Annotated in this window: 99 protein-coding genes and 1 pseudogene (2 of these 100 running past the window's edge); 34 read left to right on the top strand and 66 right to left on the bottom strand. The window is 66.5% G+C overall.

Annotation, left to right across the window (positions count from 1 at the left end):
- The 4 genes in view from FIV34_RS05705 to ispA are tightly spaced (at most 32 nt apart) and all read left to right on the top strand, a layout consistent with a single transcriptional unit that may run on beyond the window.
- On the top strand, positions 1-382 hold the 3' portion of the coding sequence (locus tag FIV34_RS05705) for an NYN domain-containing protein (RefSeq protein WP_139980516.1). The gene continues 362 nt to the left of window position 1, outside the view; the window shows 382 of its 744 coding nt (coding positions 363-744); its start codon lies off the left edge, out of view; it ends in the stop codon at positions 380-382.
- Positions 379-1,668, top strand: coding sequence for a tRNA lysidine(34) synthetase TilS (tilS, locus tag FIV34_RS05700; protein ID WP_139980514.1), 1,290 nt, complete (start codon positions 379-381; stop codon positions 1,666-1,668). The genes FIV34_RS05705 and tilS overlap by 4 nt, the downstream gene beginning before the upstream one ends.
- 32 nt (positions 1,669-1,700) lie before the next feature.
- The gene (locus FIV34_RS05695) at positions 1,701-1,961 is read left to right on the top strand and encodes an exodeoxyribonuclease VII small subunit (RefSeq protein ID WP_139980512.1); all 261 of its coding nucleotides are present in this window, start codon (positions 1,701-1,703) and stop codon (positions 1,959-1,961) included.
- On the top strand, positions 1,942-2,844 hold the full coding sequence (gene ispA, locus FIV34_RS05690) for a (2E,6E)-farnesyl diphosphate synthase (RefSeq protein WP_139980510.1): 903 nt from the start codon (positions 1,942-1,944) through the stop codon (positions 2,842-2,844). Before FIV34_RS05695 ends, ispA begins: the two co-directional genes overlap by 20 nt.
- A 255-nt stretch (positions 2,845-3,099) precedes the next feature.
- On the opposite strand, the gene FIV34_RS05685 is transcribed toward ispA, so the two are convergent.
- Both FIV34_RS05685 and pmbA read right to left on the bottom strand, forming a co-directional pair.
- On the bottom strand, positions 3,100-3,495 hold the full coding sequence (locus FIV34_RS05685) for a DUF4870 domain-containing protein (RefSeq protein WP_139980508.1): 396 nt from the start codon (positions 3,493-3,495) through the stop codon (positions 3,100-3,102).
- A gap of 89 nt (positions 3,496-3,584) precedes the next feature.
- Positions 3,585-4,934 carry a metalloprotease PmbA gene (pmbA, locus tag FIV34_RS05680; protein WP_139980506.1) on the bottom strand — a complete coding sequence of 450 codons (1,350 nt, stop codon included), beginning with the start codon at positions 4,932-4,934 and terminating at the stop codon, positions 3,585-3,587.
- Positions 4,935-5,053: 119 nt separating this feature from the next.
- On the opposite strand from pmbA, the gene FIV34_RS05675 reads away from it, so the two are divergent.
- Both FIV34_RS05675 and yjgA read left to right on the top strand, forming a co-directional pair.
- A complete protein-coding gene (locus FIV34_RS05675; RefSeq protein WP_139980504.1) occupies positions 5,054-5,278 on the top strand; it encodes a DUF1653 domain-containing protein in 225 nt (74 codons plus the stop codon).
- Positions 5,275-5,814, top strand: a complete 540-nt coding sequence (gene yjgA / locus FIV34_RS05670) for a ribosome biogenesis factor YjgA (protein ID WP_139980502.1) — start codon at positions 5,275-5,277, stop codon at positions 5,812-5,814. The genes FIV34_RS05675 and yjgA overlap by 4 nt, the downstream gene beginning before the upstream one ends.
- A gap of 73 nt (positions 5,815-5,887) precedes the next feature.
- Here the strand turns inward: yjgA and FIV34_RS05665 are convergent, their stop codons facing one another.
- The 11 genes from FIV34_RS05665 to leuS all read right to left on the bottom strand — a co-directional run bounded on the left by FIV34_RS05665 (position 5,888) and on the right by leuS (position 26,767).
- The gene (locus FIV34_RS05665; protein ID WP_139980500.1) at positions 5,888-12,967 is read right to left on the bottom strand and encodes a beta-1,3-glucanase family protein; all 7,080 of its coding nucleotides are present in this window, start codon (positions 12,965-12,967) and stop codon (positions 5,888-5,890) included.
- A 328-nt stretch (positions 12,968-13,295) separates the two neighbouring features.
- Positions 13,296-14,735: a metalloprotease TldD gene (tldD, locus tag FIV34_RS05660; RefSeq protein WP_139980498.1), complete on the bottom strand. Its 1,440-nt coding sequence runs from the start codon at positions 14,733-14,735 to the stop codon at positions 13,296-13,298.
- Positions 14,736-14,842: 107 nt separating this feature from the next.
- Entirely contained in the window at positions 14,843-18,730 is a 3,888-nt protein-coding gene (locus tag FIV34_RS05655; RefSeq protein ID WP_139980496.1) for a YhdP family protein, read from the bottom strand.
- 30 nt (positions 18,731-18,760) lie between these two features.
- Positions 18,761-20,248, bottom strand: a complete 1,488-nt coding sequence (gene rng / locus FIV34_RS05650; RefSeq protein ID WP_139980494.1) for a ribonuclease G — start codon at positions 20,246-20,248, stop codon at positions 18,761-18,763.
- A 54-nt stretch (positions 20,249-20,302) separates the two neighbouring features.
- Positions 20,303-20,860 (bottom strand): Maf family protein, encoded by a 558-nt coding sequence (locus FIV34_RS05645; protein WP_139980492.1) that lies wholly within the window; start codon positions 20,858-20,860, stop codon positions 20,303-20,305.
- A 10-nt stretch (positions 20,861-20,870) separates the two neighbouring features.
- Positions 20,871-21,341: a 23S rRNA (pseudouridine(1915)-N(3))-methyltransferase RlmH gene (gene rlmH / locus FIV34_RS05640; protein ID WP_139980490.1), complete on the bottom strand. Its 471-nt coding sequence runs from the start codon at positions 21,339-21,341 to the stop codon at positions 20,871-20,873.
- Positions 21,342-21,348: 7 nt separating this feature from the next.
- A complete protein-coding gene (gene rsfS, locus FIV34_RS05635) occupies positions 21,349-21,738 on the bottom strand; it encodes a ribosome silencing factor (protein ID WP_139980488.1) in 390 nt (129 codons plus the stop codon).
- Between the two features lie 73 nt (positions 21,739-21,811).
- Complete coding sequence (gene nadD, locus FIV34_RS05630) at positions 21,812-22,453, bottom strand: nicotinate-nucleotide adenylyltransferase (RefSeq protein WP_139980486.1); 642 nt, start codon at positions 22,451-22,453, stop codon at positions 21,812-21,814.
- Complete coding sequence (holA, locus tag FIV34_RS05625) at positions 22,450-23,454, bottom strand: DNA polymerase III subunit delta (RefSeq protein WP_211352716.1); 1,005 nt, start codon at positions 23,452-23,454, stop codon at positions 22,450-22,452. The genes nadD and holA overlap by 4 nt, the downstream gene beginning before the upstream one ends.
- A gap of 20 nt (positions 23,455-23,474) precedes the next feature.
- Entirely contained in the window at positions 23,475-24,014 is a 540-nt protein-coding gene (locus FIV34_RS05620; protein WP_139980482.1) for an LPS-assembly lipoprotein LptE, read from the bottom strand.
- Between the two features lie 2 nt (positions 24,015-24,016).
- Positions 24,017-26,767 (bottom strand): leucine--tRNA ligase, encoded by a 2,751-nt coding sequence (leuS, locus tag FIV34_RS05615; protein ID WP_139980480.1) that lies wholly within the window; start codon positions 26,765-26,767, stop codon positions 24,017-24,019.
- Between the two features lie 578 nt (positions 26,768-27,345).
- Here leuS and FIV34_RS21320 point away from each other — a divergent pair.
- Both FIV34_RS21320 and FIV34_RS05610 read left to right on the top strand, forming a co-directional pair.
- Positions 27,346-27,477: a hypothetical protein gene (locus tag FIV34_RS21320; RefSeq protein ID WP_281286830.1), complete on the top strand. Its 132-nt coding sequence runs from the start codon at positions 27,346-27,348 to the stop codon at positions 27,475-27,477.
- Between the two features lie 264 nt (positions 27,478-27,741).
- The gene (locus FIV34_RS05610) at positions 27,742-28,665 is read left to right on the top strand and encodes an IS110 family RNA-guided transposase (RefSeq protein WP_139980478.1); all 924 of its coding nucleotides are present in this window, start codon (positions 27,742-27,744) and stop codon (positions 28,663-28,665) included.
- Positions 28,666-28,960: 295 nt separating this feature from the next.
- On the opposite strand, the gene FIV34_RS05605 is transcribed toward FIV34_RS05610, so the two are convergent.
- From FIV34_RS05605 to FIV34_RS05590, 4 genes are read right to left on the bottom strand one after another with little or no spacing between them, the layout of a single operon-like run.
- Complete coding sequence (locus FIV34_RS05605; RefSeq protein WP_342777382.1) at positions 28,961-29,551, bottom strand: PqiC family protein; 591 nt, start codon at positions 29,549-29,551, stop codon at positions 28,961-28,963.
- Positions 29,548-31,227: a PqiB family protein gene (locus FIV34_RS05600; protein ID WP_139980476.1), complete on the bottom strand. Its 1,680-nt coding sequence runs from the start codon at positions 31,225-31,227 to the stop codon at positions 29,548-29,550. Before FIV34_RS05600 ends, FIV34_RS05605 begins: the two co-directional genes overlap by 4 nt.
- On the bottom strand, positions 31,224-31,844 hold the full coding sequence (locus FIV34_RS05595) for a paraquat-inducible protein A (protein ID WP_139980474.1): 621 nt from the start codon (positions 31,842-31,844) through the stop codon (positions 31,224-31,226). The genes FIV34_RS05600 and FIV34_RS05595 overlap by 4 nt, the downstream gene beginning before the upstream one ends.
- On the bottom strand, positions 31,841-32,452 hold the full coding sequence (locus tag FIV34_RS05590; RefSeq protein ID WP_139980472.1) for a paraquat-inducible protein A: 612 nt from the start codon (positions 32,450-32,452) through the stop codon (positions 31,841-31,843). The genes FIV34_RS05595 and FIV34_RS05590 overlap by 4 nt, the downstream gene beginning before the upstream one ends.
- Before the next feature lie 167 nt (positions 32,453-32,619).
- Here FIV34_RS05590 and trxA point away from each other — a divergent pair, with 167 nt between their 5' ends.
- Positions 32,620-33,492, top strand: coding sequence for a thioredoxin (trxA, locus tag FIV34_RS05585; RefSeq protein WP_246058760.1), 873 nt, complete (start codon positions 32,620-32,622; stop codon positions 33,490-33,492).
- A gap of 12 nt (positions 33,493-33,504) precedes the next feature.
- Here the strand turns inward: trxA and FIV34_RS05580 are convergent, their stop codons facing one another.
- Positions 33,505-34,701, bottom strand: a complete 1,197-nt coding sequence (locus FIV34_RS05580) for a hypothetical protein (RefSeq protein ID WP_139980468.1) — start codon at positions 34,699-34,701, stop codon at positions 33,505-33,507.
- 138 nt (positions 34,702-34,839) lie between these two features.
- On the opposite strand from FIV34_RS05580, the gene FIV34_RS05575 reads away from it, so the two are divergent.
- Entirely contained in the window at positions 34,840-35,664 is an 825-nt protein-coding gene (locus FIV34_RS05575) for a transporter (protein ID WP_246058759.1), read from the top strand.
- Here FIV34_RS05575 and FIV34_RS05570 read toward each other — a convergent pair.
- Both FIV34_RS05570 and FIV34_RS05565 read right to left on the bottom strand, forming a co-directional pair.
- The gene (locus FIV34_RS05570) at positions 35,645-36,553 is read right to left on the bottom strand and encodes a DUF2950 domain-containing protein (RefSeq protein WP_139980466.1); all 909 of its coding nucleotides are present in this window, start codon (positions 36,551-36,553) and stop codon (positions 35,645-35,647) included. The two genes, FIV34_RS05575 and FIV34_RS05570, sit on opposite strands and share 20 nt — an antisense overlap.
- 8 nt (positions 36,554-36,561) lie before the next feature.
- Entirely contained in the window at positions 36,562-37,929 is a 1,368-nt protein-coding gene (locus FIV34_RS05565; RefSeq protein ID WP_246058758.1) for a DUF3300 domain-containing protein, read from the bottom strand.
- 131 nt (positions 37,930-38,060) lie between these two features.
- On the opposite strand from FIV34_RS05565, the gene FIV34_RS05560 reads away from it, so the two are divergent.
- The gene (locus FIV34_RS05560; RefSeq protein WP_139980464.1) at positions 38,061-38,519 is read left to right on the top strand and encodes a hypothetical protein; all 459 of its coding nucleotides are present in this window, start codon (positions 38,061-38,063) and stop codon (positions 38,517-38,519) included.
- A gap of 1 nt (position 38,520) precedes the next feature.
- Here FIV34_RS05560 and FIV34_RS05555 read toward each other — a convergent pair whose 3' ends face one another.
- Genes FIV34_RS05555 through FIV34_RS05540 form a run of 4 tightly spaced genes read right to left on the bottom strand, consistent with a single transcriptional unit; the run spans position 38,521 to position 40,949 of the window.
- Positions 38,521-38,946: a DUF1622 domain-containing protein gene (locus tag FIV34_RS05555; RefSeq protein ID WP_211352715.1), complete on the bottom strand. Its 426-nt coding sequence runs from the start codon at positions 38,944-38,946 to the stop codon at positions 38,521-38,523.
- The gene (locus FIV34_RS05550) at positions 38,934-39,761 is read right to left on the bottom strand and encodes a hypothetical protein (protein ID WP_139980463.1); all 828 of its coding nucleotides are present in this window, start codon (positions 39,759-39,761) and stop codon (positions 38,934-38,936) included. The genes FIV34_RS05555 and FIV34_RS05550 overlap by 13 nt, the downstream gene beginning before the upstream one ends.
- Before the next feature lie 16 nt (positions 39,762-39,777).
- Complete coding sequence (locus FIV34_RS05545) at positions 39,778-40,509, bottom strand: bestrophin-like domain (RefSeq protein WP_139980461.1); 732 nt, start codon at positions 40,507-40,509, stop codon at positions 39,778-39,780.
- Positions 40,510-40,550: 41 nt separating this feature from the next.
- A complete protein-coding gene (locus FIV34_RS05540) occupies positions 40,551-40,949 on the bottom strand; it encodes a YidH family protein (protein WP_170207519.1) in 399 nt (132 codons plus the stop codon).
- A 141-nt stretch (positions 40,950-41,090) separates the two neighbouring features.
- On the opposite strand from FIV34_RS05540, the gene FIV34_RS05535 reads away from it, so the two are divergent.
- Together FIV34_RS05535 and FIV34_RS05530 are read left to right on the top strand one after the other, a co-directional pair.
- Positions 41,091-41,531 (top strand): hypothetical protein, encoded by a 441-nt coding sequence (locus tag FIV34_RS05535; RefSeq protein ID WP_246058757.1) that lies wholly within the window; start codon positions 41,091-41,093, stop codon positions 41,529-41,531.
- A 9-nt stretch (positions 41,532-41,540) separates the two neighbouring features.
- Positions 41,541-41,765 carry a hypothetical protein gene (locus FIV34_RS05530; protein WP_139980458.1) on the top strand — a complete coding sequence of 75 codons (225 nt, stop codon included), beginning with the start codon at positions 41,541-41,543 and terminating at the stop codon, positions 41,763-41,765.
- A 44-nt stretch (positions 41,766-41,809) separates the two neighbouring features.
- On the opposite strand, the gene FIV34_RS05525 is transcribed toward FIV34_RS05530, so the two are convergent.
- Together FIV34_RS05525 and FIV34_RS05520 are read right to left on the bottom strand one after the other, a co-directional pair.
- Positions 41,810-43,399 carry an arylsulfatase gene (locus FIV34_RS05525; RefSeq protein WP_139980456.1) on the bottom strand — a complete coding sequence of 530 codons (1,590 nt, stop codon included), beginning with the start codon at positions 43,397-43,399 and terminating at the stop codon, positions 41,810-41,812.
- 30 nt (positions 43,400-43,429) lie between these two features.
- Entirely contained in the window at positions 43,430-44,458 is a 1,029-nt protein-coding gene (locus tag FIV34_RS05520) for a haloacid dehalogenase-like hydrolase (protein ID WP_139980454.1), read from the bottom strand.
- Positions 44,459-44,634: 176 nt separating this feature from the next.
- On the opposite strand from FIV34_RS05520, the gene FIV34_RS05515 reads away from it, so the two are divergent.
- Positions 44,635-45,123: a YidH family protein gene (locus tag FIV34_RS05515; RefSeq protein WP_211352714.1), complete on the top strand. Its 489-nt coding sequence runs from the start codon at positions 44,635-44,637 to the stop codon at positions 45,121-45,123.
- Here FIV34_RS05515 and FIV34_RS05510 read toward each other — a convergent pair.
- From FIV34_RS05510 to FIV34_RS05490, 5 genes are all read right to left on the bottom strand, one after another.
- Positions 45,120-45,587: a YMGG-like glycine zipper-containing protein gene (locus tag FIV34_RS05510; RefSeq protein ID WP_139980452.1), complete on the bottom strand. Its 468-nt coding sequence runs from the start codon at positions 45,585-45,587 to the stop codon at positions 45,120-45,122. The two genes, FIV34_RS05515 and FIV34_RS05510, sit on opposite strands and share 4 nt — an antisense overlap.
- A gap of 13 nt (positions 45,588-45,600) precedes the next feature.
- On the bottom strand, positions 45,601-46,182 hold the full coding sequence (locus FIV34_RS05505; RefSeq protein ID WP_139980450.1) for a hypothetical protein: 582 nt from the start codon (positions 46,180-46,182) through the stop codon (positions 45,601-45,603).
- A gap of 92 nt (positions 46,183-46,274) precedes the next feature.
- Positions 46,275-46,922 (bottom strand): response regulator, encoded by a 648-nt coding sequence (locus FIV34_RS05500; RefSeq protein ID WP_139980448.1) that lies wholly within the window; start codon positions 46,920-46,922, stop codon positions 46,275-46,277.
- Between the two features lie 8 nt (positions 46,923-46,930).
- Positions 46,931-47,872: a SphA family protein gene (locus FIV34_RS05495; RefSeq protein ID WP_139980446.1), complete on the bottom strand. Its 942-nt coding sequence runs from the start codon at positions 47,870-47,872 to the stop codon at positions 46,931-46,933.
- A gap of 97 nt (positions 47,873-47,969) precedes the next feature.
- Positions 47,970-50,201: a patatin-like phospholipase family protein gene (locus FIV34_RS05490; RefSeq protein WP_139980444.1), complete on the bottom strand. Its 2,232-nt coding sequence runs from the start codon at positions 50,199-50,201 to the stop codon at positions 47,970-47,972.
- A gap of 239 nt (positions 50,202-50,440) precedes the next feature.
- On the opposite strand from FIV34_RS05490, the gene FIV34_RS05485 reads away from it, so the two are divergent.
- The 5 genes and pseudogenes from FIV34_RS05485 (at position 50,441) to FIV34_RS05470 (ending at position 54,195) form a co-directional block, all read left to right on the top strand.
- On the top strand, positions 50,441-52,021 hold the full coding sequence (locus FIV34_RS05485) for a sensor histidine kinase (protein WP_170207518.1): 1,581 nt from the start codon (positions 50,441-50,443) through the stop codon (positions 52,019-52,021).
- Positions 51,982-52,323, top strand: a pseudogene (locus tag FIV34_RS21470) (response regulator); the annotation flags it as partial. The gene FIV34_RS05485 and the pseudogene FIV34_RS21470, both read left to right, overlap by 40 nt.
- Positions 52,306-52,644, top strand: a complete 339-nt coding sequence (locus FIV34_RS21465) for a LuxR C-terminal-related transcriptional regulator (RefSeq protein WP_425462918.1) — start codon at positions 52,306-52,308, stop codon at positions 52,642-52,644. The pseudogene FIV34_RS21470 and the gene FIV34_RS21465, both read left to right, overlap by 18 nt.
- 84 nt (positions 52,645-52,728) lie before the next feature.
- A complete protein-coding gene (locus FIV34_RS05475) occupies positions 52,729-53,142 on the top strand; it encodes a response regulator (RefSeq protein WP_139980440.1) in 414 nt (137 codons plus the stop codon).
- A gap of 96 nt (positions 53,143-53,238) precedes the next feature.
- Entirely contained in the window at positions 53,239-54,195 is a 957-nt protein-coding gene (locus tag FIV34_RS05470; protein WP_246058755.1) for a formylglycine-generating enzyme family protein, read from the top strand.
- On the opposite strand, the gene FIV34_RS05465 is transcribed toward FIV34_RS05470, so the two are convergent.
- The 3 genes from FIV34_RS05465 to FIV34_RS05455 form a co-directional block, all read right to left on the bottom strand.
- Entirely contained in the window at positions 54,185-54,823 is a 639-nt protein-coding gene (locus FIV34_RS05465; protein WP_170207517.1) for a MarC family protein, read from the bottom strand. The two genes, FIV34_RS05470 and FIV34_RS05465, sit on opposite strands and share 11 nt — an antisense overlap.
- Positions 54,824-54,919: 96 nt before the next feature.
- Positions 54,920-56,950, bottom strand: coding sequence for a glycoside hydrolase family protein (locus FIV34_RS05460; protein ID WP_139980436.1), 2,031 nt, complete (start codon positions 56,948-56,950; stop codon positions 54,920-54,922).
- Between the two features lie 57 nt (positions 56,951-57,007).
- Positions 57,008-57,457 (bottom strand): DUF4442 domain-containing protein, encoded by a 450-nt coding sequence (locus tag FIV34_RS05455; protein WP_139980434.1) that lies wholly within the window; start codon positions 57,455-57,457, stop codon positions 57,008-57,010.
- A gap of 132 nt (positions 57,458-57,589) precedes the next feature.
- Here FIV34_RS05455 and FIV34_RS05450 point away from each other — a divergent pair, with 132 nt between their 5' ends.
- The gene (locus tag FIV34_RS05450; RefSeq protein WP_139980432.1) at positions 57,590-59,464 is read left to right on the top strand and encodes a M61 family metallopeptidase; all 1,875 of its coding nucleotides are present in this window, start codon (positions 57,590-57,592) and stop codon (positions 59,462-59,464) included.
- Between the two features lie 65 nt (positions 59,465-59,529).
- Here the strand turns inward: FIV34_RS05450 and FIV34_RS05445 are convergent, their stop codons facing one another.
- From FIV34_RS05445 to FIV34_RS05425, 5 genes are all read right to left on the bottom strand, one after another.
- Positions 59,530-60,048 carry a Dps family protein gene (locus FIV34_RS05445; RefSeq protein ID WP_139980430.1) on the bottom strand — a complete coding sequence of 173 codons (519 nt, stop codon included), beginning with the start codon at positions 60,046-60,048 and terminating at the stop codon, positions 59,530-59,532.
- A gap of 86 nt (positions 60,049-60,134) precedes the next feature.
- The gene (locus FIV34_RS05440; protein ID WP_139980428.1) at positions 60,135-61,523 is read right to left on the bottom strand and encodes a sensor histidine kinase; all 1,389 of its coding nucleotides are present in this window, start codon (positions 61,521-61,523) and stop codon (positions 60,135-60,137) included.
- A complete protein-coding gene (locus FIV34_RS05435) occupies positions 61,520-62,185 on the bottom strand; it encodes a response regulator (protein WP_139980426.1) in 666 nt (221 codons plus the stop codon). Before FIV34_RS05435 ends, FIV34_RS05440 begins: the two co-directional genes overlap by 4 nt.
- Before the next feature lie 68 nt (positions 62,186-62,253).
- Positions 62,254-62,865, bottom strand: coding sequence for a hypothetical protein (locus FIV34_RS05430; RefSeq protein ID WP_139980424.1), 612 nt, complete (start codon positions 62,863-62,865; stop codon positions 62,254-62,256).
- A gap of 11 nt (positions 62,866-62,876) precedes the next feature.
- A complete protein-coding gene (locus FIV34_RS05425; RefSeq protein WP_139980422.1) occupies positions 62,877-63,383 on the bottom strand; it encodes an RNA polymerase sigma factor in 507 nt (168 codons plus the stop codon).
- An 81-nt stretch (positions 63,384-63,464) separates the two neighbouring features.
- Here FIV34_RS05425 and FIV34_RS05420 point away from each other — a divergent pair, with 81 nt between their 5' ends.
- Entirely contained in the window at positions 63,465-65,249 is a 1,785-nt protein-coding gene (locus FIV34_RS05420; RefSeq protein WP_139980420.1) for a M14 family metallopeptidase, read from the top strand.
- Positions 65,250-65,251: 2 nt separating this feature from the next.
- Here FIV34_RS05420 and FIV34_RS05415 read toward each other — a convergent pair whose 3' ends face one another.
- Entirely contained in the window at positions 65,252-66,874 is a 1,623-nt protein-coding gene (locus FIV34_RS05415; RefSeq protein WP_246058754.1) for a multicopper oxidase family protein, read from the bottom strand.
- Positions 66,867-68,552, bottom strand: a complete 1,686-nt coding sequence (locus tag FIV34_RS05410) for a phospholipase C (protein WP_139980418.1) — start codon at positions 68,550-68,552, stop codon at positions 66,867-66,869. The genes FIV34_RS05415 and FIV34_RS05410 overlap by 8 nt, the downstream gene beginning before the upstream one ends.
- A gap of 240 nt (positions 68,553-68,792) precedes the next feature.
- On the opposite strand from FIV34_RS05410, the gene FIV34_RS05405 reads away from it, so the two are divergent.
- The gene (locus FIV34_RS05405) at positions 68,793-70,919 is read left to right on the top strand and encodes a M13 family metallopeptidase (RefSeq protein ID WP_139980416.1); all 2,127 of its coding nucleotides are present in this window, start codon (positions 68,793-68,795) and stop codon (positions 70,917-70,919) included.
- A gap of 713 nt (positions 70,920-71,632) precedes the next feature.
- Here the strand turns inward: FIV34_RS05405 and FIV34_RS05400 are convergent.
- Positions 71,633-72,088: a DUF2778 domain-containing protein gene (locus tag FIV34_RS05400; protein WP_139980414.1), complete on the bottom strand. Its 456-nt coding sequence runs from the start codon at positions 72,086-72,088 to the stop codon at positions 71,633-71,635.
- 217 nt (positions 72,089-72,305) lie between these two features.
- Here FIV34_RS05400 and FIV34_RS05395 point away from each other — a divergent pair, with 217 nt between their 5' ends.
- The 4 genes from FIV34_RS05395 (at position 72,306) to rapA (ending at position 79,145) form a co-directional block, all read left to right on the top strand.
- Positions 72,306-72,806: an Hcp family type VI secretion system effector gene (locus tag FIV34_RS05395; RefSeq protein ID WP_139980412.1), complete on the top strand. Its 501-nt coding sequence runs from the start codon at positions 72,306-72,308 to the stop codon at positions 72,804-72,806.
- 394 nt (positions 72,807-73,200) lie between these two features.
- Positions 73,201-75,501 carry a catecholate siderophore receptor Fiu gene (locus tag FIV34_RS05390; RefSeq protein WP_139980410.1) on the top strand — a complete coding sequence of 767 codons (2,301 nt, stop codon included), beginning with the start codon at positions 73,201-73,203 and terminating at the stop codon, positions 75,499-75,501.
- A gap of 21 nt (positions 75,502-75,522) precedes the next feature.
- Entirely contained in the window at positions 75,523-76,203 is a 681-nt protein-coding gene (locus tag FIV34_RS05385; protein ID WP_139980408.1) for a Fe2+-dependent dioxygenase, read from the top strand.
- Between the two features lie 110 nt (positions 76,204-76,313).
- Complete coding sequence (gene rapA, locus FIV34_RS05380) at positions 76,314-79,145, top strand: RNA polymerase-associated protein RapA (RefSeq protein ID WP_139980406.1); 2,832 nt, start codon at positions 76,314-76,316, stop codon at positions 79,143-79,145.
- A gap of 6 nt (positions 79,146-79,151) precedes the next feature.
- Here the strand turns inward: rapA and FIV34_RS05375 are convergent, their stop codons facing one another.
- The 4 genes from FIV34_RS05375 to FIV34_RS05360 all read right to left on the bottom strand — a co-directional run bounded on the left by FIV34_RS05375 (position 79,152) and on the right by FIV34_RS05360 (position 82,520).
- Entirely contained in the window at positions 79,152-79,805 is a 654-nt protein-coding gene (locus FIV34_RS05375) for a rhomboid family intramembrane serine protease (protein WP_139980404.1), read from the bottom strand.
- Between the two features lie 26 nt (positions 79,806-79,831).
- Positions 79,832-80,365, bottom strand: coding sequence for a lactoylglutathione lyase (gene gloA / locus FIV34_RS05370; RefSeq protein WP_139980402.1), 534 nt, complete (start codon positions 80,363-80,365; stop codon positions 79,832-79,834).
- A 98-nt stretch (positions 80,366-80,463) separates the two neighbouring features.
- Positions 80,464-82,062 carry a hypothetical protein gene (locus tag FIV34_RS05365; RefSeq protein ID WP_139980400.1) on the bottom strand — a complete coding sequence of 533 codons (1,599 nt, stop codon included), beginning with the start codon at positions 82,060-82,062 and terminating at the stop codon, positions 80,464-80,466.
- On the bottom strand, positions 82,062-82,520 hold the full coding sequence (locus FIV34_RS05360) for a DUF3574 domain-containing protein (RefSeq protein ID WP_139980398.1): 459 nt from the start codon (positions 82,518-82,520) through the stop codon (positions 82,062-82,064). The genes FIV34_RS05365 and FIV34_RS05360 overlap by 1 nt, the downstream gene beginning before the upstream one ends.
- A gap of 296 nt (positions 82,521-82,816) precedes the next feature.
- Here FIV34_RS05360 and FIV34_RS05355 point away from each other — a divergent pair, with 296 nt between their 5' ends.
- A complete protein-coding gene (locus FIV34_RS05355; protein ID WP_139980396.1) occupies positions 82,817-85,255 on the top strand; it encodes a TonB-dependent receptor plug domain-containing protein in 2,439 nt (812 codons plus the stop codon).
- A gap of 74 nt (positions 85,256-85,329) precedes the next feature.
- Here FIV34_RS05355 and FIV34_RS05350 read toward each other — a convergent pair whose 3' ends face one another.
- Both FIV34_RS05350 and FIV34_RS05345 read right to left on the bottom strand, forming a co-directional pair.
- Positions 85,330-86,427 (bottom strand): OmpA family protein, encoded by a 1,098-nt coding sequence (locus tag FIV34_RS05350; RefSeq protein ID WP_139980394.1) that lies wholly within the window; start codon positions 86,425-86,427, stop codon positions 85,330-85,332.
- A 198-nt stretch (positions 86,428-86,625) separates the two neighbouring features.
- On the bottom strand, positions 86,626-88,077 hold the full coding sequence (locus FIV34_RS05345; RefSeq protein ID WP_139980392.1) for a bifunctional 2-methylcitrate dehydratase/aconitate hydratase: 1,452 nt from the start codon (positions 88,075-88,077) through the stop codon (positions 86,626-86,628).
- Positions 88,078-88,367: 290 nt separating this feature from the next.
- On the opposite strand from FIV34_RS05345, the gene FIV34_RS05340 reads away from it, so the two are divergent.
- A complete protein-coding gene (locus FIV34_RS05340; RefSeq protein WP_139980390.1) occupies positions 88,368-89,051 on the top strand; it encodes a TerC family protein in 684 nt (227 codons plus the stop codon).
- Positions 89,052-89,139: 88 nt separating this feature from the next.
- Here FIV34_RS05340 and FIV34_RS05335 read toward each other — a convergent pair whose 3' ends face one another.
- The 6 genes from FIV34_RS05335 to FIV34_RS05310 form a co-directional block, all read right to left on the bottom strand.
- Entirely contained in the window at positions 89,140-89,994 is an 855-nt protein-coding gene (locus FIV34_RS05335) for an outer membrane protein (RefSeq protein WP_246058753.1), read from the bottom strand.
- Between the two features lie 229 nt (positions 89,995-90,223).
- Positions 90,224-91,630 (bottom strand): acetate kinase, encoded by a 1,407-nt coding sequence (locus FIV34_RS05330; protein ID WP_170207516.1) that lies wholly within the window; start codon positions 91,628-91,630, stop codon positions 90,224-90,226.
- A 3-nt stretch (positions 91,631-91,633) separates the two neighbouring features.
- Positions 91,634-92,197, bottom strand: a complete 564-nt coding sequence (locus tag FIV34_RS05325; protein ID WP_139980386.1) for a hypothetical protein — start codon at positions 92,195-92,197, stop codon at positions 91,634-91,636.
- Positions 92,194-92,877, bottom strand: coding sequence for a C39 family peptidase (locus FIV34_RS05320; RefSeq protein ID WP_139980384.1), 684 nt, complete (start codon positions 92,875-92,877; stop codon positions 92,194-92,196). The genes FIV34_RS05325 and FIV34_RS05320 overlap by 4 nt, the downstream gene beginning before the upstream one ends.
- Positions 92,877-93,233: a hypothetical protein gene (locus FIV34_RS05315; RefSeq protein WP_139980382.1), complete on the bottom strand. Its 357-nt coding sequence runs from the start codon at positions 93,231-93,233 to the stop codon at positions 92,877-92,879. Before FIV34_RS05315 ends, FIV34_RS05320 begins: the two co-directional genes overlap by 1 nt.
- A gap of 96 nt (positions 93,234-93,329) precedes the next feature.
- Positions 93,330-94,301, bottom strand: a complete 972-nt coding sequence (locus tag FIV34_RS05310; protein WP_139980380.1) for a hypothetical protein — start codon at positions 94,299-94,301, stop codon at positions 93,330-93,332.
- Between the two features lie 324 nt (positions 94,302-94,625).
- On the opposite strand from FIV34_RS05310, the gene FIV34_RS05305 reads away from it, so the two are divergent.
- Positions 94,626-96,644: an NADPH-dependent 2,4-dienoyl-CoA reductase gene (locus tag FIV34_RS05305; RefSeq protein ID WP_139980378.1), complete on the top strand. Its 2,019-nt coding sequence runs from the start codon at positions 94,626-94,628 to the stop codon at positions 96,642-96,644.
- A 675-nt stretch (positions 96,645-97,319) separates the two neighbouring features.
- On the opposite strand, the gene prpC is transcribed toward FIV34_RS05305, so the two are convergent.
- The 4 genes from prpC to FIV34_RS05285 form a co-directional block, all read right to left on the bottom strand.
- Complete coding sequence (gene prpC, locus FIV34_RS05300) at positions 97,320-98,474, bottom strand: bifunctional 2-methylcitrate synthase/citrate synthase (protein WP_139980376.1); 1,155 nt, start codon at positions 98,472-98,474, stop codon at positions 97,320-97,322.
- Positions 98,475-98,486: 12 nt separating this feature from the next.
- A complete protein-coding gene (prpB, locus tag FIV34_RS05295; protein WP_139980374.1) occupies positions 98,487-99,374 on the bottom strand; it encodes a methylisocitrate lyase in 888 nt (295 codons plus the stop codon).
- Between the two features lie 70 nt (positions 99,375-99,444).
- On the bottom strand, positions 99,445-101,349 hold the full coding sequence (gene prpE / locus FIV34_RS05290; RefSeq protein WP_139980372.1) for a propionate--CoA ligase: 1,905 nt from the start codon (positions 101,347-101,349) through the stop codon (positions 99,445-99,447).
- 18 nt (positions 101,350-101,367) lie between these two features.
- The gene (locus FIV34_RS05285; protein WP_139980370.1) at positions 101,368-102,975 is read right to left on the bottom strand and encodes an alpha/beta hydrolase; all 1,608 of its coding nucleotides are present in this window, start codon (positions 102,973-102,975) and stop codon (positions 101,368-101,370) included.
- 124 nt (positions 102,976-103,099) lie between these two features.
- On the opposite strand from FIV34_RS05285, the gene FIV34_RS05280 reads away from it, so the two are divergent.
- From FIV34_RS05280 to FIV34_RS05270, 3 genes are read left to right on the top strand one after another with little or no spacing between them, the layout of a single operon-like run.
- Positions 103,100-103,879, top strand: a complete 780-nt coding sequence (locus FIV34_RS05280) for a phosphatase PAP2 family protein (RefSeq protein WP_139980368.1) — start codon at positions 103,100-103,102, stop codon at positions 103,877-103,879.
- A gap of 40 nt (positions 103,880-103,919) precedes the next feature.
- Positions 103,920-104,867, top strand: a complete 948-nt coding sequence (locus FIV34_RS05275; protein ID WP_211352713.1) for a diacylglycerol/lipid kinase family protein — start codon at positions 103,920-103,922, stop codon at positions 104,865-104,867.
- Positions 104,868-104,869: 2 nt separating this feature from the next.
- Positions 104,870-105,682 carry a metallophosphoesterase family protein gene (locus FIV34_RS05270; RefSeq protein WP_246058804.1) on the top strand — a complete coding sequence of 271 codons (813 nt, stop codon included), beginning with the start codon at positions 104,870-104,872 and terminating at the stop codon, positions 105,680-105,682.
- Here FIV34_RS05270 and FIV34_RS05265 read toward each other — a convergent pair.
- Entirely contained in the window at positions 105,673-106,479 is an 807-nt protein-coding gene (locus tag FIV34_RS05265; protein WP_246058752.1) for an SDR family oxidoreductase, read from the bottom strand. The genes FIV34_RS05270 and FIV34_RS05265 overlap by 10 nt on opposite strands.
- A gap of 93 nt (positions 106,480-106,572) precedes the next feature.
- Between FIV34_RS05265 and FIV34_RS05260 the strand changes: the two genes are divergently transcribed.
- Complete coding sequence (locus FIV34_RS05260) at positions 106,573-107,604, top strand: oxidoreductase (RefSeq protein ID WP_139980362.1); 1,032 nt, start codon at positions 106,573-106,575, stop codon at positions 107,602-107,604.
- Position 107,605: 1 nt separating this feature from the next.
- Here the strand turns inward: FIV34_RS05260 and FIV34_RS05255 are convergent, their stop codons facing one another.
- From FIV34_RS05255 to bamJ, 4 genes are read right to left on the bottom strand one after another with little or no spacing between them, the layout of a single operon-like run.
- Complete coding sequence (locus FIV34_RS05255) at positions 107,606-108,466, bottom strand: sulfurtransferase (protein ID WP_139980360.1); 861 nt, start codon at positions 108,464-108,466, stop codon at positions 107,606-107,608.
- Entirely contained in the window at positions 108,460-109,068 is a 609-nt protein-coding gene (locus FIV34_RS05250; protein ID WP_139980358.1) for a CoA pyrophosphatase, read from the bottom strand. The genes FIV34_RS05255 and FIV34_RS05250 overlap by 7 nt, the downstream gene beginning before the upstream one ends.
- On the bottom strand, positions 109,068-109,259 hold the full coding sequence (locus FIV34_RS21400) for a DUF1289 domain-containing protein (protein ID WP_139980356.1): 192 nt from the start codon (positions 109,257-109,259) through the stop codon (positions 109,068-109,070). The genes FIV34_RS05250 and FIV34_RS21400 overlap by 1 nt, the downstream gene beginning before the upstream one ends.
- 27 nt (positions 109,260-109,286) lie before the next feature.
- Positions 109,287-110,000, bottom strand: a complete 714-nt coding sequence (bamJ, locus tag FIV34_RS05240) for a BamJ family beta-barrel-assembly machinery protein (protein ID WP_139980354.1) — start codon at positions 109,998-110,000, stop codon at positions 109,287-109,289.
- Between the two features lie 146 nt (positions 110,001-110,146).
- On the opposite strand from bamJ, the gene FIV34_RS05235 reads away from it, so the two are divergent.
- Positions 110,147-110,929, top strand: a complete 783-nt coding sequence (locus tag FIV34_RS05235; protein ID WP_139980352.1) for an enoyl-CoA hydratase/isomerase family protein — start codon at positions 110,147-110,149, stop codon at positions 110,927-110,929.
- 3 nt (positions 110,930-110,932) lie between these two features.
- Here the strand turns inward: FIV34_RS05235 and FIV34_RS05230 are convergent, their stop codons facing one another.
- The 3 genes from FIV34_RS05230 to FIV34_RS05220 all read right to left on the bottom strand — a co-directional run.
- Positions 110,933-111,820 carry a DUF1684 domain-containing protein gene (locus tag FIV34_RS05230; RefSeq protein WP_139980350.1) on the bottom strand — a complete coding sequence of 296 codons (888 nt, stop codon included), beginning with the start codon at positions 111,818-111,820 and terminating at the stop codon, positions 110,933-110,935.
- A 5-nt stretch (positions 111,821-111,825) separates the two neighbouring features.
- Positions 111,826-113,676, bottom strand: a complete 1,851-nt coding sequence (gene mutL, locus FIV34_RS05225) for a DNA mismatch repair endonuclease MutL (RefSeq protein WP_139980348.1) — start codon at positions 113,674-113,676, stop codon at positions 111,826-111,828.
- A 70-nt stretch (positions 113,677-113,746) separates the two neighbouring features.
- Positions 113,747-113,824, bottom strand: the 3' end of a protein-coding gene (locus FIV34_RS05220) for an N-acetylmuramoyl-L-alanine amidase (protein ID WP_139980346.1). 1,542 nt of this gene lie beyond the right edge of the window; only the last 78 of its 1,620 coding nucleotides appear in the window; the start codon falls outside the window, past its right edge — the gene reads right to left on this strand; its stop codon occupies positions 113,747-113,749.

Here is a 113,824-nt window from a genome sequence, read left to right as displayed (position 1 = left end):
CGGCTTCGGCGAAACAAAGACACCCAAGCCCTTTGTCTCCGCGTGCGACAAGTTCATCTACACCGAAGTGCTGGTGGGCGCGAACGAAGACGAGGAAAAAGCGACATCGGCACCCATGCCCGCCGCCGAACTGCGCGGCGATACGAAGCTGTTGAATGGCCTGCGCAACGCCATCAAGGATGCCTCCGACGAGAACGGGTGGGCGGCGCTCGGCGGGGTCGGCAGCATCCTCAACAAACGCATGCCCGATTTCGATTCACGCAACTACGGCTACGCCAAGCTGAGCGGCCTCATCCACGGCATCGGCCTGTTCGATATCGAGGAGCGCCAGCATGGCAATGCCAAGCACGTGTACGTGAAGCTCCGCGCGAAGGGTAAATGAGCATCGATCTTGCCGACCATGTCGCGTCCGCCCTGGCGGAACTCGACGCCGTGCCGCTCGTCGTCGCTTACAGCGGCGGCCCGGATTCCACCGCCCTGCTCCATGCGCTCGCCACGGCGACGCCGCGCCCGCCGCTTCGCGCCTTGCACGTCGATCATGGCTTGCACGCCGAAAGCGGCTTGTGGGCGATGCATTGCCGGCGTTTCTGCGAATCGCTCGATGTGCCGTTCGAGTCCGTGCGGGTCAGCGTCGACCTCACCCGCGGCGAAGGCGTCGAAGGCGCTGCACGGCGGGCACGTCGCGCGGCGTTTACCGCTGCGCTGCGTCCCGGTGAACGGCTGGTCGTGGCGCACCATCGCGACGACCAGGTCGAGACGATCCTGCTGAAGCTGCTGCGGGGCGCCGGCCCCGATGGCCTGGCCGGCATGCGCGACCTGCGCCCGCTGGGCGCCGGCGAGATGTGGCGCCCGCTGCTTGGCCTGGCGCGCGACGCGCTGCTGGACCACGTGGCACTGCACGCCCTCGATACTATCCACGACCCCTCGAACGACGATCCGCGCGTGGCGCGCGCGTGGCTGCGCAGCACCGTCGTCCCCGCCCTGCAGGAACACTGGCCGCACGCCGCGCAGAGCATCGTCCACAGCGCCCGTCTGTGCCGGGAGGCGGCGGGCTGCCTGCGCGATGGCTGGCTGGAGGCCTACACGCGGCTGCGGGCGGCGGACGGCAGCCTGGATGCGCCGGAGTGGCTCGCCCTGCCCGACGCATGGCGTGGGCCACTGCTCGACCACTGGCTTCACGGCAGCGGGCTTTCGGCGCCGACCACGGCCCAGCGCGAAACGCTGGAACGCCAGGTCCGTGAAGCCTCCGCCGAACGCCTGCCGCTGGTGGGCTGGCTGGATACGGAGGTGCGCGTGTGGCGCGGCCGGCTCTGGTCCATGCCGCGCCGGCCCGGGTTCGACGGCGAATGGTCCTCACCGTGGCATGGGGAGCCCCTTGCCCTGCCGGGGGGTGGCTCGTTGTCGCTGGGGGGGCACCGACTGGCGACGCCCGTTATCGTGCGCTATCGCCGTGGCGGTGAATCCCTGCGGCCCGTCGGCGACCGCCATACCCGCGAGCTCCGCGACCTGTTCCAGCAGACGGGCGTGCCGCCCTGGGAGCGCCCGCGGATGCCCCTGGTGCTCGCCGGCGATACCCTGCTTGCCGTGGCCGACCGCTGGGTCAGCGAGGCGGGCAAACCCCTGTTCGACGAGGCCGGGGCGACGCCCCTGTGGCATCGCGGCGATTGATCGAAAGGCCCATGTGAGCTAGTTTTGCCGCCATGCCGAAGTCCCCTGCCACCCCCGTTCCCGTGTCGTCCATCGCCGAGTTCGAGCACTCGCTCGATGAACTCGAACAGCTGGTCACGCGCATGGAAGGCGGTGAGCTGAGCCTGGACGAGTCACTGTCCTCCTTCGAGCGCGGCATCGGCCTCTACCGACAGTGCCAGACGGCGCTGGAACAAGCGGAACTGCGCGTACGCCTGCTGCTCGACCCTGAAGCCCCCGATACCGCCGAACCCTTTGACTCCCGCATCGACTGACCTGCCGGCGCCGCTGAAGGCGCTGGCCGGCCGGGCCGACGACGCGCTTGCGCGCGCGCTGCCCGGCGACACCCTCCCGCCGATCGAACTGCACCGTGCCATGCGCTACGCCGTGCTGGGCGGTGGCAAACGCCTGCGCCCGCTGCTGGTATACGCCGCCGGCCACGCGCTGGGCACCGACGGTCCGATCCTCGATGCGCCCGCCAGCGCCGTGGAGATCATCCACGCCTATTCGCTGGTCCACGACGACCTCCCGGCCATGGACGACGACGACATGCGCCGTGGCCGTCCCACGTGCCACATCGTGTTTGGGGAAGCGATGGCGATCCTCGCCGGCGACGCCCTGCAGGCGCTGGCCTTCGAGATCCTGGCGGAGTCACCGGCCGGTGACGACGCCACCCAACGTATCGCCATGCTACGCACGTTGGGTGCCGCCTGCGGCGCCGAGGGCATGGCCGGCGGCCAGGCTTTCGATCTGTCCGCCGTCGGCCGCAAGCTCACGCTCGAGGAACTGGAGCGCATGCACGCGTACAAAACCGGCGCACTGATCCGCGCCTCGGTACGCCTCGGCGCCCTTGCCGCCGGCTGCCACGATGACGCGCTGCTCGCACGGCTGGACCGCTACGGCCATGCCGTCGGCCTCGCCTTCCAGGTCCGCGACGACATCCTCGACATCGAAGGCGAATCCGCGGTCATCGGCAAAACCGCCGGCAAGGACGCGGCTGCCGACAAGCCTACCTTCCCCTCGATCATCGGCCTCGACGCATCCCGCGCGCGCCTCACGGCGCTCGTCGACGAAGCGCTCGAGGCTATCGCGCCGCTGGGCGAGCGCGGCGAGTGGCTCGCAGATCTGGCGCGCTACTCGGCCGCTCGCGGACACTAAGCGCCCGCACGCCGGATTCGCGCGCAGGCAGCGGGCACGCCGCAGTGAACTCGTCCAAGGCAACGTCGCTGATAAGACCCTGCCGATGCAGGGCGACCATGCTTTCGCGCATGGATTCAATGATGGGACTCACAACGCACCTTTCGTGACGAATGACGTTGCATTTAAGCAGGAGCGCCCCGTGTTGTTCTGTAGGCGAATGCCAACAAAAAGAGCCCGCATCTGCGGGCTCTTTTTGCGTCACTGTAGGGGTCTTCAGCTCACCAGGCGCAATGCCCACGGATAGCGGTAGCTTCCGTCCGAGCTCACCTTCACGGCGGCGATGATGCAGAAGATCAGGTTGGCCAGCCACAGCAGCGGCGTGAGGATCGCGCCGATCAGCAGGAAGGTCAGGATCCAGCAGATCACATAGCCAATCAGCACCGTGATCTGGAAGTTCAGGGCTTCCTTCGCCTCCGTCACCAGGTAGGCCTTGTCGGACCTGTCCTTGTGCATCAGCCAGACGATCAGCGGCATGATGATGCTGAAGAGGATGCCTGACAGGTGCGTCAGCATCGCGATGTTCTTGTCGTCGGTGTTAATCACCGGCGGAGCCGGCTCGTACGGCGGCGGGACGGGCGGCGGTGGAACCTGATCGGACGGGGTACTCATGACGGAACTCCCTGGGCGATGTCGGCCCCACTGTCCCTTCGCCAGAGCCCCCTGTCAACCGCGACTTCAGGCATACCCCCGCCGCGGGCTTACTCGCCCGCGATGGTCATGTTCTCGATCAGCCACGAGCCGGTGAGGATGTGCGACCGGTGGTCGACGTCCGCGCCGATGGCGACGAGGTTGGCGTACATGTCGCGCAGGTTGGCGGCGATGGTGATCTCCTCCACCGGGTAGGCGATCTGGCCGTTTTCGACCCAGAAGCCCGACGCGCCACGGGAGTAGTCACCCGTGATGATCGACACGCCCTGCCCCATCACTTCGGTGACCAGCAACCCGGTGCCGAGCTTCTTGAGCATTCCCGCAAAATCGTCGTCGCCGGTCTTCACCAGCAGGTTATGCACGCCACCGGCATTGCCGGTAGACGACAGACCCAGCTTGCGGGCCGAATAGCTGCCCAGGATGTAGCGGGAGAGCACGCCGTCAACGATCAGCGGCGCGTCCATGGCCGTCACGCCCTCGGCGTCGAACACGGACGAGCCCAGGCCGCGTGGGATCAGCGGCTTTTCATCGATGCGCATCCACGACGGCAGGATCTGCTTGCCCACGTGGTCGAGCAGGAAGCTCGAACGGCGATACAGCGAGCCGCCACTGACGGCACCGAGGAGGTGGCCGATCAGCGAGCGGGCCACTTCGGGGGCGAACAGCACGGGGGACTGGCGGGTGCCGAGGCGGCGCGCGCCCATCCGGGCGAGGGTGCGCTCGGCGGCCTTGCGGCCGATCTCGGCCGGATCCATGAACGACCGCGCGTCACGCACGCTGTCGTACCAGTAGTCGCGCTGCATGCCATCGTCATCGCCGGCAATCAGGGCCACCGACAGGGAATGCCGCGTGCCGCGCTCGCGCCCGACGAAGCCGTGCGAGTTGGCGTAGACGGAGAGGCTCTGCCCGGCGTTCACGCTGGAACCGTCGGAATTGGTGATGCCGGCCAGGGCGCGGCCCGCATCCTCGATCTCGCAGCCCAGTGCGATGGCCGAATCCACGTCCAGGTCCCAGGGGTGCCACAGGTCAAGATCCGGGAAGGACGTGGCCATGCGGTCGGCATCGGCCAGGCCGGCGGCCGGGTCTTCCTCGGTAAAACGGGCGATGGCGCAGGCCTGGTCGATCGTGGCCTGGATCGAGTCCGGGTTCAGGTCGGCCGTGCTGGCCGAGCCCTTGCGCTGGCCGAAGTACACCGTGAGGGCGAAACCACGGTCCCGGGTGTGCTCTACCGTTTCCACCTCGCCCAGGCGCACATTCACGTTCAGGCCGATGTCGATGCTGGCCGAGACGTCGGCCTGGGTCGCGCCTGCGGCGCGGGCCCGGCGGATCGTATCCTCGGCCAGGCTGGCGAGGCGGTCGAGGTCCTGGTGGCTGGTGTCACGGGTGGAAACTTGGCTCACGTGGGCTTCCCGGGGGCTGGCGGTTAGAATGGCAGGCCGCAGGCGGCCAATCACCCATTAATGGGGTCGCGCCGCCCGAATCCAAAGCAACGCACCGCCCATGGTGCCATGGAAACCTGATGAGCATCCGTGTCGGCTACTACCGCCACTTCAAGGGCATGCCCTACCGCGTGCTGGGCACCGCCCGGCATAGCGAAACCATGGAGGAGCTGGTGGTGTACCAGGCTCTTTATGGCGACCATGGCCTGTGGGTGCGCCCCGCCGGCATGTTTGCCGAAACCGTTGAACACGAAGGCCGCGTACAGCCACGCTTCGCCTTCGAAAGTGAGGAGGCACAGCCATGAGGCCCTGGGACGAACGCCCGAAGCAGGACGAGGACGAGGAAGACCTCGGCCCCAGCCGCAGCGAACAGCGGCGCAACGCGCTGGATATGCTCAAGCTGGCCAACCAGCTGGTGGAACTGCCGCCGTCGCGGATTCCGAAGCTGAACCTGCCTGAAGACATCATCGACGAGATCGCCCGCACGCGTAAGGTGACCGCGCATATCGCGCGCAAGCGCCAGCTGGCGTACCTGGCGAAGATGATGCGCCGGCACGGCGACGAGGCGTTTACCGACGCACGCGCCGCACTGGGCGAGGATCGCGACCGCCAGCGCCAGGAAGCCGCGCACATGCATCGCCTGGAGGCCGCGCGTGAGCGACTGCTCGATGGCGGCGACGCGCCGCTGGGCGAGCTCTTCGACAAGCATCCGGAGCTGGATCGCCAGCACCTGCGTTCGCTGGTGCGCCAGGCGCGTGCGGAACGTGAGGCGAACAAGCCGCTGCACGCGTTCCGCGAGATCTACCGGATCCTGAAAGAGCTCGAAGCCTCGCAGGATTAACCTGCCCCTGGCGGAAAACAAAAAGGGCGGCGAGGTTTCCCTCGCCGCCCTTTCGTTTGACTGACTTACGGCCTTACCAGCCGATCCCGAGTTCGAGATGTTCCGGCTCCGCTTCAATCAGCGTCGAGCTCTGGTCGGACACATCGTCGTAGGCGAAGCCATAGGCCTTGCCGTTCACGCCATGCAGGTGCCAGAAGCGCGAATAGTAATTCGCCGGCGACTGCTGGTAGTACGACGAGCTGTCCTTCCACTCCGAGGCATCTTCCATCACGTGGCGGTTGAACGCCGCGCAGATCTGCGCCTCGAGCTGGCCTTCCACGCCCCAGGGGTCGTTCGAGCGGGCCAGCGTGCCCTTGCCTTCCAGCACGTCCTGCGTGGTCGGCTTCTGCACGTTGAACAGCATGCCTTCCGGCTCGTTGGCTTCGTGCGTGTCCGCATAGTTCACATGACGGAACGTGAGCACGCCATCCACCACGCTGCCTTCGAACTGCTTGGCACCGATGGTCATCTCCAGCACGTGGGTCTGGTAATACGCCCAGGCACTGTCGATGTACGCGTCGAAGTAATGCTCCTGCGGCTTGCCCACGTCGAACGCGGCCTTGCCCGGGGCAAGGATGCGGATCGGGTCGGCTTCCGCCAGCTGGAACTCGGCCGGCACTTCCTGGTTATACGCGGCGAAGATCTGCGCGCGGGTCTGGGTGATGCCCGAGTTCACATGGCGCGTCTTGTTGCCGCCATAGACATCCAGCGAGAGCGGGATGGAGAACTGGTCGACCTGCGTGGTGTTGATGAAGATCGCGTCGTTGTTCCAGGTGAACTCATACCAGTCGTAGTACACGCCGATGTTCGGGTCGGTGGCGTTCAACGGGTTGGGGCCCGCAAAACCGATCGAATCGTCGGCGGCCTTCAGGATCTTGATGTACATCGGTTCACCGACGGACACGAAGATCCGGCCCGAATCCATCTTCGGCAGCTTCAGCAACTTCGCCTGGGCCAGCGTGAAGAAGTAGTTCGGGTAGTTCTGGCCATTTTTGGTGAGATGACCGGCACCGTCGTTATCTTCCACCTTCGCGGCGGTCAGCGTGCCATCCGGCTTCACCCACGAGAACACCTGGGTGGTCGGATCACGGCCGATGACGGCCACGTACACCTGGTCGTCGCGCCACTTGCCGTTGGTCGCATTGCGCAGCGTCGTACCGATGAAGCCCGGGTACGTGGTGTAGTCGAAGCCGGTGGACGGATCGTTACCACCCGGCTGCTGCGGCTGGGTCGGATCCGAACCATCGGCCGGACCATACACTTCCATTTCCCACAACGAATAGCCGTACTGCGTGCTGCGGGTCTGGCCGTGCATGCGGACGTAGCGCGCCGAGACCGGCGTGAAGGTCAGCGTCTCCACGCCGCCATTACTACCCACGCGCGAATCGGCCACCTGCCAGGACTGGCCGTCGAGGGATACCTCGAGCAGGTAGTTCACGGCATGCGCGTTCTCCCACGAGAGCACCACCTTGTTCACCGTCTTCACGGCGCCCAGGTCCACGCGGACCCACTCGTCGTTGGTGAACTCCGACGACCAGCGCGAACCGGCATCGCCGTCGGTCACGTTGGCGGCCTTGAACGCCACCGGGTTCTCCGACGACGACGCGAGCGCCGGCTGGTGCAGCGCCAGGTTGGTGCTTGAGGACGGCGGAGGCGTCGTCTGCGCCGCCTGCTGCACGGCGAGGGTCGCCGGCTGGCTGGTGACGCTATGCCCTGCGGCATCGGAGACGACCACGTCGTAGTTACCCGCATTGGCAAGCGAGGCGGTGAACGAGTACGTGGCCTGGGTGGCTCCCGCCACGGCGGCACCGTTACGACGCCACTGGTAGCCGACATTGCCGTTGGCCTTGACGCTGACGGCGAAGGTCACCGGCTGGCCCGCGGTCACGGACTGCGCCTGCGGCTGGCTGACGAACGTCGGCACGGCGGCCGCATACACCTCGAACTCATACAGCGACACGCCGTAGTCGGTGTTCTTCGCCAGGCTGGTCATGCGCACGTACTGCGCGGTGACCGCGGAGAAGTCCACGCGCTCGACGCCACCCTTGCCGGCGACCGGTTGCGGGGTGACCGCCGTGTAGTTCACGTCATCGTTGGACACTTCGACGATGTACGACGTCGAATGGGCGCGCTCCCAACGCAGGAGCACGTGGTCGGACGTCTTCTGCGAACCCAGGTCCAGGCGGATCCACGCCGTCGGCGTGAATTTGGAACCCCAGCGCGTCGTGAAGTCACCGTCCACCGCGCCCTTCGGGCCAAGGTAGCCGTCGTCTTCGTTGCCACTGGAGGTCGCACCCGCACCCACGGCGACGTTCACGCCGCCCTGGCCGTCACCCGGCGTACCCGGGCCATCCGGGTTATCCGGCTGGCCCGGATCCGTGCCGCCATTGCCCGGCTGCGTGGCCGTGCCCTGCTGCCATGCCGGCGGATCGAACCCGTCGGTGGAGTTATCCACGGTGACCGTGGCGAAGCGGCTCTGGGTCGTGAGGCCCTTCGCACTCACCACGCGCACCATGTACTGCGTGCCGCTATCCGCCGCCGTAAGCGCCGGGGTGGCATAGGTGCTGTCGGTCGTCGACGAGGCGAGCTCGTCCACGAACGTGCCATCGCCCTGCGGCAGGTGGCGATACCAGTTGTAGGCCAGCGGGCCGTCGCCGGTCGCCGTCACGGCCAGGTGGGCCGAACGGCCCACGCCAGCCTTCTGGCCCGCCGGGTCTGCCGTGATGGACGGGGCCACGACGGTGGTACCGGTGACACACAGCGCGTGCGACGGATTGTTCTCCGCCACCAGGCGGAACGTCGTGCCATCCGAGGCGACCTGGTACGCATACTGCGTATCGGTCGGATCGTTCGTCGAGGTCCAGATCGTCCACGCCTGCGGGAACGCGTTCGTCGACAGGTTCTGACCCGCCACGGCCAGCGCTTCATCGATCGTCGGCAGGCGGGCGCTGGCGGCCTTGCAGTCCGCGATCGCATTGGACTGCTTGTACTGCGCACCCTGGTCGGCCAGGCCACGCTGGGCACGCTCCCAGGTCAGGCCACTGAAGTGGTCCACGACGTGGTTGGTGTCCTGCACGGTGTAGCGGTTGCCGTCCTGGCAGCAGGTCGGCGAGTCGTAGACTTCGAACTCGTAGAACGAGTAACCGTAGTCGGTGGCACGCTTGATGCCCTGCATGCGCACATAGCGGGCCGAAACGCGCTTGTCCGTCATGTCTTCCGTGCCGCCGAGGCTGGTGTCGTTCTCGACCCAGTCCTGGTAGCCGGTGTCCTTGTCGTTCGAGTACTGGATCTTGTACTGCGCGGCGTGGGCGTTCTCCCACTTGATCACCACGCGGTTGAACGAGCGCACCGCACCCAGGTCCACCGTGAACCAGGCCGCATCGTTCTTCTGCTCCGAGGCCCAGCGCGTGCCCTTGTCATTGCCATCCACCGCACCGGCGGCCGGCGTGCCCTGCACGTTCTCCACGCCGCTGGCGTAAGTCACCTTCTGGCGTGCCAGGTTCGCACCCGGCGGGGCCAGGGTCAGCACGGCCGTGTTGCTGGTCGCGGCAGCCGTGTCGCCGAGGATGTTGGTCACCACCACGACGTAGTTGCCCACGTCGCTCAGGCTCACATTGGATACGGTGAGCGTGGCGCTGTCGTCGCCCACGGGCTGGCCATCGTGCGTCCACTTGTAGTGGAACGGCGAGGACCCTGCGACCGCCACGGTGAACTGGGCGCTCTGGCCCGGATTGGCGCGGACGTTGCCCGGCTGGCCGGTAATGACCGGCTGGCGAGCTGCATTCACGGTGAGGTGAGCCGGGGTCGACGGGGTATCGCCCAGCGGATTGGACACCACCACGGCGTAATCGACGTTGCCATCGGCGGCGGTCAGCACCGGCGTGTCATACGTCTTCCCATTCGCACCGACGATGGCGGTGTTGCCGCGCATCCACTGGTAGGTCACCTTGGGCGAACCGGTCGCGGCCACGGCGAAGTGCGCCTGCTGGCCCACGTCCACGCTCTGTGCCGCCGGCTGCTGGCTGATCACCACCGGCTGCGCCGTGAACACCTTCAGGATCGCAGGCGTGGATTCCTGGTCACCCTTCGCGTTGTGCACGACCACCGTGTAAGCCGCACCGCTATCGGCCATGGCCGTTGCGGGCGTGGTGTAGCTTGCGGCGTTGGCGCCCGGGATCGCCTGGCCGTTGCGCTTCCAGGTGAACGACAGCGGGGCTTCACCCGTGGCGGTCACCGAGAAATGGCCGGCAAAGCCCTGGGTCACGTCGTCTTCGATCGGGTTGGCGATGATGGACGGCGGACCCGACGCACCTTGCGAGGCCTTCGGCACGGGCGAGATGTTGAACGATGCGCTGCCCGGCAACAGGCCGGCGGCCGTTGCGGTGACGGTCACCGTACCCGTGTCGAACTTCGTGCGCAGCGCGATCTTCTGCAGGCCGCCCTCGAACTTCAGTTCATGGTCGCCCGGCGAGTGGTAGCCGTGGATCGGCTCTTCGGAACCATCGCCATTGAGGGTGTGGCCACCCGCCCAGTCCACCAGCTGCTGTGTACCGCCCTGGTAGTTGACCAGCGAGGCGCCGCCGGTGACTTCAAAGGTCACGTTGACATCCGAGCCCTCCGGCACGGTGTTGCCATCCTTGTCGACCACGCGGGCGACGATGAAGGCGGCATCCGAGCCATTGGCGGTCACGGCAAACGCCGTGCCATCCGGCTTCACCAGTTCCGGCACCACGCTCAGCGCAATGTGGTCGGCCTTGCCGGCGGTCGTCAACGTATCCTGCACCGGCGTACCATTGGCGTCGTCCACCACGGCGCCCAGTGCGTCAATGCACTGCGCCGTCGCGGTACCGGCCTGCCAGGTGACGTTCCAGTGCACCTGGCCCGGAAGACCCGTGGTCTTCTGCGCCTGTGCCGAGCCCTTGATGTGGCCCGTATCCGGATCCTTGCCCGCATTCTCGACGTCGTAGCTGGCCTGGTCGATCGAATCCCAGTTGTTGGGCTTCTGGTCGCTACCCTGCGGCACGCCATTCACCAGCAGGCGCACGGCCGGGCAGTTGCTGAACGCGTTCACCTGGATATCGCCGGAGCGGTTCCAGTGATGCGCCAGCTTCACCACCGGCTTCACTTCGAACGGCGTCCACACCGACTGGTAGATGTAATACATCATGCGGGGGAAGCGGTTCTGGTCGACCATGGAGCTGCCGATCGAACGCACGTTGTGCACGAACTGCTTCTCGCCGGTGTCCTTGGCGATCGTGAAGTGCGTGGCGTCCTCGGTGCCTTCGTCGAACTCGATGGTTTCGCCCGGGGTGTCGGCGAAGTACCACTGCGCCATGCCGAAGGTGCCCGCCTTGCGGCCCTTCGAGTACGGCACGAGGTAATTCAGCGCGTACGAGAGCTCGTAATCGAACGCGTGGCGTTGCGATCCGATGCCCCAGTACTCCGCGCCCCAGGCGGGCTTGGTCGGGAACTGCTGGTGCACGCCTTCTTCGCAACCGGCCTTGCTGCAGCTCAGGATGTCGCCGTTGGCGGGGTCCGGTGAGCGGTCGGCGGCGGCGCGGGGAGCGATGCTGTCCCATGCCTTGGCCAGGTTGCGCAGCTCGTTCGCGAAGTTCGTATCCATCTTGCCATTGTCGGATTCCCACGCGAGGATCGACGGATGGTTACGGTCGCGGATGACCAGGTCGCGATGCAGTTCGCGCTTGATGTTCCACATGTTGACGCAGGCGGTATCGCCCGCTGCGCAACGGTTGGCGAAGCCGTTTTCACCGTCGCCGCTGGGCTGCACGATGAAGACGCCGAGGGCATCCGCCGCTTCGACGAATTCCGGACTGGACGGCGAATGGCCGGGACGCCACAGGTTGCCACCGCCGGCAGCGAGCTGCTGCAGGTCGCGCCACTGCTGCTCTTCCGGCACGGACGAGCCGAGCGCCGGGTAGTCATAGCGACCCGAAGCACCCCAGGTGTATTGCTTCTTGCCGTTGACGTACGGGAAATCCTTGTCCCAGGTGATGACGCGTACGCCGAGCGGGCTCTGCTTCGCATCCACCACCGCGCCATCGATGCTGACGGTGTGCAGCACCTTGTACATGTACGGCTTGCCGTAGATGCTGTTGTTCGGATACCAGAGCGTCGGGTTCGTCAGCGTCAGGTGTTCGTCGAACACCGGCGTGGTGTCGGACGGAATCGCGTGCGGCGCCAGCACCTGTTGCTGCTGGTCGGTGGCGACGACCGTGCCGGCCGCGTCGACAATCTGCGTTGTCAGCGTGGCGGTGACCGGCGTATCACGCTCGTTGACCACGTTCGTCTGCACGCGCACGACCGCCGTCTTGTGGTCGTCGCTGAGCGATTCGGTACCAACGTACGTGCCCCAGGTGTTCTGGCCGGCGTAGACGTTCTCGGGGATGTGCACGAGGTTGGTGACGTGCAGTTTCACCGGGCGGAACAGGCCCGCTTCGGCCTGGCCAAAGCGGAACGAACCGGAGAAACCCGGATCCTGGAAGAAACCACCACCGCTGCGGCTGACCTTCACCGCGATCACGTCGGTGCCGTCGTACTTCAGGTACGGCGTGAGGTCGACGATGTGCGGGATGAAGCCAATCACGTGCGTCGCGTTGGCGTCGACCTGGCCGGCCTGGTTCAGCGCACCCGTACCGGGAATGAAGCGGCCGTTGATGTACACGCGGTCGCCCGTGTGCGCACCTTCGAACTCCACCATCACCTTGCGGCCCGCATAGCTCGCGCTGTCCTTCAGCGTGGTGCGGTACCAGCTGGTTTCACCGTCCAGGCTGCCCTGGCCACCGCCGGATTCCTGGTTGATGAAGGTGGTGAAGTCGTTGGCGGCGTGCGGGATGCCGACGGTTTCCCACTTCGAATCGTCGAAGTTCACGGCGGCGCCGTCGTCCGCATTGGGAACCTGGGCGTGGCCTGTCTGATTCTGGTACTGCTTGATGTACTTCCACGGCTGCGCGCCGAGGTTTACATCCACGCGGTCGGAGGGTGCGAGTGTCACGGCATGCGCCGTCACGGTCGCACCCAGGCATAGCGCAGCGAGCACGGCGGATAGCCTGGCTCGTTTCGCATGCCCCGGGGGTGCTGCGGGGTGGAGTGTCATGGAGGAAATCCCCTGTGGGTTGGCTCGTTAACAGCAGCGCTCCGCGCACGCACGACGGCGCCGGCCGGCGCATGCGCCAGCCGTCCTTCGTCGTTTCATGTTGGGGGATAGTCAATTTCCCGCCGCGCGCCAGGGGCCCGTGGCACATAGAAATTTAGCCGTCCATACGCCGTCTGCGGGCGGATCATCGCGCCGCAGCAATGACGATCACAATACTAAATCCACCCCAATTGAGGCTTTTCGTACCGTACGCACGCGTTCCGTGACACAGGTCGCGCTTGTCACACGCATGGCGGATTCAGTCAAGACAGCCGCGGATACGACGGCATCAGGCCGCCGTACCGCCTACCGTCATCGCGTCGACACGCAGCGTTGGCTGGCCCACGCCGACCGGTACGCTCTGGCCATCCTTGCCGCACACACCCACGCCTTCGTCGAGCGCGAGGTCGTTGCCGATCATCGAGACGCGGGTCAGCACTTCCGGGCCCGCACCGACGAGCGTGGCACCCTTCACCGGACGCGTGACCTTGCCGTCTTCGATGAGGTACGCCTCGCTGGCGGAGAACACGAACTTGCCGTTGGTGATGTCGACCTGGCCGCCGCCGAAGTTCACGGCGTACAAGCCACGCTTCACCGAACGGATGATTTCTTCCGGTTCGCGGTTACCGGCGAGCATGTAGGTGTTGGTCATGCGCGGCATCGGCAACTGCGCGAACGATTCGCGGCGGCCATTGCCGGTGGCCTTGACGCCCATCAGCCGTGCGTTGAGCTTGTCCTGCATGTAGCCCTTCAGGATGCCGTTCTCGATCAGCGTGGTGCACTCGGTCGGCGTACCTTCGTCGTCGATGCTCAGCGAACCGCGGCGACCCGGCAAGGTGCCGTCGTCCACCACGGTGACGCCTTCCGCCGCCACGCGCTGGCCGATGCGGCCGGCGAAGGCCGAGCTGCCCTTGCGGTTGAAATCGCCTTCCAGGCCATGGCCGATCGCTTCGTGCAGGAGCACGCCCGGCCAGCCCGGCCCGAGCACCACGGTCATCGTGCCGGCAGGGGCATCCACCGCTTCGAGGTTGACCAACGCCTGGCGCACGGCTTCCTCGGCGAACGCGTGCGCGCGGCCGTTCTCCAGCAGTTCGCGGTAGCCGTAGCGGCCACCGCCACCGGAGTGACCCTGCTCGCGACGGCCGCCCTGCTCGGCGATCACCTGCACGTTGAGGCGCACCAGCGGGCGCACGTCGGCGGCCAGCGTGCCGTCGGAGGCGGCGACCAGGATGGTGTCCATCGTGGCGGCGAGGCTCACCACCACCTGCTTGACGCGCGGATCGCGCGAGCGGGCGTAGGCGTCCACTTCGCGAAGGAGACCGATCTTTTCTTCGTTCGGCAGGCTTTCCACCGGATCGATGGCCGGATACAGGCCACGGCCCGTGGCGATGGCCAGCGGCTTGCCCGCGCCGGCACCACCCTGGGCGATGGCGCGCGCGGCGCGCGAGGCCTCGAGCAGCTGCGGCAGCACGATGTCGTCCGAGTACGAGAAGCCGGTTTTCTCACCCGAGATGGCGCGCACGCCCACGCCCTGCTCGATGGAGTGGCTGCCGTCCTTCACGATGCCCTCTTCCAGCACCCAGGATTCGCTGCGCGAATGCTGGAAGTACAGGTCCGCGAAGTCGATGGAGGGGCCCATCAGCTGCGAGAACACGCGGTCGAGGTCGGTGGAAGCCAGGCCGCCCGGGGTGAGCAGGCGACGTTCGGCGAGGGTGATCAGGGAATCCATCAAGGCTGCCGGTAGAAGAGACGTAGACCCCAAAACGTGGGGGCGTGGGGGTTCAGCTTAAAGCCCCGGGGCGGCCAAGCCTAATGCGGCCGCCGCGTGGCCGGTCGTCAGCGCCGGGGTGGGGCCGCTGGCGCCGGTGTGGGCGCCGCCGCGGACGGCGGTCCCTTGTCCAGCGGCGTGAACACCGGCTTATCCCAGCTGCCGGTGACGTGGTAGCGCTTGCGCGCGGCCTGGTTGAGGCCATGGCCCAGAAGCCCCTGCACGGCGAGGCCGGCGGCGGCGCCGACGGGGCCGCCGGCCAGCGCGCCGACCACGGGCAGGCTGTTGCCCAGGTGCGGCACCACCAGCACTTCCTGGTCGTAGTCGCGCGCCTTCAGGCCGGCACGGCCGGTGATCGAAATCTCGGCCGCGGGCGCCCGGATCTTCAGGTTCTGCGTGCTCGCGTTGCCGTTCGAGAAGCGGAAATCGCCGGTGATCGCATCGAAGGCGAAACCCTTGCCCAGCACGTCGCCGAAATCGAGCGCCATGCGCCGCGGCAGTTCGGTGATGGATACGAGCCCGAACAGGCGGCCGACGCCCGGCTGCACTTCGAGGATGCGCCCGTTGGCGACATTGATGTTGAGCGTGCCGTCCATGTTGGCCAACGCCAGCGCGGACGGGCCGCCTGGCCAGGTGGCATCGAGGCGTGCCTCGGTGCGCCCGCCGGACATGATCCCCGCAAAGCCAAGCGCATCGAGCATGCGCGCGACGTCCTCGGAGGCGAAGTCCATGGACAGGTGCGTGTGGCTGTTCTTCTCGTCGCCGTTCCAGTCGCCGGTGGCGGTGACCTGGATGTTCTTGGACTGGGCACGCAGCTGGTCGACATGCAGGCCTTCGTCCGTCGGCCAGGTTTCCAGGCGCGCATCACCCAGGCGCGCCTTGCCCAGGCGCATGTCGCTCACCTGCAGGTGCAGCGGCGGCAGGCTGGAGGGGGCGACACCGGCTTCGTTCGTGGCCGCGGGCTTCTTCGCGCCCGCGTCCTTCGCGTCTTCCGCATGAGCCACCGTGACGGCGGCCGTCGCCGCCTGCCCCGCGCTGGCCCTGCCCTTCGCGGCGGCATCGGCCGCGTCGTCGGCGGCAGGCCACCATAGCTTCTCCATGCGCGCGGTGATGCCGCGCTTCCGCAGGTCGTCGTTGGGCACCGTCATCGCGCCCGCCATGCCGTCGCTATCCACCCGCAGGCTGAGCTCGCGCGGGCCCGGGCGCGCGACGATATGCATGTTGCTGAAGTGCTGGCCGAAGACTTCCGCATCATCGGTGGTCAGGTCCAGGCCGGTCAGGCCCGGGCCGCTGGACCCGGTCGACATGCCCACGACGTACTGGACCCAACCGGAGACGTCGAGCTTTGCGGCGTGGCCACTGAACAGGTAACCCTGGGCCGGCATCACGTCAGGCACCGTGGTACCCAGGTTGAACGCGGCTGCCAGCGGCGTGTTGCCGTTGGCCAGGCGCAGGCGGCCCCGCACGACGTCGCCAAGCGCCAGGTCCAGGCGCGCGCCGTCCACGGGCAAGCCGAGGCGGACGGACAAGGGCAACGCCTGCGCTGCCGGCTTCTTCACCGGCGTCGGCATCAGCATTTCGACCCCACGCAGGTCCGAATCGACGCTGAGTGTCTGGGTCAGGTCGTTCTTCACACCCGCGTGCACCAGGTCGAAGCCGATGCGGAACGTGCCCCGCCCCTTGGCGATGTCCGCCAGCCATTTCAGGTCGGGATAGTCGGCGACCATTTCTTCCACGGTGAACGCGCCGGTGACGCTGGCGCCCAGCACCTTGGCCGGATCGCCGGTGCCACCGGCAATCGCGAGATCCAGGCTGGCCGGCTGGCCGTGGAACTGGGTGGTGAGGCCGGTGGCGGTGAAGCCCTTGCCGTCGAACGACATGGGGCCGCTGATCTTGTCCAGGCGCAGCTTCCACGCATCGGCGACGAGGTCGGCGTCCTTGAGCGTGGCCTTGCCGTCCAGCGTGAACTCCCGGGCGTCCTTCAACGGCAACAGCATGTTGAAGCCGAATTCGCCGGTGCCGCCCAGCTTGATCTTGTCGATCTCCTCGCGGCTGCTGCTGGCGATCGGGCTGCTCTTGATGAAGTCCAGGAAGCTGCCGCCGGTGCCCGCGCCACTCACGCGCAGGTCGAGCACGCCGTCAGCGAAATCAGGAATCGCCGCCGTCGCCGAGCTGACGGCCGTGCCGAGCGAATGGCCCTCGCTGGCTTCGACGAACATGCCGTTGCCGATGAAGTTGGCGACGGCCGTGACCCCTTCGGCTTTCGGCCAGCCCGTGCCGTAGTCGAGCACCAGGTCGTCGATGAGCGCACGCGCTTCGAACCGCCCCTCCTGGTTCCGGAACGGGAAATCGCGCAGGTTGCCGCGAATCAAGGCCGATCCGCCTTCGATATGGCCGGAGACCAGGCCGCGATTGAGCCAGTTCTGCGCGCTCTCCGACATGGAATGGATCGGCCAGAACAGCTTGGCGGCAGGCACGTCACCCTCGCCCAGCGCCACGTACATGTCGATGAAGGCGCCGCCATCGCCGGGCGGCAGGACCAGTTCGCCGCGCGCCTGGCCACCGAAGCCTTCGCCACGGAAATCCAGCGAATCCATGCCGATGTGCCAGCCGTCGTCGTCCTTGTACACGGCCATGTCGCCGCCGAGCGCGGACATCACGAACGGCTTGCGGAAGACGCCCGTGGCATCGATGGTCGTGGCTTGCTTCGGCAGCGTCAGCGCGATCGCTTCGCTATCGCCGTTCAGTTCGCCCGCCAGCGTGGATAGCCCCGGCAGCTTGCCGCTGGCGTCGATGCCCAGGCCCGAAAACGCGGCATGGGCGAAGCGCAGGCCATCCACGGTGTTCCAGTCCGCGCGCAGCTCATCGAAGCGGCCGTGCGGCTTGCCTTCGCCCAGCCAGCGCGCCAGCGCGGGCGATACCTGCGGCAGCAGGCCAGCCCACGGCGCCAGCGGCGCGAGTTCGAGCTTGCGGCCCACGAGCGTGCCTTCGCTGTGATCGCCCACCGTGCGCAGCACGATGGCGGCGTCGCTGCCGTCACGCCCGGCCCAGTCGATGCGCTGGCCGTTGGCGAACCGGTGCAGCACCACGGTACCGTGCAGCCCGGCCGTGCGCACGGTGCGCGCCGGGCCACGTATGGCGAGGTTGTCCAGGTCGATGCTGGCGATCCCGCGCACCACTCGCGCGTCGCGCCAGTCCAGCCATTGTTCAAACCGGCCCTTGCCGCCGGCAAGCGCGTAACCACCCGCCTCGAAATCACCGCTGAGCGCGGCGAAATCCACATCCACGCCCTTCACGTACACCTGCCCGCTGGACCCATCCGCGGCAAACCGGCCGGCCGCCGACAGCACGCCGGCGGCGTTTTCACGGCGCAGCGTGCCGCCCACGCGGACCAACTGGCCCTGCAGGCTCAGGCGGAGCTGGTCTGCCACCAGGCCGTAGTTGCGGTGCGTGGTTTCGTCAGCGATATCCAGGTGCGTATTGGTGAGCCACAGGTCCACCGACATGTTGCCGAACGACAGTTTCTGCGTCGTGCCACCGGCGGCGAAACCATCGATGCTCCAGCGACCGTCCGGCCCGCGTCGCAGGCCCAGGCGCAGGTCCTGCAGGTGCAGGTTGATCAGGTGGCGCGACGGCAGCACCAGCGCACCGAAATCGAGTTTTACCGCCGCCTGCGGCAAGCGCAGCGGGGCCGTGCCGGGAGCGCCGCCCATCGTTACGTCACGCATGACGAACAACGGCCCTGACGGCCGCCAGAACCCTTCAAGCGATGCGAAACGCACGGGCTTGTGCAGCTTTTCGCTGAGCAGCGCCGCAACGCGCTCCGGGTAATGCGCCGCCAGCGGCAGCAGCAGCTGGCTGAGCGCCATCACGATCGCCAGCGCGACCAGCACGCTTGCAACCAGGCCCAACACGAAGAACCGCAGGCGTCGGGCGCGGTGGCGCCAACCCGACATCACCGCCGGGTCCGCTGCTGAAGCCGGTGCTTACAGCAAGACAACATCGAACTGTTCCTGCGAATAGTGCTCTTCCGCCTGGAAGCGGATGCTCTTGGCGATGAATTCTTCCAGCTCCGCCACCGCCGCGGACTCTTCCTCGAGGATGCGACCGACGACCTTCGGGCTGGCCATCACGAGCAGCTTCTGCGCGTTGAACTGGCGCACCGCGCGGGTGATCTCGCGGAAGATTTCGTAGATGACGGTTTCGGCCGTTTTCAGCGCGCCACGACCGCTGCACGCCGGGCACGGTTCGCACAGCTGGCGTTCCAGGCTTTCGGTGGTGCGCTTGCGGGTCATTTCCACCAGGCCAAGCGCCGACATCGGATAGACCGTGGTCTTCGCGTGGTCGCGCGTGAGGCCCTTCTCCAGCATGCGCAGCACCTGGCGCTTGTGCTCGTCATCCACCATGTCGATGAAGTCGATGATGATGATGCCGCCCAGGTTGCGCAGGCGCAGCTGCCGTGCCGCGGCCTGCGCCGCCTCGAGGTTGGTGCGGTACACCGTTTCCTCGAGATTGCGCGTGCCGAGGTAACCGCCGGTGTTCACGTCGATGGTGGTCATCGCTTCGGTCTGGTCGACGATGAGGTAGCCACCGGACTTCAGCGGCACCTCCTTGCGCAGCGCGCGCTGGATTTCGTCTTCCACGCCGTACAGGTCGAAGATCGGCCGTTCACCGGAATAGTGCTCGATGCGATCGGAGAGCACGGGCATGAACTTCTGCACGAACTTGACGGTTTTCTCGAAGGTCTCGCGCGAATCGACGCGCACCTTCTCGATCCCGTCGTTCAGCGAATCACGCAGGGAGCGCAGCGGCAGGGAGAGCTCCTCGTACACGCGCTCACCCACCTTGGCCTTGGTGATGTTTTCCTGCACCACGCGCCAGACCTTGCCCAGGTAGGTGACGTCGAACGCCAGCGACTCCTCCGACTGCCCTTCCGCGTTGGTGCGGACGATGTAGCCCAGGTGATTCTCGCCAATGAGCGGCGTGATGATGTCCTTCAGGCGCTGCCGCTCCGCTTCTTCCTCGATGCGCACGGACACGCCCAGGGTCTTCGAATGCGGCAGCAGCACGAGGTAGCGCGACGGGATGGAGAGATGCGTGGACAACCGAGCACCCTTGGTGCCGATGGGGTCCTTCACCACCTGGACGACGATTTCCTGGCCTTCATGCACCAGTTCGCTGATCGACGGCACCGGGCCGTGGCCGTTGGACTTGCCGCCGTCCGCGGCATCGGTGGCCGGCAGCGACGGGCGCACGATATCCGAGGCGTGCAGGAACGCGGCACGGTCCAGGCCGATCTCCACGAAGACCGCCTGCATACCGGGCATCACGCGCTGGACGCGGCCTTTGTAGACATTGCCCACGTAACCGCGCTTGGTTGCGCGCTCAACGTGCACTTCCTGGAGCATGCCGTTTTCGACGATAGCCACCCGCGTCTCACGCGGCGTGACATTAATCAGAATTTCCTCGCTCACCGGCGCCCCTTTTCCTTAAGTCATCGCGCTTTATAGCTGCGCTGAGACCACATGTCACTGACCCTGCAGAAGCTGCGAAGTTTCGTACAGAGGAAGACCCATCACGCCGGAATAACTCCCGGCGAGATGCTCGATAAATGTGGCGGCACGGCCCTGGATCGCGTATGCGCCGGCCTTGCCCATGCATTCGCCGCTGGCCACGTAGGCGCCTATGGCAGCCTCGCTAAGCCGCGCGAAGCGGACCGTGGACTCGGAGACGGCGCAGCGCTCGGCGCCCTGCTCCACCAGCCACACGACCGACAGGACACGATGCTCCTGCCCGGCGAGGCGGCGCAGCATGGCAACGGCATCGTCGTGGTCGCGCGGCTTGCCGAACACCTCGTCGCCGAGGATCACCTCGGTATCGGCACCCAGCACGCGCGCGCCGGCTTCACCGGCCACGCGCGCGAACCCCGCGCGGGCCTTGTCGCGCGCCACGCGGCTTACGTATGCCTTAGCGGCTTCGCCGGGCTGGCGAATCTCTTCCACGTCGACGTCCAGCGTGCGGTGGTCTTCGCCGATCTGGCCGAGGAGTTCACGACGGCGCGGGGATTGCGAAGCCAGATAGAGCACGGGCAGTCCTTCAGGCGCGGTGGTAAGGATGGCCGGCCACCAGGGTGGTGGCGCGATACAACTGTTCAGCCAGTACCAGGCGCACCAGCATGTGCGGCAAGGTCAGCGGGCCCAGCGACCAGCGCTGGTCGGCGCGGGCCAGTACGTCCGGCGCGTGGCCATCGGGGCCACCAATCAGGAAAGCGATGTCGCGGCCCCCCATGCGCCACTGTTCGAGCTGGGCGGCAAGTTCTTCACTGGACCAGAGTTTGCCCCGGCCGTCGAGCGCCACGACATGGATATCCCGGGGAAGCGCCGCCAGGATGGCGACGCCTTCATCGGCGATGGCACGGGCATCGTCTCGGCCCTTGCCGCGGACGCCCGGCTTGATCTCGGTCAGTTCAAGCGGCAGCTCATGCGAGAGCCGCTTGCGGTATTCGGCAAACCCTTCGGCCACCCATGCGGGCATGCGCTCGCCCACCGCGATGAGGCGCGCCTTCACGGCGCGCTCAGTCGTTGGCGGCGGCGTCGTGGGCGTCGTCGCCCACCGTCCACAGGCGCTCGAGGCCGTAGAACTCGCGAATACGCGGCAGCATGACGTGGACGATGATGTCGCCCAGGTCAACCAGCACCCATTCGGCCTCGGTCTGGCCTTCGACGCCCAGCGGCATGAAGCCCGCTTCCTTCGCGAACTTCACCACTTCATCAGCGATGGACTTCACGTGGCGCGCGGAGGTGCCGGAGGCGATAAACAGGATGTCGGCGATGGAGGTCTTGCCACGAACGTCGATTTCGCGAACGTCCTTGGCCTTGAGATCTTCGAGGGCGGCGACCACGCGCTTGCGGAGTTGCTCGTTGCTGGCGGCGGACTTGGCCTTGCGGGATGCGGACGAACTCAAGATACGAAAACCTCGTGCGGCGGAGTGCCGGTGCGGGGCCAGTATAGCGCCCGCCGGGAGGCCACGCGTCAAATCACCGGCCGAGGGCGCGGTAAGGCTCCAGCAGGGCCGGATCGTCGAAACAGGCCGAGGGCATGAGGTAGCGGGGTTCGCCGCCGCCGGCGAAGGACTCGCGGATCGCCGTGGCGGCGATGTCCAGCGGGGTAATGGCGATATCCACCACGCTGCCGGCCGGCCCGTGCACCCGGTCCGCCCGGCGCCCGGAGACGAAAGCCTCGAGATCTGCCGGAAGTGCGTGGCCGCCGCCCGGCCGGGTCAGCACGCCGATATGCGCCAGCCCGAACAGATCGCGCCACAGGTGCCAGGCGGACAGGCCGGCAAAGGCGTCCGCACCCACCAGCAGCACCAGCGGGCGCTCGGGGCCCAGCTCGGCGCGCAGCGAGGCCAGGGTGTCGACGGTGTAGGACGGGCCGTCGCGTTCGAGTTCGCGCGTATCCAGCACCAGGCGGTCCTGCCCTTCGAGGGCGGCACGCAGCAGCGCCACGCGGCCGGCCGCATCCGCGATCGGCGGGGGCCGGTGCGGTGGGGTGCGCGCGGGCACCATCCGGACATCCGCATCCAGCGCCTCGGCCGCTTCCCAGGCCGCCCGGAGGTGGCCGTGGTGAACCGGGTCGAAGGTGCCGCCCAGGATGGCGAGGGGCCGGGGATGGCTCATGTGAACGCCGCCGCGGCGCGCGGCTCGGCCACCGCGGCGACGAGGCGCTCGGCCTCCAGCCACGGATCGCCCTGCTCGCGGCCCTTGGCCATGCGGTCGATCCGGGCCGCGCGTGCCAGGCAGGCCATCCAGTGTTCCCGCGGGGCGCGGCGCAGCGCCTTGCGGAACAGCTGCTCGCGGGCAGGCCACAGCCGCTCGACCTTGGCCTGGGCGGCGAAGTCCCGGGCATTGGCCAGGCGCAGGGCCAGCTGTAGCTGGTTCACCAGCCAGCCCATCAGGGCGATGAGTTCCTCGCCTTCCGCGTGCAGCCCCGCAAGGATGCGCAGGGCGCGCCCGCCGTCCCCGGCGAAGGCGGCGTCGGTCAGCTTGAAGGCGTCAAAGCGGGCGCTGTCGGCCACCAGGCCTTCCAGCGTGGCGGCGTCCAGCCGGCGGTCGCCGGCGAGGACCACCAGCTTGTCGATTTCCTGCGCGGCGGCGAGCAGGTTGCCTTCCACCCGCTCGGCCAGCATCGCCACGGCATCGGGCGTCGCCTGGAGCCCACGGGACGCCATGCGCTGGCTGATCCACTGGCCCCATTCGTTGGGCCGCGGTGCATTGAAGACGACCTGGACGCCGCCCTGGTCCACGGCCTTCGTCCAGGCACCCTCGTGCTTGCTGCTCCACTCCGTGGCGGAAATCAGCAGCGTGGTGTCCGGCGGCGGGTCCTGGACGAACGCGGTAATCGCCGCACCGCCGTCCTTGCCCGCACGGCCACCGGCCAGGCGCAGGTCGAGCAGGCGCTGGGTGGCGAACAGGGAAAGGCCCGCGGACGAGCGGGCCAGGTCGTCCCAGTCGAAACGGCTGTCGGCCTCGAGCACTTCGCGCTCGCTGTAGCCGAGGCGGCGCGCCATGGCGCGCAACGCATCGGCGGCTTCGAGCACCAGCAGCTCCTCGCCGACCAGGAGGTACACCGGCGCCATCCGGTCGCCGGCGAGATGCTTCTGCCAGAAGGCGGGCTGCATGGGCACCGCGCGTGCGCCCCTTACTGTGCGGCGGGCGCCGGCGCGACGTCGGCCGCCGGCGGGTGGTTACGGGCAGCCTGCAGGCGGAACAGGATCGACTGGACCATGTCGCTGATCAGACTGCGCTGAAGCTCTTCGGTCTGCGCCGCGGTACCGATGGTGTTGGTCGCGTCGTAGCTGAACTCACGGGACATATCGACCTGCTGGGGCGCCACGAGCAAGGTGCCATCCGGGGCCTTGGCGTTGAACTCGACGTGGTAACGCACCGCGTATTCGGTGACGCGCGCCGTACCGCTCACGGTCAGCGAGTCGGTACGGAACGAGTTGGAGGTGACGGCCAGCTCGGCAATCCCCGCGCCGGGCTTGTCGACGACGACGGCGTTGGAGTTTTCGATCGCGCGCGACAACTCGCGCTCCAGGCGCCCGCCCCCGACTACCGTGAGATGCACCTTATCCATGCCCTGCGGCAAGGCCGCCGACTGGCGCAGATGAAAACCGCACCCTCCCAGCAGGGCGGTGGCGGCGACGACCAGGGCGACACGGAAGGCGTTGGGGCTCATGGTTATCCTGCGACGATGTTGACGATCTTGCCGGGCACGACGATCACCTTGCGCACGGTAAGGCCTTCCAGCTGGGCGGCCACGAGGGGCACCGCGCGAGCCATGGCCTCTGCCTCGTCCTTCGAGGCGTTGGCCGGCACGTCGATGGTAGCGCGAAGCTTGCCATTTACCTGCACCGCGTAGGTCAGGCTGTCACGGACCAGGGCGGCCGGGTCCACGGCCGGCCAGCCGGCGTCTTCGACCAGCGCCTCGCCATGGCCGAGGGCCTGCCACAAGGCATGCGACACATGCGGGGTGAACGGGTTGATCAGCTGCACCACGGCCGTGAAGGCCTCCTGGCGCAGGGCCACGCCCTCCTCGCTGGCATCGTCGAACTTGTTCAGCGCGTTCAGCAATTCCATCAGCGCGGCGATGGCCGTGTTGAAGGACTGGCGGCGGCCGATGTCGTCGGTGACCTTCTGGATGGTTTCGTGCAGCTGGCGGCGCAGCGTCTTGCGTGCCGCCTCGCCCGCGGCGTTGGCGCCCTGCCCCTTGCCGCCTTCAGCATGCGTGGTGACATCACGCCACAGGCGACGCAGGAAGCGGGCCATGCCTTCCACGCCCGCTTCGTTCCATTCCAGCGACTGGTCCGGCGGTGCCGCGAACATCGAGAACAGGCGCACGGTGTCGGCGCCGTACTTGCCGATCATCGCCTGCGGGTCAACGCCGTTGTTCTTCGACTTGGCCATCTTCTCGATGCCGCCGATTTCCACCGGCTTGCCATCGGAACGCAGCGTGGCACCGGTGATGCGCGCGCGCTCGTCGCGCTGCACGTCCACGTCGGCCGGGTTGAACCAGGTGAACTGGCCGTCGTCTTCCTTACGGAAATACGTCTCGGCAATCACCATGCCTTGGCACAGGAGATTCGTCGCCGGCTCGTCGCTGGCCACCAGGCCTTCGTCGCGCATCAGCTTGTGATAGAAGCGGAAATACAGCAGGTGCAGGATCGCGTGCTCGATACCGCCGATGTACTGGTCCACGGGCGTCCAGTACTTCGCGCGCTCGTCCACCTGCGCGTTCGCGCCGGGGCTGGTGTAGCGGGCGTAGTACCAGCTCGACTCCATGAAGGTGTCGAACGTGTCGGTCTCGCGCTCGGCCGGGCCACCGCAGTTCGGGCAGGTGGTCTTGCGCCATTCCGGGTCGGCCTTGATCGGCGACTGCACGCCGGAGAACTCCACGTCTTCCGGCAGCACCACCGGCAGCTGGTCTTCCGGCACCGGCACCGCCTCGCACTGCGGGCAGTAGATGACCGGAATCGGGCAGCCCCAGTAACGCTGGCGGCTGACACCCCAGTCGCGGATGCGCCAGTTCACCCGGCGCTCGCCACGGCCGAGGCCCTCGAGCTTTGTTGCGATGGCGTTGAACGCCGCGTCGAAGTCCAGGCCGTCGAACTCACCCGAATTCACCAGGTAACCGTCGTCGGTAAATGCCGCGTTTTCCTGGATGGCGTATTCAAACGCCTTCACGGTTTCCACGGCGGCCGACGGCGCATAGGCGTCGGTGCTGCCGCCGTCGAGGGCGTGCTGGGTGGCATCGACCACGCCGTCGCCCTTGGCCAGGTCGCGGTTGAGCTCGGCCAGCGCGTCGACCACGCCGCGGCTCACCACCACCATCTTGATCGGCAGCGAATACTTCTGGGCAAACTCCCAGTCGCGCTGGTCGTGGCCCGGCACGGCCATGACCGCGCCGGTGCCGTAGCCCATCAGCACGAAGTTGGCGACCCACACCGGCACCTTTTCGCCAGTGATCGGGTGCACGGCATCCACGCCGGTGTAGTAACCGCGCTTTTCCTGGGTTTCCAGTTCCGCTTCGGAGACGCCACCGGACTTGCAGCTTTCGATGAACTCGGCGAGCCCCGGGTTGCCCTCGGCGGCGCGCGTGGCAATCGGGTGTTCCGCGGCCACGGCCACGTACGACACGCCCATCAGGGTGTCCGGGCGCGTGGTGAACACCTTCAGCGGCTCGGCCTGGCCGTCCACCTCGAAGGTGATTTCCAGGCCCTCGGAGCGGCCCAGCCAGTTGCGCTGCATGGTCTTCACCGCATCCGGCCAGCCCGGCAGGGTGTCCAGCCCGTCAAGCAGCTCCTGCGCGTACGCGGTGATCTTCAGGAACCACTGCGGGATCTCGCGCTTCTCGACCACGGCACCCGAGCGCCAGCCCTTGCCGTCGATGACCTGCTCGTTGGCGAGCACGGTCTGGTCCACCGGATCCCAGTTGACGACGCTGTTCTTGCGGTACACCAGGCCCTTTTTCATGAGCCGGGTGAACATCTGCTGCTCCCACTGGTAGTACTCGGGGCGGCAGGTGGTGACTTCGCGGGTCCAGTCGTACGCGAAACCCATGCGCTTGAGCTGCTCGCGCATGTGTTCGATGTTCTTGTAGGTCCACTTGGCCGGCGCGGTCTTGTTCTTGATCGCGGCGTTTTCAGCGGGCAGGCCGAAGGCGTCCCAGCCCATGGGCTGGAGGACGTTCTTGCCCTGCTGGCGCTGGAAGCGGCTGATGACGTCGCCGATGGTGTAGTTGCGTACGTGGCCCATGTGGAGGGCACCGGACGGGTACGGGAGCATGGACAGGCAGTAGTACTTGGGCTTGCCGGTGTCTTCGCTGACTTCGAAGGCACGGGTGTCGCTCCAGTAGCGCTGGGCGGCGGTTTCTACGGCGTCGGGGGCGTAACCGCCCTGCTCGCGCGTGGCCTGGTCGTGGCTGTCCTGCATGGTGTCTGGTACCGGATGGGGTGCGCGGGTGGCCGCGCGGGAAAATGCGACGGTCAATCGCGGGAGACTATCCCAGAGGGTATTGGGGGGCAACCTTTGGAGCCTTCGGCACAGAGCCCTCGGTGCCCACCCTCGCTGCTCAGACAACGCTCTGCGTTCGAAAAGGAGAGCCGCTACGCGGCTGGTTTTCTTATTGGCCTACGGCCGCGAACCGGTGGCTGGGCGGGGGTTTTCGACACGACATTCCCTGTCGTGGCGAAAACGCTGGGCCATCCATGGCCCACCCCCTGCGGGCCTGATCCTTCCAGCCCCCTCGCGACACTAAACTCGCCTCGAGGGTGGGCACCGAGGACTCTCCCGAACGCTGAGGTTGCGTGTGGGGAGAGCGGGTGTACCGCGTCCGTTGAAGCTGCGTCGGACACTCGTTCGTCCGCGGACAACCTGTGATCGTGGTAGACCCAAAGTGGAAATGGCTTGGTAGCGCCGTTCGTGGGGCATCTGAAGGTTTGGCACGGCCGATGCAACGTCTCTGGCAAAGGGCAAAAACGCCCATCTGCCAAAACCTCAAGGAGACGACCATGAACGCTGAAACCTTCCTGCTGAAGACCTTCTTCGCCGCTGCCGTGCTGGCCTGCGTCCTGACCATGGGGGCCATGGTGACCACTGATGCGCCGGTCGTTTCGGCTAACGCCATTGCCGCAGCGCGCTAAGTCACATCGGGGGGGGCTTTGCGTTTTCGCAGAAGATTTCGCGCACAAGGTGCGCTCCTTATTTGTCCCGATCGGTCCAAAGTAGGTGTCGAGAGCCGGCGTGGCCGACCGTTGCGCTCCTGGATCGACCGATCGCCCTGTAGCCAGGTCGCCACGCCGGATCTTCCCGCCAAACGCCCGAACAGTTGCCCGAGTAGGCGCTCGGAAATAAGGCTGGGCCCGGCGGGAAGGGCTCTCGACATCCCTAGGCTAGCGGAGATCGAGATGAACGGCATCGGCGCGGGCGTGGACGTGAGCAAGGCCTATCTGGACGTGGCGGTGTTCCAGCGGAACGAGGTGAAGCGATTCGATAACGGTGCTGCTGGCTGGCGGGCGCTGGTGAGGTGGCTGAAGCCGTACGGGCCCGGCCAGGTCGTTCTGGAGGCCACCGGTGGTTATGAGCAGCGTGCCCTGGGCGCGCTACATGATGCAGGCCTTCCCATGCGGCGGATCAACCCGCGGCAGGCCCGCTTTTTTGCCCGGGCCACGGGGCAATTGGCCAAGACCGACCGGATCGATGCCAAAACGCTAGCCCACGTGGCCAGCGTGATCGATCTCGTGCCGTTCCAGCCGCTTGATGCGGACGCCGCCAAACTGCGGCAATACAAGTCGCGACGCGACCACCTGGTGCAGAACATCGCCACGGAAAAGCAACGTCGGCGGCAGCTCATCGATCCGATGCTTCGCGCCGATCTGGACGCACACATCGAATACATGGAACGAGCCCTGCACCGCGTCGAGCAGGTCATTTCCGACCTCATCAAGGACACCCCGCAGGCCCGGATCGCCCAGACCATCAAGGGCGTAGGTCCCGTCATGATCGCGACGATGATCTGCGAACTGCCCGAACTGGGCCATCTCAACCGCAAGGCCATCGCCAAGCTGGTCGGCGTGGCGCCACTTAACCGCGATAGTGGGCTCTTCGCCGGCCGGCGCACCACGTGGGGTGGTCGGGCCGGGCCGCGCTCGGCGCTGTACATGTCGGCCGTCACGGCAGCCCGCTACGACCACCTGCTGAAGCCGTTTTACGAAAGCCTCATCGGTCGTGGCAAACCAAAGAAGCTCGCCTTGGTCGCCGTCATGCGCAAACTGATCGTCATCCTCAACGCGCGGATGCGAGAGGCGATGGCCATGTCGGCCACCGCCTGATCGCGAACACAGTTGCTACAAAGCGGCGGTGAAGCTTGTGCGGCACTGAACCGGATGGGTGGTTGTGGGGGCGGCAAGGCCCCTGGGGCCGACGTAAGCAGAGGGCCGCTCAGTGATCGGGTTTCGCGAAAACCGATCTACGGCCCGCTCCGCAAGGACTGCGTCCGGCGGCCCCAGGGGCCTTGCCGTCCCCGCCCCGCGAAACCCGCAAGAGCAAGGCGGCGTCAGCCGCTAGTCACATGCATTCGCTTCAGCGAATGAACCGCTTCCTCAGCGCGACGCCAAAGGCGAGCCCTCAGCGGCAGGCGCCGCCCTGCCCCGCGGCCACCGCCCGGCTCGCCGCCGCAATCTGGTCCGCCAGCTGGCCAAGGGCGCGCTGGTGGGCATCCACGAGGGTGTCGTAGCTGCCGCCCGACGGTTCCGCCACGCGCGACGCACAACTCGCCGACTGCTCGCCCGTACGCACCGACCACGCCGCCTCAAGCGTCGCGCTACCGCCCAGCTCCGAATCAAAGCGCCGCACATCCACCTGGATGGCCACCACCTTCGCATCCTTCGCCCGCGGCAGGCCATGCACATCGTGCGTGCCCAGGCGCGAGGACAGGTCAGCCGAGAGGGCCGCACGGATCTCGTCGCCCAGCGGCGAGGCCCAGCGCTCGCCGTCCAGCACGTTCACCGACGAGCTGCCCGAGCGCAGCACCATCGCCGGCTGGTCCACCTGCGGGGGAACGGCCACCGCCAGCAGGTCGATCGAGAACGGGGCCGCCGGGGCCGCCACGGTGGCGGCGGGCGGTACCAGGGTGTGGAAATGCACGGGTGCCGAGGAACACGCGGCCAGCGCGGCGACCATCAGCGCCGTGGCGGCGTGGCGGGTGAGAGTCATCATGGCTGTCCTTCCTTGCCCTGCTTCGGAGTCGTCGGCGCGACGGCCGGCGGCGGTGCGTCGGCGCCACGGCCGCGCAGCAGCGCTTCCGGGTGGCGGCCAAGGTAATCAGTGAACGCGCGCACCGAGCGCACCGTCCGCTGCAATTCTTCCAGCGTGTTGCCGATGTTCTGCTGCAACGGCGAGTTCTCGCTCAGCGCGTCGTTGGCCGTCCCCACCGTGCGGTTCACGCCCTGCAGGGTTTTCTTCGCTTCCGGCAGCAGGTCGGTGTTCACCGAATGCAGCGTGCCCTTCAGCTCCTTCAGGCTGCCGTCGAGGTTCTGGCCGATGCTGTCGAAGGGAATCTTCTGCACCTTGTCCACGATGCTCGACAGCTGCTCCTGCAGGTGGTCAAAATCACCCGCGATGGTCGGGATCTGCAGCGGCTTCGCGTTCGGATCGAAGGCCACCTTGGGCGCCTTCGGGTCGAAGTCCATGGCGATATAGAGCTGGCCGGTGAGCAGGTTGCCCGAGCGCGCCTGCGCACGCACGCCCTTCTCCACCAGCCCCTTCATGATCCGCGGGAACAGGGTTTCCTTGTCGCCGCCGAGCACTTCGGCCAGCTTGTCGTGGGCCTTGCCCAGGCGCTGCGGATACACCAGTGCGCCCACCACGACCGGGAAGGTCTTCGACGCCGGGTCGTAGTCGAGGTTGACCGATACCACCTTGCCCACCTTCACCCCGAGGAGCTCCACCGGCGCATCCACGTTGAGGCCGCGCAGCGAGTGTTCGAAGCGCATGCGGATGTAGCGTGGCTGGCCGTCGGGCGGCGCCAGCGCCGTCGCCTGGTCGGCGAACAGCGTGTACTCGCTCATTTCGGGTGCGGGTGTTTCGTCGTGCGGGCCCAGCGAGTCCTGGAAGGCCACGCCGCCCGCCACCACGGTGGCCAGCGACTGGGTGTTGAGCTTCAGGCCGTCGGCACCGAGCGAGACGTCGACGCCGCTGGCATTCCAGAAGCGCGAGTCCTTGGTCACGAAGCGATCGTTCGGCCCGTCGATGAACAGCTGCAGCGACACGCCCTTGCCGTCCTTGTCCAGTTCGTACGAGACGATGCGGCCCACCTGGATGCGGCGGAAGTACACCGGCGAGCCGATATCCAGCGAGCCGAGGTCGGCCGTGTGCAGCTGGAAGCGGCGGCCCGGCGCGCCGTGGGTCACGGCCGGCGGGGTTTCGAGGCCGGTGAAGTCGCTCTGGTCCTCATCCGACGTGCCGGTGTCGGCACCGATGAAGGCACCCGACAGCAGCGTGTCGAAGCCGGAGACGCCGCCGGCGCCGATGCGCGGCCGCACCACCCAGTAACGGGTGCCCTTGGTGGCGAATTCGGAGGCGTTCTTTTCCAGGTCGACGACCACCCGGACATGGGTGCGGTCCTTGGACAGGCGCATGGCGGTGACCTTGCCGATCACCACGTTCTTGTACTTGACCTGGGTCTTGCCGGTTTCAATGCCCTCGCCGGTGAGGAAGGTCACCGTCACCTGCGGCCCGGCCGAGATGTAGTGGTTCACCAGCAGCGAGATGCCTACGAGCGCGGCAATGATCGGCACCAGCCAGATGAGCGAGACGCCCATCTTCGAGCGGCGCACCTCCGGATGCGGCAGGTCTTCGCCTTCGGGTGTCTTTCCTTCTTGGGTGTCGCTCATTGCGATTTCCTTTTATCCCAGATCAGGCGAGGGTCGAAACTCATCGCCGCCAGCATCGTCAGCACGACGACAATGCCGAAATAGATCACGCCAGGCAGCGGCTCCACGCGCGAGAGCACCTTGAAGTGCACCAGCGCGGAGAGGATCGCCACCACGAACACATCGAGCATGGACCAGTAGCCCACCAGCTCGACGAAACGGTATAGCTTGGCGCGCTGCCTCGGGCCGTAGCCACTGGCGCGCTGCACGGACACCAGCAGGTAGCCCATGATGAGGAACTTCAGCACGGGCACCACGATGGACGCCGTGAAGACGATGATCGCAAGGTCCGGCGAGCCGTTCCGCCATAGCTCGAACACGCCGCTGAGGATCGTGTTGTCGTCTTTGCTGAACAGGCTTTGCGTCCGCATGATCGGGAACACGTTGGCCGGGATGTAGAAAATGGCGGCGGCCACCAGCAGCGCCCAGGCGCGGGCGATGCTGCCCTGTTTACGCGGATGCAGCGGGTTATGGCACCGCGGGCAATGGGCGTGGGGGTTTTCGCTATAGGTGGTGACCAGGCGGCACACATGGCAACCCATGATGCCCAGGTCCTGCGCGCGCGGGAGCTCGCTCATCGGCGCGCCTCCCGGGTCAGGTCCCACAGGTTGCGCGGGTCGTGGCTGGAGAACACCGTGACCAGCACGGTAAGGAACCCGAAGGCCCAGACGCCCGCCCCCGGCACCACGTCGAAGTACGTATGCGCCTTCACCACGGCCACCAGCACGCCCAGCATGAACACCTCGATCATGCTCCACGGCTTGATCCGGACCAGGGTGGACATGGCCAGCCCGAACGCCGGCGCCCGGTCCCCGTGGCGGGCGAACATCAGCACCCAGCCGAACAGGGCGATCTGCACCAGCGGGAAGAAGAACAGGGTGAGCGCCGTGAGGGCGGCCACGATCTGGGCGCCGTCGTTCCACATGGCGATGATCGCGCCCCACAGGGTGGTATCGGCGAGCATGCCCGAGAAGCCCAGGGTGACGATGGGCGTGACGTTGGCCACCACGAAAACAATGGCCGCCGCGACGATGAGCGCGAACTGCGCGTCGATCCCAAGCCATTGATGCCGCTCGAGCACGGCGCCGCAGAGCACGCACTGGGCGACTTCGCCCCGTGCCAGGTGGCGCCGCCGGTAAACGGTGTCGCAGTGCTCGCAGATGATGAGGTCAGGGGTTTTTTGCATGCACGCCGGCGGTCGAGGCCGGTATGGCCCATGCCGATATGATCGCAAATCCGGGTAAACGGCGCATGACGGAGCCCCGGGCGGGGCCCGGGGGCCGTCGCGGGCTTGATATGCTGGCCGACTTCCCCGACCTATGGGGCATCTTTCCCTTATCCCAGGAGCCTCCCGTGAGCAGCGCCCAGACCCCTAGCGAGCATGTCTTCGACGCCACCACGGCCGGGTTCGAGAACGACGTCATCCAGGCCTCCCTGGAAACCCCGATCCTCGTGGACCTCTGGGCCGAATGGTGTGGCCCCTGCAAGACCCTGGGCCCGATGCTGGAAAAGCTGGCCGTCGAGTACAACGGCGCCTTCCGCCTGGCCAAGATCGACGTGGACGCCGAAAAGGACCTGGCCGCCATGTTTGGCGTGCGTAGCATCCCCACCGTCATCCTGATCAAGGACGGGCAGATGGCCGATGGCTTCGCCGGCGCCGTGCCGGAAGGCCAGCTGCGCGAATTCCTGGCCCGCAACGGCATCCAGCCCGCCGACGGCGAGGCCGGCGCGACGGCGGCCGAGGCGGCGCCGGAAACGGCCGAAGACGCCATCAACCGGATCCAGCAGGCCATCGCGGCCGAGCCGGGCCGCGCCGAGCTGAAGCTCGACCTCGCCCTGGCCCTGATGCGCGCCGGCCAGGTGGACCCGGCCCAGGCCGAGCTCAACGCCTTGCCCGCCAACCTCGCCACGGACCCGCGCGCCGTACGCCTGCGCAGCCAGCTCGACCTGGCCCGTGCCCTGACCGGCGCCCCGTCGCTGGCCGAGCTGCGCCAGCGCGTGGAGACCAACGGCGACGATTGGGAAGCGCGCGACCTGCTGGGCGTTCGCCTGCTGATCGAAGGTGACGTACCGACCGGCCTCGACCAGTTCCTCGACGTGCTCAAGCGCCAGCGTGACTGGAACGACGGCCAGGCGAAGAAGCGCCTGCTCGCCGCGTTCGCCACCCTGGACGACGCGGAACTCGTGGGCACCTACCGCCGCAAGATGGCCTCGCTGGTCTTCTAAGCGGCGCCGGGCTCAGACGAGCATGCCGACCAGCTTGTCCATCAGCTGGTCGAACGGCACCGCGGCGATCCACAGCGGTGCGAACGGCAACAGCGCGCTGATCGCCACGGTCACGATAGTCGCGTAGTCGAACAGCATCAGGCGCATGTCGCAGCTATTGGTGACGATGCCGTACAGGTCCACGGTGGCCGAGAAGTCCGGCCGCTCCAGCGTGGTGTCGTCCACCGGCGTTTTCCCGTCCAGCCAGCGGGCCTCGAACACGAGGCCCATGCTGCGCGCCAGTTCGCCATAGCGTTCCCAGCCCAGGTGGCGGGCGGCGAGCAATACACGCATGAACAGGAACGGCGGGCTTGCCGTGATCACCACGGCGAGCACCGCCGTGATCACGGGCGTGGCCTCGTGACCCACGGCGGTCTGCCCGGTGAGCACCAGGTTATGCGCCATCGTGGCGGCGACGATCACCGCCAGCGGCAGCACCACGGGCGTAAAGGCACGCGCCGATTCGGCGAGGAAGCCCAGCCCACCCGCGTGATCCGGGTGCGACGCGACCAGCACGGGGCCCATGCGCGAAAGCCGCCACATGACGCGCACCCATAGCATCCACCGCCACACCCACGAGAGCGTGAGGCCGAGCACCATCGGCATGCTGACCAGCAGGTGCCACCAACCCGGCAGGCTTCGCGCGTGCGTCACGGGATTGCTTTGCCATGCCGCCCACTCCGCGGGAGGCAGGGCCGCGGCCAGGCTGATGACGGTGGCGTAGGCCAGTAGCGCAACGATCGTGGACGGCCACGGACCCGCGCTGAGCCGACGACTGGACGCCATCAGTTCGAGGAACGCGTCCTGCCGGGAGGGTGGCAGCAGGGTCGAGCCGCCAAAGCAGCCGGCCAGGGCTTTCAGGCGCGGCAGCACGATGTAATCGGCCACGATCAGCAAGGGCACCGCCAGCAGGTAGCGCGCCTGTGCCGTGATGTCCGAGAAGAAGCCGGCGGCGTCCGGGTTACCCAGCCCAAGCCACGCCAACGTCGCCAGTACCGCGAGGGGCAGCCAGGCCAGGCTCACGCCAAGCACGACACGTCGCCTCGCCTCCGCGCGGTCTTCCGAGCGAATCAGCCGCATGCGCCGCAGCAGCGCCACGTGCAGGCCTTCGGCAAACAGGGGATTGATAAGCATGTGGCGCAGCATGGCGCGCTTGCGCCCGCTCGCCATGCGAAGGCCTACGCGGCAAAGGTAGGTAAATTTGCGGAGCCACCTTCCGCCTATCTGCGCTATCGGGCCTGTGGGGCCGCCCCCGATCCTGCCCATGAGCGCCCGTCCGGCGTGATCTGCTGGCGAGGATTCCCTTCGATGAACATGCAACGTTGCGCTGCCCTGCTCGTATGGCTGTGCCCTTTCGCCGTCGCCGCGCAATCGGCTGGCGAGAAGCCTGCGGGCGATTCCGACCTTGCGGAGAAGCTGTCCAACCCCGTGGCCTCGCTGATCAGCGTGCCGCTGCAGTTCAACTACGACCAGGGCTACGGGCAAGGCGGCAGCGGCCACAAAACCTATCTCAACCTGCAACCGGTGATCCCGGTATCGCTGAATGAGGACTGGAACCTGATCTCCCGTACGATCCTGCCCTTTGCCGACCAGTCCGGCGTGGTGCCGGGCAGCAGCGAATCCGGCTTCGGCGACATCACCCAGAGTTTCTTCTTCTCCCCCAAGGCCCCGACGGCCGGCGGCGCGATCTGGGGCATTGGCCCCGCCTTCCTTATCCCGACGGCAAGCGACGCCAACCTGGGCGCGAAGAAATGGGGTGCGGGCTGGACGGCGCTGATCCTGCGCCAGAGCCACGGCTGGACCACCGGTTTCCTGATGAACCACCTGTGGGGCGTCGCGAGCATCCATGGCTACGACAACCGCCCCGCGCTCAGCGCGACCTTCCTGCAGCCCTTCATCGCATACAACACGCCGACCGCGTGGACGTATGGCGCCAACCTCGAGTCCAGCTACGACTGGCATTCGCACGAGTACACCGTGCCGGTGAACCTCAACATCTCGCACGTCACCCGTTTCGGCAAACAGCCCGTCAGCTTCGGCGCGGGCGTGCGCTACTGGTTGAGCTCCACGCAGAATGGACCGCACGGATGGGGATTCCGTGCGGTCGTCACCTTTATCTTTCCGAAGGGCTGACGGTGGAAGGCACTTCGCTCCAGGTCGAATCCGGATCAAAGGTCTTGATCGCCGTCACGGCCTGCGGTGTGTTCTTGCCGAAGTCTTTCTCGAACACCTGGCCGTCGTGGCTGATCTCGAAGGTCATCACGCCGGTTTCGCCGTAGGTCGCCGGCCACGCGAGCAATGCGAAACCATTGGCCAGCTCGCCATTCGCCATGTAGTTGTAGGCACCCCCCGGTGCCGATGCGCCTTGCGCCGTGAGGATGCGGTACCGATACCCGTGATACGGCTCGCCCTTGGGTGGCGCGACGAAGTCCATGCCCAGCGGGCTCTCGGGGACATCCACCTCCGGCGGCCAGTACAGGCCGTCGTGTTTGCCCGGCGTGCTCACCAGCCGCGATGCGTAATGCGGCTCGGCCGCCTTGTCCGCGTTCGTGGCGGCGAACTCGCGCTGGGCATCGTAGTAAGCGAGCAAGGCCTGGACCACGGACGTCTCGTTACGCCCTACCTGGCGCACGAGGATCTCCTCGTGCCCGGCATGCGTGTCGAACGACCAGCCTTTCGCGTCATGCACGAGAGGTATGGGCAAGGTCCAGCCCTGCTTGCCGACGCTGAGGTGGCTCTTCGCACCGTCGGCCACGATGGTATGCGAGGTGGCGTAGTCGGCGATGAACGCCTCGACGTCGTCACGCTGCACGCCGTCGATGGGAATGTACGTATGCCAGTCGGCACCGAGGATGCGGGCCAGCTCTTTCTGGTCGGGGCCCTTCAGGGCAGCGACGAAGGCATCGGCCGCCGCTTCCGGCGTGGGGAACGTGGCTGCGGCGGCCCAGGTCGGTGACGTCGTCGCCAGGGCGGACGTCACCAGCAGCGCGAGCACGAGATGCTTGGGGATGCGGATGTTCATGTCAGCTCCTAGCGACGACGCATGCCGCCGCCCCGCGAGGGCACCGGCCGATTGACGGGATGCGCCGCCGCGCCACCACCTGGACGCCCACCGCCGGCATTGAAGCGCTGGCCACCGCCGCCGGCGTTACGCATGCTGTTCTGGCCACGCTGTTGGACGGCCGCATGGTCCGGCGAGCGCACGCCAGAGAACGCGTTGGAACGCGTGGCGCCGCTGTCGCGGCGTGTCCCGGCGCCGTTGGCACCGACGCGGTTGCCGGCATCGCGATTACCGCGGTTAGCGAGCGCGCCATCGCGCGTTCCCGCCCCTGCGCCACCCGGGCGGTTCGCACCGATCGGTGCCTCGCCCGGCCGCCGCGCCGAGGCGGCCGCACCACCGTGCGTCTGTTTGTCGAAGCTCTGCATCGCCCGCTGCCGATTGGCATCCTGGCCCGCATCGTGGCCGCGGAACGCCTGGCGTTGCTGCGCGCCACCCACGCCGTTATCGAAGCGCTGCCGCGTGCCGGCATCGCGGTACGGCGTGCCGCGCCGGTTGGCGGCATTGTGATTCCAGTTGACGTTGCCGATACCGGAAATGCGGTTATGGACGTTGATGTTGTTGTAGCGATTCACATCGATATGCACATCGTTGTGGCCCCAGTCGAAACCGCCCCACAGCGAGTTCGCGATGGCGACACCCGTGCCGAAGGCGAGGCCCGCGGCAAGTCCCGTCGCCACCGGGTGGTAGTACCCGGGCGGCGGAGGCCAGTACGTGGGTGGGTACGCGGGATACGCCCAGGTGCCGTAAACGACGGTGGGGTTGTAGCTGGGCACGTAGACGACTTCGGGATTCGTGGGCTCGATCTGGATGACCGTCGTCTGCTGCGTCTGCTGCACGACGACCTTCTGCTGCTCCGTGGTCTTGAGGTTGCCAGCCTTCTGCGCCTGCGCACGTAGCCGCTGCACGGAAGCCATCACGTCATCCGGCTGGGCGAGGAAGGCGTCGCCCAGGTTGCGTACCCAGTCCGGATGCGCACCCATCTGGGCCAGCACCTCAGGGAACGCCACCAGCGATTGCACACTGGGGTCCCACGGCTGGGATCCCACCTGCTTGACCGCCGCGTCACCGGTGGCCTTCGGGTTCGCCTTCGACCAGGCCACCGCGTCGGCGACGTCGGAGGGATAGGTCGAAGCCATCAGGATCTGCGACAGCAGCGCGTCCGGGTACAGCGCCACGGGCGCCAGGAACTGGTCGATCTGCCCGGTATCGAACGTTTTCTGTGCCGCGGCGGCCGATGCTGGCGATGGCGCAGGCTGCTGGGCCATCGCGGCCCCGGCGGCCAGGCACCCTGCCAGGCAGATAAAGCGGATCGTCTTCCACACCCTTTGCCGGTTCACGAACGATCTCCTGATGGGGTTTCCTTGCCAGCATCGGTCGCGCAGGGCTGCGCAGGAAGCGCAGTTGTGCGGACGTGCGCTGCGTATAACTACGTAACGGCGTTGCCGCGTCGCTGGGTACGCTTTCACCCATGACGACCTCGCGTGCCATGTGTGCCTTCCTTACCGCCGCCCTTCTCAGCGGCTGTGGCATCCGCCAGGCCGTGTACGTACCGTCGGGCTGGCAGCGCACCGAACAGGACACCTTCGAGCTGCGCAAGGATGATCTCGTCGCATCGATGCCGATGATGGTGGTGAACAAATCCGACGTGACCTTGCACCCCGCGGTGTCGATGCACAGCAAGGGGCATGAGGTGCGATTGGTGGGTGCCATATGGACGGTCGCCGGGCAGCCGCTGCCACCGTACAGCCGGATCGATCCGTCGGCGCCCGTGGACGGCAGCGTGCCGCTGGACCTGCACTGGACCGCGCCGGATCGAGGGAAGGTGGTGGACGTGCTCAGCCAGGGCACGCCGCTGCGCATCGACGTGACCGTCGACGGGACGCCCGAAGTCATCGATATCGACTTCGTCCGGCGCGACCGCTACTGAGTCAGTAGACGCCGCCGGATTCGTGCTCGGCCTCGGCGGCCCTGGGCGCCCCCGGCTCCTCGCGCTGCCAGGGCCAGCGGCCTTCCACTTCAAGAATCAGCGACCAGCTGAGGAAGGTCCGTATGACCACGAGCAGGCCCAGCGAAAGCACGCTTTGCACCGAGCTATCCAGCGCAATCGTCCGCACGATGTCGGCGGCGACGAGGATTTCCAGGCAAAGCAGCAGCGCCCGGCCCAGGCGCTGCTTGTATTGCGTGTAGCGTGCACGCGGATGGGCCGCCTGGCGGACGAGACCGGCCAGGTAGATCGCTGTGGCACCGATGATCGCCACGATGATCAGGGCCGTCGCGAGCAACTCGATGCCGAGCGCGGACACTTCGATCAGGCTATGCGCGTTGGTCGCCGATTCCATGATCAGAATGCCCATGTGAGGTTGAGGCTGGGCCCGCTGAGGCGGACGTCCTTCAGGAAGGCGCCCGCACCATGCTCGTGGTATTCGACATCGCGATAAATGAGCGCGATATCGCCCCAGTGGAACATGTACCCGATGCCGCCTTCGTACTGCTGGGTGCGGTCCGAGCTGCCGGCCCCGATATCAAAGTAATACGGCATGAAGATCGCCTTGCTGGGGAATGGCGTCCAGCGGCCGCGCACACCGATGATCCCGTCCGTCACATGCGTCTGTCGGTGCAGGTGACCTTCGTCGGCGATATCCAGGCGCCCACCGTTGCCGGTGATGCCGAAGTTCCACCCGATGTTGCCCTTGAGCCACAGGTACCGCGCCCCGAGCAGCACATCCGCATAGCCCTGGCTGTTGTGGCCCAGGGTGAACGATCCGGCCAGGGTGACCAGGCCGCCTTTTGCGTTCCATCGCGTATCAAGCCGTGTCGCGGCGCCCAGGCGTTGGCCGCCGATCGCGCCGACGCGGCCTTTTTCGTCGTCGAACTTCACCCAGTCGACATCGCCATAGAGGCCCCACCGGCCATGGCGCACGGTGGCCTCAAGCATGAAGGCGCCACTCAATTTGCTGAAGATGTCGCCATTGGACTTGTTCTCGACGACCGTCCCCTGTGGCAACTGGAACCGGCTATCCAGCGAAATACCGGGCAGCCAGCCGTAGAGCGACACGGTGCTGTGCCAACCGTCGCCCCACGGATCCGGGTCGCTCGCCACGGCGGGCGTCGCGCTGAAGATCGCCACGCTGGTGAAGAGGCACGCCCACGCAGCACGTGTCGTCGTCATGGAGCGCTCCAATGAGTCATGAGCCGTCCGTACTGCGCAGGAACGCGGCGATCGGCTCCTGCGGGACGCGGACCAGGCCCTTGTTCGAATTGTCCAGATCGGCGACGAGCCCCAGGGCCAGCGCGACGAGGATGAAGACCAGCGATGTCGCCGTGCGGAACCGCCCGCGCAGGTAGCCGGTGAGCCCGGCGGCCACGAAGGCGTACAGGGCGAGCGTCCCGAACAGCCGTGCAGGCACGTGCGCCTCGGCCGCGGCCGTCCGCTCGCCCGCGATGTCGATCATCTCGTTCGCGGGGGCCAGCAAGAGCTGGGGGAAGGCCGTGCTCTTCAACGGGCTCACCGAGGCGACGATCTCGGTCCAGAGCTGGGCCTGGACGTCATCGGCACGGTGCGACGCCGCGACCATGTCCTCCATGTTGGCGGCGAGCCCATACGCCAGGCGCGCCGACGCGTACTGCTTCATCAGCGCGCGGGCCCGGTCGCGCTGGTCCGGCGCGAGCAGGTCGAAGCGGAGCCAGGTGGTCCCCATCGCATTGGCCTCGGAGACGACGAGTTCGCGTCGCGTCTCGTAACGGGCAAGGGCGAGCGAGAACGTGAAGCCGATGAGCAGGGCCAGCAGGCCGAGCACCGCACTCAGCGCGAACTCCGCCTTCGTGCCGTCGTCGACCGGGTCGGCGCGCTGGCGGCGGCGCCGCTCCAGCGCGTAGCCCAGCTCCCGGGCGATAAGCATGACCGCCAGCAGGAACACGCTAAAGACCCAGGGGGGAAACGACGCAACCATTGGCTGACCTAACCGCGGGTGCGGATCATGGCGGTGACCAGGGCGGAGATACCCAGGAGGCCCACGACGCCGGCCACGTAGAGGGCGGGCGTCGTCCGTTTGCTTTCATCCACGGCGTTGAGCGACTTCAGCAACCCCCAGTGCTCCCAGATGCCCACGCTGATCGCGCCGATGCCGACCAGGATCATCACCAGGCCCAGGTAGTGGACGCCGGCGTCGGCGCCGTCCGGATGGTCGGTACGCAGGTACTGGAAGAACTTCACCAGGCTGAAACCGAACGTGATCATCGAGAACGAGGTACGGACCCACGCCATGAGCGTCCGCTCGCCGGCGAAGCGGGTTCGCTGAAGCGCCAGCCCGTTGCTCGTGCTGAGATCGTGACCTTTGCTGGCATGCGATGCATTCATGGCAGGCATGCTCGCCCCGCCGGCAGCCACCCGCTACCGAGCGAATACGGCGTAGCCGTCAGTACAACTACGGACCCGGTCGTCGCAGCGAATGGATAGATTGGAAGCGGCACCCTGCCGCGCCTTGCGAAGGAGGAACCGATGAACATGCGTCCGCTCGTCCCCGTTGCCCTGCTTGCCCTGTTGTGTGCGCCCCTGCCGGGCCATGCCGCGCCCTATGTCGAGTGCGTCATGCGTTTCAACCTTTCCTCGTGGGCCGTTTTGTACAAACACGCCTCCGGCCACGGCACCATCACCTGCAAGGACGGCAGCAGTATGAAGGTAAAGATCACCGCCAATGGCGGTGGCCTGGCCCTGAGCAAGTCGGAGATCAAGGACGGCAAGGCCAACTTCACCGGCCTGCGCACCATCAACGATGCGCTGGGAAGCTACGCGGCCGCCGAAGCGGATAGCGGTATCGTCAAGCACGGCGCGGGCCAGGTGATGACCAAGGGCGAGGTCTCCGTGTCGCTCGCCGGCGCCGGCGAAGGCATCGGCCTGGGCGTGGCCATCGGCGCGTTCACCCTCTCGCGCGAGCGCTAGGAGGCTGCCGTGCGCCGCCATCCTTCCGACTATTCCTTCGAGATCGTCACGGTGCATCACGTCGCCGACAACGACGTGACCTGCTTCACCGCCGACGCCATCGTGCGCAACGCCGCGGGCGACGAAGTGGCCCGCCTGCCGGGCAAGCGCATGCATACCTATGTGGAAGCCGCCGAGGACGACGCCGTGGCGGCGGCACGCCAGGCGATCCGCGAACTGCGCCGGGGCGGCTAGCCGGACACCTGCAGGAGCGCAGCGCTCCTGCAGGTTTGCGTGCCTCAGTCCGCGCGCACCGAGGTACTGAGGGCTTTCAGGGCATCATCAATGGTGAAGCTGTTCGGATGCTGGACAGGCGGGAAGTCCTTGAACGTCGCCGCCCACTGATCCATCAGGCGCCACGCACCAAAGATGATGTACGCGTGGTGGATGAACCAGTCCCAGTACGAGTTGGACGTGACGTCAGCGAACTCGTAAGGGTCCGTCCGCAGGTTGTACAGCTTCGGTAGGCGCAGCCGGGTGAACGGTTCTGCCCACACCTGCATGGTGCCCTTGCAGCGCTGTTCCATGAAGGTCACCTTCCAGTTGTCGTAGCGAAGACCCAACACGTCGCCATCGTCACTGAGATAGACGAACATCTTTCGCGGACTGAGCGCCGTGCCGTCGGTCAGGTGCTTGACCAGGCTCGAGCCGTCGATGTGGTTCTTGTACGTGCGGCCGATGGCCTTGTAGCCCTTCTTCAGTTCATCCACGACGCCCGGCGCACCCGCGATCTCAGCGAAGGTCGGCAGCCAGTCGTGGTGCTGGACGATTTCGTTGGAGATCCGCCCCGCCTCGATCTTGCCCGGCCAGCGGACAATCAGCGGAATGCGGAACGCGCCTTCCCAGTTGGTGTTCTTTTCGCTGCGGAAGGGCGTGGTACCGGCATCCGGCCAGCTGTTCCGGTGCGGGCCGTTGTCGGTGGAGTACATGACGAAGGTATCCTCGGTGATACCGAGTTCGTCGAGGTAATCGAGCACCTCACCCACGTTGCGATCGTGGTCGATCATCGTGTCGTGGTACGGCGACTGCCAGCGACCGGACTGGCGGAGGCTCTCTTCCTTGGTGTGCGTGATGAAGTGCATGTGGGTCGTGTTCAACCACACGAAGAACGGGGTGTCGTCATCCACCTGGCGCTTGATGAAGTCCTTGGTCGCTGCCACGAATTCGTCGTCGCAGGTGTCCATGCGCGTGGTATCGAGCGGACCGGTGTCCTTCACCTTCTGCTTGCCCACCCGGCCAAAACGCGGGTCTTCCGTGGGATCATCCTTGTCGGTTGCCCAGGAGTGCATGACACCGCGCGGACGAATCGCCTTGACGAAGTCCGGGAAATCCTTTTCCGGGAAATAGTCGTACATCTCCGGCTCTTCCTCGGCATTGAGGTGATACAGGTTGCCGAAAAACTCGTCGAAGCCGTGCATCGTGGGGAGATGCTTGTTGAGGTCACCCAGGTGGTTCTTGCCGAACTGCCCCGTGGCATAACCCTGGTTCTTCAACACGGCGGCGATGGTGATGAGCTTGTCCGACATGCCGATGGGTGCGGCCGGCACGCCAACCTTCGACAGGCCGGTGCGATAGACGCTCTGTCCGGTGATGAACGACGAACGCCCTGCGGTGCACGACTGCTCGCCGTAGGAATCGGTGAACATCATGCCTTCGCGGGCGAGCCGATCGATGTTCGGCGTCTGGTAGCCCATCAGGCCGTGCGTGTAGCAGCTGAGGTTGCTGATGCCGATGTCGTCACCCCAGATCACCAGGATGTTCGGGCGCTTTCCCGCCTTGCCGCCGCCCTTGGCCGGCGCGGGCTTCTTTTCGTTTTTGCTGGTTGCCATGATGGCTCCTGACGTGGGTCGGTGGCGTCTTCAGGGGGACGGCGGACGCGCGGTCACCGTTGGGTCGAATACGTTCTTCCAGTCGTCGCGCATGCTGACGACGCGGAAGTGGTAGCGCGAGGCGGCGGCGAGCGAATCGCCTCCCTTGTCCGGATAGGCCGCCTCGCGGGCGGCATCGTCGTGGTTGATCAACAGCGCGAATGCGGGGCCGCCGCGGTCCATGGCGTAGCGCATCATCGCCACGTCGCCAAAGCCGCCGACATTGCCGCCGACGAACACGGGCCGGCGGCCAATGGCCAGGTGGATCGCGGGGGGTTTGCCGTCGCGGTCGACCACTTTGTCCACCTTGCCGGTGTAGGCCAGCACGACGCGGCCGTCGCGCACTTCCACGCGGGTGGCGAGGCTGGTGCCGATGACGCGCTCCGGTGGGATACCGAACACCTCTTTCGACAACGCGCGCGTGTAGGCGATCGGCGAGCCGCTGCAAATCCAGGTCTGGAAGCCATTCGCCTCCAGGTAGCCCAGCAACTCACGCATGGGCCGGTAGGCCAGCTGTGTATAGGGCACGCCGTAGCGCGGGCTTTTCAGCGTCCGGACTTCCTTTACATAGCCCGAAGTGACCTCGTCGACGCTACGGCCGTCGATCGCCGCCGCGGCAATCTGCGCGATGCCAGCCTCACCGGTGGCTTCGACGGCAGCGATATCGCCCTTGAGCAGGGCGGCGATACCGGGCTCGTTCGCGAGCTCCGGGTGTTTGCCCACCGCCGTCTTCACATCCGCGATGATCGGCAGGACCGCACCGGGAAACGGCTTCTCCGTCGCCAGCGTGCCGTCCATGTCAAACACGGCGACGCGATCCTCGGGTGCGATGTAACCGCTACCGCCCTCCTTCACGGCATCCGTGACGAAGCTGATGACGGCCGAGCGGGCCGCTCCCTCGTTCCACGAAGGCAACGGGTCGCTGTCGGCGGTGAAATGCGCCCGCCCCGATGTGGCCAGCACCAGGAACAGCACCACGGATGCCACGGTATGCCGGAGTTCCCACCGATAGCTAAGCATGGCGTCGCCTCAGTACATGCAGGCTTAGATCATCGGTAGTGAGACGAACCCACCCAAGCGTAGTACGGCCCATTGCCCTGTAGGTAAATCTACCCAGCACACCCAACAGCATTTGCGCTGTGCCGCGACCCCGGCGCCGCCGACACTGTGACGGCACCCGCACCGTGGAGAACCGCATGCCCTCGAACGACGACAGGTACCAGTACGTCAACGCCGCACTGATGGGACCCTCGCCAGACCCCGCGGTGGAGCTCTCGGCGCGCCGCACGGGCATGTCCTTCCAGCGCACGCGCATGAGCACGGACCGCACGCTGATGTCGATCATGCGTACGTCGGTATCGTTGATCAGCTTCGGCTTCACCATCGCGCAATTTTTCGAGCGGCTGCGCGCCAATAAGGTCATCGCCGAGGGCAGCGGCGCCGCACGGCATTTCGGCCTGGCCATGGTCGGGCTGGGCGTGGTGATGCTCCTCCTGGGCATCAGCTATCACCTGTACTACATGCATACCCTGCGGCTGGAACGCGACGCCATGACCCGCGAAGGCCTCATCCACGGGGCCTCGCCCTACCCCGTGTCGCTGACCCTGCTGGTGTCACTGGCCCTGCTGGGCATCGGCATTTTCGCCGTAGTCAGCGTGGTCAGCGACATCGGCCCGCTCCACTAGCGGATGGTGTATCCCCGGCCGGTCATGCATGAGCCATAGGCCTGGTTGAACGTGGCGAGCGTGTTCTGTTGCTGGTTCACCGCCGCGGCATTGTTGGCCCGCTTCTCCTGCCGGGCCCGCATGCCACCCGCGACGACACCCGCCGTGGCGCCCACGCCAGCACCATGCCCGGCGTCGTTGTTGGCCACGCCACCAATGACGGCACCCGCCGCCGCGCCGCGCGCTGCGCCACGTACGCGCTGTCCCCCGCCGACGGCAGGGCCGGTCTGCTGGGCCGCCGGCTGGTTCGCCATTTGCTGGCTGATGCCCGTCTGCGACTGCGTCCAGTTGCGGCAGTACGCCGCGTCGGACGCCTGCGTCTCGGTGCTCTGCCCCTTGGCCGGGTAAGCCACCGGCTGCTGGGCGTACGACGCGCCCGGCAGGCTGATAAGAAGGCCGAGCACGGCCATGCGAATCGGATTCATGGGATGTCCTCGCTCAGCGCAGTACGCCGTCGGCTTTGAGTTTCGGGATCAGGGTGTTCGCGAGCGTCTCGGTGGCCTTGGGAATATCGGTGGTCGCCACGCCGCGGGTGTTCACCGTCCAGACCAGCTTGTCCGCACGCGCATCCCACACGCTGGTCTCCAGCGTCACCAGGGTGGTCTGGGTCACCTCGGGCGTGGATGCCCAGGCACCGCCGTACCAGCCATAGAAGCCGCCGCCATACGGGCCCCCGGGGCCAGGCGACACGTTGATCCGGTCCTCGACGCGCTGCACGCGCGTCACCAGCACGGCCTGGCTGCCGGTGGATTTCACCAGGTCACCCAGCTTCGCCGAGCCACCTTCCCCGGGCGGGATGCTGTCGTAACTGGCCGCGGCGCGAATGCCGGCAGCCTTTAACTGCCCAACGAAGGTGTCTTCGAACAGCCGTCGCGTGGTGTCGCTGCGGGCCACGCCCACCACCAGCACCGAGGACGCCGGCGGCCCGCGCCATGCGGGATCCTTCCATTCGCTCGTGATGCTGACGGTGGAGCAACCGGCAAGGGCGACGAGTGCGATGACGGTGGGACGAAGCTTCATGGCGGCACGCTCCTTCGACGAAGTCAGTGGAAACTGTGGGCACACCGGCATACCGGGGACAGCGAAGAGCTACCGGCTGTCGGTACGTAGTTCTACGGCAGGCCACCGTGATCGCGGATCAGGCCCATGCGCATGGCCTCGCGCACCAGGGCGACGCCGCTGTGCACGCGGAACAGTTCCAGCAGGGCCTGGCGGTGGCTTTCCACGGTGCGCACCGAGATGCCGAGCTCGACAGCGATATCGGTGGCGCGCAGGCCACGTGCCATGCGCTCAAGCACTTCGCGCTGGCGACGGGTCAGCCGGTGCACCGGCGCCGGCGCGTTCACCAGTGCCGCCATCAGGCTGGGGCTCACGTAGCGACGGCCTTCGGTGACATCACGCAGGGCGTCCAGCAGTTCGCCGCGTGGCGAGTGTTTCAGTACGTACGCCCAGGCACCGGCCTGCATGGCCTCCTGGACCACCAGCGGCTCGTCATGCCCGGACAGCACGATGAAACGGGTATCGTCGCGACGCGCGGCAAGCCGACGGAGCGGCTCGAGTCCGGGCAGGTCCGGCAGGTCGATGTCGCCCACCACGAGCATGCCCGGCACCACCCGTTCCAGCAGCGCGGCCGCCGAGTGCACCAGCGACACGCTGCGTACGGCTGGGGCGAGCAACGCGCCCACGCCTTCCGCGACGACTCGGTGATGGTCGGCCACCACCACGTCAATCGGCATCACCGTGCCTGCAGCGTCCTGCATGACGCGCGCTACAGCGCAAACGAGACGTTGAGAACCAGCGGTTCGCCCTTGATCCGGTTCTTCACGTCAAACTCCTTCACGTAGCGAAGCGTGAAGTCGATGCTGCTGTCCTTGCTGAAGGACTTCTTGTAGTCGATGGCAGGGCCGGCGCCCAGTGCGCGCCCCTTGAAACCGTTGAGACGGTCTGCGGTCGGCCCCTTGTCGTCGCTGGTCTGCTGGATCCAGCCGAACACCGCGCCGAAACCCCAGCCGCTGGGCGTGCGCTTCATCGCCAGCAGGTCCAGATGCGCCACCGGGGCGTTCCTGTAATCCGTGGCGTTGTTCTTCGTCGAGAAGTCCACGCCGACCAGGCCGCTCAGCTCGATCGAACCACGATCGAACAGGTGCGTGTAGCCCACGCCCGGCGTGAACGTCCACGTGTTCATGCCGAGGTTGGCGAGCCGCCCCTTGTCATAGCGCGCCGTCGGTGCGTACACGTAAACGCCAAACGACCAGTGCTCGACTTCGCTGACGTGGTAACTGGCGATCACCGGTGCGAAGTACAGATCGAACGGGCCGGACGCGCTGTCCTTGACCTGGCCCTGGCGTTGGCCGATGACGAGTCCTGCGGTGACGGCAGGCCGGATGTACGGCATGGTGAACATGCTGGCGATATTCCAGCGGCCTTTGCCGGTATCCCAGATATAGGCAAACGTGGCGGCGTACAGATCCACCTTCGCGCGCAGGTTGACCGCGGCGAGGCCGCCGATCGGCACCTCGCGGCTCGCACCGATGTTCCCGGAATAATTGATATAGCTGATCGAGAAGTGCAGCCCGGGGTCCGGCGGGATGATGCCGACGTAGGGCGTGATCTGCGCACCGGTGATGGATCGCCCCAAGGCCCCCTCGGTCGCCAGGCTGGTGGCGGGAAGGCAGGCGCACAACAGGGCGAACGCAATGCGACGATTCATGGCGGCGTCCGTTCTCGTGATGGCTTGCCTACACTGAAGGCACCGGGCGCCGCGTTTAAGCGAAACTACACTCAAGCCACGTAGGTAAAACTACCGCCTAAAGCCCGGGACGCAGCAGCGATCCGAAGGTGAGATACACGGCGGTGTGCCCACCCGCGGCATGGCCGACACCGAGGAACACGGGGCCGAGTGGTGACTGCACGCCGGCGAAGATGCTTCCCGCGTAGATCAGCGAATCCAGGCGCACGTCGCTCTTGTCCCGCCAGGTATTGCCCGCCTCCAGGCTCATGCCGATGAAGATGGGCGTGGAGAAGATGGCATCGAGGTTACCTGTGCGCCGGTACAGCACCGCGCGGCCCAGCGCCGATTGCGTGCCGTACAGCGAGCGCTCTCCGTAGCCGGAGAGATTGAGGAAGCCGCCGATGAAGCTCTGCGATTCGAAGAAATTGGTGTTGTCCAGCGAGCTCGCCGCACGCACGCCAAGCAACAGGTGATAGCGCCCGGTACTGAGCCCCCAGTCAGGCACCCAGTCGGCCACCAGCCGCACGACATCCCCGCTGACCTTGCCGCCGAGGAAGGTCCGGTAGCTGGAGTAATCGAGGTTCATGTGCGCACCCCGCGTCGGGAATTGCGCGTTATCCAGGCTATCCCAGTCCAGCCCGAGACCCAGCGAGGCATAGTCCGAAATGCCATTGGGGTAAGCAGAGGGCGTGCCGACACGCAGGTCGCCATCGTCGCGTCCACGCGCTATCGACGTGGAAATGCGCCAGTACGGGGCCGGTGTCCAGCCGAGCTCGATACCACCACCCAGGCGGCGGATTCGGTATTCGGCCAGCTGCTTGTCACCCTTGCCGTCGAACACGGGGACGTCTTCGTTACGCGCCGTCAGCGTCGGTTGCACGTAAACGGTGGAACCCTGGCCGAAGGGTTGGAAGAACTCCGAGCGCACGCCGCCAATGCGGCCGCTCCAGAAGGTATTGCGCCACTCGCCACCGCTCTGGTTGAGGTTGGTCGCGGTAAGCTCGGCGGAGATCAGGTACTCGCTACGCCCGTTGAAGTCGTCATCCAGCTGGAAGCCCATCTTGCCGTAGATCGGACCCCAGCTCTTGTCCACCGGCGTGAGGCGGATACCGCGCTCACCGTCGCGCTCCTCAAGGTGATAATCCACCTGCTGGTAGCCGCCCTGCCCGTAGATGGTGCCGATGCGCGCCTCGACGTCCTTGGCGTTGTACGGTTTGCCGATCTCCGGCTGCATCTGCTTTTCGGCGAACTTCGCGGCGAAGGTTTTCTTCGAATCGACGTCGACGAACGCGATCAGCTTGGGATCGAACTCGCGCTGGCGATGGTTGGCCTGCCAGGCCTGCCAGACCTGGGGCGACGCGGTGAGTGCGCGCAGCCTCGGCAGGGCCGCTTCGGCCGCCGCGCGGCCGATGGCGATGGCTTCGGGCGCGCGATTGAACTCCCCTGCCCCGAGTGTGCCCAGCGCGGGCCGGATCAGGATGTCGTCGTCGGCGAGGTCCTTGAGCTGGCGATCGGTCTTCTCCGCCATCAGCGCGCTGACCATCTGGTTGAGCAGGGCCACGGGGTTGCTGAGCTGCGACTCTTCGGCCAGCGGTGAGCCCACGTCAACCACGATCAGCCGGTCCGTGCCCATGGCCCGCACGACGTCGATGGGCACGTTGTCCATCAGGCCACCATCCACCAGCAGCTTGCCGTCCACGTTGGTGGGCGCGAACGCCCCCGGCACGGACATGCTCGAACGGATGGCCAGGGGAAGATCGCCGCTGGCGAACACCACCGGCTTGCCGACGACGATATCGGTGGCCACGGCGCGGAACGGGATGTTCAGGTCGTTGAAGTCATGGACGTCCCACGTGGAGATGAGCAGACGGCGGAGCAGCAGCAACAGCTTCTGGCCCTGCACCACGCCCGCTGGCGTCACGATGTGCCCGTTCTTGTAGCCCACCTCGAAGTTCAGCAGGTAGCGGTAGTCCGCGTCCTTGCGGTGCATGGGCTCTTCGGCGCGATCGGGGTCGTCGGAGAACAGATCCTTCCAGTCCAGTGCGCCGATCACGTGTTCCATCTCGTCCGCCGAGTACCCCGCGGCGTAGAGGCCGCCGACGATCGAGCCCATGCTGGTGCCGCCCACCTTGCAGATGGGGATGTGCTCGCGCTCCAGTACCTGGAGTACGCCGATATGGGCCGCGCCACGCGCGCCGCCGCCACCCAGTACCAGGCCGATGCACGGCGAGGGTTGCGTGGGGGCCGCATGCGCCATCACGGGCGTGAAGGCGCAAAGCGCCGCGGCAGCTATCCAGCTCTTGCGCATGCGCGTGGCCTCGATACCGGTGTTCCCGGCAGTCTCCGCTGTGCGGGGTGGGAGCGGCAGCGAAGAACAGGCCAGCAAAACTACGCATATTTACTTAGATAAAACTGCGAGTTAGAGCGGTATTTGCCCTTTCCGAACAGCTACGGTCCCCGTAGTATCGAGTCTGTCGCCGCGGGGGTCGGCGGCACCGCACGATGCATACGAAAGCGCGCCATCCGGGCGTGTCTGGAGCGACCCTGATGAGGGATCGGGCATTCGACCAGCGGCAGGCAGCAACCTGGTGCGCAGCGACATGCGCCGGGGTGGTCGCTGCGCAGCTGCTCTCCACGCTGCTGTGGGATCACCAGAACGGCACGCATGTCGTCTGGTTCCCCGGCGCCGTGTTGCTGGGCGCGCTACTGGCGACGTCACGTGCACTCTGGCCCGCACTCGTCGCCTGTGCCTACGCCGGAGTGGTCGCGACCATCAGCGCCTTCGGGCTCCCACTCAGTGAAGTCGCCCTCGTCGCCATTCCGAGCATGGCGCTGATTCCCGCCGCGGCGTGGTGCATGCGGCGGATGCCGCGTCGCATGCCGGCGCTGCAGGACTTCCACATGCTGGTGGTGTTCACCCTACTAGCCGTCATCGCATTACCTGTCGTGTCTGTCACCCTCACGCTTTGGCTCAGCCACTTCACCAGCCTGCACGAGAGCCTGCTGTCGGGATGGGCCAACCTGACCACGGCGCACGCGCTCGGTTATGCGCTGTATGTGCCTGCGTGGTGCAGCCTGCGCGCCCGCGAGTCCGCCTTGCGCAGCAGCGGCGGCCTGGACACCGGCTTCGCCATCCTCCTCGTCCTGGCCCTCGTGATCCTCACCATCCTCTGGTACGCGTTTGGCGACCGCGTCGAGTACCGGCCCCTGCTTTGCCTCGCGCCCACGCCCATCGTGATCGCGGCCATCCTCGGGGCGCAGATGCCGGGCAGTTCGTTGACGATGTTCACCGTCGCCGTCATCGCCGCGCACATGACCTCGCATGGCCACGGCCCCTTCACCCTGGCGTCGGCCGAGCGCACGACGCTGGCCCTGCAGGTATGGACCCTCCTTGCGGCGATCTCCGCCCTCGCCGTCGCGGTGGTGGTCGAACAACGCTTCGCCAGCCGCCGCTCGCTGGTGGCCGCGCACCGTGAACTGCACGAATTGGCCGGGCGCCTGATCGCCACGCAGGAGCAGGAACGCGCCCGGCTGGCCCGCGACCTCCATGACGACATCAACCAGCGCCTCGCCGCCGCATGCATCGATCTTTCGACCCTGCGCAAGCGCCTCGCGCCCGAATACCGCGCCGACGTCACCGGCGTGCAGGATCGGGTCGTCGCCCTGTGCGACGACGTGCGCCAGCTATCGCACCAGCTGCATCCCAGCTGCCTGCAGCATGCCGGCCTGCGCGGTGCGCTGGAAAAACTCTGCCGGCATCCGCAGGGCCACGCATGGCCCACCGTGCACCTGTTGGCGGATGAGGCGATCGATACCCTGTCCCCGGAGATCGCGCTGTGTTTCTACCGCGTCGCGCAGGAGGCCCTCGCCAACGCCGTGCGCCATGCCGATGCCCGCGACATCACCCTGCACGCCTCGGTGGACGACGGCATCGCCACGCTGCGCATCCTCGACGACGGCAAGGGCTTCGACATGGCGCCCTGCGCATCCGCGCGCATGGGCATTGGCATCACCAGTATGCATGAACGGGCGAAGCTGCTGGGGGGCAGCTTTGATATTTGCAGTACACCTGGGAAGGGAGTGGACGTATGTATTCGGATACCGACGACAACGATGACACCGATGTGATGTGTGCCACGCGTCCTCGCGTGGTCTTTGCCGATGACCACCGCATGGTGGCCGAAGGCATCACGCGCCTCCTGGATGGACGCTACGAGCTCGCCGCGCTGGCCCAGGACGGGCACGCCCTGCTCGCCCATGTGCGCAAGGAGGCACCCGACCTGGTCCTGTCGGACATCAACATGCCCGGCTGCAACGGCCTGGACGTGCTGAAGATCCTCCGTTCGGAAGGCAATACGGTGCCCTTCGTATTCCTGACCATGCATGCCGAGCCCGCGCTGGCGGCCACGGCGATGCGTACCGGCGCGAACGGCTACGTGCTGAAACTTTCGGCCGGCGAGGAATTGCTGGTTGCCCTGCAGCAGGTACTGGATGGCCGCAGCTACGTCACGCCGTCACTGGGTGCGCGTTATCTGCGCGGCCACATGGGCGACCTGCACGAGCTCACGCCGAAGCAACGCGAAGTGCTGCGCCTGGTCGGCACGGGCCTGCGTTCCAAGCAGATTGCCGCGCAGCTGGGCCTCTCGGTGCGCACCGTGGAGGCGCATAAGTACACCATCATGCAGATCCTCGACGTGCACAGCACGCTGGAGCTGGTGCGGCGTTCCGAGGAGCTGGGCCTGTTTTTCTAGGCACGCAGCGGAAGTAGATATACGCACTTTCTTACGCGTGCGTTTACGCTGTCCCGATACACGGTGAACCGTGAGAGTCAGGGCATGGAAGCCCAGACTGTCCTTGCCCGCCGCCCTTCGCTGGTGCTGGCGGAAGACCATCCGCAGATGTCTCGCGAAATGACGCGACTGCTCGAGGACGATTTTGAGATCGTGGCGGTGGTCACCGACGGCGAAGCGCTGCTGACCTGGGCGTCGCGCCTGTGCCCGGACGTGGTGGTCACGGACATCGGCATGCCGGGCATGGACGGGATTGAAGCGGCGAGCCGGCTGGTGCGCTGGTTGCCCGGGATCCCGATTGTCTTCGTCAGCGTGCATGACGAACCCGAGATCGTGCGCCGGGCGCTGGCAATCGGCAGGGGCTTCGTCGTGAAAACGGCCGCCGGCGACGAACTCGTGGACGCCGTGCACGCGGCACTGCGCGGCGATTCCTTCGTGTCGCACTGGCATACCCCGTAAAACTACCGAAGGCGGTGCCGTAATTGCACGGACGCAGGCCAGCGAGCCCGTGGCGACGATGGCACCCAGGCCCACCGAATCCACAGGAACCACCCCATGCAGCCTGCACGGCAAGTCACGACAGAGAACCCGGGCATGGTGGCCCTGCCCGGCGGCGTCTTCCGCATGGGCTCGGCGCACTACTATCCGGAGGAGCAGCCCGTGCATAACGTGCGGGTGGATCCTTTCTGGATCGACCGCACGCCGGTGACCAACGCCGAGTTCGCGCGCTTCGTGGCGGCGACGGGGCATGTCACCGTCGCCGAGCGGGCGCCGCGTGCGGAGGACTACCCAGGAGCCCTGCCGCACATGCTGCGCGCCGGCTCGCTGGTGTTCACACCGCCGCCGGGACCGGTGCCGATGGAGCTGGGCTACTGGTGGCAATTCGTCTTTGGTGCCGACTGGCGCCACCCGCTGGGCCCGGACAGCGACATCGACGGACTCGATGACCATCCCGTGGTCCATGTCGCGGCCGACGACGCCGAAGCCTATGCGGCCTGGGCGGGAAAGCGACTGCCCACCGAAGCCGAATGGGAATACGCCGCACGCGGCGGCCTCGATGGAGCGGACTACGCGTGGGGCGAGTTCCTCGCCCCCATGGGCCATGTGCTGGCGAACTACTGGCAGGGTCGCTTTCCGTGGGAGAACACCCTGGACGATGGCTTCGCCCGCACGTCCCCCGTCGGGCACTTCCCCGCGAACGGCTACGGGCTGGTCGACATGATCGGCAACACGTGGGAATGGACGTCCGACTGGTACCGCGACCACCACCCGGCGAATGCACAGAAAGCCTGTTGCGTGCCGACCAACCCGCGCGGCGGCAACCGCGAAGAGAGTGCCGACGGCCGCGACGCGGCGCACATCCCGCGCCGGGTCCTCAAGGGTGGCTCACACCTGTGCGCACCTAACTATTGCCAGCGCTATCGCCCCGCGGCGCGCTACCCGCACGCCGTGGATACCTCGACCAGCCACATCGGCTTTCGCTGCGTGGCGGACGACAGCGTCAAGGGGTGAGGTGCGCGCCGTGGAACATGGCGAACAGCACCTGGGCGATCATCTGCAACGCCAGCGCCACCTGGAGGATGCCCAGCACCGCACCGAGGATCTGCAGCGGCAACGGCGTGATCCAGCGCATGATCTGGTGCGCAAACTGCATCGTGATGAGGTTCAGCACCATCACCAGCACGGCCATGGCCACGATCCCCAACGTCCGCGACGCGTCCGCGCTCACCGCCATCAGGGTGATCACCGTGGCGACGCCATAGGGCGTGACCACCACGGGAAAGACCAGGCGCATGACGGGTGTGGCCGGCGTCGGTGATGGCGATGCGGCGGCCGGCTCGGCGTATTGAGCCAGCACGATGCGCAACGCGACCAGGAAGAACACGATCCCACCCGCCAGCTCCATGATCGACGCCGAGATGGCCCAGTTATGCATCAGGCCTGCGCCCACATAGCCACCGATGAGCACCGCGATCATCGCAATGGCCGTGACCTTCCAGGGGATGCTGCGCCGGACCTCGGCAGGCATGGCATGGGTGATCGCCACGTACGGGCCGATGACCTTCAGGGGGCCCAGCATGATGAAGAAAAACAGGAAGACCTTGGCAAGGCCGAGCGTGTAGGTGTGTTCGACAGGCATCGCACGCTCCGGTCCGCAGGGTATGCGGGTGAGCATGGACGCGTGCCCAGGGCCGAACCACCGAAGGAAGGTGCAGGCCCCGGGCAGTAGTTCTGCTTAGGCCACGGGGGTGCCCGACAGCGCCGGGAAGGCCGTGATGCGCAACTTCGCACCCGCATACGGCACCAGCTTCAGCGTCACGGCGGGCTCGCCGGTTGCCACGACCTTCTCCGGCACGGGGTCGGCGGCGCCCTCTTCGGCCTTCCAGGCCACGGGCTGGCCCTTGATGCTGAGCGTCACCGCGGGGGATGCGCCGGCGAACGGCCGGTCGCCGATGGGGTGTTCTTCGGCTTTCGCCTCGGGTGCCACGCCATAGTTCCACGCACTGGTCGGGTAGATCTGCCAGTCGTTGGTGAGACCGCGCGGGCGCCACTTCACCCACGATTCGCCAATGGGGAGCGAAAACACCAACGGACCGCGGACGAAGGTCACCGCGTTGTTGTAACCCTTTTCGGTAACGACCTCGGCGGGGAATGACAGCGCGATACGATCACCCGGCTTCCAGGTGCGCTCGATCGTATGGAAGCCCGCTTCGGCCTTCACCGCCACGGCCGTGCCGTTGACCTTGAGTACCGGATGCCTGCACCACGCAGGAATGCGCACTCGCAGCGGGAACGCGACGGCCTGTGCAGGCTTCACGGTGATGACGATATCACCACGGAACGGGTAATCCGTGGCCTGTTCGATGGCGACGGGGACGTCGCGCACCACCGTCGACACGTTGCACGGCGCGTACACCGTGGCGGCCAGCCCGCGGTCGCTCGTTGCCATCCACAGCGAGGCGGTGAGTTTCGGCCAGCCCTGGTGGAAGTTGGCCGTGCAGCAGCCGAAGTGTGGATCGAGGCCGAAGATATTGGCCTCCGGGCCGTTCGTCGTCCACGGCCTCCGGTGCAGGCTCACTTCCACCTGGTTCGGCTGCTGGTCGTACTGGTGCGCCCACATGTCATCGGTGAACGTGCCGGGCAGCGCGTTGTACGCGATACGTTCGATGCGATCGCCGAGCGCGGCGTCGCCGGTGATCGCCAGCGCCATCTCCAGGGAATACATCGCTTCGACGACGGTGCACAGCTCCACGCCCTGCGACGGGCTGCGGCCGGCCAGGTGTTCGTCGGCGGAGAACATGCCGTTCGGCAGGCCGTGGTACGTATCGAGCATGTCGAGCTGGTGATGGATGGCCGCGCGGTCATCGGCGCTGCGCGAGATCAGCGACCACACCGGCGAAGCCTTCAGCGCCTGCGCGTTGTTCACGCCGTGCACCTGCAGGCCATCGTCCACCATGAAAACGTCGCCCCCGCCGTTGCGCATCTTCGCTTCCAGCGCCTTCACGTCCACCTTCTCCTTGAACGAGAAGTTGGCGAACATGCCCTGCCAGTCATAGCCCTGCTTCTTGAGCAGATGGGCGAGTTCGATCAGCTTAGGGTCCTGCGTGCGTGTGTACAGCCACACCAGCACCGCCACTTCGTCCTGCCAGCGCATGCGGCCCCAGTCGCGCAGCGGCCGTTCGGGCAACGCGGTGAGCTGGTAGTGGAAGTACGCGGTCATGAAGGGCACGACGCGCGCATCGCCGGTGAGCTCCTGGTACTGGGCCAGCACCTTGAGCATCACCATGCGCGGCCACCAGTCGTCATTGCTGCGCGGGCCGAACATGCCATTGGGCCAAGGGTTTGCCAGCGTCCAGTCGATGAAGCGCTGGGCCTTGGCCTTCAGCGGCGCCGAATCCAGCTGCCACGCGAGCGGTAGCAGGCCATCGAGGAAATACGGGCCACGCTCCCACGATTCGCCCTTGCCACCGAGCCAGCCACTTTCCGGGCCGAGATCGGGCCAGGTCTCGTCGACATGGCCGCCGAGGCCGTCGGCCTGGATCTGCAACTGGCGGCGCAGCCAGCCCGTGGGGGTGATGGCGCCCGCGGGCAGCAGTTGCAGGGGTTGCGGCGCAAGCGGTGCGGGCGGGAAGGCCGGCGCGGCGGGGGCGGCCTTGCCACCCGATGCCGCGGCGGCGGCCGTGGCCGCGAGCGGCACGAAGGACGCCAGCGTGCCCATGGCGGAAGCGCGCAGGAAGGCGCGGCGGCTCGTTGCGGTGTCACCCATGGATCGACATCCCCGTACTGGTCCGGCTGTCGATACTGGCAGGCGACGCGCGCTACGTCACCCCTTGGGCTTCTTCCGCCGCACGTAAAGCTGCTTGCGCACGGTGGCGATAAGCTCGCCGGACGCGGTGCGGATATCGGTATCGAACCAGCGCAGGTGCTTCTGGCCATCCGCGCATTCGGCGCGGATCTCGTCCAGCATGGCGTCTTCCACGCGGAATTCCGCATAGACGTCTTCACGGCCAGGCGCCACGAAGCGGATTTCGCCGGCCTGGTCCCAGACGATGTAATCGTTGCCCAGGCTTTTCAGCACCATGATCATCCAGAACGGATCGGTCATGGAGAACAGGTTGCCGCCAAACTGCGTGCGCACGTAATTGCGGTTGTACCAGGCGAGCTTCAGTTTCACCTTTGCGTAGCGGTAGTCACTGAAGGTGACGACACGGATCCCGGCGAACAGGAACGGGGGCCAGGCGTTGAGGATACGCCGGAGGGTAGGTGCTTTCATGGGGGCCATCGTAGCCTCGCGGCGCGCCGTGACGAAGCCCCCCGTTTGAAACATGCGTGACCTCTGGCATATACGACCAGCCACCGACTGGTTCCACCATCGGGCATTCATCCGCCGCCCCGGGAACTGCCCATGCGCCTGCCCCTCCGTCGTGCCTCGCTCGCCAGCGCCATCGCGCTGGCCACCCTCGCTCCCGCCGCCTTTGCGCAGGAGCTCCCCGCGCCGGTCGACCAGCCCTACAAGGGCAACCTCGCCGTCACGGTGGACCTGACCGACGAGGCGCGGCACCTGTTCCACGTGCGCGAGAGCATCCCGGTATCCCCCGGCCACGTGATCCTCTATTACCCGAAGTGGATCCCGGGCGAGCACGGCCCCTCCGGCCCGCTGGCCAGCGTCGCCGGCTTCATCGTCACCGCCAACGGCAAGAAGATCCCCTGGCGCCGTGACCTCAAGGAAATGTACGCCTTCCACGTGGACGTCCCCGAAGGCGTGGACAAGCTCGACCTGAGCTTCGATTACCTCGCCTCCGCCACGCCGCACTACGTGCCGCTGGAATTCAACGAGGTCTCGTTCTACCCGGCCGGCTACTACACCAGCCGCATCACCATCGAACCGACGGTGAAGCTGCCCGCCGGCTGGAAGTTCGCCACGGCGCTGGAGACCGCCTCGCAGTCCGGCGACACCGTCACCTTCAAGCCGGTGAGCTACGAAAACTTCGTCGACTCGCCGCTGATCGCCGGCCAGTTCTTCAACCGCGTGGACCTCGCCCCGGGCCAGACCACCCCGGTGCACCTGGATATCGTCGGCGAGACCGCCGAGAGCGTGAAGATCACCGACAAGCAGACCGCGCCGCAGCGCAGCCTCATCGAGCAGGCCAACAAGCTGTTCGGTGCGCACCACTACGGCCATTACGACTTCCTGCTGGTGGTCTCCGACCACACCGGCCACTTCGGCCTGGAACACCACCAGTCCAGCGATGACCGCCTGTTCGCCAACTTCCTCACCGATGGCGACGTGCATACGGCGGCCGGCACGCTGCTGCCGCACGAGTACGTGCACTCGTGGAACGGCAAGTTCCGCCGCCCGGCGGATCTGTGGACCCCGACGTTCACCGAGCCGATGCAGGACGACCTGCTCTGGGTGTACGAAGGCCTCACCGACTACTGGGCCGGCGTGCTTACCGCCCGCTCGGGCATCTGGACGACCGACCAGTGGCGCGATTCGCTGGCCTCCATCGCCGCCGACATGGGCGCGCGTACCGGCCGCCAGTGGCGCTCGCTGCAGGACACCGCCGACGGCATCCCGCTTTCGTCGCGCGGCGCGTCGGGCTGGATCAACCTGCGCCGCAGCTCGGATTACTACCCGGAAGGCCAGATGCTCTGGCTGGACGTGGATACGAAGATCCGCGACCTCTCCGGCGGCAAGCACACGCTGGATGAATTCGCCAAGGCCTTCTACGGCATGGACAACGGCAGCTACGTGCCGAAGACCTATACGTTCGAGGACGTGGTGAAGACGCTCAACGACGTGCAGCCGTACGACTGGAAGACCTTCCTGCGCACGCGCCTGGATTACACCGGCGACACGATGCCGGAAAAGGGTATCGAAGGCGGCGGCTGGAAGCTTTCCTTCGACGACAAGCCGTCGGCGATCGCGAAGACCCAGGAAAAGCTGCGCAAGACGATCAACCTGGCCTACTCGCTGGGCATCCAGGTGTCAGACAAGGGTGAAGTGCGCGATGCGCAGTGGGAAGGTGCCGCGGCCAAGGCCGGCCTGGTGCCGGGCGTCACCATCGTCGCCGTGAACGGCAAGGACTTCTCGGCGCAGGTGCTCAAGGATGCCGTGGCCGATGCCAAGGCGACCACCACGCCGATCGAGTTCCTGGTGAAGAACGTCGATGACTACCAGACCGTGAAAGTGGATTACCACGGTGGCCTGAAGTACCCGCACCTGGTGCGCGGCGAAGGCAAGGACCTGATCGGCGCCATTGCCACCCCCAAGAAATAAACACACGCCCCTTTCGCGACATCGCAACAAACCCCGTTGCGATGTCGCGAAACCCTCCAGGGCGCTTACTTCTCGCGAGCAATCTCAAACAGGAACCACGCGCGACGCTCCGCCTGGTCGATCCAGTTTTCGATCAGGCTGGCCGTGGCCACGTCGGCGTATTCATCGCACACGCCATGCGTTTCGCGCAGCGACGCGATGAAGCGCATGTTGTCTTCGCGCAGCTCCGCGATCATGTCCTGCGGGGTGACGAAATCGGCGTCGTTGTCGGAGAGGCGCTGCAGGCGGCTGATGTGGCCGATGGAGCGCAGCGTCGTACCACCGATCTTGCGCACGCGCTCGGCGATATCGTCGGTGATCTCGAAAATCTGCTCCGACTGTTCGTCCAGCAGCAGGTGCAGGTCGCGGAAGCGCGGACCGGACATGTGCCAATGGAAGTTCTTGGTCTTCAGGTACAGCGCGAAGGTGTCGGCAAGCAACGCATTCAGCTCGGCAGAAATGTCGCGCGTCGCATCCGCGCCGAGACCGCTGGGCGTGTGCAGGTCGGCCTTGCGGCGGGTCTTGGCGGCTTCGGTGTTTTTCATTGCGTGGGCTCCTCCGGTTTGGGCTCCCGAGGATGCGCCGACGCACGTTACAAAAGCTTGCACGAACGTATCAGGCGCCGGGTGGCTCAGGTTGGCAAAGTCACCACCACCCTGAGACCGCGACCGGCGTGGCCGTCCAGCAGTTCCACCGTCGCGCCGTGCAGTTCGGCCGCCCGCTGGACGATGGAGAGGCCGAGGCCATAGCCTTCCGCCTGCGTATCCGCGCCACGGGCAAAGCGGCTGAACATGCCGGCTCGCCGGGCGGCGGGGATGCCCGGGCCGTCGTCCACGACTTCGATGACCGGATGGCCGTCGCGCCGGTCCACCGACAGCGAGACGTGGCCGCCCGGGGGTACGTGCCGGAAGGCGTTGTCCAGCAGATTGCGCAGCAGCGCGCCCAGCGCCACGGCGTAGCCCTCCACGTGGAGGTCCTCGGCGAGGCGGTCGATGGAGAGTTCCACGTTGCCGCGCGCGATCACCGGCGACAACTCGTCGATCGTATCCAGCGCCAGTGCGCCCAGGTCCACCCGCGAGCGGGGGCCCGATGCGGCGCCCGCTTCCAGCCGCGCCAGCGCCAGCAGCTGCTCCGTCCGCCGCGCCAGGGACACCAGGCATTCGCGCGCGGCTTCCAGTGCGGCCTGGGCTTCTTCGGGGCGCGCCGAGGCCATGGCGCTTTCCAGGTTGATCATGGTCGAGGCCAGCGGCGTGCGCAGTTCGTGCGCCACGTCGGCGCTGAAGCGGCGCTCACGCTCCAGGGCGCTTTCCAGCCGGAAAATCTGCTCGTTCAGCGCCGCCAGCACCGGCTGCAGTTCCTCCGGCGCGGTGCTCAGGTGGATCGGTTCGCGGCTGCCCGGCTCGCGCCGGGACAAGGCACCCGCCAGCTCTTCCAGCGGGCCCAGGCCACGACGGATCGCCCAGCCCACCAGCAGCGCCAGCAGCGGCAGGCCCAGCAGGGTCGGCAGACCATGTTCCACCCACAGGGCGCGGGTAATCTCGTGGCGGCTGTCGTAGCGCTCGCCCGCGCGGATGGTGATGCCTTCCTTCTCCATGATCAGGGTGAACACCCGCCAGGTGTACCGGCCGTGGTCGACGTCCTCGAACTGGCCATCGGGTACGAAGGTGCGGGGGACACCGGCCAGGTTCTCTGTGGCCATGAGCAGGGTGCCGTCGCGGTCGAACACCTGGAAACCGACCTCGGACTCGTAGGTGCGGCCTTCCACCGTGAGTTCGGCGGGATGGTTGGAGATGCTCGGCACGAGCAGGCGGGCCGTGCGCTGGTCGCGCAGCTGGTCCACGCCAATCCGGTTCACCAGCACTTCCAGCGTGCGTGCGGCCTGCGCCAGGCGGCCGTCCGAGAGCTCATCCACTTCGTTCAGCGTGCGCTGCGCGCTGAGCACGCCCAGCGGCAACAGCACGGCGGCGAGCACCCCGATGATAAGCACGAGGAGGCGCGATCGCAGGCTGAGCGACCTCACGTCGGTTCCCGCGGCACCATGTAGCCGAAACCGCGCACCGTCTGGATGGCGCCCGGGCTCAGCTTGCGCCGCAGCGAGTGGACCAGCACCTCCAGCGCGCTCGTGCTCACGTCGCTGCCAGGCCCATAGAGCGAGGTCTCCAGCGCCTCGCGACGGACGATGCGGCCGGCCCGTTCCATCAGCGCCTGCAGCAGGCCGAACTCGCGCCGCGTGAGGTCCACCTTCTCGCCTCGCCACACCACGTCGAAGGTGCCCAGGTCGAGGCTCAGCGCCCCGGCCTCGAGGCGATTCACCGCGGCGCCACGAACACGGCGCGACAGCGAGCGGATTCGTGCCGCCAGCTCGTCCAGGTGGAACGGCTTGACGATGTAGTCGTCCGCACCCGCATCCAGCACCTGGATGCGCGCATCGAGCTGGTCACGGGCCGACATGACGATGACCGGCGTGGTCACCCGCAGGCGGCGCGCGTCCGTCAGCACGTCCAGGCCGTCCATGCCGGGCAGGCCAAGATCGAGGAGCACCAGGTCGGCATCGAGCTCGCGCAGCGCCACCAGGGCCTCGTTGCCGTCACGGATCCAGGTGATGGTGTGGGCGAGGCGCTCCAGCGCGCGGCGGATGGCATCGCCGAGCTGGGGGTCGTCTTCGACGAGGAGGATGTGCACGCAGGCATGGCCTTGGGGGTGGGGAACCGTGCGGATTATCAGGAGCCCCAGCTTAGCTCGGGCTTAGGTTACCCGCCGCGGGTGAAGCGGATGACTTCATCCAGCCGCTCCCGGGCGCGGCGCACCGCCCCGCCCTCCGGCGCCTTGTCGAGCCGCGACACGAGGACGAACACGCCCGCGCACACGACCCCCGCCAGCAGGTTGAAGGCCATGTATACCGGGTTGGCCGCCACGATATCCACGCCCAGCAGCGCGAAGGCACAGACCACCATCGGTACCCACATGAAGCAACCGGCCACGCCAAACCAGCGGCCCTCGCGGATGCGCCAGGCGCGGAGCGTCGCAACGCGTTGCTGCAGTTCGACCACGGGTACGTCCTCGACGGCCCGCGCGGCCAGGACCAGGTTGCGGGCCGCCGCCACGATCATGGCGATGCCGTAGAGGTGCAGGAGCAGGCCGGCCACGAGGGGGCCGGCCGCGTCGCGGTGGTCCACCCAGAACGAACCCGCCGCCATGGCCAGCAACAGCCCGGCCAACGCCTGCACCGACTGCCCCCAGCGCAGCGGCCGCAGCTCGGCGCGCACGCCCCGCGCCGCGCCGCCCGTCGGCATGGCCACTTCCAGCCTCGCCACGCGGCGGTCCAGTTCGGCCCAGCTGGCTTTCAGTTCGTCGAGTTCCATGCGTGTCTCCTTCAGGGGGTAGGCGTGCCAATGAGTTGGCGGCGCAGGCGCTGCTTCAGGCGGGCGATGCGCGTGCCCACGTTGGTTTCGGAAAGGCCGAGCACGCCCGCGATCTCGGTGTAGGGCAGCTCGTCCAGGTAAAGCAGGGCCAGGGCGCGTTCGAGGGGCTCCAGGGCCTCGATCGCCCGGGCCAGGTGAGCAAGCCGTTCGTCGGGCTCGACGATGGGCATGCCGCCTTCCAAGGCATCCAGTGCATCGGCGCCCTCCATGGGCGGCCGTTCGCGCTCGCGGCGGGCATGCGAGAGCCCTACGTTGAGCGCCACCCGATACATCCACGTCGTGAACGGCCGTGCCGGGTCATAGGAGGCGAATGAGCGCCACACCTGCAGCGCAATATCCTGCGCCAGGTCCTGCCGGTCCTCGGCATTGCGTGCATACACCGCGGCCACCTTGAACACGATGCGGCGGTGCTCACGCAGCAGGCTTTCGCAGCGTCGTCGGCGTTCCTCGTCGGCCATGTGCCCTCCTCTTTCCCCCATGATTCGCCCGGCGCGGCAAAAAATCACACAATGGCCGGATTCCCCTCGCCGGTAGGTTCCATGCGCGCCACTCGCCTTTTCCTCGCCCTGCTCGCCGCCGCCCCGTTCGCCAGCCATGCCAGCGAGTCCTGGATCACCCCGGCCGAGGCCTCGGGCTTCCGCACCACGCCATCCTATGCGGACACGCTGGCCTACCTGCATCGCGTGGTAGATGCCTCGCACGGCACGCTGAGCCTGCAGACCTTCGGCACCACGCCCGAAGGCCGGCCGATGACGGTAGTGGTTGCTGCGAAAGACGGCGACCTGACACCCGAGAAGGCACGCGCCGCCGGCAAGCCCGTGGTGCTGCTGCAGGCGGGCATCCACCCCGGCGAGATCGAGGGCAAGGATGCCGGCCTGATGCTGCTGCGCGACTTCGCGGTCACTGGCAAGCTCGCCCACCTGCTCGACCACGCCGTGCTGGTGTTCATCCCGGTGTATAGCGTGGATGGCCACGAGAACGCGGGCCCGTACTTCCGCATCAACCAGAACGGCCCGGAACAGATGGGCTTTCGCGGCCAGGCCCAGTACCTCAACCTCAACCGCGACTACGTGAAAGCCGACGCGCCGGAAACCCGCGCGTGGCTGCAGCTGTGGAACACCTGGCGGCCGGACCTGCTGATCGACATCCACACCACCGATGGCGCTGACTACCAGTACGACCTCACCTGGTACACCGAGGATGCGCACAAGCTGGCGCCTTCCGTGGCGGCCTGGCAGAAGGCCGCCATCGACGGTGATGCCATTCCGCATTACGAGGCCATGGGCCACCTCGCCTCGCCGTACCTGGAATTCAAGGACGGCCGCGACCCGACCAAGGGCATCGAGAACTTCGGTTCCGGCCCGCGCTTCTCCACGGGCTACGCGGCGATCCGCAACCGCGCCGGCCTGCTGATCGAAACGCACATGCTGAAGCCGTACGCGGTGCGCGTGCACGGCACCTACGACATCGTGCGTGCCGTGCTCGACCACGTGAATCGCGACCCGGCGGCGCTACTGAAAGCATCGAAGGATGCCGACACGTGGGCCGCCGCGCTCTCCGCCGCACCGGACGCGTCGCTGGCCGTCACCTTCAAAGCGGACCCGACATCGAAGCCATTCACGCTGAAGGGTTACGCGTTCACGCAGACGAAGAGCGACATCTCCGGCGACACCTGGATCCAGTACGACCCGACCAGGAAGAAGACCTACGCGATCCAGAGCTGGCTCGACCTGCAGCCGGACGTGGCCGCGCCGTTGCCGGCCGCGTGGGTGATCCCGGCGCAGTGGACGGCGATCATCAGCCGCCTCGATGCGCACCATATTCCGTATACGACCACGCAGGCACCGGTCACCGTCAGCGCCACGCAGGACATGCTGACCAACCCGAGCTGGGCCGAGAAGCCCTTCGAGGGCCACCACCTGCTGCGCGATGCCACCATCACCCCCGCGCAGGCCACGGTGACGCTCCCGGCCGGCACCGTGATCGTGCGCAGTGATGACGCCGACGCCGTGCTTGCCGCCAACCTGCTCGATGCGCGCGCACCGGATTCACTGCTGCGCTGGGGTTACCTCGACGCCATCTTCGAGCCGAAGGAATACGGCGAGCCGCGCGTGATGGAAGCCCTGGCTCGCAAGATGATCGCGGAGAACCCGGCGCTGAAGGCCGAGTTCGATGCGAAGGTCGCCGCCGATCCGGCCTTCGCATCGAGCCCGCGCGCCCGCCTGTCGTTCTTCTTCGAACGCAGCCCGTGGTACACCGCGCAGAAGGTGGGGGCGTACCCCGTGCTTCGCCTCGACCGCACCGCCCTGCAGCAGGTGCACTGAGCTCAGGCGACCACCTCGAAGGGACGCATCATCTCGTTGGCCTCGTGCTCGGCGAGATGGCAATGCCACGCATAGCGGCCGGCGTAGCCGTCGAACGTGGCAACGATCCGCGTCACCATGCCTGGGTACGACTGGACCACATCCTTCCACCCACGCTCGTGCGGTGGAGGGAGCTGGGCCAGGCCGACGTAGCGGATGGTTTTCTTTTCCATGTACTCGTCGACGTCGTACGGACGCCGGTCGAGGATCTGGAAACGCACCAGGTGCAGGTGCACGGGATGCGTGTCCTCGGTGAGGTTCACCAGGTTCCACATCTCCGTGCTTCCGATCTTGATCGTTTCCGTCACCGGATCGTGCCAGCGCTTGCCGTTGAGCAGCATGAGCATGGGCGTGGCGACGCAGTCGCTGTACTCGTCCAGAGTCATCTCGCGGGTCTTTGACGCGCTGGCTTCGGTGACACGCGGCAGGTCGCGCAGCACGTCCGGTACACGGCTGTCGTCCTGCACCGCGCCCTGCCCCACCGCGAAACGCATCAGCGGCAGTGCGTCGTTCATCAGTTCCACCGTGCCACCGCGCAACGGGGCGAAGTCCACGACGATGTCGGCGCGTTCGCCGGGCGCGAGAAAGATGGCGCGCATCGTCGCGGGCGCGGCGAGCAGACCCTGGTCCGAACCGATGACCTGGAACGGCCGGCCGTCCTTGAAGCGAAGGTGGTAGAAGCGCCCGTTCGCGGCGTTCACCACGCGCAGCCGGTAACGGCGCGGCTGCACGTCGGCGCGCGGCAGGATCGCCCCGTTCACCAGCGTAAGGTTGCCAAACACTTCGGGGACCCACGGCGCCGTCGCGTCGCCGGAGTCCGGGTAATACAGGCGGCCGTCGTCGCGCAGCCAGCGGTCGGCGATGACCAGCGGCAGCTCGAAGTCGCCCGACGGCAGGCCGAGCGACAGCTCGTGCTCGTCGCGCAACAGGTAAAGGCCCATGAGCCCGGCGTACATGTTCAGCCGGTTAATGCCCATGGCGTGGTCGTGGTACCACAGCGTGGCGGCGTCCTGCGCGTTCGGGTAATGATGCCGGCGCGACTTGCCCGGCACGTACCAGTCTTCCGGGTAGCCGTCGTCCTTGCGCGGCACCTTCGCACCGTGCAGATGGGTGATGGCGCGCACCAGCGGCTTGTCCGCTTCCGCTCCACAGATGTTGTGGTCGACGGGAAGGAAATGCTTGGTCGGCAGGCCGTTGTCCCAGGACACATCAAACGCCTGGCCGCTGCGTGCTTCGATCGTCGGGCCGGGATAGCTGCCGTTGTACGTCCACAGCTCGGTGGGCGGCAGGTCGCGATGCAGCTTCTGCTGGCTCGCCGCCATGCGCACCGTCAGGAGCTTGCCCGGTTCAGGCCGGAGCACCGTCGGGATCGGCAGCGGATCGACGAACGCGGCGAGCTTCGCCGGATCGACCAGCCCCGGCATCCGCGTGGTATCGCCCATGGCGTGCATGCACAGGTCGTTTCCGACCTTGCCGGTCGGCGCCATCTCCATGTGCTTCATGTCGTGCGCAAACAGCCGCGACGGGATCCATCCCGCCGCGGCCGCGCTACCCACCGCCTTAAGGAAACGGCGGCGATCAACCATGCCCGTTACCGGGCCACGGACGGCCCTTCGGCTGGCCCGTCGTCTCGTCGAGGATCAGCGTGCGGCCGAAGAACCGCGGCAGGAAGAAGTCGAACATGCCGTCGATCCGGCCCGCCGAGGCGTCGCTGGAACCGCCGCCGATGCGCTTGCCTTCCAGCCAGTTGTCTTCGATGAAGCGCGTGATCGAGCTCTGGTCGGTGACGTTGTGGTCCACGAAGTTGTCGCGAGCCCACGGTGACACCACCAGCAGCGGCAGGCGCGGACCAAAGCCGCAGCGGCCCATGGCCGGCGTCTTGCCATCGATGCCCGGAAGCACGGTGCGGCCCTTGCACACGCCGTCGCCGTCAAGCGCGTCGGTGGTGCCGGTGGAGGCATGCACGTGCGGCGGATCCTGGTGGTCGTACCAGCCATCGGAGTCGTCATACGCGATGACCACGGCCGTGTCGTTCCACTCACCGCTCTTCTGCAGGGCGTTCATCACCTTCACCACGAAGGCCTGCTCATCCAGCGGATCGGAATAGCCCGCGTGGCCGTCCTGGTAGGCCGGGGCCTTCAGGAAGCTCACCGACGGCAGGTTGCCCGCGTCCAGCGCATCGTAGAAATCCTCGATGTCGTACTGGTGATTGGCAGCGTCCGTCTTGCCGATGTTCGCCACCGAGGTCGGCCGCGCATGCGTCGGGTTCGCCGTGGAGGGGTAGTACTGGAACGGCTGGTGGTGCGGGCTGTAGTCGTTTGACGTGGTGTTGGTCACCGCCGACAGCGTGCGGCGCGTGCAGCCGGTGCTGCCATCGGGGTTGGCGCGGGTCAGGTCAAACCCGCCCTGGAACCAGCCCCAGGTCACCTTCTGGTCGTTCAGCAGGTCACCGATGTTGCGTCCGCCCATGGTGGCCTGGTTGGACGTCGGCGAGGAGCAGACGTCGCCGATCGGATCCGGGTCGCCGATCATCGTCAGGCCGCCATGGCCGTCGTCGGTTTCCGCGCCGGTACCGTTGAGGGTGTCGATGACGCCCGCGGTCTGGCCGGAGATCAGGTTGATCGCACCCGGGCTCGACGGGCCGAACACCGTGCCGTAGCTGTTGTCGCTCATCGCGAAATGCTGGGCGTAGTTCCAGTAGGCCGTGACGGTGTTGCCGTCGTAATAGCCCATGACCTGGCCCTTGCCCTCTTCCGAGGCGTCGCCGCCCGGCAGGGTCTCGCCGTGGCCGGTGTACAGCGGGAACAGATCCATCTTGCCGCCATGGAAGGCGCGCTGTTCCGAGGTGTAGCCGTGGTCCTGGTCGGCGGTGGCGGCCTGGGCCCGGGTCAGCCGGAACGGGTTGATCGCCGCATCGGCGTTGGCCGTGTTCGTCGCGTTCGGGTTACGGGTCAGGAGCTTGTGGTCCAGCCCGTTGACGTTCGGCGTGAAGGGCCGTGCGTAGAACGCCGGCTCGCCGCGGCCATTGCCCGCGAAGGGGTAGGTGCCGAAGTAATGATCGAAGGAGACGTTCTCCTGAAAGATCACCACGATGTGCTTGATGGGGGTGGACGTGCGGGGGTCGCTGCCGTGACCGCCGTGGCCGAAGCCGAAACTCAGGGCGCTGGAGGCCGCGTCCGCCGGGGCGGTCTGCTGGGCGACGACCAGGGTGGCGGCCGAAAGGGAAAGCACGCAGGCAATGCCCGCGGCCAGGATCTTGCGCATGACAGTGGCTCCTCGGTGGTGGATGCGCCGACTAGCTATGGGCCGCATCCCCTGTCATGCGGTAAGGGGAAGCGTAGGAACCTGTTGTGACAGCCAAGGGACAAAATGGCCGATGTTTGAGCTTTTCCTCAAACCATGACTTTCGTCACAGTGGGCCCCTTCCCGCCTCCGCAAGGACTATCCTCGGGCGGGGCCGGCGCCGGGGAGTGCCGATCCGTGACCATCCACTGAGGGATATCCATGACCAAGCAGTACCTGAAGCCGCTCGCACTGGCGCTGAGCGTCGCGCTCGTCGGCACCGCCTGCAGCCAGCACAACGATGCCGATACCGCCGCCCCGGCTGCCAGCCAGCCCGCCGCCGCCAGCACCGCGCCGGCCGTGGCCGCCGCCCCGGCCAAGCCGACCTTCGATGTGGCCGAGCTCGATACCGGCATCAACGCGTGCGACGACTTCAACGGCTTCGTCAACAGCAAGTGGGTGGCCGCCAACCCGATCCCGGACGACCGCACCCGTTGGGGCGCGTTCGACCAACTGGCCGAGAACAGCCTGAACACGCAGCACGACATCGTCGACGCCGCGAACAAGGGCGCCGACAGCGCGAAGGCCGGCACCATCGAGCAGAAGATCGGCCTGATCTACCGCTCGGGCATGGACGAAGCCGCGATCGAAAAGGCCGGCGTCGAGCCGCTCAAGCCGGAACTGGCCAAGATCGACGCGCTGAAGTCCCCGCAGGACATCGCCGACTTCCTCGACGCCAGCTTCAACGACGGCAATGGCTACGTGTTCGGCTTCGGCTCGGGCGCGGACTTCCAGAACGCCAAGGTGCAGATCGGCTACGCGCAGCAGGATGGCCTGGGCCTGCCGACCAAGGATTACTACACCGATCCGAAGCAGGCCGATAACCGCAAGGCCTACGTCGACTACATCGCCAAGACCCTGACCCTCGCCGGCGTGTCCGACGCCGACGCGAAGAAGCAGGCCGACGACATCATGAAGTTCGAAACCCAGCTGGCCTCGGCCTCGCTGGCACCGGTCGAACTGCGTGCGCCGGAAAACCAGTACCACTTCGTCTCGGTGAAGGAAGCGGACAAGATCACCCCGCACTTCAACTGGGAGAAGTTCTTCGCCGCCCAGGGCGTGACCATCGACAAGGGCTTCTCGCTCTCGCAGCCGAAGTTCTTCAGCCAGTTCGACAAGATGCTGGCCAGCACCCCGGTCGCCACCTGGCAGGCCTACCTGCGCTTCCACGCCATCGACAGCGCGTCGCCGTACCTGTCGAAGTCGTTCCAGGACAACAAGTTCGACTTCTACGGCAAGACCCTCGCCGGCCAGCCGCAGCAGAAGCCGCGCTGGAAGCGCGTGCTCGGCACCGTCAATTCGTCCATGGGCGAAGCGCTGGGCCAGCTGTACGTCGCCAAGGTGTTCAAGCCGGAAGCGAAGCAGCGCGCCAACGAGCTGGTCGACAACGTGCGTAATGCCCTCAAGGCGCGCATCGAGAAGCTCGACTGGATGAGCGACGAGACCAAGCAGAAGGCCATCGCCAAGTGGAACACCTTCCTGCCGAAGATCGGCTACCCGGACAAGTGGCGCGACTGGTCGGGCCTGGAAGTGGCCGGCGATAACTACTTCGGCAACGTCGAAGCCGCCAGCAAGTTCAACTACCACTACGACATCGCCAAGATCGGCAAGCCGACCGACCGCCTTGACTGGGGCATGACCCCGCAGACGGTGAACGCGTATTACAACCCGACCGACAACACCATCAACTTCCCGGCCGCGATCCTGCAGCCGCCGTTCTTTGATGCCAACGGCGACGACGCGATCAACTACGGCGGTATCGGCGCGGTGATCGGCCACGAAGCCAGCCACGGCTTCGATGACGAAGGCAGCCAGTTCGATGGCGAAGGCAACAACAAGAACTGGTGGACCGACGCGGACAAGAAGAAGTTCGAAGAGCGCACGGGCCGCCTGGTCGCGCAGTTCAACGACTACGCGCCGATCAAGGACAAGCCGGACCTGCACGTCAACGGCAAGCTGACCCTGGGCGAGAACATCGCCGACCTGGGCGGCCTGAACGTGGCGTACGACGCCCTGCAGGAAGCACTGAAGAAGAACCCGCAGGAAGCGGAGTCGAAGATCGACGGCTACACCCAGGACCAGCGCTTCTTCCTGAACTGGGCCCGCGTGTGGCGCGGCAGCGTCCGCGAGAAGCAGGCGATGCTGTACCTGAACGTGGATCCGCATGCACCGGCATCGCTGCGTGCCATCGGCGCGCCGTCGAACATGGAAGCGTTTGCTAACGCTTACCAGTGCAAGGCCGGCTCGAACATGGTCCGCTCGGGCGATAAGCAGGTGAAGATCTGGTAACTCGCGTTACCTATCGATCACTGCGATAGACGAAGACGCCGCACTCACCGTGCGGCGTCTTTTTTTATTGCCATTGGGAGGGCTCGCCTTCGGCATCGCGGTAGCGCTCTGACGTGGTCGCGGAGAGAGCCCTGGGTGCCCACCCTCGCTGCTCAGACAACGCTCTGCGTTCGAAAGAGAGAGCCGCTACGCGGCTGGCTTTCTTATTGGCCTACGGCCGCGAACCGGTGGCTGGGCGGGGGTTTTCGACACGACATTCCCTGTCGTGGCGAAAACGGTGGGCCCTCCATGGCCCACCCCCTGCGGGCCTGATCCTTCCAGCCCCCTCGCGACACTAAACTCGCCTCGAGGGTGGGCACCCAGGACTCTCTGGACGGCCATGAGGGTTGTGGCCGGAGAGCAAAGCCTCCGCGACGCCGCGAAAGCGCTGGGCGGCACGAACGAAGCAGATGGTTATCGCAGGACGGTTCGCTTCGCGACTGCCCATGCGGCGAAAGCCGCGATATGGAACGACAGTGTCCAGGTGAGCGCCCAAACGATAAGGTTGATGTCCGCTCTCAGGAAGGTGTCAGAAATCCCGATCGCGTTGCAGAGGGCATCGACGACGGGGCTCTCAAGCGGTGGCCAGGGTCCGAGAATCTCACGAACCACTAGCAGCGAAGCTCCGACGAGACACACCCAGATGGTCGAGACGACCAGAAAGATCATTTTTCTCAAGAGACGACAACTCGTCCATAAACCGTCACATCCGTACCGGGAAGCTCATGGGGCTTCGCATCGAGAATGATTTTCCGAAGATGCAGGAAATCCATGAGGAACGGCAACGTGATGCATCCGATGCTGCGACCTGAACCAACGGCGGGAAGGAGTCTGAAGTTCCCTCGCATCACGCCGTCGCAATACGCTTCGTCATCGACGGCTTCGTCAGCCGGATACAGCGAAAACCAAAGATCCTTCTTGAGCAAAGGATCAAGCTTCGCCGCAAGCCCTCCCGAAAGACGATCCACGATGTAGTACGTGCCGACGGGAATAGGGCCGGATGCTGGTTTGCACTGCGCACTCCACTTATTGACGTGTGGACCGTTTCCGGAGAACGCAGGGAAGCTGGTCTGGCCGACGGTGATTGCGCTCATATCCAGGCCATTGAGGCGAAAGCGACAGTTCAACATGTTCTACCTCCGATGATGAAAGGGACCGGATAGTCCCACATCGCGACGGCATATTTGCAGGCGATTTCGCTCAAGGTGAATCGAAGGGAAATCACGGCGCGATGAATGCAGCGTTGCGCTCTACGTTGATGGCTGAAGTATGTATAACGCCATGCGACTTCGGGGCTCTTCATGCTCTGAAGTCACCCCACTTCGCTGCGTATCGTTGAGGAATTTCGTGAAAAGTATTTACCTGAAACTTGCTGACCCGACTCTTCCAGGGGAGTCTTCTGATCGAGAGCACAGCCAGTGGATCGAACTGTTTTCCTGGGTGCAGGAGATTGCTCAACCGACGTCACGTGTTGCCTCGACATCGGGAGGCCATACGATTGGCCGTGCCGAGCACGAAGACATGTTGGTGATGAAGCACATGGATACATCCAGCCCGCTTCTCTACCAGGCAGTTGCGGGTGGCACCACGTTCAAATCGGCACAGATCGACTTCTACAGGGACGCAGGCGACGGAAAGCGGGTGAAATACCTCGAGATCCAGTTGAAGAATGTTCTGGTCTCGCGCGTGCGAGCCCTCACGAGCGAGAACATGCTCCCGGTAGAAGAGGTCTCGCTCAGGTACTCGGCGATCCAATGGAAGTACCAGAAACAAAACATTGATGGCAGCCAGGGCGGTGCCGTCCTCGGCGCATGGAATCTGGCTACGAACACGCGGACCTTCCAGTAACACCCGTCGCCTCCCAAATGCCGCCCCATAACGGATGGTGTGCGGCTCGTGCGACACGAAACGGGGCGCGTGGACTGGGTGGTGGGCAGGCCCCTGGGGCCGACATAAGCGGAGGGCCGCTTACCGTGTCGATTGTCGCGATGAAGGTGCCTACGGCCCGGTCCGAAGGTCCGCGTCTGGCGGCCCCAGGGGCCTGCCCGCCGCCGACTCCGCCACACCCAACGGAGTAATTGCAACTCGTTCTCATTCTCTTTACGATAGGCGTTCAGTAGGTGTCGCACCCTGCCATAACTAGGGACACAACCGAGCCGTTCCCACCGTGGGCCACCCGCCCGCGCGGGTGAGCTTGTGTCTGCGACAGCCCAAGCCCTTCCAAGCCCTCCAAGGAAAGCCCATGGCCCACATCAAAAGCCGCAAGCACGCCGCCCCCGCCGCGCGCACCGTCGGCGCCGCCGTCCTCCTCAGCCTCGCCCACAGCGCCGCCGCCACCGACGTGCCGCCGCAGCAGGCCAAGGTGAACGACGCACAGGCGCTTCCCGGCATGCAGGTCGAGGCCGACCGCTCTTCCGATTACCGCGTCGACAAGGTCTCCTCGCCCAAGTTCACCCAGAGCCTGCTCGACACCACGCAGAGCATCCAGGTCATCGGCAAGGAGCTGATCCAGCAACAGGGTGCCACCACCCTCACCGAGGCGCTGCGCAACAGCCCGGGCGTGGGCACCTTCTATGTCGGTGAAAACGGCGCCAGCAGCACCGGCGACGCCATCTACATGCGCGGTTTCGATACCTCGGGCAGCATTTTCGTCGACGGCGTCCGCGATCTTGGCACCGTCTCGCGCGATGTGTTCAACATCGAGCAGGTCGAAGTCACCAAGGGTCCGGACGGCACCGAGTACGGCCGCACCGCACCCACCGGTGCGATCAACCTCGTCACCAAGCAGCCCGTGCTCGGCAACGGCGTCAGCGGCAGCGTCCAGGGCGGCAGCGCCGGCCGCGAGCGCGCCACCGCCGACCTCAACCGCCAGATGGGCGATACCGGCGCGTTCCGCCTCAACGTGATGAAGCAGAACAGCGGCGTCGCCGGCCGCGACCAGGTGGAACAGAACCGCTGGGGCGTCGCGCCCTCGCTCGCCTTCGGCCTGGGTACGCCCACGCGCGTCTATCTCGACTACCTGCACGTGAAGCAGCGCAACACGCCCGACGGCGGCGTCCCCACCATCGGCCTGCCGGGCTACATGGCGCCCGACAGCCGCGCCTTCCTCGCCAACGCGCCGAAGGTCGATTCCGACAACTTCTACGGCACGCGCCAGGACCACGACAACAACACGCAGGATCTCTTCACGGTCCTCGTCGAGCACGATTTCAACGACCAGGTCGCGCTGCACAACACCACCCGCCTGGGCCGTACGCAGCAGGACTACCTGCTCACCTCGTTCATGGGTGCCACGGCGAACCTGCTGACGCCTAACCCCACCGATCCGTCGACGTGGACCATCACCCGCAACCTGCCGACGTTCAAGCACCAGTCCAACCGTATCGCCACCAACCAGACCAATGTCACGGTGTCGATCGATTCGGGCGATGTGAAGCAGGACATCAGCGCGGGCATCGAGCTCACGCAGGAAAAGGCACGCGCCATCGGCATGGCCGCGCTGGCCGGCAGCACGTGGCCCGCCGCGAACCTGTACAAGCCCTACTCCGACGTCGGTGGCCTGCTGTACGGTGAAAACGGCACGCGCAGCGACGGCAAGACGAACACCGCCGCGGCCTACATCTTCGACACCGTGAAGATCGGCGAGGCCTGGCAGATCAATGCCGGCGTCCGCTTCGACCATTACAAGACCGACTTCAACAGCCTGGTCGTCTGCGGCGCGCGTAACGGCCCGGTGTGCGGCACGCTGCCGGCCGGCAGCGTCGTGCCGGGCGTGGACGCGACCAAGAGCGACAACCTCAAGAACTACAAGCTCGGCATCCTGTACAAGCCCGCCGCCAACGGCAGCATCTACGCCAACTTCGCCCAGTCGCAGGAGCCGCCGGGCGGCAACACGCTCACGTTCTCCACGGCGACCAACAGCGCCGACAACCCGAGCTTCGACCCGCAGAAGGCGAAGACGGTGGAAGTGGGCACGAAGTGGGACCTGCTCGGTGAAAAGCTGCTGCTGACCGGCGCGCTGTATCGCACGACGGTGACCAACGAGCTCGTGCAGGATCCGACCGACCTGCTCTACTACCAGATCGGCAAGAAGCGCGTGCAGGGCGTGGAGATCAACGCCGTCGGCAAGCTCACCGACGACTGGGCGATCAGCGCGGGCTTCACGACGATGAACGCCACCGTCGAGACGGGTACCAACGTCTCGCAGGACGGCAGCTCCGACCTGGCCTACAACCCGAAGAAGGCCTTCACCTCCTGGATGACGTACCACCTGCCCTTCGACCTCACGATCGGCGGTGGCGCGCGTTACAACGGCGAGATGAAGCGCGGCACCGATGGCGCCATTGGCACCCCGGACCATACGCAGGGCTACTGGGTGTTCGACGCCATGGCCAGCTACCCGGTCAACCGCCACTTCGACCTGCAGCTCAACGTCTACAACCTTGCCGACAAGAAATACGTGGCGGCGATCAACAAGAGCGGATATCGCTACACTCCGGGCATCACGCGCTCGGCGATGCTGAGCGCCAACGTCCGCTTCTGATCGCCCCGAGGGTCATCCATCATGCTCCTGCACATTCCCGACGTGCTCACCTCAGGCGAGGTCGCAGGGATGCGAAAGCAGATGGACGGTGCTGAGTGGACCGATGGCAGGGAAACCGTCGGTCCGCAAGGCGCCAGGGTCAAGCGGAATCTCCAGCTTCCGCAGGCGTCACCGTTGCGCCAGGCGCTCGGTGACCAGGTGGTGGCGGCCCTGGGCCGCCACCCGCTTTACCATGCCGCGGTGCTCCCGCTGCGCACCCTGCCGCCGCGCTTCAACCGCTACGAAGGCGGCGGCGAGTACGGCTTCCACATCGACGGCGCGGTGATGTCCGCCGGTGACGGCGAAACGCACATCCGCAGCGATATCTCCTGCACGCTGTTCCTGAGTGATCCGGACGAGTACGACGGCGGCGAGCTGATCGTCAGCGACCTCTACGGCGAACACGAGGTGAAGCTCCCGGCAGGCGATGCCATCGTCTACCCGTCCTCCAGCCTGCATCGGGTGACGGCGGTGACGCGTGGCGCCCGTATCGCGTCGTTTTTCTGGGTGCAGAGCCTCGTCCGTGATGACAGCGCGCGGCGCATGCTGCTCGAAATGGACACGGCGATTCGCAAGTTCACCAGCGATGGCGCCGACCAGGCCGCGATCCTGCAATTGACCGGCGTGTACCACAATCTGCTGCGGCGCTGGGCGGAAACCTGAAAAGCCGCGAATCGGCGCCGTTTTTGCATGAAACCATTTAAAGGTAGGCACGGGGGCCCCGGGGCGGGATAATCGTCCGCCCCCTTTGCTGTCGTGTGCCCTTGAATAGCATGTTCCAACCTGGTCAACGCTGGATCTCCACTGCCGAACCCGAACTCGGCCTCGGCACCATTCTTCGCGTCGAAGGGCGCGGTGTGCAGGTCCTGTTTGCCAAGGCAGGCGTATTACGTCCTTACGCCGTGGATAGCGCCCCGCTTGTCCGTGCGGAATTCCGCGCCGGCCAGCGCGTGGCCGGCAAGGGCCTCGCCTTTCTCGTCGAGCGTGTCGACGAGCGTGAAGGCCTGCTGGTCTATCGCGGCGAAGGCCGTGAGCTCGAAGAGGGCCAGCTGGACGACGAGCAGGCCATGTCCCAGGCGGATGACCGCCTGATCGGCGGCCGCACCGACACCAACGACAAGTTTGACCTCCGTGCGGAAGGCCTGCGCCGCCGCGCTGAAGCCCGCCGCGCGGCCTCGTGGGGCCTGGAATCGGCCCGCATCGGCCTGGTACCGCACCAGCTTCGCGTCGCCGGCATCGCTGCCGCACGCCGTCCGCCCCGCGTCCTGCTCGCCGACGAAGTCGGCCTGGGCAAGACGATCGAGGCCGGCATGATCCTGTCGCGCCAGCTCGCCGCCGGCCGCGCCAGCCGCGTACTGCTCCTGCTGCCGGAAACCCTGGTGTACCAGTGGTTCGTGGAGCTGCTGCGCCGCTTCAACCTTTCGTTCTCCATCTTCGACGAAGAGCGCTGCGAGGCCATCGAACAGGCCAGCGACGGCCGCAATCCGTTCGAGGACGAGCAGCTGGTCATCGCCGACTTCGCCTTCCTGGAAAGCGCGCCCAAGCGTGCGCGCCAGTTGGTCGAGGCCGGTTGGGACCTGATCGTCGTCGACGAAGCGCACCATCTGGAGTGGACCCCGGAAGGCGCGAGCCCCCGCTACACCCTCGTCGAAGAGCTCGCCGTCGCCACGCCCGGCGTGATCCTGCTAACCGCGACGCCGGAGCAGCTGGGCCGTGCAGGCCACTTCGCCCGCCTGCGCCTGCTCGATCCGCAGCGCTACAGCGACCTGGACAGCTATCTCGCCGAGTCGGCCAACTTCGCGCCGTTGTCGGAGCTGGCGACCACGCTGGCCGAGGGCACGCCCCTGGACGCCGCGCAGCGCGCGCTGATCAGCGAACGCTTCAAGGGCGACCGTGAAATGGCCGCCCTGCTCGACCGCCCGAACAGCAGCGCCGCGCTGCTGGCCGCGCTGATCGACCGCCATGGCACCGGCCGCGCCATGTTCCGCAACCGCCGCGCCGGTATCGGCGGCTTCCCGAGCCGCGTGCCCGACTTCATCACCATTGACCCGGACACCCTGGGCCCGGGCCGTCGCGAATCCCTGCTGGCCGAGTTCCGCTCGGATATCCAGCAGCCGCCGGCGCCGCTCGAGTTCGACTATTCCGACGACCCGCGCATCACCGCGCTGATCGGCCTGCTTGAGGCACACCCCGAGGACAAGTTCCTCCTGCTGTGCCGCAGCCAGGGCAAGGTGATGGCCATCGAGGACGCCCTGCGCACGAAGAGTGGCGTGGGCGTGGCGCGGTTCCACGAAGGCCTCGGCATCGTGCAGCGCGACCGCAACGCGGCATTCTTCGCCCAGCGCGATGGCGCCCGCCTGCTGATCTGCTCGGAAATCGGCTCCGAAGGCCGCAACTTCCAGTTCGCCCATCGCCTGGTCATGTGGGATCTCCCGCTCGACCCGGATCTGCTCGAACAGCGTATCGGCCGCCTCGACCGCATTGGCCAGAAGCACGAGATCGCCATCCACGTACCCGTCGTGGCGCAGAGCGCGCAGCACATCCTCGCGCGCTGGTACGACGAAGGCCTGGACGCGTTCCGCAGCAGCCCCGCCGACGGCCGCGAGCTGCTCCGTCGCTTCGGCAGCCTGCTCGCCACGCTGGCCGATGAACACGCGCGCGAAGACGACGACCGCGACCAGGAACTGGACGCGCTGATCGCCGAAACCCGTGGGGCGCACGAGGAACTCTCGGCGCTCATCCACGCCGGCCGTGACCATCTGCTCGAACTCGCCGCCAGCCGGGATCCCCATGCGGACGACCTGGCCGGCAGCTTCGCGCGCGACGACAACGACCCGTCGCGCGATGCCTTCATCCAGCGCCTGTTCGAGATGTACGGCGTCCACGCCGAAGAGCTGGCGAAAGACATTATCATGCTCGATCCGCAGTACCTGTCCACCGACGGCCTCCCGGGCTTCGCGGACGGCCCGCTGTCGATCACCTTCTCGCGTGACACCGCGCTGGCTCGCGAAGAGCTGCCGCTGCTGCGCATGGATCACCCGATGGTGCTGGCCGCCGTGGACCTGCTGGTCTCCGGTGAAACCGGCAACGCCGCGTTCCTGGTGGACGACAACCTGCCGGTGCGCACGGCGTTGCTGCAGTCCGTGTTCGTGCTGGAAGTGGTGGCCAATCGCAGCCTCGACGCCGGGCGTTTCCTGCCGACGACGCCGCTGATGATCTCGGTGGATACCAAGCTCACCGAACGGCCGAACTTCCGTCCCAGCGACGTCGCCATGCGCCGCGCCGCGGATCGCAACATCGACGTGGCCCGCTACCGCAAGTTCCTGTCCAAGCTGGTGCCGCCCATGCTCGAGCATGCGAAGGACCTGGCCGAAGGCCGCGCGGAAGTGCTCAAGATTGAAGCCGTGGAAGCCGCCACGGCCGAGCTCGATGGCGAATTCAGCCGCCTGCTCGCGCTGCGCGGCGTGAATCCGTCGATCACCGAGGCGGAGATCCAGGCGGTGGCGGCGGAGCGTAGCGACCTGCTCGCTGCCCTGCCCGATGCTCGCCTGCGGCTCGATGCCGTGCGCTTCGTGGTGAGCCCGGACTTCCTCGCGCTGCGTTGAGCCCGATCAGAAGCTCTGGCGTGGCGGCCTGACCCGCCACGCCCAGAGCAACGCCAGGCCGGCCACCAGGCCGCCCAGGTGGGCGAAGTGGGCAATACCGGACAACGTGCCGGTCACGCCGAAGAACAGCTCCGCGGCACCGTACAGCGTGACGAACAGCCACGCCGGGATGCCGACGGGGATCGGGATAAGCATCAGCTTCTCCCGCGGGAACAGCATGGCGAACGCCGCCAGCAAGCCGAAGATGGCACCCGAGGCACCGACCGTCGGGTACATCTTGTCCGGCTGGAAGAAATACAGCACCGCCAGCTGCGCCACGGCCGCCGCCACCAGGCAGACGAAGTAGTAAATGGTGAAGCGGCGCGCACCCATCACCCGTTCAAGCAACCCGCCGAACATGTACAGCGCGTACATGTTCAGCACGATGTGCATGACGCTGCCATGCAGGAACGCGTACGTCACCAGCTGCCAGGGCCGGAAACCGAGCCCGGCGATGGTGCCGTCGCCCATGTCCACCGCGATGTCGTGGCCGAAGGGCCACAGCCCCAGCCAGCGCGTGATCGCCATCGTGTTGTCGTCGTCCAGCAGCAGCTGCAGGGCGAAGAGCACGACGTTGGCGATCAGCAGGTTGCGGGTAACCGGTGGCAGGCGCGGTGACATGGAAGCTCCGTGGGTGGCGAACCGGATCAGCCGGCCGGCAGCGGCGTAGGCTGCAGGATTTCGATCCAGTAGTCATCCGGGTCGCGGATGAAGGCGATGTGGCTCATGCAACCTTCGCTGAGGCGCTTCTGGAAGGTAACACCCAGGCTCTCGAAGCGCGCGCACGCCGCGCCCACGTCCGGCACGCTGACGCACAGGTGGCCGAAGCCGCGCGGCTCGGTATTGCCGTTGTGGTACGGGGTTTTTTCCAGCGTCTCGGTGCCGTGGTTGTGCGTGAGCTCAAGCACACCCGGCTGGCCCAGTACCCAGCGCTTGCGCGCCTCGTCGTCGTCGGGGATGACCGAGCGGTCACCGACGAGCACGAGGTAGACGATGGTGAACGCCGCCTCCTCGAAGATGTGCTGGTACACCGGGGTGAAGCCCAGCACGCGCGTATAGAAATCCAGCGAGGCCGTGAGGTCGCGCACGCGGATCATCGTGTGGTTGAACACGTAGCGCCGGGTGGGGATATCCGGCGTCGCGGTGACGCCCGGCAACGAGGTGAGATCGGAAAGGGACATGGGGAGGGTCTCTTGGGGGACAAAGGCTAAGGGTGACTGCACCCCCCACGCCATTGCAACCGCGCCAACGGCCACCCTACACCCAACGAGCAAATCGCCTACACAGAAGCACGGGCGCCGCCCTGCCGGAACGACAGCAGCAAAAGCACCGCCGCCAGCGCGCCGTAGGCACCGACAAACTGCCAGACCAGCGCGCGCATCGCCGGCTCAAGCAACCACGGCAGATACACCGCGCCGATCGGCTGCACGGAGTGAATCACCCCGAACGCCGTGAGCACCGCGCCCAGCGCGACGATAGCCGCCGCCTTGCGCACGTACCCATCGATCATCGCCACCACGAAGCTGGCCCACACCATCGAGGTGATGATGAAGCCGTTGCCGAGGATCACGATGACCGCCATCTCGGAGAGGCCATGCGAGCCATCGGCGTATAGGGCGGCGAAACGAGCCGGATCAACGATGGACGGATCGCCCAGCTTGATCGCCAGCATGCGCGCGATGGCCGGGAAGAAACTGAAGACCACGGCCGCGGCGTAACGCAGCGGCACGGCCTCGAAGGCCTGCACCGTGATACCGATGGCGACGAAGACCAGGATCGGCGCCAGCACGGCCACCGGGAGCAGTTCGACGAGATTGGAGAGGTAACCGAAGACGCCACCCAGCCCAATGACCAGGCCGGTCACCAGCGTGTAGCCGGTGCGTGCGCCCATCGCCTTGTAAGCCGGCTGGCCGATGTACGGCGTGGTCTGCGCCACGCCGCCGCAAATGCCCGCGACGAGGGTGGCCAGCGCTTCGACGAGGAGGATGTCGCGGGTCGGGTAATCGTCTCCGGCCGCGCGAGCGCTTTCGGTCACGTTGATGCCACCGACGACCATCAGCAGGCCGAAGGGCAGGATCAGGGCCAGGTACGGCACGGTGGCGGGCAGGCCTTCGATGAAGCCCATCGAGGGCATGGGAAAGCCCAGGCGCCATTCCCAGGCCGCGGGGGTGTGGTAACCCGTGCCCAGCAGGCCGAGCGGCCCCAGGCCGTAGTAGAGAGCGACGGCAACGATGCCCGCGCCAAGCACGCCCGGTGTACCGAACGGCAACCGGCGCTTCGCGACGAGGGCGTAGAGGACGATCCCCAGCCCGGCAAAGCCCACGACCGGCACGCGCATGATCTCGACCAGGGGCAGGAAGCCCATCAGCACCAGGGCGATGCCGGCGATGGATCCCAGCAGGCCGGCGCGCGGTACGGAGCGCTGCACCCACGCGCCGAAGAACGACAGAACGAATTTCAGCACGCCCATGACCACCAGGGATGCCATGCCGAGGCGCCACGTGGCCTCGCCTGCGGCTTGCGGGTCCATGCCCCCGGCACGATAGCCCGCGAAGGCGGGCCCGAGCACCAGCAGCGCCATGGCGATGCTGGTGGGGGCATCGAGGCCCAGCGGCATGGCGGTGACGTCCGCCCTGCCCGTCTTCGCGGCCAGCCGCCTGGCCATCCAGGTGTAGGCCAGGTTGCCCAGCAACACGCCCAGCGCCGTGCCGGGGAACATCCGCCGGTAGACGATATCGGCCGGCATGCCAAAGATGCCGATCAGGGCCGTGGCGAGGAACGCCAGGATCGACAGGTTATCGACGACGAGGCCAAGGACACCGTTGAGGTCCCCGCCGCCGAAAGCGCGACGGCGCCCTGTCACCACGGGCGCGGCCATCAGAACGACACGTCCGCGGGCTGGGTCACGCGCAGGACGGACTGGTCGCCCGTTTTGGCCTTCCATGCCACGCGGATCGCTTCGACATCCGCGCGGTGCGCCGGCGTATCGGGGTAAAGCAACAGGAGCAGCTTCGAGCGAAGACGCTCAGGCCGGGACTGGCCCTTGCCCTGCCATTGGCCGTAGACGTCCACCACGGAAAGGCCGTCGGGAAAACGCGAGCTCACTTCGCGATCCAGGAACGCGCGCCAGCCGGCTTCGTCCACGCCGGTGTTCGTGCCTTCGACACCCAGCCCGAAGTACAGCTCGGTGCGTACCCATCCCGCCGTCGTGCCGGGGTGGGCGGCATCACCCGCCAGCGTGGCCGTGGTCGTGGCAGGCCCGTGCGCAGTGGGCGTGGTCACGCAGCCGGCGAGGAACAGCGAGGCGACGAAGGCGAACCCTGCGATCGTTTTCATGGGGCGTCCGGAAAGGATGTGGTTATGGACGTCCATACGGCCAGACGTCCGTGCTATTGACACAGCCTACACTGCGATGCAACAAATGTCGCATTCTCCGTAGCTTCCTGCGGAGCCAGGGCACCGATGACACGCACCCCTCCCTTGCAGCATGCCATGCCTGGCCGCTTCGCGGCTTGCGGGCGATGTTGCCGCGGCCGCGTGGCTCACCGCTAGAACCCGCCCCTCGTTCTCGCTTCCCGCGCACCCGCCAGGCTGGCGGGCACCCCCGCGCGCGCCTTTTTCCAGGATTTCGCATGCGTCGTTCCCGCCTTCCCTTCGCCATCGCGGCCGTGCTCGCCGCGACCACCGCCCCGCTCGCCCAGGCCCAGCAGGCCGACAAGCCCGCGACCACCACGCTCGACCAGGTGATCGTCACCGGCACGCACGCCCGTGACCGCACGGTGCTGGATTCACCGGTGCCGATCGACGTCCTCACGCCTGAGGACCTGCGCGCCGCGGGTGCCGTCAACGGCGAGCTGGGCCAGGCCCTGGCGACGCTGCTGCCCTCGTTCAACTTCCCGAGGCAATCCAACTCGGGCGGCTCCGACCATGTCCGCGCAGCCCAGCTGCGCGGCATGAGCCCGGACCAGGTGCTGGTACTGGTGAACGGCAAGCGCTTCCACACCTCGGCGCTGGTGAATACCGATACGAAGATCGGCCGCGGCACCACCCCGGTGGACTTCAATGCGATCCCGATCAGCGCGATCAAGCGCATCGAGATACTGCGCGATGGCGCCGGCGCGCAGTACGGCTCGGATGCGATTGCGGGCGTCGTCAACATCATCCTCGACGACGCGCCGGAAGGCGGCGAAGTGGATGCCACCTATGGCGCTTACCACACCCACTTCCGCCCGGGTGACCGGACGATCACCGACGGCCAGAGTGGCTACGTGAGTGCCAAGGCAGGTACAAAGCTGGGAACCGATGGCTTCTTCCGGGCCGGTATCGAAGGCAACAACCGCGAGCCCACCAACCGGGCCGGCCCGGACCAGATCCCCTCATGGGAGAACGCCTCGCCCGCTAACCTCGCGCTGCAGGGCAAGCGCAACTACGCCGCAGGCGATCCTCGCAACGAGAACTACAGCGGCTGGTTCAACAGCGAACTCGGTCTCGGCGATACCGTACGCGGCTACGCGTTCGGTACCTACACGAAGCGTCGGACCGTGGGTGACAACTACTTCCGCTACCCCGACAGCGATGCCAACGTGCCGTCGATTTATCCGGAAGGCTACCGGCCCGAATCGCTCGGCTATAACACCGATATCAACCTCACCGCCGGCGCGCGCGGCCGCGTGGGCGAATGGGACATCGACGGCAGCCTCACGTGGGGACGCAATACGTTCGATTACGACCTGCGCGACTCACTGAATGTGTCGCTGGGTGAGGCCAGCCTCACGCACTTCGACGTGGGCAAGTACGAAAACTCGCAGGGCACGGCCAACCTCGACCTCACGCGCACCGTCGGCCTGGGCAGCCAGCTGTTCACCCTGGCTACGGGCGCCGAGTTCCGTCACGAAGGCTTCGAAACCTTCGCCGGCGACCCGGCGTCGTATGCCGTCGGCCCCATCGTCGGCGCGCCCACGGGGGCCCAGGCCGGCGGGGGCCTTACGCCGCAGGACACCGCCAACCTGCACCGGAACGTGGCCGCCACCTACATCGATTTTTCCGGCGACGTGACGGAGCGATTCTTTGCCGACGCGGCCGCCCGCTATGAGCACTACAACGATTTCGGAGGCGCCTGGACGGGCAAACTCAGCGGTCGCTACGCGTTCAACGATGCCATCGCCCTGCGCGGCGCCGTGTCCAATAATCTCCGCGCGCCATCGCTCAGCCAGATCGGCTTCGAGTCCACGTCCACGGGCTATGGCGCCGATGGCGAACTGGTCCAGGGCCGGGTGCTGTCGGTGAACAACCCGATCGCCCGCGGCCTCGGCGCCACCGACTTGAAGGCGGAAAAGTCGCGAAACATCAGCCTGGGCCTCACCGCTCGTGCCGGTGACCACTTCGATGCCTCGCTGGATATCTTCCGCACCGACGTGGACCACCGCGTGACCCTGTCGGAAACCATCGCCCCGGACGGCCTGGAAGACCTGATCGCCGCCCGCTTCGGCGTACCCGGTGTGCAGAGCATCGCGTTCTTCACCAATGCGGTGGACACACGCACCCGCGGCGCCGAACTGGTGACGAACTACCGCCAGCCGGCCTACGGCGGCAACCTGGTGCTGACGGCCACGTACAGCTACGACCGCACCTCGATCCGCAAGGTGCGCGACACCCCGGAGGCGCTGGCCGCGCTGGGGGCGGACGCCGTGCTGTTCGGGCTGGAGGAACGCAACACGCTCACCGACGCCGCGCCACGGCAGCGCGGCTCGTTCACGGCACGCTGGGATCATCCACGCTGGTCGCTGCTAGGTCGGGCCACCCGCCAGGGCGCCACGACGCGTGTCTTCGACTTTGGCGACGGCTTCGTGCCGAGGCAGACGTACGGCGCACGCTGGCAGATCGATGCGGAGGCCGAGTGGCATGCGACGGAACGGCTGTCGATCGCGCTGGGTGGCCAGAACATCACCGACCAGTACCCGAACCGCTCCATCCCTGACATCGCCTATGCGGGCAACTTCCCGTACGACGTGATCTCGCCGATCGGCACCAACGGCGCGTACTGGTACGGCCGGCTCCGCTACGCGTGGTAGCGGCGTAAAGCGCCCCAAAAAAAGGAGCCCGGCTTTCGCCGGGCTCCTTTTTTGTAACACCGATCAGGAACGGATTACTGCTGAACCTGCAGTTCCGTACGACGGTTGCGCGAACGGCCTTCGGCCGTGTCGTTCGTGTCGATCGGGTTGTTCTCACCGTGGCCGATCGGGCCTTCCAGGCGGTCGGCACCGATGCCGTGCGAGGTCAGGTAATCGAACACGATCTTGGCGCGACGCTCCGACAGGGACTGGTTGTAAGCATCCTTACCAACGCTATCCGTGTAACCAGCGACCGTGACCTTGACCTGCGGGTAACGCTGCAGGGTGTCGACAGCCTGGTCGAGGACGCCCAGCGATTCGCTGGTCGGCTCCTGCAGGGTCGGGCCAATGTTCGTCTCGCCCTTCTTCGGACGATCGAACTTGAAGTTGACGCCGCGCAGGTCGATGACGACCTTCTGCGGGCAACCATCCGGGCCGACGATGGTGCCAGCCGGGGTGGCCGGGCACTTGTCGTCGCAATCGTTCACGCCGTCGCCATCGCTGTCGAGGGTGGAGCAATCCGGAGCAACCGGGGCCGGGGCAGCGGCCGGAGCCGGAGCCGACGGCGGCTCGCCGAAGCGCGACACGATCGAGAAGCCGAGGAACCAGTCGCCGTAGCCGTTCTCGCCGTCGTTGGTCTTGTCGTCCCAATCGTAGCGGTAGCCGGCTTCCACGCGGAAGTCGGAGCTGTCGGTGATGGTCTTCGACACGCCGACGCCGAGTTCAGCCGCCGGAGCCCAGCCGTTGTCGGCCGGATTGTGGTGGTACGAGCCCATCACGCCAGCGAGCAGGTACGGACGCCAGCTGTCCCACGCACCAGCGTAGAAGCGGGCGGCAACGCCGTAGCTGTTGTTCGACCAGTGGCCAACGCCATCGTTATCGCGCTTGGTGCGATCAGCAAAGATGTCGATCGACGCGTTGCTGGAGATGAACTTGCCGACGCCGAGGCCGTAGTAGACCTGGCGGCTGTTGGTGTTGCGGTCGGTGTCGTTGTAGTAACCGCCAACCGTCGGGGCGATGTACCAGCGGCCGTCATAGCCATTACCCGCGGTGTCAGCGGATTCCTGCGCGTGAACGGCACCCACGCCGCCCAGGGCCAAGCCGATCAGCAAAAACAAGCCCTTACGTTTCATCGGTGTCTCCTCATTATTGGTATTCGCGTCCGCGCTCCACCCCAGACGGAAATCGCGCGTCAAAACTCTTTTGTCGAATCCGGGGACTTAGCCGTCCCTCGCTTTGTTACCCCTTCAACGGGCGGCGGCAGTTTAGCAAAAAAACAACATTTGAGCGCATGCTGCCGCCAGCCGTTCATACTTGAGTCACGGCCATTATCAAGCCGTGAAGAGCGTCATGAACTCGTGAATGGGCATCGCGTCGAGCTTTTCGGGGGAGGAAGTGACGCTCAGAACCTTCTCAACCCGCTCCGCAGGCCACTCGGCGCGGAGGGCTGCCTCAAACTTTTTGAGGAGAACCGGAATGCCCTCGGCCCGGCGGTTACGGTGCCCGATCGGGTAATCGATCGAGATTTTTTGCGTGCTCGTGCCGTCCTTGAAGAAAACCTGCACCGAATTACCGATATAACGCTTTTCGGGGTCGAAATAATCCTTGGTGAACTGCGGATTTTCGACCACGGTCATTTTCTCGCGAAGCGCGTCGATACGCGGATCAGCGGCCACATCGTCGTTGTAATCATCGGCCGTGAGACGGCCAAAAATCAGGGGTACGGCGACCATGTACTGGATGCAATGGTCGCGATCGGCGTAGTTCGACAGGGGGCCGGTCTTGTCGATGATGCGGACGCCGGCTTCCTGGGTTTCGATGACGATCTTCTCGATCTCGTCCACCCGGGGACCCACCTCGGCGTGCAGCTTCATGGCGCACTCCACGGCCGTCTGGGCGTGGAATTCGGCCGGGAAGCTGATCTTGAACAGCACGTTTTCCATGACGTAGCTGCCGAACGGACGCTCGAACTCAAAGGCGTTGCCCTTGAAGGCCACGTCGTAATAGCCCCAGGTCTTGGCCGACAGGGCCGACGGGTACCCGACCACGTTGCGGTAGACGGCGTTGATGGCGTGGGTGACGGCGCGGCGGCAGGCGTCGCCGGCGGCCCAGCTCTTGCGCGGGCCGGTGTTCGGGGCGTGGCGATAGGTGCGCAGCGCGCCGTTGTCGATCCAGCTGTGCGAGACCGCGGTGGTGATCTGGTCCTTGTTGCCACCCAGCATCGCCGTGGTGACCGCCGTGGAGGCGAGGCGCACCAGGATCACGTGGTCCTGGCCGACGCGGTTGTAGCTGTTCTTGAGGGCGTAGCAGCCCTGGATCTCGTGGGCCTTGATGGCGTAGCCGAGCACGTCGCGGACGGTGAGGGCCTTGCCGCCTTCCTTCTCCGCCTTGCGCGACAGGTAATCGGCCACCGAGAGGATGGCGCCGAGGTTGTCGGACGGGTGGCCCCACTCGGCCGCCAGCCAGGTATCGTTGAAGTCGAGGTAGCGGACCTGGGTGCCGATGGCGAACGCGGCCTGCACCGGGTCCAGCACGTGCGAGGTAAACGGCACGCGCACGCCGCCTTCCATGGAGGCGCCCGGCACGATCGGGCCGAGGTGCTTCACGCAGTCCGGGAACTTCATGGCCAGCGCCGAGCAGGCCAGCGAATCCAGCAGCATGTAGCGCGCCGTGTCGTAGGCTTCCTTCGAGTCGATCGTGTAGTCGGCCACGTAGTTGGCGATGTCCACCATCGGCTGGTCCGGGTCGGGACGGGTGGCGGAACGGATGTCGTGTGCGCTCATGGGCTTCGCTCGTGAGGGTGGGAAGGGGGAAAGCCGCCTATTTTAGCCGTGCACCCCCCATGGAAGTCTTGCCGCGCCGCAGCTGAACCCGGACAATGGCCCCACTACAGCCCAAAAGGGAGTAGTTCCACGGGGCACCCTGCCCTGTGCGCGCCGATCGTCAATACGGACGCCACAGCGTCCCGGTCGCCGCGGTGGCTTCGCGCCAGGAACGAGACTTTTGCGGTGACGACGGGCGCGCGTACCCGTCGCCGCTGCAATGGTCCGACCCACGCGCATAAGGCCACTTCATGGATTTCCTCACCCCCGAATTCTTCTCCGGCCTCGCCGCCATCATCCTGCTGGACCTGGTGCTGGCCGGTGACAACGCCATCGTCATTGCCCTGGCGGCGCGCAACCTGCCCCGCGACCTGCAAAAGAAGGCCGTGTTCTGGGGCACGTTCGGCGCCGTGGCCATCCGCATCCTGCTGACCTTCGCCGTCATCTGGCTGCTCAAGCTGCCCGGACTGATGCTCGCCGGCGGCCTGCTGCTGATCCCCATCGCGTGGAAATTGCTCAAGCACGAGGATCACGACCCGGATATCGCGCCCGCCAGGGGCTTCTGGGCGGCGATCCGGACCATCGTGGTGGCCGATGCCCTGATGGGCCTGGACAACGTCCTGGCGATCGCCGGGGCGGCCAAGGGGCACATGGGGCTGGTGGTGCTCGGCCTGGCGATCAGCGTGCCGCTGGTGGTCTGGGGCTCCACCCTGATCCTGAAGCTGATCGAGCGCTTCCCGGCGGTGATCTACATCGGTGCGGCCGCCATCGCCTGGACGGCGGCGCGGATGATCGCCCATGACAACCTCATCGCCGGCTGGTTCGAGGCGCGCCCGTGGGCGCCGTGGACGCTGGACGTGGTGCTGGTGGCCGGCGTGCTCGTCCTGGGCTGGCTGGCCCAGCGCGGCGGCGGGAAGCGCGTCAACGCGCCCTGAGCGCCACGCGTACAAAAGGCCGCCCGAAGGCGGCCTTGGATTCCCCCCGGCAAGGGCGCCCGGCCGAAGCCCGGCGCCAACCGGCTGGTTAGAACCGGAACCGCACGTACGCGGCCGGTCCGTTGAGCTTCATGTCCAGGTCCAGATCGTACTGGCTTTTGTCCTGGTGCAGCTTGATCCGGGTGTAGGCGTATTCGGCGCCAAAACCCACGTTCTGCCACGGGAACCATTCCAGGCCAATGGCCGTGTCGTAGATGTGGCCGTTGAGCTGGCCGCCATTCTTCTTCACGCCCGAAGCGTTCACGTACATGCGCCACTGGTCGTTGAACGCATGGCGCCAGCCGAGCTGCAGGTTGGGTGCCCAGGCGTCGAGATCGGTGGACGAGCTCTGCGACTGGGTCTGGCCCAGCGCCGTCACCGATGCATCGATGCTTCCGCGCACCTTGTAGTACGCCGCACCCAGGCCCACGCCGAACACGTCGTTGCCTGTGCCGAACCACCACTTGTACGCGGCGCTGCCGAAGCTGAACTTCAGGTCGCCCTTGGCGAACGCCGACGCCGTGATCGGCTGGCCGAGCACGTTCACCGATTCGTTGAACGTCTTCGAATGCGAGCGATCCACTTCATACCAGTCAAACGCAAAGCCCTGGTGCTCGCCGATGAGGAAGTCCAGGCGCACGCGCGGCACGGTCTTGTGCTTCTTGAAGTCGAGATCTTTCTCAAGATTGACATCGCCATTGCTGTTCAGGATGCGGGTCTGGCCGCCCAGCGTGGTGTCATTGTTGGTGTAGTAGCCGCCGACCCAGACGCTGACGTTGTCGAGTGCGGGGGACTGTGACTTCTTCGTGCTGTCCTGCGCGTGCGCGGCGGCGCCGAAGATAGCGAGGGATGCGAGAGCAAGGCCTGCGGTGGCCTTTCGGAAACGGTGATGCTGGATACCCATGAAGAAAAACTCCCTGCCAATTTTTGTCGAAAGTGAAACCCCCGTTTGAAAGCTTAACGATTCGTTATGTATGCATCGCGTGCACGGGAACCCCCGCGCGTTCCCATACGGTTCATGAAAGAGCATCGCCGACAGGATCGGCCGCACCAGACAAAAAGGCCAGGATGCGAGGATCCTGGCCTTTCTGCATGCTCCCCTGGTGGGGTCGACCCTGTCGGCGATGTTCTGCCTACAAGGTGATGGGCACTCGCACAGTGACGGTGGTATCCGGTGTGTCGCGCGTCACACCTACGCCCAGTGTGATGTTGAGCGTCTCTTTGTCGTTGTAGCGATACGAACCACCGATAAGGAGCGAACCGAGCGTGGCACGCGCGGAACCAGACAACGGATGGGAGTTTTGCTGCGTGCGGCCAACGAACGCCTGGTCGTAACCGATACTGATGGAGGCCTTCTCATTGAGCGACAAGCCCATGCCGACGCTGATGTCGGCGATGTCGCCGGCCTTGATGTCACCCAGGAACTGCTTGCCCGAACCCAGTACGTTACGACTGACGTTCTTGCGTTCGAAGTTGTGCAGGTAGCTGAAGTTGCCAAAGAAGACGACCGGATCGGACGGATACAGCCAGGTCATGCCGAGCTGCGCGGAGTAGAAACCCGAACCGGTGGGATTCTTCAGCGGCAGGCCGGTGCCGGTGTAGTTCTCGACGCAACGCGTGACGCAATCACTGGTGACTTCGAACGGATCCTCACCGGTGCGTGACTTCGCGCGGAACCAGCCGATGTAGTACGGCTTGTCGGCGCCGCCGTCGTTGATCTGGTAACGCAGCGTCGCTTCGACGTCGCCGAGACCCTTGCCGCTCGTGGTGAACAGGTTGTCCTGCGCCGTGCCGGTAAAGATCTCGCGGCTGATCGTGTCGGTATGCGAATCCACGTACGGGACGCGCACTTCCAGTTCCATGCGATTGGTGAGGCCGTAGCGGAAGGCCAGTGCGCCCGTCTGCGTGGTCTGCTTCACCTGGCGCACATCGACCAGGCCGATGAGGATGGCCGGGATCACCGTGTAACCGACGAGGGCCACGCGGTCACTCGACGAATACCCGTACTGGTACGACGGCTCGATGATGAGCTTGCCGCGTGGTGTCAGCACGCCGGGCTGATCAAAGATGGGCGCCACTTCCGGCGGACGCTCGTCCTGCTCGGGTCGCTTGCCGACGGGTTGGGTCGCCGCCACTGGCTGCGAGACCGGCGCCACCGGGGCGCCAGGTGCGGGCGTACCTGCTGGCACCTGGTCCTGTGGTGCGGCCACGGCCTGGGCGGTACCAGAACCGGCGCCGGGCGAACCCGTGGCGCGCGCTTCTTCCAATGCCGTCATGCCAACGGCTTTGCGCAGGTCGTTGTACTGGAGTTCCTGTGAAGCGAGCTCGCGCTTCATCTGCTCCAGTTCGGCGAGCTGCTCCGCCATGCGTGAACGCATCGCGTCGATCTTTCGCCCCTGCGACTCAATCTTCTCGCGAAGTGCGGGATCGACGGTTGCGGATTCCTGCGCCAGGCACGCGCCGATCCACATGGGTAACACCGCGAGCGACAACGCGCCCACGCATTTCTTTGCCTGCATCACCCTGCCGTTGCGATACATGCGTTAGTTCCCCCGGAACTGGATCACCGCATCCTTGATGGCTTCATCGACCCTTATGTTTTGCAACATGTGCGCCGTGTTGACGGATGCATCGATCGTGGTGGTGGCCGTAATGGCCTGGTTGTCCAGCGAGTTCTGCACCACCAGCCCCGCGGCTGAGCCCGAAGGCAGGCCTAAGCTGGATGGCAGCGTGATCGACTGGCTGGCTTGGGCGGCGTTCGTTGAGGCGTTGCTGCTCGCCGGCACCATCTGCGCCGTGGTCACGCCGCCCACGCCGTTGGTGACGACCGTGGTACCTAGGACACTCTTCAGGGCAGTTGCCTGGTCCGCCGTCATCTGCGAAACATCCGGGATATTCACCGACTGGCGGATCGCCTCGATGCCGTTGATCAGTACTGTTCGTTCGAGGCCCAGCGACACGCGCAGGCCGCTGACATCGAAGCCGCCGCGAATCGTATCCAGCTGCGCATCCGGCACGGCATGGTTTACGGGAAAGTCTGTAGCGTGCACGGTGCCGCACGCGCATACGGGGATCGCTATCGCGATCAGGAATCGTCGGGCACTCATATATCCCCCGGTCCACGCTTAGGCATCACGATGGGTCCGAGGCCGTTGCGTTCAATGCCTTCGGAAATCGGTGCCGCGGGCGCGACAGCCCAGTCGCGCGGACTATTGAAAATGGCGCGGTCGCGTTCATTGTGGATAACGAAGACGATGTGGCTCTTCCACATGTCGTCGAAGCGTCGCTTTGACATGGATCGTGTGCCTCGGGCGGGGTCGCCTATGAGTACGCGATCGTTCTTGTAACCCTTGACCACCACGAAATGGTGGTACCCGCGCTCATCGATCAGGACGATGGCAGGTATGCCCTCCTCATCAAGCTTCTCCAACGGGACATCGAACCCGTCGGCCTGGAAGCCCCGCGAGGCGAGAAAACGCTTGATGTCGAGCAGCGAGAATCCTTCGCGGTTTATCTTCCGGCGGTCCCCATTGGCGTACATCACATCGAACGCGGACTGCTCATCGATGGTGTACGCATACTGGTAGGTCAAAAGGGTGGCGACCGCCGCGGAGCCGCAGCTGAAGTCGTATTTCTGTCGAATCGTGTTGCGAAAGCGAGCTTCCTTCAGGCTCGTCATCTTCATCGGGTATGACGTGCCAGGGCTGGTCTGCACCTCCACCTTGTTGGCCAGGGCAGGCGATACCGCCAGGGCCAGCATCACGGCGAGGGCGCAGGCTGCCTTCATCAGTTCATCCTTACGATGACGCTGGTGCTGTTCTGGATCAGGACGTTGTTGCCGGAATTCTGGATAACGCTATTGATACCCGCCGCGTTCCCGAACGATCCGCCATCAATGTTGTTGGCACCGTTGCCGATGCTGAAGTTGGAGTTATTGCCCACGGTGCCGTTGGTTTCCTGGTTCACCGTGTTGTTTTCGTGGGTATCGGTACCGCCCGTCATATCCTGGAGCGTCTCGGTCGGCGTGGCTGCACCGAACGTAGGTGGCGGCTCGTTGCCCGGTGGTGTCGCGAGCGCCGCATTGGCCGCAAACGCCGTGGCCAGCGCAACCAGCGCCACGCAAGCGTTGTGGGGTCGGAACATCCGCATGGTGTTCTCCTGAGGCTGGGGATCCCCTTCGAATATCACGGGGCGCCGCGAAGGCGCCCCGTGACTCCATTGCTACACTGTGCTTGTCCGTTACGGCGTGGCGGCTGGCATGTTGATGCTTGCCTGGACACTGACACCCTGCTGGATGAGCCCGTTCGCGCCCGAATTGATCGCGAAGTTGCCCACGCCAGCGAGCGTGGCGCCCGCACCGGACATGTCGTTGGACATGGCGTACGAACCGGCGTTGACGCTGTTGGAGCCGCCGGTACCACCCGACCCGCCCGCGCCAGCGTTGTTGGTGCCACCGGTGCCTTCACCACCCGCACCCGCCGCACCGGCTGCACCGGAGTTCGCCGTTGCGGTGCCACCGTTACCTGCCGTGGCCGTTCCGCCCGTGTTGGTCGGCGAGGCGTCACCCGAGGTCGGCGCGGCGCCCGTGCTGGCCGATGCGCCACCCGTGCTGGCCGATCCGCCGCCCGTGCTTGCCGTTGAGCCACCCGTCGGGGCACCGCCACCTGCACCGCGCGAACGTGCCGCGCCGCCGTCACCGGAGGCGTCGCCACCGTTTCCGTGCGCGTTGCCGCCGTCACCGCTGGTGTCGCCACCGTAGGCAAGGCTGGCACCCATAGCGCCGCCGCTGCCTTCGGAAGCGTCGCCACCGACCGCGCCGCGGGCCGTCGAGCGTCCGCTATTGCCGCCGTCGCCACCGCTGCCGCCACGGCCGCTGGCACCCCAGGCATCGCCACCCGATGCGCCGCGCGCGCCATTGGCGTTGCCGGTATTCGCAGCGATGTTGCCGAAGTTGTACGTGGAGTTGTCGGTCACCGCACCGTTGAGCGTCGTGTTGGCGACGGCATTGGTGGTGTTGAACGAGTTCGTGTTGGTGGTCGTGTTGGTGTGGGTCGAGCTATCGGCCCAGGACGAGTTGTCGGTGTACTGCACCGCGATCGACTTACGCTGGGCGGTCGGACCGGCGGCGCCGGTCTGGGTATCGTCGGCCATGGCCGGCAGCGCGAATCCGATAGCGAGGCAGATCGCCGAAGCGATAAGGGTCTTACGCATGGGAGAGTCTCCTGTGAGCGAGCGACGTGGAACCCCTGTTTTTTCGGGGGTGACCGGACCGTCCTGCCAACGCGCCGGGTGTAAGAGCGGAGCAAATTGCGTGCCTTCCGTCGCGCAGGGGGCGAGACGGCGGTGCAGCGCGGTTTGCGCGGATTTCGCAAACTGAATGGCTCGCTGCTCATGTAAAGGGGCTGATACACGCCGTAACGCCAGTGCGGCGCAACGAAATCCCCTTGTCGCGACAGCCTTTGCTGCGCCAGCCCTTGCCTCCCGGCGGCTCAACCGGGATCATTCGAACGATCGTTTGAACCGGAGCCGCCGCCCGTGTCCTACCCGCACCTGCTCGCCCCCCTCGACCTGGGATTCACCACCCTGCGCAATCGCGTCCTCATGGGGTCGATGCATACGGGCCTGGAGGACAAGGCGGCCGACTACGACAAGCTGGCGGCCTACTTCGCCGAACGCGCCGCCGGCGGCGTGGGCCTCATCGTTACCGGTGGCATCGCGCCCAACCTGCGCGGCTGGCTGAAGCCGATGTCGGGGACGATGTCCATGCCCTGGCATGTGGCCCGGCACCGCAAGGTGACCCAGGCGGTGCACGCGGAGGGCGGCAAGATCTGCATGCAGATCCTGCACGCCGGCCGCTACGGCTACCACCCGCTTTCCGTGGCCCCGTCGGCGATCAAGTCGCCCATCACCCCGTTCAGCCCCCGCGCCCTGAGCGCCGGCGGCGTCGAGCGCACCATCAACGCCTTCGTGCGCAGCGCGAAGCTCGCGCGCGACGCGGGCTACGACGGCGTGGAGGTCATGGGCTCCGAGGGCTACCTGATCAACCAGTTCCTCACCACGCGCACCAACCAGCGCACGGACGCCTGGGGCGGCAGCGCGGAAAACCGCATGCGTTTCCCCGTCGAAATCGTCCGGCGCATGCGCGAAGCCGTGGGCAAGGACTTCATCATCATCTATCGCCTGTCCATGCTCGACCTGGTGGACAACGCCCAGCCGTGGGACGACATCGTCACCCTGGGCAAGAAGATCGAAGCCGCCGGCGCGACGCTGATCAACACCGGTATCGGCTGGCATGAAGCGCGCGTCCCGACCATCGTCACCAGCGTGCCCCGCGGCGCGTTCACCTGGGTCACCCGGCGCATGAAGGGCCAGCTGGGCATCCCGCTGGTCACCACCAACCGCATCAACATGCCCGACGTCGCCGAACAGATCCTCGCCAACGGCGATGCGGACATGGTCTCCATGGCCCGCCCCCTGCTCGCGGATCCGCAGTGGGTGAACAAGGCGAAGGCCAACCAGGCCGTCGCAATCAACACCTGCATCGCCTGCAACCAGGCCTGCCTGGACCACGTGTTCGGCAACCGCCGTGCCTCGTGCCTGGTCAACCCGCGCGCGTGCCACGAAACCGAACTGACGATCCTCCCGACGACCACGAAGAAGCGCGTCGCCGTCGTCGGCGCGGGCCCCGCCGGCCTCGCCGCGGCGGCGACGCTCGCCGAGCGTGGCCACGCCGTCACCCTGATCGATCGCGCCCACGAAATCGGCGGCCAGTTCAACATGGCCAAGCGCATCCCTGGCAAGGAAGAATTCCACGAGACCCTGCGCTACTTCGGCCACCGCCTCGACGCGACCGGCGTAGACCAGCGCCTCGGCACGGACGCCACCGTCGAATCACTCGCCAGTGGCGCCTACGACACGATCATCCTCGCGACAGGCGTGAGCCCGCGCGGCCTGGATATCGAAGGCGCGCAGCATCCGAAGGTGCTCTCCTACCTCGACGTACTGCACGGCAACCGCCCGGTCGGCGCGAAGGTCGCCGTCATCGGCGCCGGTGGCATCGGCTTCGACGTCGCCGAATTCCTCACCGAGGCCGCGCCCTCCCCCACCACCGACGTCACACGATGGTCGAAGGAATGGGGCGTGGACATGACCATGGCGACCCCCGGCGGCCTGATGCCCGCGCAGCCGGAAAAACCCGAACGCCAGGTATGGCTGCTGCAACGCACCGCCGGCCGCCCCGGCGGCCGCCTGAACAAGACCTCGGGCTGGGTGCATCGGGCGACGCTGAAGAACAAGAAGGTGCAGATGTTCGGCGGCGTGTCGTACGAGCGCATCGACGACGAAGGCCTGCACGTGACGATGGACGGCCAAAAGCATGTGCTTCCGGTCGACAACGTGATCGTCTGCGCAGGCCAGGAGCCGAACCGTGCGTTGCATGACGGACTGGTGGCGCGTGGCGTCGATGTGCGCTTAATCGGTGGTGCTGACGTGGCTGCCGAGCTCGACGCGAAACGAGCTATTGACCAGGCGACGCGTTTGGCTGCTGCGCTGTAAGGCCTCACCGTTATGCTTTGGGGCACAGAGCCCTCGGTGCCCACCCTCGCTGCTCAGACAACGCTCTGCGTTCGAAAAGGAGAGCCGCTACGCGGCTGGTTTATCTATTGGCCTACGGCCGCGAACCGGTGGCTGGGCGGGGGTTTTCGACACGACATTCCCTGCCGTGACGAAAACGCTGGGCCATCCATGGCCCACCCCCTGCGGGCCTGATCCTTCCAGCCCCCTCGCGACACTAAACTCGCCTCGAGGGTGGGCACCGAGGGCTCTCCCGATCGCTGAGGTTGCGTGTGGGGAGAGCGGGTACACCGAGTCCGCTGACCTTGGGTCGGACACTCGTTCGTCCGCGGACAGCAGATGTCGCGCACACAGTTGCTACAAAGCGGCGGTAAAGCTTGTGCGGCACTGAACCGGATGGGTGGTTGTGGGGGCGGCAAGGCCCCTGGGGCCGACGTAAGCAGAGGGCCGCTCAGTGATCGGGTTTCGCGAAAGCCGATCTACGGCCCGCTCCGCAAGGACTGCGTCCGGCGGCACCAGGGGCCTTGCCGTCCCCGCCCCGCGAACCCCACAAAAGCCAGGCGGCGTCAGCCGCTAAAAACATGCATTCGCTTCAGCGAATGAACCGCACAAAAAAAGGCGCCGCACACCCGTGCGGCGCCCTTCAAACCAAAACGATCAACGCTTCTCGATCGGAACGTACGTCTGGTCTTCCGGCCCCGTGTAATTCGCGCTCGGGCGGATAATCTTGCCATCCTGGCGCTGCTCGATCACATGCGCACTCCAGCCCGACGTACGCGCAATCACGAACAACGGCGTGAACATCGCCGTCGGCACGCCCATCATGTGATACGCCGATGCCGAGTACCAATCCAGGTTCGGGAACATCTTCTTCAGCTCCCACATCAGCTTCTCGATCTTCTCCGAGACCTCGAACAGACGCGGATTGCCGCCGTCGGTGCACAGCTTGCGGGCGATTTCCTTGATGATCTCGTTGCGCGGATCCGACACCGTATACACCGGATGGCCAAAGCCGATGATGATTTCCTTGCGCTCCACGCGGGCACGGATGTCGGCTTCTGCTTCGGCCGTATCGCGGTAGCGGGCGATGATTTCCATCGCCACTTCGTTCGCGCCGCCGTGCTTGGGGCCGCGCAGCGCGCCGATGGCGCCGGTGATGCACGAGTACATGTCCGAACCGGTGCCGGCGATGACGCGGGCGGTGAACGTGCTGGCATTGAATTCGTGCTCGGCGTACAGCACCAGCGAACGATCCAGCGCATGCGCGTGCAGGTCACTCGGCTTCTTGCCGTGCAGCACGTGGAGGAAATGCGCGGCGATGGAATCGTCGTCGGTTTCCGTCTCGACGCGCTTGCCGTTGTGGCTGAAGTGGTACCAGTACAGCAGCATCGAGCCGAAGCTGGCCATCAGGCGGTCGGCGATGTCGCGGGCGCCGGTGATGTTGTGGTCGTCCTTCTCCGGCAGCACGGTGCCGAGCACGGAGGCGCCGGTGCGCATCACGTCCATCGGGTGCGTGGCGGCCGGCAGCAGCTCCAGCGCGCTCTTCACCGGCGCGGGCAGGCCGCGCAGGCGCTTCAGCTTGGCGCGGTAGGCGTTGAGCTCCATCCAGTTGGGCAGCACGCCGTGGACGAGCAGGTAGGCCACTTCCTCGAACGAGCCCTTCGCGGCCAGGTCGTGGATGTCGTAACCACGGTAGTGCAGATCGTTGCCACTGCGGCCGACCGTGCACAGCGCGGTGTTACCGGCGGTGACGCCGGAGAGCGCGACGGATTTCTTCGGCTTCGGGCCCGTGGTGGTTGCGGTGTCGCTCATGCGTGACTCTCCTTAACCTTTCTGCGAAAACAGTGCGTCGAGGCGACGCTCGTAGTCGTGGTAGCCGATGCGGTCGTACAGCTCTTCGCGCGTCTGCATCGTGTCGATGACGTTGCGCTGGTGGCCGTCGCGGCGGATGGCGGTGTAGACGTTTTCCGCGGCCTTGTTCATGGCGCGGAACGCGGACAGCGGATACAGCACGATGCCCACGCCGACGCTGCCGAGTTCCTCGACGCTGAACAGCGGGGTCTGGCCGAACTCGGTGATATTGGCGAGCACCGGCACGTTGAGCGCATCGGTGAAGCGCTTGTACGTCGGCAGGTCGTAAGCGGCCTCGGCGAAGATCGCATCGGCGCCGGCTTCGGCGCAGGCGATGGCGCGCTCGATGGCGGCGTCCACGCCGTCCACCGCGATGGCGTCGGTGCGGGCGATGAGGAAGAAGTCCGGATCCGTCTTGGCATCGGCGGCGGCCTTGACGCGGTCGACCATCTCGCCGGCGGTGACGATTTCCTTGCCGGGGCGATGACCGCAGCGCTTGGCGCCCACCTGGTCTTCGATGTGGCAGGCGGCGGCGCCGAACTTGATCAGGCTCTTCACCGTGCGCGCGATGTTGAACGCGCTGGGGCCGAAGCCGGTGTCGATATCGACCATGAGCGGCAGGTCGCACACGTCGGTGATGCGGCGGACGTCGGTGAGCACGTCATCGAGCGTGTTGATGCCCAGGTCCGGCAGGCCCAGCGAGCCCGCGGCCACGCCGCCGCCCGAGAGGTAGATGGCGCGGAACCCGGCGCGCTGCGCCAGCAGGGCGTGGTTGGCGTTGATCGCGCCGATGACCTGCAGGGGCTTTTCGGCCGCGAGGGCGGCCCGGAAGCGGCTGCCGGCCGAGGGGGGCAAGGGCATGGAAAGTCTCCGCGTAAAGACCGGCATTTTAGCGCGGCGCGTCGGTAAAGGATTGTTGCGGTGCGGTGGCTTACACCCGGCGCTGCCCGCAATCCGGGCCACGGGCGATGGCCTTGCGGATCTCATCGAGCGCGTTGGGGTCGTCGAGGGTGGAGAGATCGCCCGGGTCGGTGTCCTGCATCAGGGCCTGCAGGGCGCGGCGCAGAAGTTTGCCGGAGCGGGTCTTGGGCAGGGCCGGCACCACGTAGATGCAGCCCGGCCGCGCCAGCGCGCCCAGCAGCTCCACCACGCGCCGCTCCATCGCCTGGGCCACATCGGCCGGGTGGTCCGTCACACCCTGCTTCAGGGTGGCGAACACCGCCGGCAGCTGGCCTTTCAGCTCATCGGCGACACCGACGACCGCCACCTCGGCCACAGCCCCCAGCGTGGCCACGGATTCCTCGATCTCGCGCGTGCCCAGCCGATGCCCGGCGACGTTGATGACGTCGTCGGTGCGGCCGAGGATGAAGGTGTAACCCTCCGCGTCGCGGACGGCCCAGTCCAGCGAGCTGTAAAGCAGTGCCTTGAAGTGCCCGAAGTAGCTGCGCTGGTAGCGCTCGTCGTCACGCCAGATGGTGGTGAGGCAGCCGGGCGGCAATGGCGGCTCGATCACCAGCACGCCCTTCTCGCCCGCGGCCTTGTCCTCGCCCGTGGCTTCATCGATAACGCGCATGCGGTAGCCGAACGTAGGAAACCCCGGCGAGCCGGGCTTCACCGGCTTCAGGTCAAGACCGGGCATCAGCGACAGCGCCGGCCATCCGGTTTCCGTCTGCCAGTAGTTGTCGATCACCGTCTTGCCGGTGCCGCGGGTGAGCCAGTCATACGTCGGCTGGTCGAGTGGTTCGCCGGCGAGGAAGATCCACTGCAGCGACGACAGGTCGTAGGTGCGGAGCCAGGCCTCGTCCTGTTTTTTCAGGATGCGGATGCCGGTGGGCGACGAGAACAGTGTGCGCACCGCGTACTGCTCGCACAGTTTCCACCAGATACCGGGGTCCGGGTTCGTCGGCATGCCTTCGTAGAGGATGGCCGTGCAACCGCCGATCAGCGGACCGTAGACGTTGTACGAGTGCCCCACCGCCCAACCCACGTCCGACGTGCAAAGGATCGTCTGTCCGGGCTGCAGGTCGAAGATCGTGGTCATCGACAGCGCGAGCGCCACGGCGTAGCCGCCGACGTCGCGCTGTATCCCCTTCGGCTTGCCGGTGGTCCCCGAGGTATAGAGCAGGTAGCTCGGCTCGTTGGATTCCAGCCACGTGATGGGCACGGTCTCGCCCAGGTGCGCGGCGCGCCGTTCGGCGTAGTCGACATCGCGGCCTTCCACCCACGCCATGGCCGCGTCGAGGCCGCGGTTGACGACCAGTACGCGCGGCGGGGGCGAGGTCGCTTCGCGCAGCGCGGCATCGACCAGCGGCTTGTACGGGATGACCTTGCCACCGCGCATGCCGGCATCGGCGCAGATGAGCAGCGCGGGCTCGGCGTCGTCGATGCGCAACGCCAGGTTATGCGCGGCAAAGCCGCCGAACACGACGGAATGGATGGCGCCGATGCGCGCGCAGGCCAGCATCGCGAACACGGCTTCCGCGATGTTGGGCAGGTAGATGATGACGCGATCGCCCTTGCCCACGCCCAGTTCAACCAGCGTGGCGGCGAACGCATTCACTTCACGGTGCAGCTCGCGATAGGTGATCTCCCGCGTGCTGTTCGTCTCGGTGGAGACGGCGATGATCGCGTTCTGGTCGGCACGGGCTTGTAGGTGCCGGTCGACGGCGTTGTGGCAGAGGTTGGTCATGCCGCCGACAAACCAGCGTCGGAACGGCGGCGTCGATGCGTCGAGGATGCGCTGGGGTGGCGTCTGCCAGTCGATCAGCGACGCCTGTTCGCCCCAGAACGCCTCCGGCTCATCGACTGATCGACGCCAGGCCTCTTCGTACCCCATGCCCATGCCTCCCGTGGTTTACGGCTTGCCTTGCCCCGGACGGGCCTGGCCATACATCTCCCACGCGATTTTCTTCAACAGCGCCTGGCGGTCGTCGCCTTCCACATACAGGTCGAAATGCGTCTTGCCTGGCAGGAAGCGGATATCGCTCTTCGCATGCAGGCCGTCGAGCGTTTCTTTGAGTAATTTCGCAGAACCATCGAGGTAGAACGTGTCCGCCGTACCCACGATGACATGGATCTTGCCGTCGAGGTCCGGCTTCAGCGCCGGCCACTGCGTGCGCAGGCGCTGCGCGATGTCGTAGTGGTCGCGCCAGTAGGCCACGACGTTGGCGTCCACGGCACCGGTGTCGCGGTTGAACATCGGCATCGGCCGGCCATCCTGCCCGCGCGGCGAAAACACCCATTCAAACGAAGCGAGCTGGCCACCGTAGGCACCGAGCACCCGCTCCAGGCGGGCGAAGGTTTCGAACGACGCGATCACCTCGCCCTTGTCGCGCACCAGCGGGTAGGCACTGCCATCGGCACGCTTGTACACGTTGGCGTTCGCCGCGTAGAGGTCGACGCCGGTGAAGTCGTGGAAGTCGCTCGGGTCGGGCGACGTGGACCAGGTCCCGCCGAAGATCTGGGGGTAGCGCGTCTGCAGCCATAACGTGGCCCAGCCGCCGGAAGAGTGGCCATTGAGGAAGCGACCGCTGGTCTTGCCGTCCATGCGGTAGCGGGTCTCCAGCCACGGGATGTACTCGCCGGTGAGGGCCTGGCCCCAGGGGCCGTTGTTCACCGAATCGGCAAACTCATGCGTGCCGGTGGGGCCGGATTCGTCGAGCAGCACCCAGATCATGGGTGGCATTTCCTTCGTCGCCATCGCGTTCCACAGGTTGGCGATGGTGCCGGCGAAGCGGTCGAAGCCGCCGCCGAACCCGTGGGTCACGTACACGACGGGGTAGGTCGCCTTGCCCAGCTCATAGCCGGGCGGCGTCAGCACCCAGGCGCGCACGGACTGCGGGCGCCCGGCGAACGCGGTGAGCACCTTGCTCTCGAGGGTTTCCGCGTGCGCGTGCTTGCGCGCTTCCGGCAGCGCATCACGCACGGCCTGCGGCACGCTGGGAGGCAGCTGCCATGCGTCACGCTCGGGTACCGTCTTCGTCAGCTTCAGGGTGGGCAGGCTGCCACCGGCGGTGATCTTCACCGGGGTCACCTCGCTGATCAGGTCGCCCGCGTGGCGGCCGCTGTAGTTGTAATCGTGGCCGACGTCGAGCACGGCCTGGAACAGGTAGTCGCCGGGCGGCAGGCTCGAGAAGCCGGCGGGAAACGCCTGGCCGTCCGCGTCGAGGTCCACCGACTCCCCGGGCGCGATCCAGCTCACCTCGCGGCCGGCGACCGACACCGCCTTGGGCTGGAACGGGTTGGTGTCGACGGCGTCGACCTTGCCGTCCTTCGCCGCGGCCTTCGCCTTGTCGGCGGGCGCGGCAAAAACGAGGAGGCGGCCCGACGTGGCTTTGTCCGTGGCCCCGTCCAGGCTGACCCGGACGATGCGGTGCGCCAGCGGCGCGCTATCGGCATGCGCGGCAGCGCCGCAGGCCACGAGGGCGAGGGCGAGGGCCGCGCGAACGGACGTGTGCTTCATCGGTGTTCCCTTTCTCGGGCCGCGGCGCGGCAGGCAGCCCGATCCTGCCATGCGGCCCCGGGGCAAGGAAATGCCGGAGGGCATGCCACCATAGTCGGACGCGCGACGAGCGAGGACCGGAAACATGAATGCGGAGTGGATCAGCCATCACGCGCTTTCCCTGTGGGGCATCCTGCTTGCCTGCGCGCTGCTGGGCGCCGATGTCGCCTGGCGGCGTGCCGTGCGCCGGCGTGAAGGGCTGGATCCTTCAGCGCGGGCGTTTCTGCGCCCCACCACCGCCGCTGCCGTGATCGTGGCGATGCTCGTGCTGGCGTCGGTCGTCGCGGTGGAAGTGCGCGAAGCCGCGGGCCTTACCGTCTTCGATGCCTCGCTGGCGACGGACCTGCGGGCCAACATGCCGCGGCCCGTGCTGCATGCCATCGCGTGGCTGACCCAGCTCGGCAACCCGATCGGCCTGGCCGTGGTCACGGGGCTGGTGATGATCGCGCTGCTGGTGCGCAGGCACGTGCAGCTCGCCCTCATCTGGCTGGGCTCGCTGGCGGGCACCGCGCTGATCAACAGCACGCTGAAAGCGTGGTTCCAGCGTGAGCGCCCCCTGCACGACCACGGCTTCGTGGTGGAACACAGCTTCAGCTTTCCCAGCGGGCATGCGTCGGGATGCACGGTGTTCTACGGCATGCTCGCCTATGTGCTGCTGGTGCTCTGCCCGCCCCGCCTGCACCGCGGCATCGTGGTGGCCGCGGTGGCGGTGATCACCCTGGTCGGGGTGAGCCGTATCCTCCTCCAGGTGCATTATTTCAGCGACGTGCTCGCGGGCTACGCCACCGGCCTGGCCTGGCTGATGCTGTGCATCGGCAGCGCCGAATACGTGCGCCTGCGCGAGGGCCGCCGCGCCGCTTCGTGATTTCATGCGGACAACACGCGCGGGATGGTGTGTTTGGCGCATGCCCAACGATCTGCCCCTCGCCATTGTCATGAACGCCGGCTCCGGCCACGGCGATGCCGCGGCCGCCCGCGACACCATCCGCGCCACGCTGGAGGCCGCGGGCCGGCCGCACCGGTTCTTCCTGATCGACGACGACCATCCGATCACGGAGGTGGTCGCCGACGCCGTGGCCCATGCGAAGCATGAAGGGGGTGCCGTCGTCGCGGTGGGCGGCGACGGCACGATCAACTGCGTGGCGGGCGCCGCATGGCGCGAGCAGCTACCGCTGGGGGTGCTGCCGCAGGGCACGTTCAACTTCTTCGGCCGGTCGCACAACATCCCGGCCGATGCGCGCGAAGCGACGGAAGGCCTCCTGCGCGGCACGCCACGCAACGTGCAGGCAGGGATGGTGAACGACCGGCTGTTCCTGGTGAACGGCAGCCTCGGGCTTTACCCGCAGGTGCTGGAAGACCGCGAGGCGTGGAAGCAGCGGCTGGGACGGCATCGGCTGGTGGCCCTGTGGTCGGGGCTGGTGACGATGATGCGCGGCTACCGCTCGTTGCGCATCGACGTGAGCGACGGCACGCGCACGCGCCAGCTGCGCACGCCCACCCTCTTCGTCGGCAACAACGCCCTGCAGATGGAGATCATCGGCTTGCCGGAAGCCAGTGACGTCTTCCGCAACGACGGCACGCTGGCCGGGCTGGTGCTGAAACCCATCGGCCGGCTCACCATGCTCGGCCTCATCCTGCGTGGCGCGCTGGGTCGCCTCGGCGATGCGGAGAACGCCATCAGCTTTGCGTTTCGCGAGATCACGGTGACGCCGAAACGGCACCGCGAGAAGATGAAGGTCGCCGTGGATGGCGAGATCGAATGGCTCGATCCACCGCTGGTCTTCCGCGCGGCACCGCGCCCGCTGGTCCTGATCACCGATGGCGAGCGGCAGCCCGGGGAGGATCCGGGTTGAGCGTGATCGTCCAGATATCCGACCCGCATTTCGGTACCGAAAGGCCGGAAGTGGTCGACGCCCTGCACCGGCTGATCACCCGCATGGCGCCCGCCCTGGTCATCCTCTCGGGTGACGTCACGCAGCGGGCACGCCGCGCGCAATTTGATGCGGCGCGGCGTTTCATCGACGGATACGGCCGCCCCACCCTGGTCATCCCCGGCAATCACGACGTGCCGCTGCTGAATGTCTTCGCGCGGGCCTTCGATCCGTTCGGCGGCTACCGGCGCGTGTTCGGCAACGATCTGGAACCGGTCCACGCAAGCGCCGACGCGCTGGTGATCGGCGTGAACACCGTGCGCCCGGCACGACACAAGAACGGCGCCGTGTCGGACGCGCAGATCGAACGTGTGTCCGCGCGGCTACGCGATGCCGATGAGGCACAGCTGCGCATCGTCGTCACGCATCAACCAGTGCACGTTATCCGCGAGAAGGATGTCGGCAACCTGCTGATCAATCGCGAGGCGGCGATTCGCGCGTGGGCGGCGGCAGGCGCGGACCTCGTGCTTGGCGGCCACATCCACCTGCCCTACGTGCGTCCGTTGAACAACGACGCCCGCCAGCTCGCCAGCGAGCTATGGGCCGTACAGGCAGGGACCGCGACGTCCACGCGGATTCGCGAAGGCATCAGCAATTCGGTACACGTGATCCGCCACGATACCGCGTCGGATCGCGCGGTGTGTCTGGTCGAGCAGTGGAATTTCGACGAGGGCGCGCAGCAGTTCAGCGCCGGGCCCATGACCACGATCCCACTGGATCGCTACCGTCAGACGTAGTGCATCCTGCGGGCCACGCCGCCATCGGCGCTGATGTTTTCACCGGTGATGAAACCGGCCTGCGACGACAGCAGGAACACGGCCAGCGCACCGATATCCGGTGGCACGCCGGCACGGCCGACGGGATGCTGCGCGTGGTCGGCCGCCGACAGCTTCGGCTTCTTTCGCGCCGACGGTTTCTTCCAGTCATCCACGACGATCCAGCCGGGGTTGATCGCGTTCACGCGAACCGGCCCGGCGCTGATCGCGAGCGCGTGGGTAAACGCCACGATGCCGCCCTTGCTCGCCGCATAGGCTTCGCTGAACGGCTCCGACTGGTGCGCGCGCGTGGACGAGATGTTGACGATGGCGCCGTTGGCTTTTTTCAACGCAGGCAAGGCGTGCTTGCAGCAGAGGAAGACGCCGCCGAGATTCGTCTCGAGGCGGTGCTTCCAGTCCGCCCAGTCCATGTCTTCAATGGGGGCGTTGTGCGGATCCGCGATGCCGGCGTTGTTCACCAGGCCATCGATGCGGCCGAAGCGGCGCAGCGCCTGGGCGACGAAGCGCTTCACGCTCGCCTCCTTCGACACATCGAGCCCGTGGAACGCCGCGCGCTCGCCCACGTTCCATTCGTCGAGGCAGGCCTTGCCCGCTTCCGCGTCCAGATCGCCGATGACCACGCTGCCACCCGCATCGAGCACGGCCTGGGCGATGCCCTTGCCGACGCCCTGGGCGCCGCCGGTCACCAGCACGACCTTGCCAGGCCATTCGCCAGCGGCCGCGGCGGGCATGGGCGAGGCATGTTTTGGCTGGACCATGGCGCACTCCCGGAAAACGAATAAGCACGATCCTAAACGAAATCCTGAGGCCGGCCGCGCTACGCTTGGGCCCTGTTCTTGCCCGGAGCCCCCATGCAACCCATTTCTACCGGCCTGATCGGCTACGGCACCGCAGGCGCCTTCTTCCATGCACCCCTGATCGCTGCCGCCGAAGGACTCCGCCTGGCCGCCATCGGCAGCCGCCGCGCCGATGAGATTGCCCGCGACTTCCCCGAGGCACGCGCCTACGCCGATCCGCAGGACCTGATCCGCGACCCCGGGATCGCGCTGGTGGTGATCGCCTCGCCCAACGACACCCACGCGTCGCTGGCTCGCGCCGCGCTCGACGCAGGCAAGCACGTCGTCGTCGATAAACCCTTCACGCTGAATGCGGCCGAGGCGGAGGCGTTGATCGCGCTGGCCGCAGAGAAGCAGCGCCAGCTGTCGGTGTTCCAGAACCGCCGCTGGGACAACGACTTCCTCACCGTGCGCCGCCTGGTCGAAGACGGGCGCCTCGGCGAGGTCGTGTATTTCGAAGCGCATTTCGACCGCTTCCGGCCCGAGATCAAGCAGGGCTGGCGTGAGACCGAGGTGCCGGGTTCAGGGTTGCTCTACGACCTAGGCGCGCACCTGATCGACCAGGCGCTGGTACTGTTCGGCCTGCCGCGTGCGGTGACCGCCGACGTGACCCGCCAGCGTGCGGCGGCGAAGGCGGACGATTACTTCCACCTCGTGCTCGACTACGGCCACCGCCGGGCCGTGCTGCATGCGTCCGTGCTGGTGCGTGATCCCGGCCCGCGCTACCTCGTCCACGGCGATGGCGGCAGCTTCGTGAAGTACGGCATCGACGGCCAGGAAGCGGCGCTGCGCGAAGGCAAGCGTCCCGGTGGCACAGGCTGGGGTGAGGATGATCCGGCCTACTTCGGCCGCTTCACCGATGTGGATGGCACCGGGACCACCATTGACACCCTGCCCGGCCGTTACACCGCGTATTACGACGGCGTGGCCGCAGCGATTCGCGGCGAGGGCGACCTGCCCGTGCTGGCGCACGAAGCGCGCGACGTTATCCGCGTGATCGAAGCGGCGCAGGTATCGGCGCGGGAACGCCGTACCGTCCCGCTCTGAGTCAGTGGTCCCCGGTCGCCACGTCCCGCGAGCGATCGGAGACCCAGCCCGACCACGACGGCGCGTACAGGCGTGAACCACACAGGCCCGCGTATTCCATGGCCAGCAGGTTGTGGCACGCGGTGACGCCCGAGCCACACATGTGCACCACGTTCTCGGGCTCGGTCAGCCCGATCAGCCCTTCGAATGCCTTGCGCAGTTCTTCCGGACGACGGAACAGGCCCTGCGCGTCCAGGTTGTCGGCGAAGGGCCGGTTACGCGCGCCGGGAACATGCCCGGCCACGGGATCCAGCGGCTCCACGTCGCCGCGATAGCGTGGGGCCGCGCGTGCATCCAGCAGCACGACGTGCCCGCTGGCGAGGCCCGCCGTGAGTTCCGCGGCCGAGACCGTGCCGGCCTCGTCGAAACAGGCTTCGACGCTGGTCCGTTCGCGCACGGGCACGACGCTGTCCACGGGCCGATTCGCCGCCAGCCACGCGGGCCAGCCCCCGTCGAGCACCGCCACGTTGTCGAGCCCGGCCAGTCGCGCCAGCCACCAGAACCGTGCCGCGGCGAGCGCGCCGCCCGCGCTGTCGTAGGCAACGACCTGGACATCCGGCCGCCAGCCGATGGTCGCCAGGAAGGCCTCGAACAGCGCACGCTCCGGCAGGGGATGGCGTCCGCGACCGTTGGCCGGGGTCACCATGTCAGAGAGGTCGCGCTCGAGGTCGGCGCGCACGGCGCCGGGAATGTGCGAGGCCGCGTATTCGTGATCGCCTTTCTGCCGATCGGCGAGGTCGACGCGGCAGTCGACGAACAGCACTTCGGCCGGCGGAAGGTCCGCGGCGGTGGCCACGTCGATCAGGGTGCGGGAAATCAGCATGGCACGTGGCCCATCCGCTTCAGCAGGTTGAACAGCATGGCCGCCGTGGCGCCCCAGATGCGGTACCCCGCATGCAGGAACTCCACCATCTCGCGATTGTGCCCGCGAAAATCCATCCGGTAGCGGCGGAGGTTGGCCGGGTCGGTAAAAAAGGCGAACGGGACTTCGAAGACTTCCGCCACTTCGCCCGGATCGGGCTTCAGCGGCGCGTTGGCCGCGATGCGCGCGACCACCGGCGTGACGCTGAAACCGCTGATGGTTTCCATCGCTTCCAGGTAACCCAGCGGCGTGACGAAGCGCTCGTCCAGGCCAATCTCCTCGCGGCTCTCGCGCAGTGCCGTGGCGACGACGTCCGCGTCGCTGGCTTCCACGCGGCCACCCGGAAACGCGACCTGGCCGGCGTGTTGCTGCAAGGTGTCGGTGCGCAGGGTAAACAGCACGTTCTGTTCGCGATCGTCGCGGATGCCGATCAGCACCGCGGCCCGCCGACGGGGCACGTCGCCGATGAGGCGCACCATGTCATCGTGGTTCCAGCCGTGCGGGCCGGGAGGCGCTTCCAGCGGAAGCAATGCACCGTGCAGCCGCGCCAGCAGGTCGTCCATCAGCTGCCCTGCCGATGCGGAAGCACTTCATCCATGATCCAGAGCTTCTGCTCGTCGCTGAGCGTGCGCCATGCGGCGATTTCGCCGCCCGTGCGCAGGCAGCCTTCGCAAAGGCCACGCGCGTCGAGCCGGCAGACGCCGGTACACGGAGTCAGCGGAAGCGCGGCGGAAGGAGGAGGAGCGATGGCCATGTCGCCGGCCATTCTAGCGCCTGCGGCCTACTGGCGGATGTCGACCAGTTCGATCTCGAACACCAGGGCCTCGTTGGGGCCGATGCGCGGCAGTTCACCGCGCTCGCCATAGGCCAGCTGCGGCGGGATCACCACGCGCCACTTGTCGCCCACGTGCATGCGCGGGATCACGTCCTGCCAGCCGGGGATGACCCGGTTGACGGTAAAGGTCACCGGCTTGCCATGGGCGTAGGAGCTGTCGAACTCGGTGCCGTCGATCAGCGCGCCGCGGTAGTTGACGACGACGGTGCTGGTCACCTGCGCCTGCGGGCCATGGCCACGCTCCAGCACGTTGTACTGGATGCCCGACGGCAGGGTGATGACACCCTGGCGAGACTTGTTTTTGGCAAGGAAATCGGTGCTTCGCTGGGCGTTGGCGGTGGCTACGCGGCGGAATTCCACCACGGAGTCGCGCTGCACCTTGGCATCGAAATTCACCAGCTGCTGCTGCATGACGTCGATGGGCACGCCCGGCGCGCGCTTGGCGTAGCCATCCTGCAGGGCCTTCACCAGGATGGCGATATCCACATCGGGCTGCGCGCTGTTCGCGAACTGCGTGCCGATCTGGTAGCCGATGGCGTACGAGAGCTTCGTCTTGTCGATGACGGGTGCGCCGGCGGCCGGCGCCTGGGGCGCCGCCTGGGCAAAGGCCGTTCCACAGCAAAGGCTTAGGACGATGGCTAGCAGACGCGTGGGTGACATCCCGTTCTCCGTGGACCCGGATTCCCGGGCACGCGTGGAGGATAGTCCATTGGCGCCGCCCGGTGCCCGTACGGCATCAGACGGCTTTCGGGGGGTAAAGGTTCCCCTGTTACCATCCGCCATCTTTCCCCACGCCGGAATTCACCATGGCCTTCCGCACCCTGATCACCACCGACCGCGGCCCCGTCCGCACGATTACCGTCAACCGTCCGGACAAGCTCAACGCGCTGAACCGCGAAACCATCGGCGAGCTGACCCTGGCCTTCCGCCAGGCCCAGCAGGACGATGCGGTGCGCGCGGTGGTGCTGGCCGGCGCCGGCGAAAAGGCCTTTGTCGCAGGTGCGGATATCTCGGAAATGACCGCGTGGTCGCCGGTGAAGGCCCAGGCCGCGTCACGCGCCGGGCAGGAACTGATGCTGACGATCGAGCGCCTTGGCAAGCCGGTGATCGCGAAGATCCAGGGCTACGCGCTGGGCGGCGGCATGGAACTGGCCATGGCCTGCCACCTGCGCGTGGCCAGCGAGAAGGCGAAGTTCGGCCAGCCGGAAATCGGCCTCGGGCTGATCCCGGGCTTTGGTGGCACGCAGCGACTCACCCGCCTTGCCGGCCGTGGCGCCGCGCTGGAGCTCTGCCTGCTGGGCCAGCAGATCGACGCCACCCGCGCCGAGAAGCTGGGCGTGGTGACCCGCGTGGTCGCCGCTGATGAACTCGATGCCAGCGTGGACACCATGGCCGACCAGCTGGCCGCCGCGGCGCCGCTCGCGCTGAAGGGCATCCTCGAAGCGGTGATCGAAGGCGGCGAGTGCGCCATCGACCAGGGCCTCGCGTTTGAAACGCAGGGCTTCGCCATCGCCTTCTCGACCGACGACATGCGCGAAGGCACCAGCGCCTTCCTCGAACGCCGCAAGCCGGCGTTCAAGGGCACCTGACGCTTAGTGGTGTGACCCCCGGTAGTTCTTCTCACCGGCTGTGATGCGCACATCCAGCCGGTTCTCCGGCGGTGCCAGCGGGCAGGTCGCGTACGGCGTGAACGCGCACGGCGGGTTGCGCGCCTGGTTGAAATCCAGCACCAGCTTGCCGTCCTTCGCCAGCGGCGTGTCTAGGAAGCGCGCCGCGCCATAGGTTTCCTTGCCGCTGGTACGGTCGGCAAACACGAAGAACAGCGAGTCCGGTTCTTCCTGGATCGGGTACAGCTCGAAGGTCTGGCCGTCACGCTTGAACACCGCCTTGCCCGGCACCTTCTCCTTGTCGATGGTGCCGAGCACCGAGCCGATCTCCAGCTCATGCGGCGGATCGAAGGGCACCCAGTCGGCCACCACGCGCCACGACGGGTCGATGTCGAAGTAATCGAGCCCCACGAAGTGCGTGCGCGTTTCGGCGTTTTCATCCTTCACGCGAAGGGCCTTGCGGCCATCGCGGGCGATGATGAAAAAGTGCGCCGTGCCGAAGCGTACTTCGGTCGGCGTGTGGCCCGGTGCATCGTCCATCAGCGTGGCGCGCTCCACCTCGCGACCGTCGACCAGCGCACCGCTGTTCTTCGCCAGCTCGATGGTGGCCGTGCCACTGTCGTCCAGCGTGATGGTGCCGAGGTGGGCGGGCCCGGCCTTCAGCACGATGTCGTTGTCCGTAGCGCTGCCGATACGGTTGGCACCGGGCTGCAGCCATTCCAGGCCGATCAGGCTCAGCCAGCCATCGGGCGCGGTGAGCGCCGAAAGCCGGTCGGCGCGAGCCTTCTGCACCGTGGCCGTCAGGTCGTCGGAGGCGATGGCGTTGCCGGTGGCGATGGCCACGACGGAAGCGAGGGCGAGCGTACGAATCATGGGGTTTATCTTCCGCGGAGGAACAGTTTGTCCAGCTCGAACAGCGAGAGCTGCACCCAGGTGGGGCGGCCGTGGTTGCACTGGCCGCTGCGCTCGGTGGCTTCCATTTCACGCAGGAGAGCATTCATTTCTGGCAAGCCAAGACGGCGCCCGGCACGGACCGAACCGTGGCAGGCCATCGTGGAAAGCAGTTCGTTTTCGAGTTCTTCCAGACGGCGTGAGCTGCCGTGCTGCGCGAGCTCGCTGAGCACATCGCGCGTGAGCTGGCCCACGTCAGCGCCTTCCAGCAGGGAAGGAATACGACGCACGACCACGCCAGAAGGGCCGCTGCGTGAGAGCTCCAGGCCCCACTCCGCCAGCGCGTCGGCGTGCTCTTCCGCGGCGGCGGCTTCCTTCGCGCTAACGGCGATGGACAGCGGCACCAGCATCATCTGCGAACGCAGGCTTGCGGTGACGCGGCCGTTCTTGAGCTTCTCGTAGGTGATGCGTTCGTGTGCCGCGTGCATGTCGACCAGCACGAGGCCATGTGCGTTTTCCGCGAGCACGTAGATGTTCTTCAGCTGCGCGATGGCGTAGCCCAGCGGGGGCACGTCATCGCCCTGCTCCGGGTCCTGCGCCTGCGTGGGCGACCACGCCGTGGACGGCCGCGGCGCAAACGCCGTGGGCGCGTTGCGCGTGTCGCCCAGTAACGTGGCGTAGTCGGCCAGCGGCTCTTCGCGCACACCCAGGTTGAGGCGTGACTGGCTCGATGGCATCGGCCATGCGGGCATCGATGCCATCGGCTGCGACGCGCGCGATTCGAACGCGCTGCCCGCCGCGGCCGCCACCGGCATCGGTGACTCCGGAGCCGCCGCGCCCGCGCGCGTCTGTGACAGCGCTTCGTGCAGCGTGCGGAACAGGAAGTCGTGGATCAGGCGCTGCTCGCGGAAGCGCACTTCGCTCTTCGCCGGGTGCACGTTCACATCGACGCCGGCGGGGTCGAGCTCGAGGAACAGCACGAACACCGGATGACGGCCGTGGAACAGGACGTCGGCATAGGCCTGGCGCACGGCGTGCGCCACGATGCGATCGCGCACCAGCCGCCCGTTGACGTAGAAATACTGCTGGTCGGCCTGGCCGCGCGATGCGGTGGGCAAGCCCACCCAGCCGGAGAGGCGCATGCCAGCGGCTTCGTGTTCAACACGCAGCGCCTGGCCGGGGAAGTCGGGGCCGAGCACTTCGGCCACGCGAGCGAGCGCCGCGTGCTCGTCGCGCGCGGGCTTCAACAGGCGCACCGGCTTGCCGTTGTGGGTCAGCCGGATATCGACGCCTTCGCGGGCGAGCGCCAGCGACTTGAGCAGGTCGTCGATGTGCGCGAACTCGGTGCGTTCGGCGCGGAGGAACTTGCGCCGGGCGGGCACGTTGTAGAACAGGTCGCGTACTTCGATCGTGGTGCCAGGCGGATGCTGCGCCGGACGCGCATCGGTGTACTTGCCACCATCCACTTCGATACGCCAGGCCTCGTCGTGACCGGCATGGCGCGAGGTGAGCGCGAAGCGCGCCACCGACGATACCGAGGCCAGCGCTTCGCCGCGGAAGCCCATGCTGGCGACGCGCTCGAGGTCATCGAAGCTGGCGATCTTGCTGGTGGCGTGCGAGGCGACGGCCAGTGGCAGTTCCTCACGCGGAATGCCACCGCCATCGTCGCGGACGCGGATGAGCCGCACGCCGCCCTGCTCGATGTCGACATCGATGCGGCGGGCGCCGGCATCGATGCTGTTTTCCACGAGTTCCTTCACCACCGACGCGGGGCGTTCGATGACTTCACCGGCGGCGATCTGGTTGATCAGCTCGGGCGGAAGGGGACGGATGGGCATGGGCGTGACCTGACAGCAACTTCAGGCCAGAAGAATAACGGAACGCGCCCCGCCATGGAGGCGCGTCGGGTCAGCCCGAGGGGATGACCATCACGGTGCCGACGCGCACCGTGTTGTCGTTCATCTTGTTCGCGAGCTTCAGCGAACC

Source organism: Luteibacter pinisoli, from assembly GCF_006385595.1.
GTDB classification, from domain to species: domain Bacteria; phylum Pseudomonadota; class Gammaproteobacteria; order Xanthomonadales; family Rhodanobacteraceae; genus Luteibacter; species Luteibacter pinisoli.
The sequence above is the reverse complement of the archived record's forward strand: the minus strand, read 5'-3'. Positions and strand labels throughout refer to the sequence as shown.

What these genes read in the sequence shown, in the direction of transcription:
- tilS (WP_139980514.1), top strand. Translation starts at nt 379, where the DNA reads ATGAGCATCGATCTTGCCGACCATGTCGCGTCCGCCCTGGCGGAACTC.
- FIV34_RS05695 (WP_139980512.1), top strand. Translation starts at nt 1,701, where the DNA reads ATGCCGAAGTCCCCTGCCACCCCCGTTCCCGTGTCGTCCATCGCCGAG.
- FIV34_RS05685 (WP_139980508.1), bottom strand. Translation starts at nt 3,495, where the DNA reads ATGAGTACCCCGTCCGATCAGGTTCCACCGCCGCCCGTCCCGCCGCCG.
- FIV34_RS05675 (WP_139980504.1), top strand. Translation starts at nt 5,054, where the DNA reads ATGAGCATCCGTGTCGGCTACTACCGCCACTTCAAGGGCATGCCCTAC.
- yjgA (WP_139980502.1), top strand. Translation starts at nt 5,275, where the DNA reads ATGAGGCCCTGGGACGAACGCCCGAAGCAGGACGAGGACGAGGAAGAC.
- FIV34_RS05665 (WP_139980500.1), bottom strand. Translation starts at nt 12,967, where the DNA reads ATGACACTCCACCCCGCAGCACCCCCGGGGCATGCGAAACGAGCCAGG.
- tldD (WP_139980498.1), bottom strand. Translation starts at nt 14,735, where the DNA reads ATGGATTCCCTGATCACCCTCGCCGAACGTCGCCTGCTCACCCCGGGC.
- FIV34_RS05655 (WP_139980496.1), bottom strand. Translation starts at nt 18,730, where the DNA reads ATGTCGGGTTGGCGCCACCGCGCCCGACGCCTGCGGTTCTTCGTGTTG.
- nadD (WP_139980486.1), bottom strand. Translation starts at nt 22,453, where the DNA reads ATGAGCCATCCCCGGCCCCTCGCCATCCTGGGCGGCACCTTCGACCCG.
- holA (WP_211352716.1), bottom strand. Translation starts at nt 23,454, where the DNA reads ATGCAGCCCGCCTTCTGGCAGAAGCATCTCGCCGGCGACCGGATGGCG.
- FIV34_RS05620 (WP_139980482.1), bottom strand. Translation starts at nt 24,014, where the DNA reads ATGAGCCCCAACGCCTTCCGTGTCGCCCTGGTCGTCGCCGCCACCGCC.
- leuS (WP_139980480.1), bottom strand. Translation starts at nt 26,767, where the DNA reads ATGCAGGACAGCCACGACCAGGCCACGCGCGAGCAGGGCGGTTACGCC.
- FIV34_RS21320 (WP_281286830.1), top strand. Translation starts at nt 27,346, where the DNA reads ATGAACGCTGAAACCTTCCTGCTGAAGACCTTCTTCGCCGCTGCCGTG.
- FIV34_RS05610 (WP_139980478.1), top strand. Translation starts at nt 27,742, where the DNA reads ATGAACGGCATCGGCGCGGGCGTGGACGTGAGCAAGGCCTATCTGGAC.
- FIV34_RS05605 (WP_342777382.1), bottom strand. Translation starts at nt 29,551, where the DNA reads ATGATGACTCTCACCCGCCACGCCGCCACGGCGCTGATGGTCGCCGCG.
- FIV34_RS05600 (WP_139980476.1), bottom strand. Translation starts at nt 31,227, where the DNA reads ATGAGCGACACCCAAGAAGGAAAGACACCCGAAGGCGAAGACCTGCCG.
- FIV34_RS05595 (WP_139980474.1), bottom strand. Translation starts at nt 31,844, where the DNA reads ATGAGCGAGCTCCCGCGCGCGCAGGACCTGGGCATCATGGGTTGCCAT.
- FIV34_RS05590 (WP_139980472.1), bottom strand. Translation starts at nt 32,452, where the DNA reads ATGCAAAAAACCCCTGACCTCATCATCTGCGAGCACTGCGACACCGTT.
- FIV34_RS05580 (WP_139980468.1), bottom strand. Translation starts at nt 34,701, where the DNA reads ATGGCGAGCGGGCGCAAGCGCGCCATGCTGCGCCACATGCTTATCAAT.
- FIV34_RS05575 (WP_246058759.1), top strand. Translation starts at nt 34,840, where the DNA reads ATGAACATGCAACGTTGCGCTGCCCTGCTCGTATGGCTGTGCCCTTTC.
- FIV34_RS05570 (WP_139980466.1), bottom strand. Translation starts at nt 36,553, where the DNA reads ATGAACATCCGCATCCCCAAGCATCTCGTGCTCGCGCTGCTGGTGACG.
- FIV34_RS05560 (WP_139980464.1), top strand. Translation starts at nt 38,061, where the DNA reads ATGACGACCTCGCGTGCCATGTGTGCCTTCCTTACCGCCGCCCTTCTC.
- FIV34_RS05555 (WP_211352715.1), bottom strand. Translation starts at nt 38,946, where the DNA reads ATGGGCATTCTGATCATGGAATCGGCGACCAACGCGCATAGCCTGATC.
- FIV34_RS05550 (WP_139980463.1), bottom strand. Translation starts at nt 39,761, where the DNA reads ATGACGACGACACGTGCTGCGTGGGCGTGCCTCTTCACCAGCGTGGCG.
- FIV34_RS05540 (WP_170207519.1), bottom strand. Translation starts at nt 40,949, where the DNA reads ATGAATGCATCGCATGCCAGCAAAGGTCACGATCTCAGCACGAGCAAC.
- FIV34_RS05535 (WP_246058757.1), top strand. Translation starts at nt 41,091, where the DNA reads ATGAACATGCGTCCGCTCGTCCCCGTTGCCCTGCTTGCCCTGTTGTGT.
- FIV34_RS05525 (WP_139980456.1), bottom strand. Translation starts at nt 43,399, where the DNA reads ATGGCAACCAGCAAAAACGAAAAGAAGCCCGCGCCGGCCAAGGGCGGC.
- FIV34_RS05520 (WP_139980454.1), bottom strand. Translation starts at nt 44,458, where the DNA reads ATGCTTAGCTATCGGTGGGAACTCCGGCATACCGTGGCATCCGTGGTG.
- FIV34_RS05515 (WP_211352714.1), top strand. Translation starts at nt 44,635, where the DNA reads ATGCCCTCGAACGACGACAGGTACCAGTACGTCAACGCCGCACTGATG.
- FIV34_RS05510 (WP_139980452.1), bottom strand. Translation starts at nt 45,587, where the DNA reads ATGAATCCGATTCGCATGGCCGTGCTCGGCCTTCTTATCAGCCTGCCG.
- FIV34_RS05505 (WP_139980450.1), bottom strand. Translation starts at nt 46,182, where the DNA reads ATGAAGCTTCGTCCCACCGTCATCGCACTCGTCGCCCTTGCCGGTTGC.
- FIV34_RS05500 (WP_139980448.1), bottom strand. Translation starts at nt 46,922, where the DNA reads ATGCAGGACGCTGCAGGCACGGTGATGCCGATTGACGTGGTGGTGGCC.
- FIV34_RS05495 (WP_139980446.1), bottom strand. Translation starts at nt 47,872, where the DNA reads ATGAATCGTCGCATTGCGTTCGCCCTGTTGTGCGCCTGCCTTCCCGCC.
- FIV34_RS05490 (WP_139980444.1), bottom strand. Translation starts at nt 50,201, where the DNA reads ATGCGCAAGAGCTGGATAGCTGCCGCGGCGCTTTGCGCCTTCACGCCC.
- FIV34_RS05485 (WP_170207518.1), top strand. Translation starts at nt 50,441, where the DNA reads ATGAGGGATCGGGCATTCGACCAGCGGCAGGCAGCAACCTGGTGCGCA.
- FIV34_RS21465 (WP_425462918.1), top strand. Translation starts at nt 52,306, where the DNA reads ATGCGTACCGGCGCGAACGGCTACGTGCTGAAACTTTCGGCCGGCGAG.
- FIV34_RS05475 (WP_139980440.1), top strand. Translation starts at nt 52,729, where the DNA reads ATGGAAGCCCAGACTGTCCTTGCCCGCCGCCCTTCGCTGGTGCTGGCG.
- FIV34_RS05470 (WP_246058755.1), top strand. Translation starts at nt 53,239, where the DNA reads ATGCAGCCTGCACGGCAAGTCACGACAGAGAACCCGGGCATGGTGGCC.
- FIV34_RS05465 (WP_170207517.1), bottom strand. Translation starts at nt 54,823, where the DNA reads ATGCCTGTCGAACACACCTACACGCTCGGCCTTGCCAAGGTCTTCCTG.
- FIV34_RS05460 (WP_139980436.1), bottom strand. Translation starts at nt 56,950, where the DNA reads ATGGGTGACACCGCAACGAGCCGCCGCGCCTTCCTGCGCGCTTCCGCC.
- FIV34_RS05455 (WP_139980434.1), bottom strand. Translation starts at nt 57,457, where the DNA reads ATGAAAGCACCTACCCTCCGGCGTATCCTCAACGCCTGGCCCCCGTTC.
- FIV34_RS05450 (WP_139980432.1), top strand. Translation starts at nt 57,590, where the DNA reads ATGCGCCTGCCCCTCCGTCGTGCCTCGCTCGCCAGCGCCATCGCGCTG.
- FIV34_RS05445 (WP_139980430.1), bottom strand. Translation starts at nt 60,048, where the DNA reads ATGAAAAACACCGAAGCCGCCAAGACCCGCCGCAAGGCCGACCTGCAC.
- FIV34_RS05430 (WP_139980424.1), bottom strand. Translation starts at nt 62,865, where the DNA reads ATGGAACTCGACGAACTGAAAGCCAGCTGGGCCGAACTGGACCGCCGC.
- FIV34_RS05425 (WP_139980422.1), bottom strand. Translation starts at nt 63,383, where the DNA reads ATGGCCGACGAGGAACGCCGACGACGCTGCGAAAGCCTGCTGCGTGAG.
- FIV34_RS05420 (WP_139980420.1), top strand. Translation starts at nt 63,465, where the DNA reads ATGCGCGCCACTCGCCTTTTCCTCGCCCTGCTCGCCGCCGCCCCGTTC.
- FIV34_RS05415 (WP_246058754.1), bottom strand. Translation starts at nt 66,874, where the DNA reads ATGGTTGATCGCCGCCGTTTCCTTAAGGCGGTGGGTAGCGCGGCCGCG.
- FIV34_RS05410 (WP_139980418.1), bottom strand. Translation starts at nt 68,552, where the DNA reads ATGCGCAAGATCCTGGCCGCGGGCATTGCCTGCGTGCTTTCCCTTTCG.
- FIV34_RS05405 (WP_139980416.1), top strand. Translation starts at nt 68,793, where the DNA reads ATGACCAAGCAGTACCTGAAGCCGCTCGCACTGGCGCTGAGCGTCGCG.
- FIV34_RS05400 (WP_139980414.1), bottom strand. Translation starts at nt 72,088, where the DNA reads ATGTTGAACTGTCGCTTTCGCCTCAATGGCCTGGATATGAGCGCAATC.
- FIV34_RS05390 (WP_139980410.1), top strand. Translation starts at nt 73,201, where the DNA reads ATGGCCCACATCAAAAGCCGCAAGCACGCCGCCCCCGCCGCGCGCACC.
- FIV34_RS05385 (WP_139980408.1), top strand. Translation starts at nt 75,523, where the DNA reads ATGCTCCTGCACATTCCCGACGTGCTCACCTCAGGCGAGGTCGCAGGG.
- rapA (WP_139980406.1), top strand. Translation starts at nt 76,314, where the DNA reads ATGTTCCAACCTGGTCAACGCTGGATCTCCACTGCCGAACCCGAACTC.
- FIV34_RS05375 (WP_139980404.1), bottom strand. Translation starts at nt 79,805, where the DNA reads ATGTCACCGCGCCTGCCACCGGTTACCCGCAACCTGCTGATCGCCAAC.
- gloA (WP_139980402.1), bottom strand. Translation starts at nt 80,365, where the DNA reads ATGTCCCTTTCCGATCTCACCTCGTTGCCGGGCGTCACCGCGACGCCG.
- FIV34_RS05365 (WP_139980400.1), bottom strand. Translation starts at nt 82,062, where the DNA reads ATGGCCGCGCCCGTGGTGACAGGGCGCCGTCGCGCTTTCGGCGGCGGG.
- FIV34_RS05360 (WP_139980398.1), bottom strand. Translation starts at nt 82,520, where the DNA reads ATGAAAACGATCGCAGGGTTCGCCTTCGTCGCCTCGCTGTTCCTCGCC.
- FIV34_RS05355 (WP_139980396.1), top strand. Translation starts at nt 82,817, where the DNA reads ATGCGTCGTTCCCGCCTTCCCTTCGCCATCGCGGCCGTGCTCGCCGCG.
- FIV34_RS05350 (WP_139980394.1), bottom strand. Translation starts at nt 86,427, where the DNA reads ATGAAACGTAAGGGCTTGTTTTTGCTGATCGGCTTGGCCCTGGGCGGC.
- FIV34_RS05345 (WP_139980392.1), bottom strand. Translation starts at nt 88,077, where the DNA reads ATGAGCGCACACGACATCCGTTCCGCCACCCGTCCCGACCCGGACCAG.
- FIV34_RS05340 (WP_139980390.1), top strand. Translation starts at nt 88,368, where the DNA reads ATGGATTTCCTCACCCCCGAATTCTTCTCCGGCCTCGCCGCCATCATC.
- FIV34_RS05335 (WP_246058753.1), bottom strand. Translation starts at nt 89,994, where the DNA reads ATGGGTATCCAGCATCACCGTTTCCGAAAGGCCACCGCAGGCCTTGCT.
- FIV34_RS05330 (WP_170207516.1), bottom strand. Translation starts at nt 91,630, where the DNA reads ATGTATCGCAACGGCAGGGTGATGCAGGCAAAGAAATGCGTGGGCGCG.
- FIV34_RS05325 (WP_139980386.1), bottom strand. Translation starts at nt 92,197, where the DNA reads ATGAGTGCCCGACGATTCCTGATCGCGATAGCGATCCCCGTATGCGCG.
- FIV34_RS05320 (WP_139980384.1), bottom strand. Translation starts at nt 92,877, where the DNA reads ATGAAGGCAGCCTGCGCCCTCGCCGTGATGCTGGCCCTGGCGGTATCG.
- FIV34_RS05315 (WP_139980382.1), bottom strand. Translation starts at nt 93,233, where the DNA reads ATGTTCCGACCCCACAACGCTTGCGTGGCGCTGGTTGCGCTGGCCACG.
- FIV34_RS05310 (WP_139980380.1), bottom strand. Translation starts at nt 94,301, where the DNA reads ATGCGTAAGACCCTTATCGCTTCGGCGATCTGCCTCGCTATCGGATTC.
- prpC (WP_139980376.1), bottom strand. Translation starts at nt 98,474, where the DNA reads ATGAGCGACACCGCAACCACCACGGGCCCGAAGCCGAAGAAATCCGTC.
- prpB (WP_139980374.1), bottom strand. Translation starts at nt 99,374, where the DNA reads ATGCCCTTGCCCCCCTCGGCCGGCAGCCGCTTCCGGGCCGCCCTCGCG.
- prpE (WP_139980372.1), bottom strand. Translation starts at nt 101,349, where the DNA reads ATGGGGTACGAAGAGGCCTGGCGTCGATCAGTCGATGAGCCGGAGGCG.
- FIV34_RS05285 (WP_139980370.1), bottom strand. Translation starts at nt 102,975, where the DNA reads ATGAAGCACACGTCCGTTCGCGCGGCCCTCGCCCTCGCCCTCGTGGCC.
- FIV34_RS05280 (WP_139980368.1), top strand. Translation starts at nt 103,100, where the DNA reads ATGAATGCGGAGTGGATCAGCCATCACGCGCTTTCCCTGTGGGGCATC.
- FIV34_RS05275 (WP_211352713.1), top strand. Translation starts at nt 103,920, where the DNA reads ATGCCCAACGATCTGCCCCTCGCCATTGTCATGAACGCCGGCTCCGGC.
- FIV34_RS05265 (WP_246058752.1), bottom strand. Translation starts at nt 106,479, where the DNA reads ATGGTCCAGCCAAAACATGCCTCGCCCATGCCCGCCGCGGCCGCTGGC.
- FIV34_RS05260 (WP_139980362.1), top strand. Translation starts at nt 106,573, where the DNA reads ATGCAACCCATTTCTACCGGCCTGATCGGCTACGGCACCGCAGGCGCC.
- FIV34_RS05255 (WP_139980360.1), bottom strand. Translation starts at nt 108,466, where the DNA reads ATGCTGATTTCCCGCACCCTGATCGACGTGGCCACCGCCGCGGACCTT.
- FIV34_RS05250 (WP_139980358.1), bottom strand. Translation starts at nt 109,068, where the DNA reads ATGGACGACCTGCTGGCGCGGCTGCACGGTGCATTGCTTCCGCTGGAA.
- FIV34_RS21400 (WP_139980356.1), bottom strand. Translation starts at nt 109,259, where the DNA reads ATGGCCATCGCTCCTCCTCCTTCCGCCGCGCTTCCGCTGACTCCGTGT.
- bamJ (WP_139980354.1), bottom strand. Translation starts at nt 110,000, where the DNA reads ATGTCACCCACGCGTCTGCTAGCCATCGTCCTAAGCCTTTGCTGTGGA.
- FIV34_RS05235 (WP_139980352.1), top strand. Translation starts at nt 110,147, where the DNA reads ATGGCCTTCCGCACCCTGATCACCACCGACCGCGGCCCCGTCCGCACG.
- FIV34_RS05230 (WP_139980350.1), bottom strand. Translation starts at nt 111,820, where the DNA reads ATGATTCGTACGCTCGCCCTCGCTTCCGTCGTGGCCATCGCCACCGGC.
- mutL (WP_139980348.1), bottom strand. Translation starts at nt 113,676, where the DNA reads ATGCCCATCCGTCCCCTTCCGCCCGAGCTGATCAACCAGATCGCCGCC.